Below are 93,942 nucleotides of genomic sequence, written 5' to 3'. Positions count from 1 at the left end.
GCGAAGCAAGAGCCGTACGCTCTCTCACTTACACGGTTAAGTTTACACTCCCGCTATATTTATTTAACCCTCAACTTTTGGCCAACATTAATCTTATTGATATCTTTAAGCTGATTCCAGCTTTTAATCTGCGCCTGGGTAACCTTAAATTTAACGGCTAGCCCACTCACTGTATCGCCATGTTTTACCGTGTGGTAAACGGCTTTTTGAGTAGGTGCCTTTGCTGGGGCAGATCCTGGCAGTTTAATTGTTTGCCCCACACGAATAACGTCAGGATTCTTTAGGCCGTTGATACGGACCAACTCGGCTACAGTCGTCTTGTATTTTTTAGCAATAGCGGACAACGTGTCTCCTGCTTTGACGATATGAGCATTAGCAACTGGCTTTTGATTGGCAGCTGGCGGAGCTGTTGCCATCCCTCCAACAAAGTATGACAATGACTTGCTGCCTGTGAGCCTGTTTAAATCCACATTGCCAGCTACCCCTGCCAAACGTCCGGTCTCCGTGTACTGCCATAGATCGCATGGGTAAGATGGTTCAGGTCCTCCATAGCGCGGAATCCAAACAAAATCAGCTTTAATCTTATCAGCCTGGAATTGCTTGTAAACATGATGCCCAACATACAAACCTACTTTCTTGGCTCCCAAACGCCGTAGCTCGTCAATGAAGGCTTGAGCACCTGCCCGCATATCGTCCATCGTTTTGACCTCCACGTCAGCGATCCAAAACTCGGCTGATTTATCGCCACGATTCCAGAAGTCTCGTGCTTCCACTCTTGCATCGGCAATGCTGACAAAGCGTGTAAAGGCATAGTTACCAAACGGAACGCCGTATTGCTTTGCACCAGCGACATAATTTTTATATTGGCGATCAATTACCCTGGAACCGTCTTGCACCCGTAGGATAGCAAAGTCTAACTCCTTACTTGCATTTGCCCAATTAATATTACCTTGATGATGTGATAAGTCTGCAATTTTACTCATTTTATACCCTCTCCCTTTTAATTATTAAAAAAGAGCAACGCTTATGCGTCGCCCTTTAAATACTTTTCCTTCTCCTGGCGTCTTTTAGTGGCCCGGGCTATCTTATGTTCAATCTCGTCTGCAACAACATTCATAGCCCATTCAGGAACCCATTTTTCCCAGCCAGCACGTACCACATTGGCCGTCATACTTTTCCATATATGAAGACCAAATGCCGCAATAATAAATCCAAATGCAATGCCTGGCATGCCCGTGATTTGATCAATTAAATGACCAATGGCAGGCATGATCAATAAAAATACAGTCCTGTATGCTCCTTCGATTCCATACTCAGAAGCATAAGACCCATCCTTCTTGGCAGCGCGATGACCGCCAATCCAGTCTAAGGCAATGACCAAACCGAATAACAGTAACGCCATATAACGCACCGGGTCCTCACCATATAAAAAGTTGAAAACTGAAACAAAAAAAGCACCTACGGTGCCGAAAATAGAATAGATGATATGATCCTTCAAATGAAACACTCCTTTTTGACAAAATAAAAAGCACACCCTAGCGGATGTACTTCATAATAATTAATTAAACGTTACTTTCGCGAATTCTTTATTAAGGAAAGTTATAGCACTTTTAAAAGTCTCAACTACCTCCCTGCCTTCAACATATTTAATGTAGTTCTTTTTTTGACTTTCGTGTTTGCCATTCAGAATATTCCCGGCCGGCATCCATAATATTGTAATTTCTTTAGTTTCTAATGGGGAAGTAATGGGGTACTCTAAACCACCTTTTTTGTGATGGATTTGAAAAAAAGACATGTTATGTTTTAAACAATTGAATGCATGTCTCATTCCATACAGAATTTTCCCGTCTTCATCTTTTCCCTTTCTTTCTTTATAATCTGCTAAACCATTCTCAATATGCCATTCATCTGTCGTAACTACCCATAATAATAATTCGCCAATCGCTGTGTATACTTCTTGGTTATCTGTGCTTTGTATTGCTTCTTTAAGCTTTTGGAATGATAACCGAATAGAATCATTGTTAAACGCCAATCTCATATCCTGTTCATATGGTAATACTTTCATAGGAAACTCCTCACTCTCCCTTTATCCATTCGACAAAAGAAGAGGAAATCCTGCAAAATAAAAAAGCCCTACTCGGCTATTTGAGAAATTTGTTCAGCTAATGTTTCCTTTACAATCTCCTTTAATTCCGGAATACTTGCATCTATCCGGTCTGTCTCAATGAAGCCATTGTGCATACTTCTATAATCATCGCTGGATAATTTGTAATGCACCTGTACGCTTTCAACTTCTCCATTAACGATGTTTTCATTTCTTCTAGTAATCTCTAATTGCATTGATGCCCACACCTTTCGATTATATTATTCGGCCTCATTTTTCAACCTTTCCAGTTCTTCTTCCAGCTCCCGGATACGTTTTTCTTTTTCGTCGGGAACTTCGATTTCCTCGCCTTCTTTAACTCGTAACCTTGGCGTGAATCCATCCATATACATTTCGCATTTGTCGATCTGTAGGGCGATATGGGGTTCTACAAAAAACTGGAAACCCTGCTCTACGGGTATGGCTTGATTACCAATAGTAACTCCTGTGACATTACCGTTTTCTACGGAAAAGAATACTTTGACGTATTTGCCATCGGGATTGTCTCTATAAGTTTCAATTTCCATTAGCACACCTCCTAGATGAAGTCTGTTTGGATAACACGTTGGACCCGGAATTCAATTTTCTCACTTGCAGGACCCATACCATGTGTCCAACCGAATTTCATGTGCATTTCTTTTCTGGAATAAGTAGGCTTGCCTATATCGACAATGCAAAGCTGTTCACCTGAAAAAGTACTTTCAATCCTTTTATAGTAGACCCTTGACGTTAGGTTGTCTGAGCCATCATTAAAAAGCATGACCGCGAATGCGCCAGCGCCTGACGCCACCTGTAAACTCACAACAAAATATCTTGCGGAGTGGATATATTCGTAGCGCTGAAATACAATACCGTTAGTATTAGTATCCCGTACATCACTATATGTTTGGAAATCGTTAGGGTCGCCCCGTCCGTCCAGCATGCCTTTGTAGCCGATAAAAGTTGAGCCTGAGTATTCCTGGAAAGCTTTAAAATAGAAAGGACTGGTAGCCCCGCCTGTGGCTTTTCCCCGTTTCATATAGTGTGGGTCATTTCCGCTAACACTGTACGCATTATGCATCAGCCCGTTATCAACCGCCACAGCACCGTCAGGACGGCGTATTTGTATTCCTTTGTCGTCAATGGTTACACGCTGGTTGCCGATAGTGACTTTACCATTAGCGTCGACGATAAATTGATCGTTGATATTTAAGCCTTTTAGCGATTTAATATGCTTGGCTTCGAGTTCACCCGTCATTTTGACGCGCTTGAAGTCAATGAGTGCTGTTTCTGGCGTTAGGTTTAATGCGCCGATAATTCCATCTTTGCTGACCTTAGCGTTGATTTCACCGGGCAGGACTTTCAATTCTCCCTCGGCGCTGGTGACGCGTTTTTCTAAACTGTCAACGACTGTTTTGCTTGCTTTGGCGATTACTTCTCCGGCAAGTGTACGTATTTCACCTTCGGCTGTTTCGACACGGCCTTTGACGTCGCTTATTGCTGCGTCTGTATCTTCGGGAGCGGGGGTCCAATCGGTAGCTTTGTTGCCTTTTTCTACTTTTGGACGTCCCACCGTCATGCTATCTCCGATACACTGAATGTATATACCGAAACTACGTATATGGGATATTTTCTTTGTCACCTTAGGAAATGTAGCTGACAGACGTAATTTATTTGTTATAGGAGTATCCGGTATCTTTAACCAAGCTCCGAACCAAGCGTTCTCTCCGTCAGTATATGCTACCGATAGCTCCGCACCAACTCTTCCCGTGTAAGTTCCTTTCGTAGCATTCTTAACATCAATGTCAACGGAGATTGTGAAAGGTCCACTCTCCATATCTTCAGGAGATATAAGTACCTCATTTTCCGGCGAGAATGTGTGTGACACATACTTAACGTCCGTCAGGTACACATCGGAATTACGAATAAAATTCCGCCCACCAATCTCAAGCCCATCAACCTCTGCCTTAACCTCACTTACTCGAGTAAAAACTTCATCAGCCTTAACTTCAACATTCCCGATTTTTTGAGTTAAGGAATTATTAATCTGATTAACTTTCGTATCATCGGCTTTTAGCCCAATAGCTGTTTCGTTCTGTGCTATGCGTGTACCAAAATCAAGGAAACCTTGGACGATCTCGGCCTGATCTGTGGTGTACTGTGTAATGCCGACATAGTTATTAAATTTGTTGTCTACCTGCTCGATAGTGTAGACAGTTGAGCCGTCCGCTTTCTTTTCAATTTCGGAAAACATGTCTTCAGGGGCAGGTGTCCAGTCGGTGGCTTTGTTGCCTTTTTCTAATTTCTCGCTTGAAATTTTAACATTATAGTTTTTACTCCAAAGGTAAGGCATTACCCTTCCACGTATTTCAGTATAAGCGGTATCAGAGGTCACTTTTGCAGTAATTTGTATTCGACCGTTATTGGAAGTTTTTCCAATAGCATACGCCACTGAATCATAAGTTCCATCAGGTTTAAACCAGTCAAGCCGAGCGTATACTGATTCGCCATCTGGAATATCTTCCACGTAAATACTAAACGTAACTTGATCTCCATGCGAAACTAGAACCCCGTCAATAGGTACTTTCAGTAATCCACTATATCCGTATTGACCGATAGTCACCGTCCTTGGAATTTCACTTGTCTCTCTGGCCAGGTTCCTTCCACCAATCACTAACCCATCAATCGCATGTCTCAGTTGCCCATCCACATACTCAATTGGTGCCTTTTTGCCAATATCCTCGGCAATTTCCTTCATCTTATTTTCGTAAACAGTTTTAGCAACTGAATACATCTTGGCTTGATCTAGTGCTGATTGAGCCTTTGAATCGGCATAGCCTTCGGCGGCCGCTTTGATAAGGGCATCTTGGATAATAGCGAAATCTTTGGCATTTGCTTCGGCATTGCTTGCCACAAAATCAGCATGCCCTTTGGCCTCAATCCCAACAGCTTCAGCAAAAGACTTCCCTTCTTCGAAATACGTTTCGTCTTTATCGTCAATGGTGAGCTTGTCGTATGTGTACTCGACCATTTCATAGTAAGATACGCGATTCTTTATTTGCTCTTTCAATTGTTTCCAAACGGCGTTAACATCTTCCTCGGTATATTCGACAAAATCTCCAAGTTTAATATCCTTTTTAGCAGTTGTTTTAATGGAGCGCTCCTGCTCAAATACTCGTGCTTCAAGATATAAGGGTGGGACAAATGACGTGTCTTTGATTCGGATAGTGTCACCAAAACGGATTTTTTCGTTCTCCAAGCCTGGGACATTTTCAAGGTCAACGATTGTACACTCATATGTCACCTGCGTATTGATTCGCTTGTTCAACGCTGTTTTAGTATATCGCCGGGCTTCTGTTTCGGTCATTTCGGTACGTTCGGATTCGATTTCATACGGCTCAATCAAGTGCTTTAAATTGCCATGTTCGTCAACCCTGCCCCAGCGCTCCAAGGCGTCAAAGTCCTCTACTAATACCTCGATACGCGTGCCGTTTTCTTGCTCGGGACCCAAGCCGAGCAAAGCCGTGACAATGTCCTGTTTCTCTACCCTTCTGATGCCGTCCAGGTCACGGCCAAACTCAACCTCACGACCTCGCCATTCGCCCACACGTTGTAATAGATCGACATAGCGTCCTGTTATTTGCTTACCGTTATGTTCCACCCTAAAACGCAATTCAACACCGTATTCCTTAGCGATATGCTTTAGAAACTCATACGGGCTTGTATGTTCACTGATGGATAAGGTTTTTTCTCCGCTTGCTTCAACTGTGCCTACTTGCCATCCAGTATCGTTTAAAGCAAATCCCGCATGCTGTGAAGCTGTACGTTTCTTGCCTTTCAAGTCCGGGTAAATGATTCCGGCTTTACGCAATTCAAGGTAACTTGCATGTGCAAAGACCTGGACCTTACGTCCTTCCGAGTCGTTGTATTTTGGAGCTTCAAAGATGACAAACTCAACTAAAGAACCGTCTTCATCGGGTATGATGAGACGGTTCCTTTTTCCGAGATGCTCCGTATAGCTGCGTTCACCCTTTGCAATAAATTCGTATGTTTCCAATGTATCCTCTAATGATTTTCGGTGGTCATCATCTACGATGTCATCGGCTTGGACATAATCCAAAATCAAGTCATTCTGCCCGTCTAAAATGTGGATTTGGGACATGGTACCACCTCCTACAAAAACCTCTCCTGGAATATAGCCCTTGTATCAAACGTATCCTCCGGGGAAACCAGCAGCATGTTTTCACCTTTTTTAAGCTTAAAAAAAGAACCTCCAAAATTTTTGAGATCCTTTCGTGATTCTCCGTTAAGAAGAATATCTTTAGTTTTATGGTCAAGCGTCAGTACGTCTCCGGCATCCATAATATACGGCGTCTGGTCTACAGTAGCTGTCGTATGCTTATATGCCTTAATAGCATTAATCCGTGGTAAATTGGCGTTGCTGGTGCCTCTGTACTTGCCGATATGGATTTGAACATATTTAAGCTTGCCCTGGTACTCGTTTGCCACATCGTTGTAAACCTTAGTTAAAGTGTCATAATGCTTGCCGCTTGATCCAGCACCAGAAGTCAGCCTTGCTACATAAAACTCGAACCTCTTTCCAATGCGCCGCATTCGGACCATACCGTGGAAATGCTTTTCCAGTTTTAGATAGTTAGCTGAGTATATAGGATAGTGGATACGAGAACCTAAGAATGGCCCGTAACGACCTTCTGCGGCGTATTGAATACGTTTGTCCGAACTGTCCCATATCGCCATTTTTCCGAGAACGTTCATGTGTTCATCGTACAAGTAAAATTCAATCCGATACGTCTGTTTTGGGTTTGTCGTTTCTGCACGGCAGCGCATTTCAATTTCAAAGTCTTGGACAGGAGTGATTTCTTTCATGAGTGCTGGTCCATGCCACTGATCCTTATCGGGTGTGCCGTAGCTTTCAACGACAATGCCAGTACCGTCAGGTACAAGTTTACCTGTCACTTTACCCATATGGTCTATGGCTGTGCCAGCAGAAGTCCAGGAACTGAGTGTGTCACCACGTTCATCAAAGATCAACGTTTTTTCATTGACCAATTGCTCGTCTACATCAGCAGGCTTGCCAACTAAGTTATATACCTCATCGCCGTTACTGATCATGGCAAAGGTTGTTTTCTTTTTCGCTGTCAATTCAAATATAGGGTCAGCTTCGGCTGTGCCTTTGTTGTCGATTTTGACAGCATCAGTCGGGAAAGTTAGGATTTTTTCGGGGCCGTAACCATATGGATCAAGGCAAAGAAACTGAATCGTTCCTTGCCTTAATATTGCTATCCTCTCAAAGTCTTCAATTGTGTTCTGGACTAATGCATAATAAGTGCGCCCTGGCTCATCATCGAATTCTAACGGAGCTGGGGTGTCGGTTATTAACCATGCTGCAAGCTCATCCTTCAATTGCAAAGCATGTACATCATTCTTTGCAATGAAAGCAATAGGTTGTTCAAACTCCATTGGTTGTATTTCACTTGACTGCAAATAAGCCCCGGCCATTCCAGGTACTTTTAATATGTTTCTTTGGATGGGGACAAATAAAGGCTTATTTCTCCCTCTGGTCATGTGCAGCCAAGGTTTTCTTATGCCGTTAAATGAAAAAGATTTTTTAGACAAATTTTTCCCTCATCTCCTTATTCCTGTTTTGTATTTCGGTTATATGCTTTTCCAGTGGTACACTTGCCATCCGCCCATCGATGTATATGTTAGGATCTTTCATTAGCAATTGAGCAAGAAGCGACACAATTTCTTTCGTGTCTTTAACCTGTTCACTTAACTTCTCGACTATCTTCTCAAGATGTTGGTTGTCATTGCCTTTTTGGACATTGGCAGTATTAGTCGCAAATTGAACTTTGGCTTCTGAGTTTCTACCAGTGAGGGCAAGCAGTTTCATGAATTCGTTATTTCTCACATTTTCAAATTCAAACATGCTCTTCCAATTTTTTGTACCAGCAGCATAATGTTTAACGGATTTCAAAAGCCTAGCCGTTTCTCGATGCGGAATTACATGAGTTCCACGCGGCAAGTTTAACAAGGTATCTGTGGACGGTGACAAAAAGGACCTACCATCAGGGAGCTTAATTAATTCACGGCCGCCGCCATCACCTACAACTGCTGCACCACCTGGATGTCCTTGAGGCGGTGTCCCTTTTGCCCAGAATTTCAATTTCCCTAAACCTTTGCCAACAAAATTAACCACTTTCGTAACTGGACTAGAAGCCTGCCTATTTAAAGTGGTTATTGATGAACCAGCTGTCACGTTTACTTTTTTGGTCTTAGCAGCCTTCGCTCTTTGATCAATTTTTGCAACGGATCCATGGTCTTTAGCTGTTACTCTTTTATCTTTCGGAGCTTTGGCTTTTTGATCAATCTTTGCTACAGTCCCATGATCTTTAGCAGTGACCTTTTTATCTACGGACTTACCAGCTTCTTTGGTGCGCTGTTGTTCCTTTTGAATACCTTTATCGGTTTTCTTATTATTATTATCAATCTGCTGCCCCTGGCTTTTTTGCTTGCCTGTACCTTGATCAATGGCCTTATTTTTTTCCTGCTGTTTCTTTTTGCCTTGATCATGTTTTTGATTTTCTTTGTCCAGTTCCTTGTTTGTTTCTTTTTGCTTCTGGTTCTTTTTACCAACTTCACCAGATGCTTTTTGGATGGAACCTTTAACCTGATCCCATATCCCGAGTTCTTTTAATATTTTTTCGAGCACTTCATCATTTTTTAATCTTTTCTTATCAATAGCAGCTATCTGCTTGTCAATTTCCTTAGTGTTTGCCCCTTGCTTTTTACGGCTTTCCTCGAGACTATTTCTCTCTTTAAGAAGTTCATCGTTTTTCTTTTGTATTTGTTTAACGATGTTGCCTTCCTCAACCTTAATCTCAGTTGTTTTTGCTAGACTCTCAATTTTTTGCTGTTTTTCCTTGGAAAGCTTGTCTTTCTTAGCTTGGGCAAGTGAGTTAAGATCTTTATAAAGATTAAGTTCATCGTGGATATAATCGCGAGCTTCAATTTGCTTTTGGGTTGTCTCAGACAATTTTGTGTAACGCCTATGTTCTTCTGCCGTTAAATCACCATTTTTTTGATGTTTAGCTTCTAACTGGGCCATTTCCTCTTGGTTTTTGGCAATTACCTTATCCAGCTGAGCTAGACCTTTTTCTCCTTCCTCATTAATGCCGACTTGTTTAAGTCTGATATTGGCAATCGCTGGATCAAGGGCCTTAATCTTCTCTAATTCTTCCTCAGATTTTTTTACACTCTTGTCTTTTTGAGCTAGAATATCCTGTCTTTTTTGGATCTCTTCTTTCAGATTTCCTTTTTGAGCATCTTGGAGTGTTGTAAGCTGCTGTTCCAGCTCTTTCTTTTCGCCCATTGTTAGAATGTTGTTTTGCAATTCTTTATTTATTTCTGTTTGCTTAGCCTTTAATTCTTTCTTACTCATATTCTGAGCGTCTAGCAACAAGTTGAGATCATTTTCTGCGGATTTATATTCAGATTGCTGGGATGCAATTTCTTTCCTTAACTCTTTTTCCCTTTCGAGTTGTTTTACCCTCTCAGCTTCAATCTGTGTACGTGACATCTCGTACAACTTTTCAATGTACTGTTTAACAGCAGCTGTACTTTCCACAAAAGCATTCCCTTGATCGGAAACAGACTTTTTAACATCCGGGGATTGTTTGATAATGTTTTGATTTGCAGCAAATAACTGTTCAAGTTCAGACTTTGACAATCCTGATTTTTTAGCAAGTTCATCATATTGCCTTTGAAGTTGTTCAATCTCGCCCGGGTTGCTGGATTGGGATATCCTGATATTTAAATCATTTAACCGCGCTAACTCTTCATTACTGATCTTTGCTTTATCAGACAACTTATCAAAAGTATCTACGCTCTTCTGCAAACCAACTGCCTGATCACTTAAAGATTTAGTCAGATCAAGATTGACTTCTTTAGCATCATTTGATTTTTGTACAAGTTTATAAACCCCAACAGACAACGCAGCCACACCAGCAATGGCCAATCCAACAACACCAGCTTTTGACAAGCCAGCAATCGCTCCTACTGCTCCGGATTTTCCCGCCATCCCTATAGTCTTCGTAAGCTTTCCTGACACTTCCAATAATGCCCCTGCACCAAATGTGAGCTTACCAAAACCACTTATAGCTGGACCCGCAGCAGCTGCTAATAATCCGAACTTAATAATGTTCTCTTGAGTTTTTGGGCTTAATTGTGCAAACCAGTCTGTTGCATCTTTGGCACTGTCAACCAATCTATTTAATGCAGGGTTAAGGTTTTTGTATGTCGTAATAAATAAATCTTCTAGCTTAGACCTTAACTCCTTAAGACTTCCGGCCAGGTTATCCTGCATTGTCGCTGCCATATCCGCTGCTGTGCCATCTGCATTTTCTAGGTTCTCTGTCATAATTCCAAGCTCTTTGCTTCCAGTACTCAGAAGAATCGACCAATGTTTAGTTGCTTCTGCACCAAAAAGAGTGGTAATCATCGCTTGTTTTTGCTTGGCTGTCATACCTTCTGTTTTCTTTTCAATTTCAGCGATGATATCAGGTAAAGGTTTCATATTTTCATTCGCATCAAAGAAGGATAGACCGAAACCCTTTATTTTTTTCTGCATTCCAGGGGATGCCAGCCTACTAAGCGAAGAAGCAAAGGCTTGTCCAGCAATAGAACCTTTTAACCCTTGGTTTGCAAGTGCCATCATCGCCGCTGATGTGCCTTCCAGTGTCCAACCTAGGTTATTTGCGACAGGAGCAATATATTTCATACCCTCGCCTAGTTGCTCCACATTCGTGTTAGCGTTCGCTTGTGCATACGCGAAGACATCAGCTGCATGTCCGGCTTTTTTAGCATCCATGCCGAAAGCTGCCATTGTATCACTTGTAATATCGGCTGCTCGCCCTAAATCAAGAGCACCAGCTGCAGCTAAGTTAAGCATACCTGGCATACCAGCCATAATGTCTTTTGTTTTCCAGCCAGCTAAAGCTAAATATTGCATCCCTTCACTAGCTTCTTTAGCCGAAAATATTGTTGTTGCGCCTAAGTGCCTCGCTTGTTTTTCAAGGGCTTTGAAGTCTTTACCAGTAGCTCCCGATATTGCTGCAACCTTTGACATTCCAGATTCAAAATCCATACCGGTCTTAACCGCAAGACCACCAACGATTCCTAACGGTAGAGTAACTTTACGCGTTAGTTGCTGACCTGTATGATCCATTGCGGCCCCGGCACCTTTTAATTTGCCGCCCCATTGCTCCATACTGTCAGCAGCTCTATACCAGCCTTTATTTTGGATGTCCTGGACTCTTTGAAACTCTTTAAATTCAGCAGATACATTGTCCAATTCCCTACCAGTCTCCTGGTATCTAGCAATCTGCTCATTAAGCACCTGGGATGCCTTTTGAGCCTTAACGCTATTTTCACCATATTGATTGGACATAGCCCTATATTTTTCTCTGGCTTCCTCAACCATTCGTGCCTGTATACGGTGTCTGTTGGTCAAACCTTCAATCAGAACTCCATATTTTGCAGCTGACTTTTCACCACGACCAAAGGCTGAAAGCTGTGCACCCATTGCTTTATTAGAGCTTTTAAGTTGACGCTGCAGGCCAGTCATGGATTTTTCTACACCAGCGCTATCAAGATCCACTTTGATGATCATATTCCCTACTGGTGTGCCGCCAATTGCCATTCGTCATTTTCCTCCTTTCTTTAAAAGAGGTCGAAGAAAGACTCTACTTTTCTCGACTTCTTCTTTTTTGCTTTTAAGTTTTTCAAACGTAAAAGTTCTAATATGTCCATTTCGTAAATGTCATGTATGGAATGACCTTCTTTTAAAAGTGCGGCAAAGAGTTGATCTAGGTTTTCCTGTTGCCTGGAAAAACTAAAATCTTCATCTGTCAGTTCCTCTTCGCCGTCTATTCGTTTTTTGAATCGCCTTGTAAAGTCCCCATCAAAATATCAATATAGGTTTCAATAATTTTTCCAGAATGGATCCCGTCTACCAACTGATCAGTTGTAAATTGCTTTCCGTACATATCCACAATAAAAGCAGTCAATCTATCAAATAGATCCTCTGGAACAACGTAGTTATTTCCTTCAAGTTCTTTCCCGAGCTGGATCGCTTTTTTTGTGTAAACTCCCTTAACAAAAATAGGGAATAAAAATTCCTTGGTTTCTAACTTAGGCTTGCCGCCATTGTCATACTTAACATCAGTAACCAGCGTGATAGTTTTTGTTGATTCGTCATAATGCTTAACCATTATTTTTTCCCTCCAAAATAAAAAGAGTAGGCGCTAAACCTACTCCTTAATTTCTTTAATAACAGCCCTGCCTTGCTTGTTTTTATTGCTTAGCAGCTCGTTAATTCGTTCTTTTTTTATTCGTTTGTTAACCGGATCCGGAAACGAATCACCTTTAAAATAAACCTGGTTATCATCCTGCAAATCCGTAAAATCGTGAATCACTTCATATTTCGCCATTTTTTAAACTCCTTCCGGAACTGTGCCAGCAGGATTGAAGACCATTTTCTCGAATTTTTGACGCTTTGCATCGTCGCTTTTACCCACTCGTATGCGGACGATTGCCGCATCGTCATAGGTGCGCCCTGCAAACTCTCCGCTCAAAGTGTCGCTACCAAATTCAAGAGAATCTTCTTTTGTCTGTGCTTCGGTTGCTGGCAGCATAAACATACCTTTTGTAAGTCCTAATAGTTCAGCGCCATCTGTAGTTGTTTTTTCTAAGCAAACAGCCACATATGGAGGGTTAGTTTGTGATCGCTGGATAACCAAACCATCCTCGTCCTGTTCCAACCCTAGTAAAGCAACACGATCCTCAATTGGGATAGCGTGAAACTGCATTTCTAAGGAAGTAGAACCTGTGGAGACAGCCATTTCAGCAACCTTGTTGTCTCCGTAGGCTTTCGCAATTTCCTGCTCTGTTTCTATATTGACGCTCTGGGCATAAGGGACCCGGACTTTTTCTCCATAAGATACTGTCTCCTCTGTATCTACTGTTTGTATTGCATAATAAAATTTGTCAATACCAATAGTACCGCCTGTTTTTTTCTTTTCTGCTGCCATTTTCATTCTCCTTTTTCAGAAATTAAAACACCCCTGTACCTTCGGCAGTCCCGGTATAAATAAGTGTCCGGGTCATACTCAAAAGTAGGGGTGCTTTGTTTAAAATTGATTGACTTCATGAGTTTGTGAATCTTTAAAGCGATTGTCCTGGCATCGGAATCATCCCAAACATCAATCTGTAAGATACAATCCCAGGCATGTTGCTTGTTATCTGCATATCCAGTTGGCAATTCAGATATTGGGTAAATCCGAATGATTGGAGTCTCTTGCCTGTTTTCTTCCGGTACATGATATTTAAAAACCTTATCTGGACCACCAATAAGATTCATTAAATCTTCATCGTGTAGAAAGGTCTCATAGGCCAGCTGCAATGAATCAATTTCGTATATACCGCTCAACTTATCGCCCCCCTGATCGCTTTTTCCATTTCTTGAGCGACTTTTCTTTCAGTAGCATGTACGGTTTTCGTCATGTATCCCTGCGGCGATTGAGAAATAGACCCGAACTCGGGGATATGCGCCCGGAAATTTGCTGCTTTGTTAAATCCCACCGCGACATAGCTTTCCCCAGAACCACCATCTGTTCGATTACCGCTCATGACCACATTATCCGCCAATCTCGCTTGTGGGTTCGCTCCGCTGTAGCCACTGCGGGGAACATTGCTCTTTAATTCTTCCTTGATGACTTTTCCGCCTGCCAAATTCCCCGCCTTCGCAGCCCGTATGATGTCCCTCTCTTTTTTTGAGAGATTGGATATCACCTCTCTCAAACCTTTAATTTGAACGCTCATCGGGTCACCTCGCTCGCAATAAGAACGGTGAACCCCGATTGTCGATAATCAAACAGAACTTGATTGATGTTATAATCCTGGCCATTGCAATTAATCTGCATCTTGTTTGTAATGCCGGGATAGTTCCGAATAAACACCTTGATATTATGCTGCGTCCCTGTCTGTATGCTTGTCTCATAGTCTTTTAAACTAACAGTCTCAACATGGGCAAAACACTCATAAAACGTGACCGGATGTGGTTTTGTAGGGTTACCATTGTTACTAACGTTTTTTAATTCATTGATAGTAATCGGCTGATTCAGCTTGGAAAAATCAAATTTCATACGGCTCATTTCAAGTACCTATCCCTATGTGCTCTAAGAATTTGTATCGCGTGAGTGACAGACATAGGTGATTCTTGTACGCCGCCACTTTTAGAAACTTCCTGCATAGCCAACCGATTTTCATAATAATAAGACGTGAGCATGATCGCCGCTTTACGAAAAGAAGGATCCTTTTCCAATTCGGTTTTGTTCAAGCTCACGTCTCTACTATCAAACACCGCTTCAATCACATCATGTTTTGCAAATTCAAGGTACTCTTTGATGTCCCCGTCGTCCAGGTTATGGGATACCCTCATATGACTCTTGACTCGTTTTACATCAAGTGGAAGCAACTAAATTACCTCCTTCTTAAACCCCTTCTGGTTCCTCTGTCAGAGCTTCTGCTTCAAAATTGATAATAATTGCCGATTTCTCATCAAGAATACGAACATCTTGGCGGACAGCTACCATTAAGGCTTCACCATAATGCATGTAATCAGTCCAGGACGCTTGATATTGGCTACGGTCAAACAGGACAATTGCGTCTTTCAAGTTACCGATAATGATTGTATTAGTCGACTTTGCCCCAAGCATTTCATCTGGTAGGACAACGACTTGAGCGCCGAGCAAACGTTTTTGGCTAGCTTCCTTGATGTCCGGCTGTAGCAAGTAGTTACCTTGCTTGTCTTTCATTTTGTCAAGTGTGGCAAAGGCTGTTTGAGAGACGATTGCTACATTATGCTCATAGTTTGGCTTCAAGTTAAGGTTAATCGCATCTTTAATGCCATCAATACCGACCGCATTTTTGGTTGCCAATTTTAGCGTTTTGCCTTTTTCACCAGGTGTTCCTTCTTTAATAGCTTTTATAATTGCAGCATTACGCGTAGCCGCAATAGTACGAGCCATCCAGGTCATCAATTCAGCCAAGATGTTAACTGCCGCATCTTCGATAGCTTCACGGGAAACACGGAAGTAACCGCGATATGTTTTGATGTCATATCCTAATTCGTAGAAAGGTCTGACAGCAAGCTTAGGGTTTTCCTCAAGTTCTGCAACTTCCGGGAGAGCAGCAACCTCAGACTGCCGAACAACTGGATATTTGCCGCTTCCGTAACCTACCTGCTTTACAGTGACGTATTGGTCAAGGTTGAACTCCACTTCTTTTAACTTCATAATTTCCAGTACAATTTGTTCCGGAATTACAACAAAACCGGAATCCGTTTTGAGTGACCCGCCATCAATTTCACGTGTCTCAAGGTAAGCCTTAAACGCTTCTCTCTGTTCATCGGTGGGTTCAATCAAAGTTCTTTCTTCGCCGCCTTGATGAGCCTGTTCATGTAGGCTGCGCTCTTCAACTTCCCCATTATTAAGCTGTTCGGTTTCTTTCATGAGGCGTTCACGCGTCTGCAGCTCTTCCAACTCCTCATTCAACTCACGAATTTCCTTTTCAAGAGCCTTGTAATCCAAATCATTGCTGCGCTTTTCATCCTTTAACATTTCGTTAATTTCTGCTTTTCTTTTCAAGATTTCTGCAATACGATTCATGTTTTCATCTCCTAAACATTATTTAATACATAAAGTTTTGCTCTTAACTCTTCCTGTTCCTCGACAAAATGCTTCATCGGGTCATATCCACGTGCGCTCACTTCGCTATCCGGATAAGCTGGGAAAGCAACTGCAGATACTTCCAGCAATTTAGCTTTCGTAACTGTCCGCAACATTAGATCGTCGTCAGGTTCCTCGATTTCATCTGAAATCTTTTGGAATCCAAAACTTACACCATCCACGTCACCGCGCTTGATAGATTCATAGGTGTCATTTCCGAGCGTTGTTTTGGGTAAATCAAGTTCAAAACGCAAACCTGTTGAATCTTCTTCCAGTCGCAAGGTGCCATTTTTAGTCCTTCCTAGTACCTTGCCTGTATCGTGAGACCATAAAAAACGCTGATCTTCTTTTCCAAGAGAATCAGCGAAAGCACCTTTTTTAAATTGTTCTCGGAATTTCCGATAGTAGCCCATAACGTGTGATTTTTTCTCCCACTTAACGGCATAACCGGACAAAGTGCGATTGCCGTCATCATCTTCCCGGATTTCAATCTTGCTGGTCACCAGCTCCCTTGTTTCCGTCTTGTCCATGTTTATCACCTCCCTTAGCTTTTGCCATTTGATATTCTTCGAGTTTGTCCAAAGTGGTATAGTTCAAGCTGACAATGTGCTTTTTGCCAAAGTCATCATTCCTGGGTTGTTCACCCAATCGCTTTCTGGTTTCATCCAAACTGATGATTCCTTTGTCCCACTTATCAAGCGTGAGCTTCGTGTGAGTCTCTACATCGGTTGTTTTAAACGGTGAAGTATCAAATTGGTATTTACTGTTGCGATCAGTTGCCAACTTATAGTTCAATTCATTCGTTATCACTTTCAAATAACTGTTGAGCGTGGAAGTCAGATAATCCAGATTGGCTTGTTCAAGTGACATATTTGATGTTTCCAACCCCAATTTATGGCGTGGAATTCGGTACACTTTACCAATGGTTTCGGTAGAAAAGGTGCTGGCGTTAATCAATTTCAAAACCTCTGTATCCACTTCTATAGGCTCATATTCAAAGGTTTCATCGATAACCAACACCTTGTGAGCATTATCCACGCCAGCATTTGATTCTTGCCATTCCTTTTTGATTTTGTCCCTAGCCTCTTTCGACAACATCCCGCGCTTCATCTTTAAGATGCCGCCTGTTTGGGTATCATTTTTAAAGAAGTTGGCCAAGAACCTTTTACTGTCCCGCTGCATGGATAGATCATCTTTAAGTGACCTTAACGGACTTACGCCGCGTATGCCATCAAGGGTAAAAAACTTAAAGTGGAGGATGTCTCTTGGTTGCTTCCGTCTGATCTTCCCTTTATCATCTGAAACGTCATAAACTAGCCTGTAATTAGTTTCAGCATCTCGTTTGATAGCAACTTGAGAATTTCTTAGATGGTAAAATGCAATAATTTTCTCCTTTTTGTTTCGAATGACTTCACAAAAAGACTCGCCGTTTAACAAGGCGTTTGCCGTAATAATGAATTTTAGCGTTCCACCTGAATACAGCCCGTTAGGATTGACGTTGAACAAATTCGCAGTTTCGTTTGACTGAACTATGTCATTTTGAGTCATGTCAATATCAAGTGACGCCACATCACTAGCTAACAAGTTAATAACAGTAAATACATCACTATTTTCAATTGCTTTGGCAGAAGTGAAATTTGATGCAGTACCAGTAAAGCCTGGTAGCATACTAATTAATAACCCTGCTTCTTCCTGCGTATATTCGCGTGTCTCGGATTGATAGAAGATCCGCAATCACCCTCACCCCCTTTCTCGGGCTAGAATGAGAGATATGAGTACAGCTGCTATCCCCAACGCAAAAATCCCGGTTTTGGTTCCAAATTGAAAGAATCCATATACAATGACAGCAACTCCCGCTAAAAATAGAATTCCTGTTAAATTCGCCAATAAAAAAAGACCCACTCCTTTTAGCGCGTCTGTTACTTTGTTAATATTCATTTTTTCACCACCTCAGTAAGTACAATCCCGTTGCATTCAGGACATTTAATGCCATCTAACCACCTGTGGGTTCCTTTTAGCTCCCATTCGCATTCAAGGCATCGCGCATTTTGCTTAGGTGCTTTACTCACAACTAATCACTCCTTAAAATCCAAAATCATTGCTAAGGATGTATTCTTCGATTTGTTTGATGTCCATACCACGATATTCATAATTCCGGGCTTCAGAAAATCCAGTAATTGTAGCGACAATTGGGTCAATCTTTTCCCTGTTTTTTTGCTTGTCCAATATGACATTCGCATTATTGTCGTATTTAACGACTGCGTTATTAATCGCGATATTCAATAACGGATTATTGCTGTGGAGTATTTTCCTTTCATAAACACCAAACCGGAATTGTTTAATCGGCTCCGATAGAAATTTAAAGTTTTGTGGTACTTCGATGAACGGAATATCTAAATCTGGATACTCCTTTTCCCATTCACTTAAAAAGTTTGAAATGCTCCAAGGGTCATAGCAAAACGCTATTACATTGAGATTGTTGTCCATTATTAATCTTGCTGCATGATGGACAACCTGGGTTATATTGATAAAACCGCTCTTTAAATTGGTTGCCGTAGCATAACCGTGATCTATTAGCATTTGATAGTCGATTTTATCTCTCTTGGACTTTGCCTCTAATCCACCAACAGTACCAATGAAGGAATGCCCATCTACATAAAACCTTTCCTTTTCCAACGGTACTATGTGGTATAGAGCCGTAATATCATCTGTTCGCGATAAATCTAGCCCTAAAAAGACGTCACGACCATAAATATTAATTGGGTCTGTTTCGCACGCTTGCCATTCTTTTGCTGGCAGGAAGGAGTTTTCTGCTCCCTGCTTCCACATGTTGAAGTTCTTTACGATCAGACCAAGTAAGTCATTTTTAGCAATTGATTCACTTACCCGTTTCCTTAAATTACGAATAAGCGTGTCCTTGATCGCTTCAACTTCCATCAACGGGTTACTTTTAATCCACATTTCCTCGTTGTAGATTTCTTTTTCATCATCCTGTTCATATACCAGAACAAAATAGTTCTCGTTATCAGTATCCCCGTTGAGGATTTTCCGGCCGTATTGGTATTCCTGCGTGTACATTGGGCTGTTTAAATCAAAATATGCTGTAGAAATAATCAGAGTCAGCATGTTGGGCTGTAGCATGGATCCAGACTCAAGCACTTCCATCATGCTGTTATCTTTACTTGCTCCATATTCATCCAAAATTGAGAGTGTTGGAGCCAATCCGTTGATATTTCCAGTTTCTTTGGATAACGGCTTTAAAACACTATAAGACGGAACATGTTTAATTTCATTGCGTACCTTGTGTACTGATTCTCGGATAGCCTCTGACTTTGAAAGTAACCCGTCTAAACGCTGTACAACCATATCGAAAACAATTGACGCTTGTTCCCTAGATTGCGCTGTACAATAAATCTGCCTGTTTTGAATCGGGAATTTACCTCCCAAGAATTCAAATATTGCAATGCTACTGATCAGAGCAGACTTCCCATTCTTTCGGGCCATACTTATTAATGCTTTGTTGAACCTGCGTAAATCAGTATTGTCTTTCCGGTACCAACCAAATAATGAATAGACAATAAAAAGCTGAAACTGAGCAAGTTTAACTGGCTTTCCGGTTGAAATATCCGGAAGAATCTCCATAAACTTGACCGCAATTTCAGCACGTTTAGGAATGTATATATAGTCAAAGTTATCTTTTTCTAAGTCGTTTAAATGACGCTGGCACGCTTGTATAACCTTTTTTCCTGCTAAGATTTCTCCGTTGACAACCTTTCGAGCATATTGCGTTCCCGGATCGTTGAAATTCATTTCAAGAGATTCCTTTGATGTCCACAGTTTACGCAATTTAAAATGTGTTCGAGTGCATTGCCTTTTTGATTGGACATTTTCACTTCTTCATATTCAATACTGCCACATTCTAGGCACATATCATCTGCAAAAGTAATTTCAATTGCATCATCATGGACAATTAATCCTTCTGAAATTTGCTGTTTAATGTTTTCTCTAACCCTATCGTGTACCTCGCTATTAAAAACACCTTTTAATCTTACAATCAACATCGGATTTCGTCTCCTTTTAGCATCCTACACATCTTTTGTTGTTCGTTGGGTGTAAAACCTAGGTCAATTGCTTTGTGAGCTTGCTCAACCAGCCCTCTGCCTAATTTATGCAGCTGCTCTCCGCTCTCTGCAGTTTGTTTACCCATCACTCTAGCAGTTGCATTTAAAACATCAAACTCTCGTGTTGCTCTCGCTAATATTTCCATAACCTTATTCGATTCTTCTACAGACAAGTTATCCCACCCCTATTCGTGTAATAAAAAGACACTCTAAGTGAGTGTCTTCAGGTTGTTCTATATTTCGCATTTATATCTTTTGTTTCTTGTAATAAATCTTTGAATTCACTTTCAGTCATATTATTTGGTACAAATCGTTCAATCACTTCTGAAAATGGTTGTAGATGTTGATTTAAAATGATCTCACCTTCATCCCTATTTCTAACGGTTCCAGTGACATTGTTTAAATAATCCTCTTTCGTCATGTTTATGTGAGTTGGACAATCAACAATTGTACTAAATCGAAGATACAATCCATTTGGTTGTTTCGCTATAAACCTAGCCACAAAATCACCCCTTCAACAACTTTAAAATCTCATCCTCTTCTTTTTCCCCGTCCGGTATCGCCAATTCAAGCCTGCTGTTAATTGTCATACCCAACTGGTTTGCTATCATCCGTATTTCTTTCACTGTTGAAAGGTAAGCATTGTATGAGGGATTAATCCTTCTATTGGTAAGATTACCGTCCTCATCATAAAAATTAGTTACTTCCCCAAATTCCTGTATATCCTTTTGCAATCGCCTTTTGAATCCATGCAGCTGACAATACGATTCAATCATTTGCCTATCCAGTTCTGCTATTGGAAGTTGCTGCAGCAAGGGAATAATCCTTTTCCATTCTTGTTTGCCGTAATAGCATAAGTGGCTCGGAATGGGCTTAACTTGCAATTGATCGTAATCGTTCAAAGTATCTTGCCTGGCAATTTCCTTGGCAACGTGATCCTTGCCCTTTTTATGTTTTTTTAAGTCGTCTTTAGAGTGTAATCTTCGAGAAGGCTTCCCTCTCATACCTGCTCACCTCCTATTTTTACCAATTATTAGGTTCCGACCAATTTTGACCTTTCATAATCGCATTTTTCGGAGAGAAAGGTGCGCACCGTCTTTCCGGCAGCAGTTCCCCCAAGGGTTATTTTAGGTGGGGGGGCATATGCCATACTTCTGCTCATCCTCTGCTGTCTTTTTGTTATGGCATTCAAAGCACATCGATTGCACATTGTCTATATCCAGCCTTAAATCCCATCTCACTTTAGTCGGTATGATGTGATCTCCGACCTCTGCTTCTCGGCCACATTGGACACAACAAAAGCCGTCACGCAAGAAAGCTTGATAGCGTAACGACTTCCATTCCTTTGTACTATAAAATCTTTTGTAGGCTCGACCTTCTTCTGTTAATGTCCTTATCCTCTCGTACTGCTTATGATTATGGTTGGTATGTTTTCTGCAATATGTTTCTGTTATATCAATCAGTGCATTGCAACCAACCTTACCGCAACGCTTCTTGATATTCATTCGCTAACCTCTGACTATGTTCATCGAGTTCCTTTGTGCGTTTATCTATACGGGCTTGAATCTTTTCAACCTGGGATAGGTTCTTCATAGCTTGTTCCTCGGTCAATTGATTCTCTCCCTTAAGCATCTGTGCTCTCTTGTTAATGTTTCCGATCTTCTGTCTGTCTTTCTTGTTCTCCTGCATCATACGCCTAGATGTCTTGTCCATCACCATAATGAAATGCTCATGCTTACAATGGTTACAATCCCATACTCTTGCTTGAATGCCAGGTTTAATTTGTTTGTCATGGATGTTAACAGCTGCACTAGAGATCAAACCTTTACAAGATTCACATTGAATTAGATTAATCTTCATCAGCTCCTGTTCTTTATGTCTAACTTTAATTAGAAATTGTTCCTCTTGAAATTACTAAGTATTGACCTTCTTGTACATTCACAGAGTATCTCCCATTAAAATTTTCGTTATTTATAATCTCATTGTTTCCAACAGGTCCAGTCATAACAGCGACATATCCGTCCCCAAAACTTTCAATGACATATTCACCAGGATCTATATCCACACCTACTTTATACCAACCTGAGTCCATATACTCTTCCGTGTTATTTAGTGTTTCATAAAGCTCTTTCGCTCCAGATACCTCTAGTTCATCCAATGCATCTACTTTCACTAATACCCCACTAGTTTCAATGTTTCCTGCTTCATGTACTTCTACGTATCCGAAACTATCAAAGTTTTCATTATCAATAATATTCCCACCTGCATCTTTTTCAGAATAATATTGTCCGCTACCTTCGAAAGTAACAAATGCGTACTCTCCTTTTGGTATATCTCCTTTAACATATGATCCAGTATCAAAAGCTAAATCATCTGCAAATAAATCTGTTATATCTTCAAGCATTTGCTCTTGAGCAGTTAACTCTATCACTTCTTCGACTTCATAGCCTTCCTCAAGGCCATCTGTTTGCTCAATTGTCTCTTGCTCTTTCGCTTTCAGTTTTTCTCTTTCTTCGGGTGATTCCCTTTCAATTGAACACCCGACTAGAATTATAGACACTAATATGAACATAATAATACGTTTCAAGACATTAACCCCCTACACATATGTATAGGGATATCTTACCAATTAAGTTAAGTTGGCGCTACATCTGTACTGTTTTAAAGTATTAGAAAAAGTACGTTGTTAAGTGCACAATGAATAAAAATAGGAATACTAGATTAAACCAATCATTTTTTTCATGGTTTTTACGTCAACATGGTATACTACAGTTGGAGAAGGGAGTTTTTAGCTCCCTTACTCCCCTTTCATTTGCGACGTTTCTTCTTGCCCGGAGAACGTCGCTTTCCTTTTTTTGCTTTCTTTTCCTTTAGCTTCGTCATATTTATGTTGTTTTGGGACTAAGAAAAAGCACCGCAGTGGGTGCTCATAATCATTCGAAGTCTTTTGTTTTTGGGTTGAACCATCGATCTCGTTCAGGTGTTCTTTTGTTGTTTTTGTCATACCATCTTTCATAAACTGCTTTGCAATTGTCATCAACACAAACAAATAATGTAGAGTGTCCTCCCGGTAGAGGATCTGTATCTTGTTGCATCATACGAGTATTACAGTATCTACATATTTCCACGCTTTCATCCCCTTTGCTCACTAATTCGACAAAAGGAGATATTTTCCTGCAACTATTTACCCGAAAACTAACTATAAGCTAACTTGTTTAACTTTCTTACAGCAATTTTCTTTGCAACTTCTAAACTTCTTGATTTTCCGGATGTCAGTATATTTCTGTAGGGCGGCTCGTTTTCGTCGTAAAGATTCAGGTAAACTTCGAAGCGGTCATTAAACTCAAGAATCAAATAATCAACGGCATCGTTATGATCATTAATCATAATTCCTGTGTCGACGCTTTTGTTCCCTACTCCAAATTGTTGATCATCTACCAGCATTTCTAATTTTGACTTAGACAAGTAGATTCCCTCCCTTTTGACTACTCATTTCGCCAAAAAGGACTATTTACCTACTGCATTCGTTCGACAAAAACTTGCAAATAAAAAAAGCGCCATCCTTTTCCAGGGGACAGCACCGACAGATACATAATAGAGGAACAGCCACGGAATAACGCCGCGCTGATCTTCCTCCCAGTCTAACATGCACATTTTTCATTTTTCAAATCCGTATCCTTTGTACCATTTGTAACATTTGTATCAGACATATGATCGATTATGTTATTTCTTAACCTTTGAATGTGAGAGGCTGACAGCCCCATATGATACCCAATCCACCGATAGCTTTTCCCTTCTAGGAGCCAGTAAAGAACTTCACATTCCCTTTCATCATGAACTTTATGGAACAATCCTTGGAATTCCAATATCTTTTCTTCGAACTCCCGTATTTTTTTCACCCTTTTTCCTCGTCTTATGACTTCTCTATGCACTGGATCGCTAGTCATTCCCTTTGGCTTGGGCAAAGATGATTCAACGCCATATTGAGCCGTCAGTCCTTCCCCGGGATCCTTCAATGACTCTCGCATAACCTTGATGCTGTTGATCATCCAGTGATAGTCCTTTAATATTTGCTCAATTTCGTTTCTCTTCACTCCGACCCCTCCTTATATTTGCCTGTATGCTATGCCCTTCCCCTTTGCATACACAGGGCGATTGATTGAACTATTTATATCTGAATCTGTTAAAACCTCTACACGGCGTTTCTATGACTTGCTACGTGCTCTCAATAGTTACGTTTCCAATCCTTCAATTGCTCTTTCAAGATTCGTCAGTTCTTTTTAGCCAATAAAAAAGGACACCAAACAACGCTTTTGCGTCATTCAGTGTCCTCCAGTGGGCTGGGTGGACATTTTCTCTCTCTTAATTGTATAACTGTAAGTTACACCAACATTACTTATGACTATTTAGTATGTCGTAAATTTTTTCCGTAACAGCAAGGGCACTATCATCATAGTTAAAATTTAAAAATTTTGCCTTCCTGCATTCATAACTATATCCTTCTTGAAATACATTCCCTTGAAGTTCATAGACTTCATATTGATATAGTTTTTTAAAGGTACCAATTGCCAAAAATATTATTTCCTTAACACCTTGTTCTTCTAATAAATTTCTAGCTGATTCAAAAGATGAGCCATTAGTTACAAAGTCATCTAAAACAACAATTCTTTTCCCCGATAGTTTCCCTTTATAATTAGGGTTTAAATTTAACGTGTTAAAGTGTCGACCTGCTCCCTGCTCTATTCTCTTTGCTGAATCAATTGAAGTAGATTTTTGTGCAGGAGTATGACGTATTAATATTTCATCTTTATATCGATTTTTAAATAAATACCTTGTGTTTTTGGCTATTGAGTATATTGCATTCTCATTTTTTCCACTAGATGAAGGAAATGTCATCCAATAGTCAATGTTGTCAAAATCATCATTATTAATGATTAATGTCAAATAATGAAAATACAGTGCGTATAAATGAAGGTCTTTATTGTATTTCAATATGCCTGTATATTTATAAATCATTTCGTTGTTTTTTGGAGTTAGTTTATAATACTTATTAGCGTTAGAAATCGCTATCAACTTACTTTTAGGAGAAATTTTTTCATTCACAAATGCTACTGGCTCGAGAGTGAGAATTTCTATACATTCAATCAATTGACTTGGACTTTCTAACGCAAATCCGTATTCTTCAATTTCATCCTCGACATTGTCTAACCACAATGGGTTAATTAATAAAGCTTTATTATTTGCAGCTATCCACATATCTTGTTTAACCGCACCAACAAATAGAATCTGTTTACGATTAACGCCTTGATCTTTATACCAATTATTTCGATCAGTAAACATTACTTGGTGACCATCCCCAAGTAGTTGATCTACTAAACCCTTATAAGTCCCTAGTTTTCTAGACATTATCGCAATAAATATATCTGTACCTTTTACACGTTCTATTAATTCTAGGGTTTCTGGACGTATTTCATCATCTTCGGTAAAGAAAACATTTCTGGACAGCACTATGTAAAATGGCATACTATTCACCTCTGGCTTGATATTCGACAGCATTATACTCTGCTATATATTTGATTACTTCTTCAGAAAGTAATTCTTTGTTATAATAAATCGGTTTTCCAAGATAAAAACCATTACGAACAGTGTTTAATGTACCGCTTTTAATAGATGCTTCAATAATCAAAATTTCATCGCTCATTTTTGCTACTATTATATTTCTATCCAAAAAGCTAGATTTATATGTATTTTCAAAAGGCCCTATGGTTGTAAGCGCCAATCCACCTTTTTCTATAATCTTTTGAAATAAACCTTTATTTTGCGCAGGATAAATTTTTTCAAAAGAAGTAGGTAGTATCGCTATAGTTAATCCACCATAATTTAGGGTTTCTTTATGTACAACGGTGTCGATGCCTTTAGCCAACCCACTAATAGTTACCCAACCCTTTTTTACGTATTCCTTAACATATTCTTTAGTCTTGGTTTCACCCATAATTGTTGATTTCCTTGTCCCAATAATGGCTGCTTTTTTATATCTTTGTTCAAGTAATTCTGTATTTCCATAACTGTACAGAAATAAAGGTTCTTTTCCCACCGGGAAAATATGTTTTGGAAAGTCATCACTATATTTGAAAAAAATTTTAATTCCCATTTTTTTGTAGTCATTCATTTTATCGATAAATTTTTTTTCGAACTCTAAAAGCAAGTTCAAGTTATTAGCCAATTCTTTTTCTTTTTCAGTGTAAATATCAAAATATTTATTGTGAAAGATATGATTTTCATCATAAATAACTTCTAATATTGATTCCTCTTGGTTATATATAGCGTCTAAGGTATTATCTGAAAACCCAAATTGTTTCAATAATAGTAACATATTCCTATTCACATTACTACTCAAAATTCCTCACCTTCTTCCCTTCTCATCCGCTTCACTTTCCCTTGATAAGTTACAATTTTATATTCTCCATATGATGGTAGTTCTCTTATCTTAGCTTTTCCATCAGATATTACAATTACACAACTTAACGGTATTTTCATTATATCTAATTCCAGTCTATTTGTACCAGTCAATTCAATATCTTGTAATCTCATCAAAGATACCTCCCAGATATGGTATAATCAATTTGCATATGTATTTAGCCGGGAGGAAATCCTGGCTTTTTGTTTATTTTTGTTCTTCTTCTAATATTGGAAGGGGTGAAAAAATTGAGCGAAGCCTCAATAAATAAGAAAACTAAGTTCTTTTATTGGATATCTATTGTAATCTTGATTGTTGGAATCGCTTCTTGGCTTCCTTATTTAGTGTTTAACATCCAGGTGGGGACAGGAATATTAACATTAATTCTTAGTCCAATCGGTTTTTACTTTGGTTACTTGGCAGAAAATAGATCAGTGGCACTAGCCAATTTGTTGATGATCTTCAGTTTCATCCCCGTTGTAATATACATTTACTTTTCTAAGGGCTACATTCCAATGTAATTCATAAGCCTTTTTATGAATCATTCTTGATTAATAGCATCATCCACCCCGTAGGTCTTGATTGATTTGTTACATGGGATCACTTCTTTCACTCATACATATCTTGTAAAACATAATCCGGAACCATTGCTCCACAATCTTCGCATTCATAAATTCCTTGGTTCCAATGCTTCATTTCGCTTTCACCACAGATAGGACAAATATTTTCCAAGCTTCTCACTCCTTCGCTTAATCTTCGAGCTTATGCCCTATGCCCACTGCTATTTATAACAGTGGGCTTTCCGAATTTTCACGTTCCTGAAAGGGGATTTATTCCTCTACTCTGTAGCTCCTTGAAAATAATCTCCTGCATTTTTTTAAACAAACAATTATCATCTTCTTCGAAACACGTAAGTACTTTGGAAAGCTTTTCGGTTGCCATCCTCTCACAAGCAGCCCGGAACATCTCGGAACTGGTCATTTCGGAATGAATAGTAACTCCTAAAGAACTACAAAGCTCCTTTGCCATTCGATAAAATTCTTTGAATAACAATTCACTTGGTTTATTTAGCATAGTACACGCTCCTCCTCTCCTGTACCTTCACGACTGGAGTCATGGATCTGACACATCTTCAATTCCATCTTTCTGGCCTGCAAATCATCTTTCATCATTTTCACTTGCCAACATGGAGCATCAACAAAGTTCTCATATAGATAATCAATAGTTGCTTTATCCAAATATCCTAAAGCGTGGATCCACCATTCTCTTACATCGTTTGTTTGTAGCGGGGGAATACCTAGATATTCGCAAAAAACAAGCGCGATACTTTTTAATTCTTTACCTGAATTAGTCATAGTTCTTCCCTCGCTTCTAATTGCTTTTTATTTTCGATTCTTTCCACAGCCATTTGAAGCTCTATTTTTATCTTTTCGCCTAACGTTTTGGCCTTTGACCACTTTTCACGTAGTTCCCTTATTTTCTTTGAAGAATCACAATAGCAAATTTCACCTTCTAACACACCACTTTCAGCTAACTCAACTACCATCCCTGTACCTTTACACTTTTCACACATCTTGATCACCATCCGTTCACTATTTTAAAAGGGAATATTATTCATCCGCTTATCCTTGGTTTCCTTGAATACAACAAACTTAGGATTTCTAAACAGCCGTGATACTAATTTTTTATCGTACATCCTGAATAGAGTTTCGCTGGATAGGTTTGTAGTTATTAGAGTTGATTTATCCTGTCTGGTGGTTGTAATAGCATATAGAACCCTTTGAACAAAATCTGTAGCAATTTTGTCTGTTCCGATCGCGCCGGTTTCCGCTCCAATATCATCCAGTGCAAGATAATCAGCCTCAGACATCAATTCCACAAAATAATTCTCTGTATATCTGCTCTCTTTATTATTAAATGAGTCTTTGATTAACCGCATCATGCTTTCCACATTTACGAATAGACATGATACATCTAATCCACTTTCATTTAATTCACGTAAAGCCGCGTAAGCTAAGTGACTTTTTCCAGCACCTTGATTACCTTGAAGGATCAAATTAAATACTTGGCCATTTCTAAGACGGGATATTGACTCTACAACTGTTTGTTTATTCTTTCGTTCCTCTTGGTGCTCAGTATGATAATTTTCCAAGGTAGCTGCTAAAATTGTATTGTCCGCCAATATGCTACGATTATAAAAAGTGTTGTATTTCTTTTGCTTTAAGAATTCATCGTATTCCTTTTGTGTTGCTTCCTGTAGTTCGCGGTCACCTTGCTCCAATTCACAACGAGGGCAAACCAGTACACCATCGATCACCATCTTTTGAATAGGCTTAACAACCTCTTGGCCTGCCTTGATGTAAGTGTGACGATCACACACATCAGAATGGTATGTTATATTCTTCTGCAATGTTCCCGGAATCGTTAGCTTTTCCACTTGTTGCACCGCCTTTTTGGTTTAGGTAGGATTCGAACTTCGTTCCGAACAATGTTTCAGGTCGAAGGAATTTATTCATTTTTTCATCCGACAGCCATTCTTTACATTTGATATCTATTACAGCTTTAAAATCATCCAGCCTAAAGCCCTCATTCCAGCGAGCCTTGATAATCGATTTTGTTTTCGGTGTTGTATGACGGTATTTTTTTGAAGCCGCTTGGTTGAGATAGGTTACTATCTCGACATAGGGTATATTATTATCATTATTACTATCTTCTTTATTACTTAAATCATTATTACTACTATCATTATTACTAGTGTTGGATTCTCCGACGTCGGTTTTACCGAAATCGGATTTCCCGACATCGGCTTTTCCGTTTTCGGTTTTTCCGACATCGGGGGTCTCATAAACTTCGTACTCCCATCCCTTAAACTGTCCCTTATCCCTAATCCTTTTCCGGATTATGTAACCCGCATCTGCAAGTTCCTTTATTCCTGATCTAACGGAATCCCTGCCGTCTGCAGATCGTTTTTCAATGTCCGTTATATAAGTAATCCATCCGTCAGGTTTGCTTAACAGATAAGAAAGTATTCCTTTGGCTTTCCAGGATATTTTTTCGTCTGATAGCATCGTCTTATCGATTTGAACAAATGGATTCATCCTTTTTTTATTTCTCATTACTGTCAATTCATTTCACCTCAATGAAAAACCTTTTGACATTGTGATATAATACAAATGACTTTATTTTTAGGGTGTTACCCTGCTGCTCATTATCTAAGTTGCCGCTTAGCTAGTGAGTTTTTTATTTGACAACTTTCATGTATCTTGGAATGGGCTTTTTTATTTTCTCTACTTCTCCGGTGTCATTATTTGTCAAATACAATTTCCCGTTTTCCTTTGACACTGTATAAGTAGTAACATCTTGTTTTTCGAAGAACTCTTCCGCAAGCCCTTTTTGGCCTTCTGCACGACGAATCGCGCTCATAATACACGTTGTTTCAACCACAAAAAAACAAATTGACCAGTTTTGATATTCCCAAAGAAATTCTGTAATCTCATCACCAATAACCTTGTCCTCGCCAAATTTATTGATAAAATCTTTCGTGTAAAAATAATCCTTCATCTCGTATTTTTCCCCGTCATATTCTTTATCGATTGGAAAAATGGTCTGAAATTCTTTTGGTGTCAAAGTACCCATTAGCGATTTAACACTTGACATAAACTGAAAATCTGAAACTAAAGATTCGTAACTCTTATCCTTCGACTTATCTGAGATAATCAACTTTACACTTAGCCAGATCAACTTTTTCCGGGTATCCAAATCAATGTCTTGGAATTGTTCCTTCCCCTTTAAAGATCTTTCACACAAACCATTTAATGCTTTTAAATACATTGAATGATAATCCGGCTTTTCTTTCTTAATCCCATCAATCGCTATTAATTTAGGCATTACGCTCACCATCCATTTCTTAAAGTTGGAATTGCTGCTGTTCATTCAAATTTTTTATTTCAAGGCGGGTGCTTGTATCCGGCGACCATTCATCAATGAATTGAAGCGCTTCTTGATACCGGACCTTTGGCAACTCTCCGTATCTAGGAATCTCAAAGTGACGTTGGAACTCTTTCCAAAATTGAGAGAAGACTTTTTTGCTAATATTCTGGTATGCTTTTGATTTTTTTCCTCCAAGACATTCAACAACCTTACCTCTGCCTTTGCTGTTAATTTTTTGTTCCTGAGCACCGTTGATTCGCATGTTGTCTTCCAATGAATCGACACGCCCTTCAACCACTTCAATTCGCTGCTCATGTTTTACCATTTGTCCAATTGTTGACTGCAGCACTTCAAGATGGGTTTTTGGTTTCTCTTCCCTCATTCCAAAATAACCGTCTAACAATTCATCGTACTTGTCCCAAGAGAGATCATCATCAAATATCTTTATTAACTTTGCATAACCGCGTTCAGAAAGAACGTAAATATTATTTGATCTGTTGATGGCATTTTGATTTAAAATTCCGTGGTTGACCAAATCAACCTCGAAAGCGGATCCTTTCAAATCGATTACATCCACCCCATCTTTAAATCTATTGCGGTTATTGTTTATAGCCTGATTAACAAACTTCATTTCCTTTTCATGAATTTCTGCAATGTGTTGAACCAACATTGATTTCTTACCTTCACCAAAACCACCCGCAATATTGGGAACTGTAATTCCACACACGCCTGTAGTGCCATTGATTGTTAAATCGTTCACTCTTCATCCTCCTTCAATATTGCTGAAAAATAGCTACCTAAGCACAGACAAAATAAGACTAAAAAAATCAAAGCTACTGGACCGATGTACATTTAGTTCAACTCCTTGAGAATGTCAGCTAGATGATTAAAAACTATCGATATAATGGCTAACCAAAAAGCAAATTTAGGTATCCCGTCTTCATTAAACGACCAGATTATGCCGACGGCCAACCACAGAACAATGACTATAATCGACAAAAACACTTTCCTCACGCTCCTTCAATAAATTGAATGGTTTTACCTACAACAGACCGGACCACATTATCTTGAGTGTTTGCCTCCAACTCTTTTAGCAACTCAATGAGGTTTTTCTCTTCCTCAGCAGTATGGTATTTTTTCAAAACAATAGACTCACCATCAACAAAGAATTCAACCGGTGTACCGGTGCCCCATTTCATTGTCTTTCTGATTTCTTTTGGAATAACGACCCTGCCTAGATCGTCGATGCGGCGAACAATTCCAATTGCTTTCATTTAACTCTTCCTCTCTAGTAAATTTTTCCTCCCGATTTGATAGAATGATTGTGGAAGGGAGGTGTATAAATATGGGTGTTAAGATAGATATCTCTAAAAACTTTGGTAAGAATCTCAACAAAGCCATTTCCAAAAGTATTAAAGATCATGCTAGAAAAAACGGAATTGATATCACATGCCCCACATGTGATAAAAAGATTAAAGTTAAAAGCACTGACCCCAAATGTAAATACTGTGGAACTACTTTTGATCTAAAGTTTTAACGACTATCTCAAATTTTGTATTATTGGAAGCGTCATTTAATATGGCGCTTGCCTCTTTTAATAGTTCAAGAGCGTGTTCAACTTTACTGGTAAACTCGTCAACGCCATCCACGCTAAGTTGCAATCCGGTTTTGTTTTCAGTCATTTTTGGATGACCTCCTTTCTTTCCCACAAAAATTCCACTCCAAGCAAATCGGACATGAATTGGTAAAAGGCGAGATAACTTCCAAACAAATCGGATATAATTTGACAAAGAGCTCGATGCTCCACAATCTCAACCAATCGCTCAAGTGCAACTATTAGTTCCAGAACAAGCTGATAATCTCTCGCTGAAACTAGCATTTTTGGATGGCCTCCTTTTCACTATCACTAGATAACCACTGATCTATAGCGTCCAAGTCAAAGATAAGTATGCCTGGACTCGGACGTCTGAAAGGTATGCTTTTGGTTCGCATTAACCTGTAGATCGTTGCCTCTGACATATCACAATTAATAGATTTGAGATAATTTGATAGAGCTTTTGCACCTCTTACGCGTCTCAAACAAATGCACCTCCCCCTTGTGATGGTTGTCCGTCAAGAAACTTTCGTTTTACGTAAGTTAGAACTAAAAAAAATTTCTGTTGCTTCATCAGGTGTCAGTTCAAGCACCTCATATAACTTATTCATAAGCTCGTAAGACGGATTGTGCCTTCCTTTCGTTAGATTAGTAACGGATGTTGGTGAAATGCCCAATTCATAAGCCAGTTCATTTCTGTTAAAACCTTTTAATGCGATTTTAGATTTTAAGAGGTTTACGTTAATTTGATACTCCATTTCGACACCACCTTTCGTAATTCGTAAGTTTATACTATCAAACAAAAATACAAAAGACAACCATTTTACGTAAGTTCAATAGGCTTTTTTGTTAAGTAAACTTGCCTTTCGCGTAAGTTAGGAGTATTATAAGTATAGGAGGTGATAACGGTGAATATAGGAAAAAGAATAAAAAAAGCACGGGAAGAGAGAAACAAAACACTATTGGAAGTAGCAAATGCACTAGGGGTTACGGAAGCGACCGCACAAAGGTATGAAAGCGGAAATATTAAAAACTTAAAACTTGACACAATTTCTAAACTAGCGGAGTTTCTGAAGGTGGATCCAGCCTATCTGATGGGGTGGAAGGAAGCAAAAGAGGATTTTAAGATTTCATCCAAATATCGCTACTACCCGGTCGGTATATCAGCTGGTCTCCCACTTTGTGTGGACGGCATACAAGAAGGTGAACTAGAAACAATCAGCATACAGGACAATATCATGGGCAAATGGGCCGGACGATCAGATATATTTATGATGAGAGTAAACGGCGACAGCATGAATAAAGTAATTCCTCACGGTTCGTTGATCGGTGTTAATCCTATACCATTAGAGGAAATAAAAAACGGCGACATAGTTGTCTATAGTGACGGCGGAGATTATGCTGTTAAAAGGTTTCATCAACGTGAAAACAAAATTATCTTTAGACCAGATTCAACCGATGATATGTTTTCTGATTATGAAACAACAACGGACAATGCCGAATTAAAAATTCACGGAAAAGTAGTTATGTATTTAGTGGAATTAGATTGAAGTTTAGCGCTACATTTTAATCACGGCGGGCTGATCACCCGCCTACTTTTTAGAAAGGGGATTAAAAATGGCTTCTTTTAAAGAAGTATCAAAAGGAAGATACCGTCTTTATGTGGAACTTGGATATGATGCTGAAGGGAAAAGAAAAAGGAAAACAAAAACCGTGCAAGCCACAGGACCCAGGCAAGTTAAGAAATTACTCCAAGAATTTGAAATGGAAGTCCTAGACAGCCAACACTTGGAAGATGAGAATCCGACCTTTTCAGATTTTCTTGAAAGATGGAAAAGCAATTATGCAGAAACTGAACTGTCTGCATCTACTCTTGAAAAATACAACAATGTCCTGAAATACATGAAGCCCTACTTCAAGGGGAAAAGAATGAAAGACATCTCCACTTTTCATATTGTACAGTATTTTACAAAGGAAAGAAAAGCTGGCAGAGGGTCTTTAGAAAAGAAATACAACCTTTTGCAATCCCTTTTCAAGTACGCGGTTAAATGGAGGATTATAGACGACAAAGCAAACCCTATAGAGGGAGTTGATCGCCCAAAAGCAAAGAAGAAGAAAGTAGATTTTTACGACAAAGAGGAAATCGAACTACTTTTTAAATTGGCAAAAGAACTACTGCCATATCAACAGTTAATTATTAAGCTAGCTGTGACCGCTGGATTAAGGCGCGGGGAGATATTAGCACTTGCCGATGACGTACTGGACTTTCCGAACAGAAAAATCCATATCAAAAGGTCATTGCAATACACCAAAGAGAAGGGGCATGTTTTAAAAGAAACGAAAACAGAAGAAGAAAGAACTGTGACCATCCCTGAAGTGTTGATGAAAGAAATCCATAAATCCTATGTCAGGAAATTAAATTTGAAAATGGAAATGGGAACTCAATGGAAAGGATTTAAAGGTAGAGACAGCAAGAAAGTTATGCTGCTGTTTTCGGATGAATGCGGCATCCCATTTAGGCCGGATTCTGTAACGCAATTTTGGAATAGGTTTATGATCCGACATAATGATAAAATAAAAAGGATTCGATTCCATGATTTGCGGCACTCTTCAGCTTCATTAATTTTGAGCGAGGGAGTAAATATGAAGGTTGTGCAAAAAAGACTCGGACACAAAAATATAAAAACAACCTTGAACATTTACTCTCATGTGACAGAGAAAGATGACGAGGAGGCAAGTAATGTATTCGATCAATTATTTTAGAATTGGTCACACTTTGGTCACAGGCAAGCATTTTTGCAGAAAAAGACGCCGTTCCTTTTGCAGAGGAAACAGCGTCATATCAAGGTTTTGAAACGATGATTCCGACTGGGTTCGAACCAGCGACCTCCACCCTGTCAAGGTGGCGCTCTCCCAGCTGAGCTACGGAATCAATATGTAATAATCAATTCGACAATTAATAATATATAACGTTTAACACTAAAAGTCAACTAGTATTCTTAAAAAAGTTTTTTATTATTAGAAAGGCCGCCAACTGGTCAAGGAGGCGACCTCTTTTTTAGCTTTCAGCCAAATCAAATGCGCCTTGGCGTGNCTAAAAGTCAACTAGTATTCTTAAAAAAGTTTTTTATTATTAGAAAGGCCGCCAACTGGTCAAGGAGGCGACCTCTTTTTTAGCTTTCAGCCAAATCAAATGCGCCTTGGCGTGTTTGCGCCCAGATTTTATCGAGCTTCGCTCGATAAATTTCCTCTGAAAATCTATGGTATCCGCCGGAGACTTTGACTTTATTCAGCCGGGGTTTGCCCCCCACTGAATGGAATACCAATAGGCATTCATCTCACCACTTACTGAAGTGGGAGACTTCTACTGAATGAAGTTTACATCTTCCTTTGTTTTTAGTATGAACGTGAACTCTAAATATTGCTACAGTCACAAAAGACCGATCGGTCTCATTCACTGCGTTCGTTTACGTTACTTCGTCTCTGCTGAAATACCTTTTTCATCAAAGTATTTTTTGGCGCCTGGGTGAAGTTCGATGGTCATTCTATCCAATGCATGTTTAGCACTGATTTGCTTCCCTTTTTCATGACCGATTTTATCTGTATTCTCGTAAATAGCTTTTGTCATTTCGTAGACAAGATCATCTGATAAATCCGAATTAACAACAAGCATGGCCTGGACCGCTACCGTATGAATGTCATTTTTTGCATCATATGTTCCTTTTTTGATTGTTTCCTTAGAATAATAAGGATATTTTTTAATCAAAGCAGCGATCTTATCATGATCAATTGGGACAATGGTGACTTTGTCTGTTGCGGCCAAACCTTCTACTGCACCTGTAGGTGTTGTTGCAGTTATAAAAGCAGCATCAATTGTACCGTCCTGCATTCCAGCCATAGAATCGTCAAAAGATAAGTCACTGGCTTTTACATCGTCAAGAGACATGCCATACATTTCAAGAATTTGCTCCGCATTGGCAAGTGTTCCTGATTCGGATTCCCCTACGGAAACGTTTTTTCCTTTTAAGTCGGCCACAGAGTGAATTCCGGATTTTTCTGTTGTGACAAGCTGGATTGCTTCTGGATACAGCACACCCATTCCTTCGATGTTGTCCACTTTTTCTTTAAACATTTTAGTTCCTTCAATTGCATATGTAGCAATGTCCATTTGTGTAAAGGCAATTTCTGCTTTTCCCTTTTTGATCAGTTCCATATTTTCTGTAGATGCACTGGAAGTGATAGCATTGGTCTCAATCCCTGTAGCCTTCTTAATGAAATTGGCAAAGTCTCCTCCAAGTGGATAATATGTACCGCCCGTACCCCCTGTAGCTATTCTAATGACCTTCACACCATAATCCTCTCCCTTTTCACCTTCTCCTGCTTTGTCCTTGCCTTTATCGTTTCCTCCACCGCAAGCTGCCAGCACTAATGTGAGCACTAACACTAATGCGATTTCAGCAAGAGATTTTCTAGTCATTTAAAAAGCCTCCTTCTTTTTGATACGCTCCAAATATGATTAGGTTCTGCCAAACATTTTTATAAGCTTTAAACACTTGCCATATCACTCTCTCTATCCTTTCCCTATTAAAAGAATACAAACCTGGTTTTTAACCTCTGGAATAGTTGGTATGATACAATAAAACCACACAACCTATTCAGAGGAGGACGGCATCGGGATGCGCCAAGGAACTATTACAGAAATGGAATTCACAAGTCAAGAACTGGATGAGACGATAAGCTTATTAATTTATTTGCCTGCAGGCTATTCACCCCTGTACAAATACCCTCTATTGATTGTTCAAGACGGAAAAGATTATTTTCAGATGGGCAGACTAACGAGGTTTGCAGATGAACTTATCGCCGAGGAAAAAATTGAAAATCTGGTCATTGTCGGCATCCCCTACAAAAATGTGAAAGACCGGCGGAAAAAGTATCATCCAGATGGGGAAAAGAATGAATCATACATAAGATTTTTGGCACATGAGCTTGTTCCATGGCTGGAAAAGCAATATCCTACCAGCGGTGTTGGAAAATGCAGATCTCTGATGGGGGACAGCCTTGCTGCAACTGTTTCCTTAATGACAGCTCTTGAATACCCGCATACCTTTGGGAAAGTGGTTTTACATTCGCCTTATGTGAATGACAAAGTACTAGCTGCTGTCCGTTCTCATAAAATGCCTGATCTATTGGATGTTTATCATGTAATCGGTAAGGATGAAAATGAAATCAATTTTTCGCCGGAGCGTGTGGAAGACTTCTTGACGCCAAACCGTGAGCTTCAGCAAGCATTTGAGGAAAAAGGATTTGATTCCTTTTATGAAGAATTTGATGGCGGACATTCGTGGAAATCCTGGCAGCCAGACGTTAAACGTGCATTGTCAATGATGTTCCCCCGCTAGGTCATTCCGATATTTTATTTAATATAACACCTTAAAGACCTTTATCTCATTTTCGAGATATTGCATCAAAAAAGCACGTAATTGCGACTTACAAATAAAATGTGGGTCGTATAAATAATAAAGCCCGGCGCTCTGGCCGGGCTTGTTTTAATCTGCATATTTACCTTCGGCCATTGCTTCAAACTCAATCAATAGACATTTCCTCTGATATCCCCGTACATGAACCTGTTCATTCATCTGACCATGTAATAGACCGCTCCATTGAGCGAGCGATAGAAACATCATAGAAATCCATTTCTCGGATCATCCCATCCTTATTGTTTTCAGAGTTAGTTATTTAAGATAAGGGGTTAAATTGGCTGAATGTAATGCACGTATGGCATCAACAGCATGACCACCCCAGTGTGTTTTGAAATGAAACTTCCAATTCCAGAACGCTTCTTTTTGCTTTTTTCGTTCAAACAAAAAGATTCCTTTTTTAACATCTTTATACATATCTAAGACGTCATCCGTTAAGCTGGTGCACACAGGTGCTTCCAAGTTGTATGGGTTAAAGATCTCCCAGTAATACTCGTATTGTTCGAAGTAAATTTGAGGAAGAGTATCATTAAATTCATATAACCTGCATTTTCTGGTTCAACATCGGGAAGAAACAGGGCCTTGGAATATAAGTCCATTAGAAAAATAACTAGTTTTTTTAAATTTATTGCAATAGTGAATAGCCGAATTCAAGATGTTTACTGTTTTATTTTTCGTTTTTTTCTCTCAGAATTAAGTGTTACCAATTCAACTTTCCATTTTCCAATCAAATGCCTTTTTAAAAACGGGCTCAGATTCCACAACAACATTAGTGAGTACTTTTCAATTGATTAAATTTACTTTTTAAGTAGCCAATCAATGCTGGTAATAGTGACACGAAGATAATTCCTAAAAGAAAAGCTGAAAAATTCTTTTGAACTATTGGCAAGTTACCAAATAAATAGCCTGCAATCGTGCACACTAGCACCCATATAGCTGCTCCCCCAATATTATAAGCAATAAAATATCGGTAATTCATACGGCTTGCCCCTGCAACAAATGGTGCGAAAGTCCGAATGAACGGAATAAAGCGAGCAATCACAATAGTTTTCCCACCATGTTTATTAAAGAACAGCTCTGCTTTTTCCAATTTATCTTTATTAATGACCCTTCCTATCAAGCTTTCTGGAGAGATAGACCTGCCACACATCTTACCAATATGATAATTAACAGTATCTCCCAAAACAGCCGCTGTAAAAAACACAAAAATGAGAAGGACTATATTAAAAGCGCCTGCGGCCGCAAAAGCACCGCTGGCAAAAAGTAAAGAATCTCCTGGTAAGAATGGAAAAATAACCATCCCTGTCTCAACAAAAATAATTAAAAATAATATTGCATAAGACCATAAATCAAATATCTGAATAATATCGATTAGGTGCTTATCAATATTTATAATAAAATCAACTAAATACATGATTATTCCCATAGATGTACTCCTAGTTTAATATTATTTAATGAACAACTTAAATATTGAACATATAGCATCACTCGGCTCCGATCATTCATGCGATATCTCGAAGTATTTTAGAATATCGAGTCCCCCTCCAATGAATTTTGCACAAATAATCATAATGCTAAAAAATAATAATAGTAAAATAAAGATAAAGAAATAACATTCAAGTGATTGTCTCCAATAAGATTTCTCCAGCTTTTTCATTTAACTATTCTCCTTTTTATTCTATAAAAAAATCCATTACAAAAATACCCCTAACTTTAAATCATTAAAGGGACAGTTGTTTACATATTGGATAAGAATGATACTAGGAGAGATAATTAGATTCGTACTTTCTCGCACTGAAAAAACCAGCCATTTTAGTTTTATGTGAAAACTCATTCGGTTGGTATTGGCTAAAGGAAATTATTGGAACAAACATGAAGAGAAGAGGAAGATATGAGTCATCTTGTCCTTGGTTCTTGTTCTTATTTTTAATAGATAGATGTGAATGTGTAGTGAAATGGGTGGCGTCTAAATCAAGTATACGATCGACAGAGGAAACAGTAACTTCATTGAAGTCAGTCTTATTATTAAAAGTTAATTTCTCAAACTGGCCAACAATCAAAATAGAAAGGAGGATCAATAACAATAGATTACGTAATTTATTTTTCATTACCTTCTCCTCCTTTTTAAGACTAAAACATACCTCAGCAGAAAAACTTACCAAGTTTTAAGAGAGATCCTTCTTTTCAGTGTCATCTTCATTCGCTAAACCTTGGGTTGCTTTTTTAAATTCTTTCAAACTGCTGCCTAATGCCTTTCCTAGCTCGGGTAATTTGTTAGGGCCAAAAACAATTAGAGCAACAATAGCAATAATAATGATACTACCAATACCTGGTCTCATAAACAAACAGCTCCTTTGTTATTTATATTATAGGGAAGCCATTATTTGTTATGCAAGCAGGAAGATTTTTTGAATAATTGAGAAAATAGTTATAACGGTCAACTTTGCTAATAAATAAACGTTGCCCCAAATATTTTAAGCTGCATGTCCTCGTTTCCTGACAAAAAAAGCCACCATACAATGATGACTTTAACACTTCACGAATATATTAAAAACTTGTTACTGTATATCTCAAGACTAATTGCCGCGGTAGTATTCCTTTATTTAAAACCTAAACGATGTATGCCCTACCTCTCATACATCCTTACGACTCCGAAGTCGATCCAGTGTGATTAAGTTCTTCATTAATTTAATAAAGAACGCCAAAAATTTATTTCATCTATGATATTTCAAGTTCATTCGTTAAGCATTCTAATCTATCATATCATAAAGGCAAAATAAAAGAAAGCCCTACTCCAGAGCTGAACACACCATCGACCATAAAAATCAAATGCGCCTTGGCGTATTTGCGCCCAGATTTTATCGAGCTTCGCTCGATAAATTTCCTCTAAAAATCTGTGGCATCCGCCGGAGGCTTTAACTTTATTCAGCTGGGGTTTGAACCCCCACTGAATGAAATACCAATATGCATTCATCTCACCACTTATAGAAGTGGGAGACTTCTACTGAATCAAGTTAACTTTCCAGCTATAGTCATATAAGTATTATCACGAACGCTGAACCTAGGAGGGATCCGCTATACACCCGATTTTCACTTTTCCCCTGCATTTTATTGACTTCTGCTCTATTTGATGCGCAGCTTGCCCATTTTTTAGAGACTTGCACATTGCGTCACTCCCACTCATCCGCCGAAATATTCAGAGTTCAACATTAAAATCTTGAAACTTTTCATCAGCTGTAACGTATTAGTTTGTAAATCAATATTGGGAGTTGATTTCATGAACACCTCACTTTGGATAGCTGTTTTTGTTGCTATGGCTACTGCCCTTATCATTACTTTTAGCAGTAATAAGAAAAAGAAATAGCTTGAAAAGGAAGTCATGGATATTGATCTCTTTACATAAAATCATTGATTCGATTAATACACATTTATGTGTCCGCTCCCTCTTATCTTGATTAAGGCGATGTTAAGTGATTTATCTTAGCTGGAGCTAAAATTGAAGCTGAATAATATTCATCAGCCCCAAACCCTTGATACAGAGGTGTTTTTTAAATGCTAAGCTTCTTATGTCCTATAGGAAAAGCTGGCAGAGTTATGTTATAGTAATAAGATATAGAAGATTTCAATCAATTTCTTATTAGGGAGGTTAGAAAAATGAAATATGGGATTGTTATATTCCCCTCTAAAACGTTGCAGGACTTGGCAAATTCCTATCGGAAAAGGTATGACCCCCATTATGCGCTGATTCCTCCTCATCTGACATTGAAGGCAGCTTTTGAAACAGAAGTAGATGCCCATTCCATAACAGAAAAATTGGAAGCGATAGCAAAAAAATATGAACCATTTGTTTTAAACATCAGGAAAGTGAGTTCTTTCCAGCCCATCAACAACACAATTCATTTGAAGGCTGAGAAAACTCCACAGTTAGAGGGACTTTACGTGGATCTGTATGCTTCCTTGCCAGGTGATAAGCCGGAGCATCCTTTTGTTCCCCATATTACCATCGCACAAAAGCTATCAAATGATGAGCACTCCGATGTTTATGGCCAACTAAGGATGCTCGGGATTGAACATGAGGAAACCATTGACCGATTCCATCTCGTATATCAGCTTGAAAATGGTTCATGGACTGTTTATGAAACTTATCGACTTGGAAAGGATCCCCAGTAAATGAAAGTCATTCATGCCGGAACAGATGATCAGATTCAAGATGCTTTCAACATTAGAGAAAAAGTGTTTGTCGAGGAACAGAAGGTTCCAGTGGAAATCGAAATCGACGAACACGAAAACAACTCTGCCCACTTCGTGCTTTATGATGGTGAAAAGCCGGCAGGCGCGGGCAGATTCCGGATACTTGATGGCAAGGGGAAAGTAGAAAGAATTTGTATTCTCCCGGAATATCGAGGTAAAGGGGCAGGCATCCAAATAATGGTGGAGATTGAGGATTATGCAAAGAGACTTCCTGTTGAGGAACTCGTTTTGAATGCTCAATCTTATGCCGTTCCATTTTATGAGAAACTTGGATACGCCGTCGTATCGGACGAATTTCTCGATGCGGACATCCCCCACCGGAAAATGATAAAGAAACTCGAACAAGAAATGACAAAGCGCTCTGTTTAGCTAGGAAAGAACAAGGCGATTCCTAGAAGGGCCCACCTTCAACATTAAAGGGAATCGGCTTGTGACCTTGCAGCAGAGCGCTATTTGCTTTTGATCCTCTTGGATACACCTAAAAAAGAATCCGTTTAAGGTTTCATTCGAAACCTTAAACGGATTCCCCTTTCAACCATAGCGTATATTCATTTATGGATATTGAAACTGTTCCGGCTTCTATAAGCGAAGATATGTATGCAGTAAAAGATGTTCTATAAAGCAGCCATTGACCGATTTCGCGTGCCCTTAATCCAAAGTGATCAAACATTCTTTTCATTAAAGCTTCCATAGATATGCCATCTGTGGAGGCTTTAATACTGTTTAAAAGAAAAAGTTTGATGTTGTTATGGCATTCAATGTTGGCTTGGATCGTCTCTTCAAATGCGGTTTCATAATCACCATGCCCCGGAATTGCTCCCTGCAAGGTTAAGCTTTTTAACTTTTCAAGCGAGTTGATTGTTGCATCAGCATCCACGATAAAAGGAACCTTGTGTTTCGCGAGAACCTTGGTGCCGAAATAACTGTCTGCTGCATACAGGATTCCATCTATTAAAACTCCTATCTGCGAATAACTGTGCCCTGGCAAATGAAGCGCCTCAAAATGAAATGGTCCCAATTCCTGTTGCCCTTCAAAGAGGAACCCATCAATGATCACCGGTTCTCCCTCCAAAAATTTGTTTCTTAATTGTTTAATCGGCACCGCACCATTCCACAAATAAATCGGCTCAAGAATAGGATGTTCCATGATAGCTGCTTCTAACCGCTGTGCATGTAATTCTACCTGGAGCTCTTTCTGTAAATAGGAAGCTCCCCCATAATGATCAGTATGTGCATGGGTAAGGATGACATAATCGACGGGAAGCTGATGCTCATTCAATATTTTCAATACTTTTTTTGCGGTGCCTTTATCAATACCGGAATCAATGAGCAGCCCTTGGCCTTCTTTGTGTATATACCCTATATTGACTGCACCACTGAAGTAATAACAGCAACCCGACACTTCTATCAATTCCAATTCAAAACATTCCTTCCAAATTTGCTATTATACATATTCGTTTAAATATAGACCTTTTCCTGTTTCATGAGGAAAATTTTCTTTTTTGAAGGCCTCCCTTTCAATCCCCCTTACGTTCTTATCATTAAACGGAATTTGCGTTGCGGAAGTTCGCAACTGAAATTTCGCTCGAAGTCTAATTTTAGGCACAAAATGGACAGGCATAGGATCTCGATCTTTCGTTTTTTCCTGATCTCTTTTTTGGTACTCCGTATATTGAAGCATCCTGACTGGCGCAATATATCCCATCGGTCATAGCACCTTCTTTTTCATGGGGTTTACCCGAAAATCCTTATTTGTAAACCTTTTCTTTAAAAAAAGGAGGACTTGCAAATGATGCAAGCCCTTTGTTTATTTTTTATTAATCATTTTTGAAATGGTCCCCATATCCAATTTGCTGCCATCCTTTGTGATGGTATGCACCATCTTGTCTTCCAATTCTTTTGAAACGGGTCGATTTGCAATCCTCGCTACTTCTCTGATTACTCGGCGGACTGTTTTTTCATCTTTAAAATTTGCACTCTGTAGCGAATTCGCAAGCTTGAGTACTTCATTCATATCGACTCCGGTCTTACTTTCAATATTTTTGAAAAATTGATTATCCATAGTTAAAAATAGCCTCCTTTTCATCTTTTATATAGTATGAAGAAGACTATTTTTGGTGAGGTATAGAAACCCCAAAATGCTGGAATGAGTTAAAGTCCCTATCCTTTCGGCTTAAATAGTAAAGCGCCAAGGAAACCGAAAACGATGGCCGCTGATATACCGGATGACGTCACCTCGAACATTCCGGTCATTACACCGACAAGACCATGTTTGTCAGATTCCAGCATCGCCCCATGGACGAGCGAGTTCCCAAAGCTGGTGATCGGTATGGTTGCTCCGGCCCCAGCAAAATCTATAAGGGGATCATACAGTCCAAACCCGGCCAGAATTGCACCAATGACAACCATTCCACTTAATGTATGGGCAGGAGTCAGTTTGGCAGCATCAAACATGAGCTGCCCAATTACACATATAATCCCTCCGATGACAAATGCCCAAAAAAACATCGCAAGCATAAAATCCCTCCTTTTAAATATATTCGATGGCGACAGCATGAGCAATGCAGGGAATAGACTCTTTCTGTTGAAAAGAAAGCGGCGATAAAAGAGAGCCTGTAGCTACAAATAAGATTCGCTTATACTTACCTTCCTTCATCTCATTGAGTAAATGTCCATACATGACGACTGCAGAGCAAGCCGGTCCACTTGCTCCGGAAAATACTCCCTGTTCATTTTTATATATGAGAAGGCCGCAATCCTTAAATTGTTCATCATCAACTGATACTCCTTTTTGTTTAAAAAGGTCCATAGCAGCCCGTCTGCCTATTTCAGCCAGGTCTCCGGTCACAATCAGGTCATAATGGGACGGATCAATTTTCAAATCAAAACAATGTCTTTGAATTGTGTCAACAGCAGCCGGCGCCATTGCGCCCCCCATATTAAACGGGTCCGTCAATCCCATATCAATCACTTTTCCGATGGTTGCCGATGTAATTCTCGGATGAGGAGAACTGATTAATCTCCCAGATCCAACAAGGGCGACACCCGCCCCCGTAACTGTCCATTGAGCAGTTGGCGGCTTTTGGCCGCCATATTCTGTAGGATATCGAAATTGGCGTTCAGCTGATGCATTATGGCTGGACGCTCCAGCCAGTATGTAATCGGCTCCGCTATTGTTAATGATCATAGCTGCTAGCGCCAGCCCCTCTGTCGAAGTGGCACATGCACTGAATAACCCGAGATGCGGTATCTGATTTGTTCTAGCAGCAAAACTCGTCGGTGTTATTTGATTGATTAAATCACCCGCCAAGAAAAATTGAACATCTTCACCTTTTAGTGCTTTTTTTCTTAACGCAATGTCGACAGCATCTTCAAGTAAAACAGTCTGTGCCTTTTCATATGAATCCTTTCCCATCCATAAATCCTCATGAAATTTATCAAAATCATTCGTAAGACGCCCGTCCTTTTCAAATGGACCGCCGACAACTCCAGTAGATAAAATGGCAGGCCTTTGATTAAAAACCCACGTCTGATTCCCAACAAGCATTATAGCCCTCCCCACTTGAACAATATCGTCTTAATAAAAGCGACAACAAAAGCGGAAAATACTCCGAACATGATGACGGATCCCGCGAGTTTAAACATATTTCCTCCTACCCCTGTAACAAACCCCTCACTTCTGTGTTCAATTGCTGAGGATATCACGGCATTTCCAAAACCTGTAACCGGCACTGCACTTCCTGCACCGGCATATTGGCCGAGACGATCATACATACCAAAGCCCGTCAAAAGCATTGCAAAAAAAACCATCGTAGCTACAGTCGGGTTTCCCGCTGTCTGCTCGGTAAAATCGAAAAAGTAAATATAGAAATAAGTGATGGCCTGTCCGATTACACAAATCGTGCCGCCCACCCAAAAAGCCCTGATACAGTTCTTTAAAATAGGCCTTTTTGTTTCATGTTTTTTTTGCAGTTGTTCGTACTGAATCTGTTCAGGTGTTTTTGTTTTATTTTTGCTAGACATCTGCTTCTCTCCTATGTCATCTCTTCTTTTAATCGGATGATTTTTTTGAATCGTTTTTTAGCTTCCTCATCTGATAAATTGCCATCATCCAGATCCTCTTCCAACCTGATTGCTTCCAGGAAAATTTTATAATCGCTGGAAACAATGAACTTCTCGTCAGGATATTCGCTGTTCAGTCTTTCAGTGAGTTCCTTTTCGATTTTTTTCATTCTGAACCTTTGCATATGCTTTACTTTATATGCCACGATGATTTTCTTTTCTCCTTCTATCACGGCAACATCGTAAATTTCCTTTATTTTCGACACTTCTTCTCTCACCTGATAAGCAACCGAATCCTCCTCATCCCTTTGCTTCAGTTCAATAGGCGGCGGACTTGTCGTTTTCAGCAAGGCTGAATCGCTCTCTTTGTGTTCTTTGCCGTCATCATAAGAACAGGCGGAAAGAACCAATAAAATGGCGGTCAAAATAATAATATTTGATGATTTACTCATGTGAACCTCCGCTTTAAAGAATCGTAACTACCTTTATTTTTCACCATTCCATGTAAATTATGAACGCAAATGTCCAACTTGCTTTTTTGAAAATGGCATAAATAAAACAGAGAAACCCTTACAAAGAGTTTCCCTGTTTATGAATGCATGGTAAAAAGTCGAAAAAAACTTTCTCTAGTACACTTTTGACTTCTTGATAGGTCCTCCGCATCCGCAGCCTTTCCTTTTTTTATGAACAGGAGCGACCGACCTTTTTTTCCTTCTATTTTTTTCCAAAGATCTCACTTCCCACATGTATATTGGATGCACCTAAGCACCTTGTATATTTTATGAGCGAACTGTGCTTATCGTTTTCCCAAAACCCCAGATTACCCGATGTTTTTTGACTGAATCCACGTTTCAACAATTGCTGCCAAGCCAGCCGCAGCCAATACGATGACAACAGGTTTATAAACGACAGGAACATATAAACGTATGACGAATAACCCAATGGCCATCCATATTCCTGTACACCAGAAGCAGCTCAACAGATTACCAAACCAGCCCCGCACACCTCCTTCTTTCGGAAGCAGATAGGTTTCTGTCTCTCCCTCATCATTTTTTTCCTCGTATTCATCCATGAACGGGCTTCTTATCCATTCTGTTATTTGATCATAGACTAAAAGCCTTGTCAGGCGAAAAACTGCCATGCTGAATATGATAAATTCCAACCATGAAATATCCATTGTTTCCACCCCTTCAATTGCCTATTTTATGTAAAACAGGCGTTTGTCCGTTACTCATTCACCCATGGATTAATATGTTATTAATGTAAATGACCATTAATGACCATATAAAAAGGAGGAACATAAAAGATGAGCTTCGAAGAAATGGAATCATCCTTCGGCCATACGGCACCGACAACTCATCATCACGATAACAGCGGTGGCCATGGCGGCGGTGGGGGATGCAGCGGCGAGTGTGCATTAAATTGTGTTTGTCAAGTAGTCAAAGCTATTAAAGATATTCAAGAGCAAGCAGAAGAAGAATGCGAAGCATGCACATCCAACTGCTTTGTTGAACCTCTTGGTGATTTGGGTGTACGTGGACGAAGACATGCGGATACCCGTGTATTCACTTTGACTCATAAGAACGGTGAGCTGTTTAAAGCTTTTTTCAGAGGTCATCACGGCAAATGTATGTCTGTCTTTTTCCGGGTAGAAGAAATCTTTGATAATTGCTGCGCCACCCTAAGAGTGCTTGTGCCATTGAAAAAGGATGGAAAGACAGTAGCTGATATTTTTGAGCCCCACGGAAAGTGTAATTTCTCTGAACTTTGCGAAGTAAGAGACTGGGGACGCAGCAATAGCTGTGTTACCGTTGACCTTCACTGCTTCTGTGCCGTTCAATGTATCGCAGATGTTGACTTGGAGCTTTGTGAATAATCAGAAGACGGAAATGGAACAACCATTTCCGTCTTTATTTTTGCAGATCACATCAAATGCGCCTTGGCGTATTTGCGCCCAGATTTTATCAACCTTCGCTCGATAAATTTCCTCTGAAATTCTGTGGCATCCGCCGAAGGCTTTAACTTTATTCAGCCGGGGTTTGACCCCCACTGAGCGGAATACCAATATGCTTTCATCTCACCACTTACAGAGATGTGGGAGACTTCTGCTGAATGAAGTTAAGCATTAATCCGGATTCCAGTGAGCTCTTTTTTGTTAATCGTAATAAATTCTCCGGAATCTGTCTTAACGACTATTTGATTTTGATCACCTGCATGCAGCTTACCAGTGACCCCTTTATCTAATGTTGAAAAGGTACAGGAATAAAATTGAGGTTTCGATGATAAATGCTGAAGCTTTTCTTCAATGGTCATAGAGGTGAAAGATTTAACTGGGTTAAGCCTGCCTTTTACAGGACTGTTGTTTTGAGCATGAAATCTGAAGTAATCCGCTGCTGAAACAGGAATTTGTTTTTGAGGTTGCTTTTCTTCGACTTGCTTTTCTTCGACTTGTTTTTCCTGCGCATTCTTCTTCTCTTCAAAAATAAACTCTTCTTCCTCAAAATAACTGATACTTCTTTTGGTTGTTTTTGTCTTGCCAGCAGCAACTATAGCATCACTTGAGTTCAAATTGGATAGTTGATCAGCATTTGAAGTGTATTGGCTCTGCATCCGGTGATTCGGCTCTTTTAAATTAGGTTGTGAAATATATAATATAGGCTTTAGTGACTTCGATTCATCTTTTTTTTTCATATGGAAAACCCTCCATCACTGAAACTTTCTTAATATATGTATGCATAACGCCAGCCGACGTTTATAAGAAAATAAAAAAACCACCGGGAATTACATTCCGCGGCAGTTCTTTGATATTTAGCTTCACCCAGGATAACAGATGAGATGAAGTTTTATGACAGTTGCTAAAGACAATTTTATGGCTCTTTGCTTTTCACTCAAGATCTATGAAGCAATCTAAAACTACAGTACTAGAAATAACCACCTAGCGTTTGGTGAAAGCCACTATTAATTGCCCATTATATGATAGCCGGAATCGACATGGATGTTTTCACCTGTAATACCACGTGAAAGATCGCTGAACAAGAATACGGCAGTATCTCCGACTTCTTCCGGTGTTGTTGTTCTGCGAAGAGGAGCTTTTTCTTCAATTTCTTTCAAAATGCTATTAAAATCGCTGATTCCTTTTGCTGAAAGGGTGCGGATTGGACCAGCAGAAATTGAATTCACTCGGATGCCCTGTTTACCAAGATCGCTTGCCAGATACATGACGCTCGCGTCAAGTGAAGCTTTGGCCACTCCCATAACATTATAGTTTGTTACAACTCGCTCTCCACCAAGATAAGTCATTGTCACAATGCTTCCGCCTTCAGGCATAGCATCCAGTTTTTGAACCGCTTTGGCGACAGCAGTCAACGAGTATGCACTAATGTTGTGAGCAAGAAGGAAACCATCCCTTGTAACATTCAAGTAATCTCCATCCAGCTCTTCTTTGTTGGCAAACGCGATACAGTGGGCAATCCCATGGATCGGGCCTGCTTGCTCCTTAATTTGGCTGAAGCATGCCTCGATATCATCGTCTTTTGTCACATCGCAAGGAAGGACCAATGATTCTTCTCCTTCCAGCGTATCCGCCAATTCACGAACATTTTTCTCAAGACGCTCTCCGGCATATGTAAATATCAGTTTAGCTCCAGCTTTATGTAAAGATCTTGCGATTCCCCATGCGATACTCCGTTTGTTTGCAACACCCATAACCACAAAGGTTTTACCATTTAAAGAAAGCATGTGAATTCCTCCCCAATGTTTTTAATACATGTTATTAGCACCTAGTACTAATCATACACGACTGCTTTTTGTTTTGTAAACAGGATTCTCTTAAAATATTACTGCTTATATTGCAGTTCCCTCGTCAATTCCTCCACATATTCAACTGATCCAGTCACAATCAAACGGTCATTGACCTGCAGTTCCGTATCTCCGTGGGGAACGATGGAGTCCTTCCCCGTAAATGGAAATTCCCGCAAAGTCATCTGGTCATATTCCGGATTCATCATTCGGATTTCGTGCAATGCCGTTTCCTCACTCGTCATAATATGCGCAATGTTCGGTGACTCTATCAAAGCTTTCATCAGTGCTGTTGTGGCAAGCAATGTTGAGAACACTTCAATATCCTGTTCCGCCAATGCCTTTGCAAGGTCGGGGCTTTCGATACGGGCAATGACCCTTTCCACTTGGCGCTCCTTGGCAGCGACAGCCAGCGTTGAATTAAGCTCTTCATCTCCAGTGGCAATAAAGAGAATATCCGAGTCAAATACCCCTGCTTTTTCTAACATATCTTCCTCATATCCCGCGACCTCTATGATGTCAAATGTAGAATCCGCAGTCCGGGAATCTGCTTTCTCAAATCTCTTGTGAAAAACAAATGTGTCGTACTGATTCTGGCTCAATTCCCTGGAGACAGCAAGTGACATTTGATTGGCTCCAACAAATGCCACCTTTACCTTCCTCTTATCGGCATTTTCCTTCGGGAACCATTTTCTGAACATGATAGGAGTTAAAATGCACGAAATGACAGCCACTAATATGAACGTACCACTCATCTCCGATGAAATCACATTGATCCGTTCAGCAATTTTAGCAGCAGCTATGACAAGTGACAAAGTGGATGTCAATAAAAATGCAGATGCGAGTACTGTATTTTTGTCATACCATCGCCTTAATATTAGCACTGGAAAAAACTTAGATATAAACAAAGCCACAATCAAAAACGGAATCAGCAGCAACATATTTTTATTACTTAAAAGCGACCATAAGTCAAGGTCTACTCCGACCATGACGAAAAATATAGGGATTAAAAACCCATACCCGAAGGAATCGAGTTGACGGATCATATTTTGGTCAGGATTCAGAAGCGATACCAGCGTTCCTGCGATAAATGCGCCTAATATGTTCTCGGCTCCAACTGATTCTGATAAAGCGACAAGTACAATGATCAGCGTAAAAATTGCACGAGTCCCGATCTGCACCGTCCCTGTTGACAAGCTTGCGACAAAATTCCTGCTTTTAAAGCGGACGCCTATAAAGTAAAAAATAACTCCTGTTGCAAACAAAACAAGCAGCAGCCACATTTGTCCACCGCCATCACTTGAAAGAGAAACGAACACAGATAGCAGGATCATCGTGACAAGATCGGCAATGACCGCTACAAGCAAAATAATCTGGCCTATCCCCGTTTTCATGATACCCGCTTCTTTTAAGGTCGGCACCACCACTCCGAGTGAAATTGTCGAAATGATCAATGTCATCAGCATCATATTTTCGATAAACCCTGCGAGAACGAAAATATACGAAAGCAATAATGATAAAACAAAAATGCCTGCAAAAATAAAAGTAGACACAGCTAACCTGTTAGGCTCTAATTTACCGTTTGGAAGCACAGCTTTCTTTTGTTTGCTGCTAAATGCCGAGAAATCAATTTCCACTCCACTTAGGAACATTAGAAAAATAAATCCGAGCGTTGACAGCGTATCAAGCCACATATCGTGTCTGATCACGTCGAACCCGCTTTTACCGATAATCAGACCCATGATAATTTCCGCGACAACGACCGGAATGAAAAATAACCGAAAACGGTGGAGAAGAAGCGGAGTAAAAAACGCGACCAGCAATACAATAACCAATGATAGTAATGACGATTCAGAGTCCATATGCTTCTTCCTCCGTTTTATGACTGTTTATAAGAAAAGCGCAAGGCGCCCGTTTAGCGACGTACAAACTGCCCCAACAGGATGTTGGTGCGTCGACGTTGCCACAGGAAGTGGCGATCTTGGTCGACGATCCTTCAATCGAGATAAAGGAAAACGAAGTGCGAGAGTGCCTGCTAATCGGCGACCAAGCATAAGCGAGCGCTGAAGAAGGCGTAGTTTTCCTTCAGCTGCGATTGGCTTATGACCTCGAGCCGATGGCACTCACAGCCAGACAACACGGAGAAGAATGCAGGCTTAAATCGCGACATCCTGTCGCTTCGCTTGCACTAGGGCGTCCTGTCCGTCGACAGGGTTAAATCGCGACATCCTGTGCTTCGCTTGCACTAGGACGTCCTGTCCGTCGGCAGGTTCAAACCGCGACGTCCTGTCGCTTCACTTGCATTAGTACTTCCTGTACGTCAGCAGGCTCAAACCGCGACGTCCTGTCGCTTCGCTTGCATTAGTACTTCCTGTACGTCAGCAGGCTCAAACCGCGACGTCCTGTCGCTTCGCTTGCATTAGTACTTCCTGTACGTCAGCAGGCTCAAACCGCGACGTCCTGTCGCTTCGCTTGCATCAGTACTTCCTGTAGGTCAGAGCCGATGTTGACTTCTCATAGGAAGAAGAGTAAAGTTTGCTAGTCGCTGGGCCCCCTGGCAGGCTCAGAACGCGACATCCTGTCGCTTCGCTTGCACTTGTACGTCCTGTACATCGGAGCTAAACACGGAAATCTGATTTTTGAAATGAAAACGATAAAAATTGTATACTTTCTTTACTTGTTTAATGAACCAGATAACTCATGAATAATGTAGCAAGGCCAAAATAGATCAAAATAGATGTTAGGTCGTTCATTGTCGTTATAAAAGGCCCAGATGCAACAGCCGGGTCAATTTTCAGCTTGTGCATGATAATAGGCACAAGTGTCCCAGCCAAAGTGGCGACAAACAAAGATGCCAGGATAGAAATCCCGACGAGGAAACCAAGGAACAACTCGCCTTTCCACAAATAAACAACAATGACTACAAGCAATCCACAGATTGAACCGGTGATAAGACCGGTTCCTCCTTCTCTGAGAACCAATTTCCATCTGCTTTCTTCTTCCAGTTCACCCGTAGCAATTCCCCTTACCGCCACCGCAAGAGCCTGTGTACCGGTATTTCCGGCCATTCCGGCAATCAGCGGAATGAAGACTGCCAAAATAGACACCTGATTTAATGTATCTTCAAACCTTCCTATCAAACTGGCTGTAAACATTCCCAAAAAAAGTAATATGATCAGCCAAGGAAGACGTTTTTTTGCTGCGGAAAACGGATTTTTATCAGGTGTATCTACATCCATTACAGCCGCAAGTTTCGAATAATCATCGGATGCCTCTTCGTCGATAACATCAATAATATCGTCAACTGTTATGATACCCAATAAATGATTTTGAAAATCAACGACCGGAAGTGCCAACAAGTCGTAGTCACGCATCTGGTTTGCCGCTTCTTCCTGGTCCGCATCCACCGTAATTGAAACAACACGTGAAGACATTATTTCGGAAATCATCGTATCATCATTGCTGATAATAAGGTCACGAAGTGAAATGACCCCGACAAGGCGCCTGTCATCATCGATGACAAATACATAGTAAATCGTCTCAGCAGTAGGGGCTTCATTTTTCAAAATATGCATTGCGGAGCGGACTGTCTGATTGGCGGAAATGGCAATATATTCCGTTGTCATAATACTTCCGGCAGTCGACTCTTCATAGTGAAGGAGGTCTTTGATCTCCTGCGCACTTTCTTTGTCCATGATGGTCAAATAACTTGCCGCCTGAAGTTTATCTAGCTTATTTAAAACATCAACCGCATTGTCAGTGTACATATGTGACAGCATATCTGTAGCGTATTGCGGCACCATTTCCGCCAATATATCTTTATATTCACTATCCTCAATATCTAAAACCTCAAAAAAGTCCGATACTTCCTTAGGTGATAAATATCGATAAATTTTCAGTCTCTCGTCCTGCTCAATTTTTATATAAAATCTCGCTTGGTCATATGGGTGTAAATGTAAAAATTCTTCACGAAATTCCATGATATTGTCATCATGAAGGGCTTCAAGAAGCAATTCTTCGTTCAATTGATCTTGCTCTTCTTGATTCATTTCAGCCATCATTTTCGTGCCTCCTCTCCGCCTGTCCTTCCTATCCTAACAAATCTTAATAAGCTTGTCGTTATATTTTAGAGGATATTCAAAAATCACCCAATAATAAGCGACAAATCTCTTCGTTGGCTTGTTTCTGTGCTGCTTCATGTATCTAAAAGCATACATTCTGTTGCTCGTAGCTTCGCCGGCTCGATCTTTTTACTTCTACTTTGGCAACTTTTTGAATATGCACTTTTGTGTCATAGTTTGCATGAAACGGAACACATTAATACAATAATATGAAAGAGTCGACCACCAACGAAAATATAGGGATATCGGAAAAAGACAGGTGATTATATTGAAAATTGATATAGTTGGTGATATTCATGGCTGCTTTACGGAGTTGGAAAATCTGACACACGAGCTCGGATACACATGGCAGAATGGAGTTCCCATTCATCCAAAAGGCAGGGTGCTTGGATTTGTAGGTGATCTCACAGATAGGGGACCTCAATCATTAAACGTTATTAAAACCGTCTGGGAGCTCTGGAAACACCATGGTGCTTTCTATGTTCCCGGAAATCACTGCAATAAACTTTATCGCTTTTTTCTCGGAAGAAATGTCCAGATCACCCACGGTTTAGAAACAACGGTTGCCGAATTAAACAGGCTTTCACCAAAAGAAGAGAACCTTTACAAAAGGATGTTCATGGAATTGTATGAAGGTTCCCCACTCTATCAAACGCTTGATGAGGGAAAATTGATCATAGCTCATGCGGGCATCAAAGAAAATTACATTGGCAAAGTGAATAAAAGTGTAAAGACCTTTGTGCTTTACGGAGACATTACCGGAGAATTCCTCCCTGATGGAAGACCCGTAAGGCGGGACTGGGCGAAGAAGTACCACGGCATTCCTCATATCGTTTATGGTCATACCCCAGTAAAAGAACCGCGCATTGTCGGAAGAACCATCAATATCGACACAGGCTGCGTATTCGGTGGAAAGCTGACAGCATTCAGATACCCGGAGAAGGAGACAGTATCCGTACGGTCCTCTTTGCCATACATCCCGGAAAAATTTACGCCGTTTTCATAGGCAGCGTTTTGTACACTTTACGAGTATTTCTCCAATCCACGGGTATCTCCTCTTATCCGTGGGTATATTTCTTTATTGGAATCTGAAAAGTGCTCTTTTTCATCCTCGGGTTATTTCCCTTTATCCACAATGTCAAGTTCCTTCAAAAGCATCTGCATATCCTGTGGCAAGGGGGCTTTAAAAAACATTTCCTTTCTTGTCAAAGGATGCAAAAAGGCCAATTCGCTACAATGCAAAGCTTGCCTTTTAATGCTTTCCATCGGCCCACCGTACAATTCATCTCCCAGCAGAGGATGTCCAATATGAGAAAGATGAACCCTTATTTGATGGGTTCTGCCTGTTTCCAATTTAAGTTTTACAAGAACAGCCCCTTTTAACTGTTTCTTCACTTCGTAGAATGTGACAGCTCTTTTTCCGTCCTCCCTTACTTCCCTTTCAATGATGCTTGTCTGCTTTCTGCCGATTGGCGCATCAATTTCGGCGTTTTTGTTCTCAAATCTGCCTGTAGCAATCCCCTCATAGGCTCTGTGAATTTTCGACTCCCCCTGCTGAAGGCCGAATAAATGATGAGCGTGTCGGTGTTTTGCCACCAGCAAAAGCCCTGAAGTATTTCTATCAAGCCTCGTTGCTATATGAACGGCGGCTTTCATCGATCCATGATGCTCATTATAATAGGCCAGAGCATTCGCCACACTTCCAGATGGATGTTCCCTCGAAGGAATAGTGCTCATATAGGGTGGCTTATTGATGACTATAATATCCCGGTCCTCATAAAAGATGTCAAGTTGAATGTGTTCTTGCTTCAGATGAGGATTGACCGGTTCCGGAGGAAAGGCAATTTCCAGCTTTTCACCTTCATTCAGAAAATAACGCACATTCTGTTCCTTACCATTAACACTTATATACCCACCTGCAAACTTTATATCCGTCAAAGCCCGTCTAGAAATATGCTCTTTTGATAAAAAAGTCTTAATATCTTTTCCTGCATCTTCATTTGATATGACCCACTCAAGAGTAAAATTTGACATTTTTCTATCCTTCATCCGATATGAACGAATCATGAACCCTTTTCCAAAAAGGAAACGGCCTGAAGCGTGCGAATCGTACTTTTTCATCAGCAACTCGAAATTGGATGGATTTTACGTCACGGTGCATCACAGAAAGATGGTCGATCGTAACATTGAAGTCATGAACATATACTGGTTTGAGCATCAATGTGTGATGGGCTGGCAAAATAAGCGGAGAACCAACTGTCCTGAACACCCGATTGTTAATGGATGCCATTTCGGCTAATTGAATCGCATGAATCGCAGGGTGGATAATGGCCCCGCCTAACGCTTTATTATAGGCTGTACTTCCGGAGGGGGTAGATACACAGAGACCATCTCCACGAAAACGCTCAAAATGTTCCCCTCTGATCTCAACATCCATGACAAGGGTTCCGACTGTACTTTTGACAGTCGACTCGTTCATTCCAAGGTACTTCGTTTCTTTTCCGCCATGCCGATATCGGATGATTACTTCCAAAAGCGGGTACTCCACGACCTGATAAGGTGTTTTTGCTATGGCGATCACAAGCTTTTCGATCTCATCCGGAAGCCAGTCTGCATAAAACCCAAGATGCCCGGTGTGAACCCCAACAAAAGCCACTTTGTCCAACCTCGAGCTGTATCGGTGAAATGCGTAGAGGAGTGTTCCATCTCCACCGACAGAGATTACAATATCGGGTTCTTCCTCATCATAGATCAGTTCAAAATCCTGTAAATAAGTGATGATCCTCTGCATTAACGCATTAGATGTCGAGTCGCCTTTTGAAAGTACTGAAAACCTCATCACGTCCACACTTCCCCCTCAACGGTCATTATTTCCATCAGGAAGCTCATATGCTTCCCTATTCTTCGTAAAATAAACTTGTGCTTCTTGTATTTCATCCTTGATTTGGGACATTTGTTCATCGAGCCTGAAAGCTGCTTCAGCAGCCGCCTGGAGCCTGTCTTTAATTTCATCTGGTATTTGCCCCTGGTATTTATAGTTAAGTGAATGCTCGATTGTAGCCCAGAAATTCATTGCCAATGTCCGAATTTGGATTTCAACGAGAATTTTCTTTTCCCCGTGAATTGTCTGAACCGGATACTCGATCACCACATGGTATGAACGATAGCCGCTAGGCTTTTTATGAGAGATATAGTTCCTCTCCTCAACAATTCGAAAATCATTTCTTTTTCTAAGAAGCTCGACGACCGTCTTGATATCATCGACAAACTGACACATCATTCTAAGTCCTGCAATGTCCTGGATTTCGGTCTCCAGTTTATCCAGCGGAATGTTTTTTAAGTTCGCTTTAACCAAAATGCTTGCAACCGGTTTTACCCGTCCAGTCACAAATTCAATTGGTGAGTGGACATGCTCTTCCGCAAACTGCCCCCTCATTCCTTTCAATTTTACTTTCAATTCGTCTACTGCTTGCTTATATGGCGCTAAAAATTGATCCCAATGATTCAAGATACTACTCACCCCTGTGACATCTGGCGCAAAAGTTTAACCATTACTTTTTCCATAATTTATATACGACCTCATTTTAGCATAAAGTGATCATTCATACATTGAACTATCTGTTTAAAAAAGCGATAATGAAGATATCGTTTCAGAAAGGACGAACAGTTTTGGGCAGAAATATCGAAATTGAATTTAAAAACATGCTAAGCAAAGAGAACTTTATCAAGCTGTATCAACATTTTCAACTTAACGATCATGATTTTCTTACACAAAATAATCATTACTTTGACACAGTGGATGGTTCTCTCGGGGGGAAAAAAGCAGCCCTCAGAATCAGAGAGAAAAACGGACAGTTTGAGCTTACGTTAAAATTAATAGTAGAGGCCGGCGTCCTCGAAATCAATCAACCTATTTCCGCTGACCAAGCAAAGGCCTTGATCAGTGAAAACGAGTTGCCTGCTGGCGAAGTCAAAGATGAACTCATGCTTTTAAATATCGTGCCTGAATCTCTCGAATATAAAGGTGCGCTTCAAACCCGCCGTGCACAGATTCCTTTTAAACAAGGACAGTTAATGATTGATCACAGCATTTATTTTGGCCGAGAAGATTTTGAAATAGAATATGAGGTTGATGAACATTCGTTGGGCGATGAAAATGATTTACTTCAATTGTTGAATGAACTCAACATTCCCAAGGTTCATGCCGATAATAAAATAAAGAGATTTTTTGAAGCCAAAAAGGAGGGGAAACATTGAATTCACTTGGTCAAATCAGGGCATTGCTTGAATTGCAATCGCTCCAAAACTTTTCGGAGCAGCCGTCAAATGCAGGTACGCCTGCATCTTCATCATTTGCCAGTCTTCTTCAGGAGTTTGTTCAATCACAGAACACTATTTCTCCTTACGGACAAGCCGAAAACGGATTGAATACGCTTGGTCAGGTTTTTCAAAACAACCAAGCTTACATACAGCATTATCTGACAGACAAAGGAAGTACTCCCAACATTCATGAGACTGCGTCTCCCACTGTAATGAAAACGGGATCTTCTATTGAAAAGATTATAGAACGTGCAGCTGAGACCTATCAACTGCCTTCTAAATTAATCAAAGCTATCATTCGACATGAGTCTAATTTTAATACCCGAGCAGTAAGCGGGGCTGGGGCTTCCGGATTAATGCAGCTGATGCCTGCTACTGCCCGGGGTCTCGGAGTCACCGATATTATGGACCCGGAGCAAAATGTCATGGCTGGCGCAAAGTATTTACGGAACATGCTGGATAAATATAAAGGCAACGTAAAGCTAGCACTTGCAGCTTACAATGCAGGCCCCGGTAATGTGGACAAATACGGAGGCATCCCTCCGTTCAAAGAAACTCAAAACTATGTTCGTAAAGTAACAGATACTTATCTTAGCTAAATGTGCAAATGCCAATCTTTCTTGAATCCCTGTTTACATAACAGGGATTTTTTAGTGTGTCAATACCTCTTTTTCCCCAAAATGCTATTTATTTGTGTTATTTTTAAGCCGTTGATACAATGTACATACTATTTAAGAATAGCGCAACAAGGTGCCTTGTCGACTTAGCACCACGTCAGATGGCGTCGGCAGGCTCAGACGTGACATTCTGTTGCTTTGCTTGCATTCATACTTTTTGTATTCATGAGTTCTTACTATTTTCTAAAAAAGGAGCGATTCATATGGTTGAAAAGCGTATGATGCCGTATGACGCAATTGGAGAAGAAAAGCTCTCCTCTCTTGTAGATGCCTTTTATCGCAGGGTAGGAAAACATCCCGACCTGATCCCCATATTTCCTGAAGACCTGACAGAAGTTGCACGGAAACAAAAACAGTTTTTGACGCAATTTCTTGGGGGACCGCCACTGTATTCACAAGAGCATGGGCATCCCATGATGCGGGCACGGCACTTGCCCCATGTAATCACTCCTCTCAGAGCGAAAGCATGGCTGATGTGCATGAGTGAAGCAATGGATGAAGTGGAGCTTGATCCCTCTTTTCGTGAGTTTTTTTATTCAAGGCTTGCCATAACAGCCAACCACATGGTGAACACACCTGATGAAGCATTGGGTGAAGCGCCGTGATGGATTGGAAAACCCAAAGCTTTCTTAAGCTAAAAGACGTACGAAATAAACCGATCGAAATATATGTATTTATAGATCCCTTTTGCGAAGAGTGCTGGCTCCTGAACCCGATCATTAAAAAGCTGCAACTTCAATATGGTGATTATTTCACACTTAAACATGTGCTATGTGGAAATTTAACCGTGCTGAACAATGGGAATAAAAACAGAAGGCAGAGAACAATTGGCCATGATCGAAATATGATGGAACAGGGCACGGTTGTCCCCCATTTGGCGGCCATTAGTATTAAAGCAGCAGAACTACAAGGGAAAAGAAATGGCATCCGCTTTTTGAGAAGACTCCAAGAATTGCTTTTTGCTGAACAGGCCAATATAACAGATATCAATACACTAGAAAAATGTGCAAAAAGTGTTGGCTTAGATTGCAAGGAGTTTATCCGTGATATCTATTCATCAAGCGCTTCAAGGGCATTTCAATGCGATATAAGGATCTCATCTGAAATGAATGTAACAGAGATGCCGGCAATGGTGTTTTTTAATGAACATATTGAAGATGAAGGATTAAAAATTACCGGCCGTTATTCATATTCCATTTATGTCCAAATTTTAAAAGAAATGATGGGCGGATATGTACATCCAACAAAGATTCCTCCGTTGGAAAAATATTTATCCGGACAATCCATTATTTCGACACACGATCTTTCCATCATTTACGATATGCCATACCAACAAATGGAAAGGAAGTTAAAAAAGCTTCAGCTCCAGCGCAAAGTTGAAAAAATCAATTCTGCATATGGCTCGTATTGGAAGTGTCTGCAGTCCTGTTGAAAGGCGAAAAGCGCCTTTCTTTTTTTGTGAGTAAAGAAAGTATAACTTGTTATCGAAAAATTTTATTCAAAGGAAGCTTTATCTTTGTCCAGCGACGCACAGGATGTGCTAGTGCAAGCAAAGCGACAGGACGTCGCGTTCTGAGCCTGCCGACCCACAGGATGTGCTAGTGCCACCGAAGCCACAGGATGTGGCGGCTTGAGGCGGCCAGCGCCTAGCCCCGCAAGGATCAAGCCGCTTCCCTGTGGTGGCTAAGAAACTGCCTCCTCGGGAATCGACTTGTTTGCCCGCGCTGTCCAAGGCTTACGCTTTTCTTATTCATATTATCGTTTCTTTTTCATAAAAATTTAAGCAAGGGATTCGAAACGGAGGGATCGCAAGGTTGAGAAAAATTCTGATTGGGTTAATGATTCTGTTTTTCATCATCAGTTTTTGTCTCAATATGCTTGGACTCATGCAGCTAATTCCGATTTATATTACTGCTCCGCTGCTGTTCCTATCCATCTTTATTTTTTTCTCCTTTGTAAACAACTGGAACAAATTTAAAGGTTTTCATTAAATCAATCATCTTCTCACAGTAAAAAAGAGCCGAAAACAAATTCCGGCTCTCTTTTTATTATTCATTTAAAAGCTGTTCCATTTCATTCAGCTTTTCTTCAAAGACTTTGCAAGCTGCTTCAATTGGTTCTGATGAAGTCATGTCAACGCCAGCTTTTTTCAATACCTCGATCGGATAGTCAGAGCTCCCTGCCTGGAGAAACTCAATGTAACGTTTGACTGCTTCCTCTCCTTCATCTAGGATTTGCTGGCTTAAAGCAGTTGCAGCACTGAAGCCCGTCGCGTATTGATATACGTAATAGTTATAGTAAAAATGTGGGATCCTTGACCATTCAAGGCCAATTTCTTTGTCAATATGAAGGTTTTCTACACCGAAATACTTCTTGTTCAATTCATAATACTCATTTGTCAGCAGATCCGGCGTCAGCGCCTCTCCATTTTGCGCTTTCTGGTGGATTAAATGCTCAAATTCCGCAAACATTGTTTGACGGAATACCGTACCTCGGAAACCTTCCAAATAGTGATTGATTAAATAAAGGCGTTTTTGTTTATCATTGGTCGTTTTTTGTAAATAATCTCCCAACAATGCCTCATTGCAGGTCGAAGCCACTTCCGCCACAAAAATGGAGTAATTCCCATAAGGATATGGCTGGTATTTTCGAGTGTAATAACTATGAACGCTATGCCCGAATTCATGGGCTAGGGTGAATAAATTGTTCACATTATCCTGCCAATTCATTAAAATATATGGGTTTGTTCCATACACCCCTGAAGAATAAGCACCGCTTCTTTTTCCTTTATTCTCTACAACATCCACCCAACGGTTTTCAAATCCTTCTTTTAAAATATTGATATAATCTTCACCGAGCGGCTTTAGCCCTCCCAGCAGAATGTCTTTCGCTTCTTCATATTTAATTTTCATATCCACTTCTTTTACAAGAGGAACGTAAAGATCATACATATGCAATTTATCAACCTGCAGAAACTTCTTTCTCAAGCCGATATAACGATGAAGCAAGTGCAGGTTTTTATTAATGGTGGAGACGAGATTGTCGTAGACACTTTCAGGAATATTATTCGCTGCCAATGCTGCCTGCCTAGCAGAATCGTAATTTCGTGCCTTTGCATAAAAATTATCTTTTTTAATTGTGCCACTTAAAGTGCTGGCGAAAGTATTGGTGAACTTTCCGTACGTGTCATAAACGTTTTTAAACGCTTGTTCACGAACATTCCGGTTCTGGCTTTCCAAAAACTGAATATAGTTTCCATGTGACAATTGAACATCATTGCCTTCTTCATCTTTCATGACTGGAAAAACAAGGTCTGCGTTGTTCAGCATACCAAAGGTCGTGTTGGATGCCCCCAAAACTTCTGATGCTTCTGCAAGCAACGCCTCCTGCTCAGAGCTCAATACATGTCCACGTTTCAGATTGATCTCGTCCAGCGCCTGTTTATAAAGCTGTAAATCCTTGTTTTCCTCTAAAAACTGTTTCAGTCTGTTCTCATCCATTGCAAGTATTTCAGGAACAATATAGGAAAAAACACTCGCAAATTTGGAATAAAGTGATTCAGCCCGCGCATTAAAAGCTTGATAATGCGAATCGGCTGTATCCTGATCATAGCGCATATGTGCATATGTATATAGCTTTCCCATTCGTTGGGACAGTCCGGATTGAAACTCCAATGCACTATAAAGCGTTTCTGCACTTTCATCCAACTTACCCTTAAATTGTTCGCCCTCCGGAACTTCTTCTTGAATAGCGGAATATTCCTTCTCCCATTCTTCATCTGTTTGGAAAATATCCTCCAAACGCCATGTCAATTCCTCTTTCACTTCTGACCGACTTGGAAGAGTTTTTACGTTCGTATCCTGTGCCATAGCATATCCTCCGTTCGCTTTATCTTATTCCAGATTTTGCATATTAACATATTCTCTATTTTATTGGAAAAGTCCTGCCGAGTACACGGAAAGACCTTTTGTTTAGCGATAATTTTTTATCAATGCTTTTAATATGTCTTTTTCGCCATTTTTCGCATCCTCAACATGTGACGGCCAAGGAAATACTCGAATCATTCTATATAAGTCTTTCCCGACCTTTTGAAAATAAAACAATTCTTCAAGCACTCGAAAATAATTCCGAACAGCCTTCTCCCACAAAGCTTTCTCATGGAGCGGAAGCACCCTGCAAACAATATCGCCTTTGGATATTCTTTTCCGCAACTTATAGTAAACATAATGAAGCGAGATTCTTTTATTGAAGCTTAATTTTTTTAGACAGTCCGTCCAAATGAAAAACTGCCACTCGGTTGGGTGGGAAACAAAGCCCTCCATGTATTTCACGGGTAGTCCGATAAGTGGAGATATTAGAAATGGATTAGACTTTTCCAGATAAACCGTGCTTAAAAAACGGTCTTGCACAAGGTCCCCATATCGAACCTTTTGTTGAATCCAACTCATTTTTTCATTTAACCAGCTTTTAAATGGAAAATAGGGATGTTCTGCGAATAGCGGAAGGGGAAGTTTTAAGTGAGAGATGGGCAGTTGAAAATGCTTGGCAAAAATTTTTCTTGAAGTATAAGGCACAATGTTCGTCAAAAGGGATGCCTTTCCGCTTTCCGGCTCATATCCGGCAAGCATGGCATATCCATTATTTCTCTTTGTTAACGACCAGAGGTACTCCGTCAGTTCAAACATATCATTTGTCCTTCTTTTATGAAAAGGCTGTCCTCCAACAATCCAAATTGGGGTGATATCTGATAAAAGGTATTGGAGCGATCTTCTTTCCACGCTTTGAACAGAAATCGGAGTACATTGAAACTCTACAGCAAAACGTCGGCCAGCTTTTTCAATAAGCAAATCGGGTCGCTGCTTAATGTCAGGGAGATAATGTTCGAGGTGTGCAGACAATCGATTGGACCTGCACCATTCGAACAAATCCAGTTTGCCTTTTAGATGTCTCGGACTTTCTGGTTCCGAAGCGGTGTTGATACATTCAGAATGATGACGGTGAGAAAAATGCGGGATTCTTACGTGGCCAGCTTTTAAAATGAGGGGTTCTGTACAGATCGGACAATAGAATTGCTGCTTCCGCATTTGAAGAATTTGCTTCCGCACTTCTCCATACAGAGTGAAGAGTTTTCCTTCTTTAGTTAATGCAGTTAACAAATAACACACTCCCTTCTTTCCTTTTGTATTCTTCATATGGACCTGTTTCTCCTCTAAAGGTGGTCAAAATTAAAAAACCGATTTTCATGGAAATCGGTTCTTTAAGCAAAATATTTGTTTAATGTGTTGAAAACATCCTCGTCAATAACTTTTTTGCCATATTCCTCAAGACGGTGAACTGTGAACGCTGATTCATATCCGTATTCAAGCAGGATACTCAAAACATCCTCAATCTGGTCCTCGTCAGAGTCTTCATCATGAAATTTTGCATATAAGTAGTATTTGTTCTCATACGCAAACAGTTTCGTTTCAACCTCTTCCAGCCCCTCTCTCTTTGAGAGAGCCAAGACATCTTCAAAGTCGTTAAACATAAGGATGAATTCAAGTAAATCATCGTCAGAACGCACATAATGGTTTAATTGAAGATGGTGGTCAAGAAACTCTTCAATCCTTTCATCAATCGGCAAGTCCTTCAATTTTTCATCCGGGATTGGCAGCTCGAACCTTTGTCCATCTTTGGATAATTGTGCTTTTGTTACCAGTACTTCCAACCCTTTGTCCAATGCCTGGACTTGGATCCATAACGGTCCTTCCGGAACAAATTCTTCTTCATGATGGATTTCATCCATCATTTCCCAGAATAACTCTTCGCTCTTTTCACGGCTATACCATATTTCTTCACGATCAAAGCCTCTTTCTTCTATATCGACATATGAAATGTAAAATTTCACTGTATTTTCATTTATACGTTCAATCTCCACAAAACTACTCTCCCTTCTTTTGTAGGGTGGCGGTGTTGAAGGGACATGTATCCCGACTAAGGAATAAATTAATAATTAGTCTTCCCCTTGTACTCTTTATTTTATGATAAACGGTTGTAAAAGGGAAACAATTTTGTTCCCAATTTATAAACCATCAAACGCCTATTAAAAATAATCGATGTTGCGCCTATCTTAACCAATAAACTATAAGAAATCAAGCGATTTTTCCGAAAATTCGACTGCTATCTAAAAATGTGCTTTTCTGAAAGCGAACAAGCTCTTACTTGAAATCTTGCTCAGTTTTATAAAAAAAACCTTCATACTGCTGATTCAGAGCATGAAGGTTATAATTATGCATTACATTTAGTTGACCATTTTCTGTGCCTCGCGCAATTGATAAGTTCTCACTTTGCGCGGTAAGAAACGTCTGATTTCATCTTCGTTGTATCCAACCTGAAGACGTTTTTCATCCAGTATAATCGGCCTGCGCAGCAATCCAGGGTTCTTTTGGATGATGTCAAACAACTGTTGAAGCGGTAAAGAATCCAAATCGATATTGAGCTTTTGGAATACTTTGGAACGGGTTGAAATAATTTCGTCCGTTCCGTCCTCAGTCATCCGTAATATCTCTTTGATTTCTTCAAGGCTCAAAGGTTCAGAGAAGATATTGCGTTCAGTATATGGAATGTTCTGCTCTTCTAACCACGTTCTAGCTTTTCTACACGATGTACAGCTTGGTGAAGTGTATAATGTGACCATATTTTAAGCACACTCCCATTTTATTTTGAAATATATTAAGGGTTGATTTTGATCAGTTTTAAGAAAATCATCCAAATTAAACTTAGTATTATGAAACACTTTATACTATGTATTATACACTATTTTCTCTTTAATGAATAGATTTTTTTGGAATTCTTATATACTGTATTCCTTATGGATTTCAATCTGTTATACTAACCCTTAACATATTTTTACCCCTCAAAAGACGATTTGAAACATCCTCTTTTGAATGATTCCCTCATATAATATAACCTGTTCTTATTTTTTCATTCATGCTTTCATTGCTTTTATTCGGTTTCTGGAGTGTAGTCCACCCCAGGGGAATAGGTGTTGCCTGCATTCCATAATAAATACTCCTCGATTCCTGAATCATAAAGAGCTTTGATCTGCTCCTCCACTTCTGCTTTGCCATATACACGATAATTTCCGCTTCCTAAGTATGATGCTGTGAAATCTTGCAGCCACGGCCTTGAAATCGGCGGATTTTTTAATTCGGATAGCTTTTTATTTTCCACCTTTGCATATTCACGGACAAGTTTATAAGGTTCCAAATCCGGTTTGGCTATACCGAAATAGGATGTCCAATGACTTGGATAGATCATGGATGAGATTACATCGACATTCTCAGAAATCTTGCTGAAGTTCTGTCCAATCCCTGGGGCTTCCGGCATGGTAGCGGTGTAACCGAATATATCCACAGAAATCTTTACACCATATGGCTTCAATTTTTCACGCGCGTAAGCAACAAAGTCAGTAACAGCATGCACACGTTTTTGCACGTTGTCCTCTTTCATGTCTTTATACTCGCCCATTTCATATTTAAGCTGATTATCCCGGTTCTCAAAGCCTTCCGGGAATCTTACATAGTCAAACTGGATCTCCTTAAATCCGAGTTTTGCAGCTTCGATGGCAATACCAACGTTATAATCCCATACTTCTTTTAAGAACGGATTGACAAAAGCTTCTCCCCGTCCGTTTACCCATATTTTCCCTCCATCCTGAAAAGAAAGTTCAGGCTTTTCCTTCGGTAAAAGGGAATCTTTGAAAACAACAATTCTGGCGATTGGATAAACTTGTTTCTTTTCCATTTTTTCGAGCATAGCTCTTGGATCCTTTATGTAGCTTTTTCCAATCTTGGCATATGGTGAATCTTTGTCGCCTTCAAATGTTACATTTCCCCAATCATCTTTAATATCTATAACCATTGCATTTAAGTCCGTTGACTCCGTCAGATTCAATAGTTCATCAAAACGGCTTCCCCCTGCTGAATTTCCCGTTACATAAATTCCACGAACTGCATCCGGATATTCAAATGTCAGACCGGAATCGTACACAAAACGAGGTGAATCAAGAGGCAGAGCCTTCATCGCGATTGCATTTTCCCTTATTGAATTGGAATGTATCTGCTTGTCATCCTGTGCTATTGCCGGATGAGCTGTAAGCGCCAACACACCGAACACTCCTGCTGTTGCCATCAGCCTTCTAACTCTCAAGATGTTCTACTCTCCTTTTATCTGGTTCGAATCTATTAGTCGTTCGTTCATTACAATACTATTTTAGCAATAATTACATGATATTGAAATGATTGTTTTTTCCTGCCGGCTTAGCTCTAAAGTCGGATGAAGCAGCACAACGGCTTGATTGCCAAGTTCCCAGCCGTTATAATTATAAGGATAGATTAAATTTTGTTTAGGTTTGTGTAGATTTTTTGTGCTTGCTTTCCATGAGTCTCGTTAAAGTTGACTGCATTTTTCCTTTTTGAAAACTGGTCGGACCTTGTTATCATTTTCAAGGACATACACATTCCTTTTCTGTTTTAAAGCTCTGGGTACTAAGGTGCTACAGTAAAACTACCACTTGTCACGCTTACCAAAACAAGAGCTCTTAATAAAAAATTTACATATTTATAGGTATATCGCTTTTGCGCCCTTCAGTATTTCCCTGGAAATCGGGATGATCAATGGGCGTTTGTGCTTTTATATGATGAGGAGGACTATATATGGAAACGATATTTTCTGGAATTCAGCCAAGCGGCGTTATCACACTAGGCAACTACGTTGGAGCAATCAGACAATTTATCGAGCTTCAGCATAATTATGACTGCTATTTTTGCGTAGTAGACCAGCATGCGATTACAGTTCCTCAGGATCCTGTCCAGCTTAGAAAAAACATTAGGGGGTTGGCCGCCCTTTATGTTGCGGCCGGTCTTGATCGTAAGAAGGCTACTTTATTTATTCAATCCGAGGTGCCTGCCCATGCACAAGCCAGCTGGATGCTACAATGCATCTCTTATATTGGAGAACTAGAAAGAATGACCCAGTTCAAAGACAAATCAATCGGCAAAGATTCTGTTTCAGCTGGATTGTTAACCTATCCGCCTTTGATGGCAGGCGACATCCTGCTGTACGAAGCTGATCTTGTTCCCGTTGGCGAGGACCAAAAACAACATTTGGAGCTCACACGCGATCTTGCTGAAAGGTTCAACCGCAGATACAAAGAGATTTTTACAATTCCAGATGTACGAATCCCTAAGGTAGGAGCAAGAATCATGTCCTTGCAGGAACCGACAAAGAAAATGAGCAAATCTGACTCCAATCAGAAAGCTTTCATCACGCTGCTTGACACACCAAAACAGATTGAGAAAAAAATAAAAAGCTCCGTTACGGACTCTGAAGGCATTATAAAATTTGACCTGGAAAATAAACCGGGAGTATCCAATCTTCTTTCAATCTATTCCATTTTGGGCGGGAAAACAATTGAGGAGCTTGAAGCACAATATGAAGGCAAAGGATACGGAGATTTCAAAGGTGATTTAGCGAAGGTTGTAGTCGATACCTTATCCCCTATTCAGGAAAGGTACTATGAGTTGGTAGAATCAAAGGAACTTGACGATATCCTTGATGAAGGAGCCGAAAAGGCAAATGCGCAGGCAAATAAGATGCTGAGAAAAATGGAGAATGCCATGGGGCTCGGTCGAAAGAAATAAACCCGAAGCAAAAGAAGGCTGTCATGGAAAAGCCAGTGAAAACTGTTTTTCAATGACAGCTGTTGTGAATTACAATGAGAACGAACGCTCCAGCTCTCCGTTCATTCAATGTATGACAAAAAAGATCAGGAGAAGAAAACCAAATTGATTTCTTCCCTCTGATCTTTTGTAAGGGTACCGTCAGTTGACCTTTGAATCATATTCCATTTCCCACAGCTTTTCAAAGAAAGGCTGCCCCTTCACCATATTTTCACAAAGCGCTTGGTGTTTTTCCGTCCAGCCTTCCTTCATCTCCTCATAGAGATTTGTCCATACAATTTCAAAGTCCATTGTTTGAATCTCTGAATAAAGATGCGGGCACCATTCAGTATACCAGTATCTGACTTCCGCAGTGTTCTTGGAATTATACAGCTGGTCAAGTGCCATAAAAAGAAGCTGCTTCAAATGGCGCTCTCTGCGTGTTAACCCCCGCATCAAGATGGGATCAGGTGAAAGAATATGATATTCCTTCTTTTTACTTACCTCTTTAAACTTATATTTCGTCGGTTCATTCTCATCGATCATTTCAAATACAAGTTGTTCCTGACGGGGAATCAACCTGCTTTTTCTGAGCGGAGTCGAATATCCCATCGTATCTACCGCCAATATACCTTGTCCATCCGTAACAACAAAGCATGAGTCGAGAGCAATACGCTCATGATTTTTTCTTAAATAAGCTTTTTGATAAATGTCATTTAATAATTCTTGAGGTATGTCAGTCATATCATTTTCAATCATATCGAATAAGAGGTGCTCAATGTACAATAACGGAACTTGATCGAGAAGCTCTATGACATCTTCCCCTCTTCTCCATTCATGAAAATGGCAAACATTATATCCATTTTCTTCCCCTTCAAACCAGTTGACCCATACATCATGAAGATAAAGCATCCTTAACCCCTCACTTCATAACTATTTGTATTTCAGTATGGGCAGGCTGCAGTTAATTTATTCCTGTGAATCCATCATCGGGTAATTAGTCATTCCTCAGGATTAAACCCGTATACGGAAAACCAGATCAAGATAAGACCGGCTATAGCTAAATAACATTCAGGACGCCGGCCAATATACAAAAAGTAATATGAATAGCTATATCCCATCGACAAAAGGTTCAAATAGGCGATAATATTGATTCCTCCGACAGCGGATAGACCAAATCCTATCAAATAAACGGCTGTTCTATAGAGCATGGCGGTCCCCCGGAAAATCATTCTTGCTTACAAAAGCTTGTCTTACACCATATATATTCAAATAGTTTCCAATGATGACTATAAGTGCATGTATCAAATGCGCCTTGGCGTATTTACGCCCAGATTTTATCGAGCTTCGCTCGATAAATTTCCTCTGAAAATCTGTGGCATCTGCCGGAGGCTTTAACTTTATTCAGGCGGGGTTTGAACCCCACTGAATGGAATACCAATAGGCATTCATTCACCACTTACAGAAGTGGGAGACTTCTGCTGAATGAAGTTAAAAATTGCCAAATTAGAAGCAAAAAGGTCGAGGCGGCGAAGCTACGAGCAGCGGAATGAATGCTTTTAGGTACATGAGCAGCATAGAAACAGGCCAACGAAGAGTTTTGCCGCTTAAGATTTGGTGACTTTTTGAACTTCTTCTATAAAAGAAAGCGGCCTCCGTTCATCCAGAAGCCCCCTCTAAATCACCGCTATATAGGCTATTCTCGAGAATACGCTCTGATGGAATATTGAACGATTCATGTACAGTCAACGGCTGTTTTCCAGCATACCCTTTTACAATATCTGCCCCTAAAGCATATCCCATCATATTGGGAATGCCTCTTCTTCCAAAAAGAAGATCATCGTGCATTGGATGTTGCTTCTTCAGCTGTAATTGATCCTTATATACCCTGTTCCAGAATTGTTGGAGATGATCCTGCTTGTAAAAGCCCAACCATTCAGCTGTGTATTCTTTTCCGCAATATTTTTGCACAGCATGTTCTGCAAGTCCTTCAAACATAAGTGAATCAAGCAAAGAGTATTCTTCCGGATCCTTTTTATAGCGATTCATCCTCACGGCATGATGATACTCATGTACAAGCAAAGATTCCCATATTTTTACATCATCGACAGGTGAAAGGAACAAAAAGATTTTCCGCGGAAACGTCAATCCTGAACGACCTTTTAGCTCCATCATGAATTGCCGCGTCGGCTCAATCGGAAAAATATAAACATCTACATCCGGCGCCTTCCACATTTTTTTATATTTTGTATAGAACTTCTTCATGTGCTCCCATGCATTCGATTCCTTGAGCTTGCTAAACATATCATGTGTTGCTCTTGATGGCTGGTACATCCCAAACCTTCTTAAATATTGATAGTATTGCGCATGGTTATCAACATCCGGCGAAGCCAGCTTACATAACTCCATCGGATTGAAGAAGTGTTCCTCCAACCAGTTGTCAGTCTGGATTATCCCCATTTTGCATCCCTCCCTCCATATCCTACGGATGAAACAGGAAAAAGTGCGTAAAAAATACAGCTCCTAGCTTCGGAGCTGTATCTTCTTTACACATTATATTTTTTAAACGCAATAGTGGCATTGTGGCCGCCAAATCCAAGTGAGTTGCTGATTACTGCGTTGATCTCTTTTTTCCTTGCTTCATTTGGTACATAATCAAGATCACAGTCAGGATCAGGCGTTTTGTAATTGATTGTAGGCGGAAGAATTCCGTCTCTTATGGCGAGTACAGAGAAAATCGCCTCTACCCCTCCTGCAGCGCCAAGAAGGTGGCCCGTCATTGATTTTGTTGAACTAATCGCAAGCTGAGATGCATAATCACCGAACACTTCTTTAACAGCGGCAGTTTCATATTTGTCATTGTATGGAGTGCTTGTACCATGAGCGTTAATATAATCGATGTCTTCAGGGGCTAGCCCTCCATCTTCTAACGCAATTTTCATAGCCCGTACCCCGCCTTCGCCGCCTGGAGCCGGAGCAGTGATATGATAGGCATCACCGGTAGAACCGTAGCCAACAATCTCTGCGTATATGTTTGCCCCACGGTTTAGTGCATGTTCAAGCTCCTCGAGTACAATGACACCTGCACCCTCCCCAATTACAAATCCGTCTCTGTTTAAATCAAACGGCCTGCTTGCAGTACCAGGATCAGGATTTGTAGAAAGAGCTGTATTCGCGCAGAATCCTGCAACGGCCATTTGTGTTATAGGCGCTTCTGCTCCTCCGGCAACCATAGCATCTGCATCTCCGCGTTGAATGACTTTAAAGGCATCCCCAATGGAGTTTGTACCTGTTGCACACGCTGTTACTGTACAAGCGTTGACTCCTTTGGCTCCGAGATAAATAGAGACCTGTCCGGTAGCCATATCAGGAATCATCATCGGAACGAAGAACGGGCTAACCCGACGGTAACCTCTCTTTTTAAAAATATCAAACTGATTTTCGAGGGTTTCCATCCCTCCAATTCCAGATCCGATCCAAACACCGATTCGATCCGCATTGCTCTCATTGATGTCTAATTGCGCATCTTTTACAGCCATCAAGGCAGAAGCAAGAGCATAATGGGTAAAGCGGTCCATTTTCCGTGCTTCTTTTCTTTCAATAATGTTTTCAATTTCAAAATCCTTTACTTCTGCTGCCACTTTAGCTGAAAACTCTTCAGGATTTAGCCTTGTAAGAGGACCAATTCCCGATTTTCCAGCCAAAATATTTTTCCATGAAGTTTCTACATCATTTCCTACAGGAGAGACAGTTCCCAAACCTGTAACGACAACTCTTCTATTCAAATTATTCATCTCCTTTTCTGCCCCTCTTAAGAAGATATTACTTGTTTAAATTCTTTGCTTTGTCCAACTTTGATGGACAGGAAGTACGATTGCAAGTTTCAATGACAGGATGTAGCGTCATGAACCTGCCGGAAAACATAGGACCTGGCGCTTTGAGATTGCCAAGCCAAGTCTCCTTTTCTTAATACAGAGGGTTTCGGTTTATGCATCGCTCACGGACGCTTCCGCTTTCCTTAGCGGCCCCATCTTATGGCAATGGCTCCCCATGTGAGCCCTCCGCCAAATCCAACCAACACGATTAAATCGTCATCTTTTATTTTTCCCGCTTCCACTTCATCCGCAATAACCATTGGAATAGATGCGGAAGATGTGTTCCCATATTTGTGGATCATTTTGGACATTTTCTCTTCTGGCAATTCCAGTCTTTGTCTAGCCGCTTCCATAATTCTGATATTTGCCTGATGAGGAATTAACAGGTCTACATCATTTTTTGTAAGACCTGCTTTCTCCAATACTTTAACAGATGACTCTCCCATTTGCCTTACCGCAAATTTGAAAACTTCCCTACCATTCATCATAATATATTTTTCCTGATAAAGATACTGTCCACCTGTCCCGTCAGCCCCGAGGTCAAATGCCAAGACTCCGCGTCCTTCAGAAACAGGTCCCATGACAACCGCTCCAGCTCCGTCACCAAAAAGGACAGCTGTATTTCTATCATTCCAGTCGGTGATTTTGGAAAGCTTCTCAACACCGACAACTAAGATATTTTTGCTTGCTCCAGTCTCAATGAATTGCTTTGCTGTTGCCACCGCATACATGAATCCAGCACATGCAGCACTGACATCCATTGCTGAAGCATTAACACAGCCAAGTCTTGCCTGAAGCATACACGCAACAGAAGGGAATGGATGGTCAGGTGTCACTGTCGCAACTAAGATCATATCGATATCTTCCGGACCAACTTCCGCATTTTTGAGGGCTTTTTTTGCAGCTTCATAAGCCATATCAGAAGTGTTCACATCATCCGATGCAATCCTTCTTTCTTCAATGCCGGTTCGTGTCCTAATCCATTCATCGGAAGTATCCACCATGGTTTCCAGCTCTTGATTGGTCAACACCCGTTCGGGTATGTACTTTCCGACTCCAATTATTCCTGCATTCATAGAAAATGTCCCTTCTTTCCGTTCCTTATGAAAATCTGAATTTATTATCTTCTATTAAGACTTGGTACTAATTATACCATTTGTTAATAAACCTGTCATCACTATTTCAGTTGTTGTTCTCTAGCAATTTTTGTTGTTCAATATGACTAACCGCCTCCTTTGCAGCGACGGAAATATTGCTTTTATGGAGGCCAACCGTGTTTTCTGCTGCGTTGTCCCATTTTTCATTTTCCGATGCCAATGGTTCTTCTTCTCGGAGAATGTCTGAAAGGCAGAACTCCTTTACATGATGAATTTTCTTTAACGATTCAATAAGCGCAGCCAGCTTTCCAGCGAACGAAGATTGCGTCCTCTCAGTAGCGGACGGATGGATCAGCAATAGGCATTCTTTGATACTTTTACGTTCTAAAAACCCCTGCAACTGTGCAAGCAGCTGCTCCATAGCATTTATGTTGCAGCGGTTAAAATAATCTATAGTTGGTATAATATAAAGACATTCTTCTTCCATTAAAGCTTGATGTATGGATTCCTCTTCACTGCTCAATTCCTTATATCTTACATTTGCATTTCTTCCAATAAGCAGCCAATTTTCTTCCTGCTTATCCGTTATCCAATCACGGTGGTCGATCGCGAATACTTCATAGCCTTTTTCAAGGAGCAAGGAACATAATTCAAAACCGAAGTCCTGGCGGGCTCCAAATAATACAGCGGTCTTCATTGCAGCATCCCCTTTTTGCGCATTCTTAAAATTATCGTATGCACATTTATAAGGGACTGACCTCTTTTCTCTTTATTTAACAATGGATGATTGTAACGCCTGACTCATTTATGATATACTTACGTGGTGGAAAATAATATTGATTAAATGAAATACATAGAGAAGCTCTGAAATGGAGGGAACATAGTTGAGATTTATAATGATGATTTTCTGGACACTTCTACTTGTAAACATGCTGATGTATGTAGCAGGCTCCATGATCGGATCAAGCTATGATTTTGAAACTGCAACAACTTTGGGTGTCTTCGCAGTTATTTTAATTTTCATCGTCTCTGCATTGATACCAGCACAACCAACAGAAGAACAGTAAATAACTCGCCGGCAAACGGCGAGTTATTTTTATTTTTCAGAGTAAGAAAGCATAAAATTAGATAAAATATTTTGTTAGAGTTCAGATTTTGTCTAGCTGCGACGTACAGGAAGTACTAGTGCAAGCGAAGCGACAGGATGTTGTGTCTTGAGCCTGCCGACGTACAGGAAGTACTAGTGCAGGCGAAGCGACAGGACGTCGCCGATCTGAGCCAGCCGACGTACAGGAAATACTAGTGCCACCGAAGCCACAGGATGTGGCGGCTTGAGGCGGCCAGGCGCCATCGGCGCAAGGATCAAGTCAAATTGCTGTGGTGGCTAAGGAACTCCCTCATCAAAATTCGCCTTGTGCTTGTCGCCGATAAGGCGGGCGCCTTTCACTTTTCTTATTCAACCTTTATTTCCAATTCATTACCCTGAAGATCGACGATGACCGTATCGAAGGGATGAACTTTCCCTGAAATAATCTCCTTAGCCAGGCCTGTTTCAATTTTGCTTTGCAAATACCGTTTTAAAGGCCGTGCCCCATATATCGGATCATAGGCTTCGCGGGCGGTAAATGCTTTTGCCCCTTCCGTCATCTCCAATTGTATATGCTGATCGCGTAATCGCACTTGGAGCTCTTTCACAAGCTTGGAAACAATTCCTTTGATGTTCTCCATACTAAGTGGTTTGAACAGAATAATATCATCCACCCTGTTAAGGAATTCCGGTCGGAAGGAGGCTCTTAGCTGTCCGAGAACAAGATCCTTCGTTTCCTCATCTATTTGGTCTTCATTGTGCTCCCGTTCCAACAGGAATGCCGACCCGATATTGGAAGTCATGATAATGACCGTATTTCTAAAATCAATCCTTCTTCCTTGAGAGTCGGTGATTCGGCCATCGTCAAGCACTTGCAGTAAAATATTGAACACTTCCGGATGTGCTTTTTCAATTTCATCCAGCAGAACAACTGAATATGGCTTTCTTCTGACAGCCTCTGTCAGTTGTCCACCTTCTTCATACCCTACATAGCCTGGTGGCGCGCCAATTAGGCGCGATACTGCGTGTTTCTCCATATATTCGGACATGTCGATACGAATCATCTGCTCTTCACTATCAAACAGCGTTTCCGCCAAAGCCTTTGCCAATTCAGTTTTACCAACCCCGGTAGGGCCAAGGAATATGAAAGATCCGATTGGACGGTTTGGGTCTTTGATTCCGGCCCTTGCCCGCAACACAGCATTGCTCACGAGCTCCACCGCCTCGTCCTGTCCTATGACGCGTTCATGCAATATGCTTTCAAGCCTCAGCAGTTTCTCCCGCTCACCTTCAACAAGTTTTGTGATTGGAATGCCTGTCCATCTGGAAATAATAGCTGCCACTTCATCTTCTGTCACTTCCTCTTTTACAAGGCGCGACTCATTTCGCTCTTGCCCTTCTATTTGCTTCAGCTCTTTTTCTAAAGCCGGAATGCGCCCATGACGAAGCTCAGCAGCACGGTTCAAGTCATACTCATTCTCTGCTTTTTCCAACTCTCTTCGAAGTTTCTCCAACTGTTCCCGCTTTTCTTGGATGCTGGAAATTTCACTTTTTTCCTTTTCCCACTTCGCCTTCATTTCATTTGCCTTTTCCTTTAGGTCAGCGAGGTCTTTTTGCAGCAGTTCAAGCCGTTCTTTGCTTGCCTCATCTTCCTCTTTCCTCAAGGCCGCCTCTTCGATTTCAAGCTGCATGACTCTTCTTGTAATTTCATCCAGATCACTCGGCATGGAATCGATCTCCACGCGTATATTGGCGCAGGCTTCATCAATGACGTCAATCGCTTTATCCGGTAAAAAACGGTCCGTTATGTAACGGTCTGATAAAGTTGCTGCAGCTACAAGCGCTCTGTCATGAATATTGACCCCATGGTGAATTTCAAATCTTTCCTTCAATCCACGTAAAATGGAGATCGTATCTTCTAGTGTGGGTTCCGGAACAAGCACCTTTTGAAAACGCCTTTCCAATGCAGCGTCTTTTTCAATATATAATCGATATTCATCCAAAGTCGTCGCTCCAATGCAGTGGAGCTCCCCTCTTGCGAGCATTGGCTTCAGCATGTTTCCTGCATCCATCGAGCCCTCAGCTTTTCCAGCGCCTACAATTGTATGGATTTCATCAATGAACAGTAAAATCTGGCCTTCACTTTTTTTTACTTCCTGTAACACTGCTTTGAGACGTTCTTCGAACTCGCCCCTGAATTTGGCTCCAGCGATCAGAGATCCCATATCCAGCGCGTATATTGTTTTGTTCCTTAGCCCCTCCGGCACATCTTTTCTTACAATTCGTTGAGCTAGCCCCTCAACAATGGCCGTTTTCCCGACGCCCGGCTCCCCGATCAGGACCGGATTGTTTTTGGTTTTGCGAGACAGAATCCTGATGACATTCCTTATCTCCTGATCCCGTCCGATGACTGGATCAAGTTTTCCGGACTTCACTTCCTCCACTAGATCCCTTCCGTATTTTTTTAAAACTTCATAGGTTGCTTCCGGATTTTGTGATTCCACTCGTTGTCCCCCTCTGATTTCTTTTACTTCTCCCAAAATACTCTCTTTCGTGATGCCATACTGGGAAAGAAACTGCACGATTTCATTATGGGGCATATCCATCAAAGCAAGGACGAAATGCTCAACAGATAAGTATTGGTCTTCAAACCCCTTCATTTCTTCCTCAGCCTTGCTAATGAGTGTTGATAAAAGACTGCTCAAATATTGGCCGCCTTGCACTCCCTGTCCCGTCACCTGTGGCTTCCGTTCCAATATTTTATCAAGTTCAAGCTGTATTTGCCCTCTCGTTAATCCGAGGCGCTCATAAATTGTCGAAAGTAGACTATCGTTCCTATCTATAAGAGCTTTCCAAAGATGTGGAATATCCAACTCCGGATGGTTTAGTCTTTTGGCAATTTGCTGAGCATCTGCAAAAGCCTCCTGCACAGTCATCGTCATCCCACTAAGATCCATATTCTTCCTCCTTTTCAAAAATAAAAGAGCTGTTTATCATCTATTATAAGAAAAGCGCAAGGCACGCAGCCTTAGGAGACATGAACAAGGCGAATTGCAAAAAGGCAGTTCTTCTGCCACCACGTCCAATTTGACTTGATCCAATGGCGCTTGGCTGTCATTAAATGCGCCTTGACGTATTTGCGCCCAGAATTTATCGAGCTCCGCTCGATAAATTCCTCTGAAAATCTGTGGCATCCGCCGGAGGCTTTAACTTTATTCAGCCGGGGTTTGAACCCCCACTGAATAGAATGCCAATATGCATTCATCTCACCACTTACAGAAGTAGGAGACTTCTGCTGAATGAAGTTAAAGCGCCACGTCCTGTGGCGTCGGCAGGCTCAAAACACGACATCCTGTCGCTTCGCTTGCACTAGTACGTCCTGTACGTCGGCAGGCTCAAAACACGACATCCCGTCGCTTCGCTTGCACTAGTACGTCCTGTACGTCGGCAGGCTCAAAACGCGACTTCCTGTCGCTTCGCTTGCACTAGCACGTCCTGTACGTCGGCAGGCTCAGAACACGACGTACTGTCACTTCGCTTAACTGGGACTCCTGTCCTTCAGAGCTAGACATACCGCATGTTTTTCCCAATAAAATAAGGCCGATTTATTCTTTACTATAAAGTAAAAGCGAAGCTGCCAAAAGGAGCTTCGCCTATACAATTCCCATTCAGCAGAATCGTAAAACTGAGTGTTATTTTTGTTTAATGGTATGGTCAGCGCGAAAGAAGACTGCAAGGTTCTGGTACCGCCGACATCAAGCGGCGCTGCCAGAGTTACGCCCCTCTTCCTCTACATTAAGTAACGCCAAGCGCAATTTTTGCATAGCGCGACATTTTATCTTTTGTCCAAGGTGGGCTCCAGACAATATCCACTTCTGTCTGTTTGACTTCCGGTATATCAGCCAATGCCGCTGTTACCTGGTCTACAATAACTGGTGCAAGCGGGCACCCCATTGAAGTAAGGGTCATCGTTACTTTCGCTGTTCCATTCTCATCCAGTTCAACACCATAAACGAGCCCAAGATTCACAATATCTATGCCCAATTCAGGATCAATCACCTGTTCCAAGGCACCATATATATTCTCTTTCAGTGCTTCATCCATATTTCCCGCTCCTTTCAATTTGGTTTCTATTCTTATCATACCAAATCCATTATAAATTCAAACAGAAATGATTTCTTTACTGTAAAAATTTTCCGAACCAGTCTACTGTTTTTAAAAAAGCCTTTCGGGTTACCTTATGCTCGGCATTGTCTTCAGCAAGGAAGTATAGACGTTCTGGAGTTTTTTCATAATCAGCTTTGATTTTTTCATAAAAATCAAAGGTTGGCTGGAACGGTACCACCTTATCCTTTTTGCCATGCCAAATGAGTAAGGGCCTTCCTGCAAGTCTGTCGAGCTGAAAGGTCAGATCATATTTCCGCAAGCCAGTATATATTTCTTTAAGTTCATTCTCGGAAAAAGGTATGGTCATTTCAGCTTTTTCCAATGACTCAATCTGATCTCGGGCGAATTTTTCATAATACGGGCTTCCCATCAAAGAAACACCCACTTTGATCCAATCATATTGGGTCAGTGCACCGAACATGGTAATGCCACCCATAGAGGTTCCCACAACTCCAATTTGGCTACTAACCAACCCTTTTTGGGATAATTCTTCTTTTATATCATTCAACTCACGAATCGACTGGAGAACAATGTTCCAAAATTCGAAGGCCAGTTTTTCCGAATGTCGACCGTCACTTCGTTCTCCATGTAAATTTGCATCTGGAAGGATGACCCTAAATCCTTTTTCCGCAAGCAAGTAGCCGAAATGAAGGTTATGTTCCTTCGCTGAGGTAAAGCCATGCAGAAAAAAAACGAGCGGCAGTTTTTCATTTTTTCGACCTTCTTTTACGACATGTAAAACCGGTATATGCCTTATGTATTCATGATGGATTTCTATCAATCGACTCTCTCCTTCGGCTAAACGTAATGGAATGCCAATTAATGTTATATTTTAACACTCCTTATTTCTACTTACCAAAGATGAGCATTGATTGTCATTAATTCCCCGATGTTTTTTGACTGCCTTTCGGCCACAATAACATTTGAACGCATTAAGCGTTCCTTCCTATCCTTTCAAAAAAGGCGGTGTGTGTCATGGCTAAAAACAGTAAATCCAAACGCTTTACGTATCAAGGAAAAAACTCTGTTGAACAACATGCACAACGTTTTCCATATCGCTCCACATTGGATGAAGCCGAAAAGGAAAAAATCGACTTTATGAAAGAATCTTCAGTCGGAGGCTTTTAGGGGGTCAGACCCTCTTTAGTACTTTAACGTACTGGGGGTCAGACCCCCAGGTTTTAATCTTTCCGGAAGAAACCGAAAACTGCCGCTGTCTCAACGACATTTGTAAATGCTTCGGGATCGACCTCTTTGATGACATGTTCAAGTTCATACAATTCATACCGAGTTATGACGATAATCATCATGTCTTTTTCTTGGTTGGAAAACGCTCCTTTGGCCGGTACCATCGTGATTCCCCTGACCAGTCTCTTATAAATCGCTTCTTTTAACTCAGAGGCTTTCTTCGTGACAATCATAACCGTCAGCTTCTGATGGCGCGTATGGATGGCATCAATCACCCTTGTAGATGCGTACACCGATAACAATGTGTACAATGCTTTATCCCACCCATATAAGGCTCCCGCCGTCATGATGATAATGGCATTTAAAATAAAGAAATACGTCCCGACTGATTTATCACTCATTCGGGAAAGAATCATCGATATAATGTCCAGGCCTCCCGTAGATGCCCCCACTTTCAGTGTGATCCCGATTCCAATGGCTGTGATCACTCCGCCAAACACTGCATAAAGCATGATATCTGCCGTTTGGGTCTTCACCGGTATGATTTCCAGAAATAATGAAGTGACAGCAACCGATATAAAACTATAGACCGTAAACGTCTTTCCAACTTTGAACCAGCCGAGCACAGCTACAGGGATATTAAACAGGAATAATAAAAATCCAGTTGATACATTAAGAGGCGTAAATTGGCTAATAACTTTTGATAAAAGCTGTGAGGCACCAGCAAATCCGCTGGCATAGACATTGGCCGGAATGAGGAAATAATTCATTGCAACAGCGACTAGGATTGCCCCCGCTATGATAACAAGCAGTTTTTTTATAACTTCCCATATTGATTGATGTCTCATTTTTTCACCCTTATTCAGCGTTTTTAACATTGAGGTTTATAATAAAAGTAGATAAACTTATAAAAAGGACAAAGACTGCCAAATTATTTTTTCACGGAAGGTGTAATTTTATGACATTGAAACTTTTTGCCGACAGTGCATGTGACCTGCCGCTGTCTTTCTATGAGGAAAACAATGTTGAGCTAATCACTCTTCAGGTACATATTGACGATCAGGAATATCAAGATTTACAGAACATCCAGCCTGAACAGGTGTATGAAGAAATCAGAGCTGGTAAAATGCCTAAAACCTCCCAAGCCTCCCCTCAACGGCTTCAAGAGCTGTTTACAGAGCTGGCGAAATCCGGAGAAAGTGGATTATACATAGCTATGTCATCCGGCCTTTCAGGTACATATCAAACGGCTATCATGGTGAAAAACCAGGTAAAAGAACAATTTCCAGATTTGGATTTGACAATTATCGACTCAAAAGCTGTTTCTTTGGGTTATGGCATGACCGTAATGGCTCTTGCGGAAAGAATCAAAAATAACGAATCAAAAGAGGACATCATCAAATTCGCACAATCCAATTGCGACCGCATGGAACATCTATTTACAATCGAGGACTTGGAATTTCTTGCTGCTGGCGGACGCCTATCCAGATCATCAGCATTTTTCGGCGGACTTTTAAACATTAAACCTCTTCTGCATATTGAAGAAGGAAAATTAGTACCTCTTGAAAAAATTCGCGGGAAAAAGAAACTTTTAAAAAGAATGCTTGACCTCATGGAAGAGCGCGGTATCGATCTGGAAAATCAACTTATCGGAATCTGCCATGGTGATGATGAAGAAACAGCCTTGGTTATGAAAAAAATGATAGAAGAGCGTTTCGGTACCAAAAACTTTTACATACGCCTGATAGGTGCTATCGTCGCGTCACATGCAGGCCCTGGAACACTCGCCGTCTTCTTTCTTAAAAAACCGAGCGTTTGACATTGAGTAGGAAAATCCCTGTCAGGACATACTAATTGCAAACTTAGGAAAGGGAGACTCTCTTATGCGTTACAATACATCAGATAATGACAAAAAAGCAAGAGATCACCAAGCTCGCAGGGAAGTCAAAAACATTCGGCGCGAAGAGGAAAGGAAAGCTGGGAAACATCTACACTCCAAAAAAACAGACCACCTTTAAGAAATCACGCAGCTTATTGCCTGTAAAAACTGGCATAAAGCTGCGTTTTTGAATTGGGACATGAAAAACACTACATTCTAATTCATTCAATTCCCAAAAATACTTGCTCCTGATAAGGGGAAGATTTTCTTTATTTGCTGCTCCATTGAAGCTTCATCGATAGGAACATAGCCTTCAAGTTTTTCTTAAAGGAGTACAGTCTTACTATAGTATCTCCTCTCTTCTTATTGGCTAGCTCCAGGCTCCAGCAACTAGCAGACTTCACAACTCCAGTCTTTACATCGCTAAACCTCGCCCTACGCTTTTCTTATTGTTCTTCCCTCCCCTTTCACCTATAATGAAGGAAAAGCTGTCCGGAGGTAGATTATGGCAAAGGAAAATTCATTTGACATCGTATCCAAAGTTGACCTTTCCGAAGTGTCAAACGCAATTAATATCGCTATGAAAGAGATCAAGAACCGCTTTGACTTTAAAGGGAGCAAAAGCAATATCGCTTTAGAAAATGATGAGCTTGTCCTTATTTCGGACGATGAATTTAAACTATCACAGGTAAAAGATGTTTTGTTTGGTAAATTGATTAAGCGTGAAGTCCCTGTAAAGAATATCCAATATGGAAAAATCGAAAGCGCCTTGGGAGGCACGGTCCGCCAACGCGGAAAACTTGTTCAAGGAATCGATAAGGACAATGCCAAGAAGATTAATACAATCATTAAAGACAGCCGGTTAAAAGTAAAAAGCCAAATTCAGGATGACCAAATTAGGGTCACCGGAAAAAATCGTGACGATCTGCAACAAATTATCAGCGCTATCCGGTCTGCGGATCTTCCCATTGATGTACAGTTCATAAACTACAGATAAATCAAAATGAATATTTCATAGACGAATGGGTAAATGATACATGTATCCATTCGCTTTTTTTATGCAATAGATGAAGGAGGGCTGCGTATGAGTGAAAATAAAAAGCAAACGATGCCAAAGCAGGTACAGAATTATCAACCGGGCGTAGAGTCAGAAATGGATCCTGTTCCCAAATCTGTTGATCCTGGGTACAAAGGGAGTGGAAAGCTCGAAGGAAAAACAGCGATTATTACCGGAGGTGACAGCGGCATAGGAAAAGCTGTTGCCATCTATTTTGCCAAAGAGGGTGCAGATGTAGCCATCTGTTATTTAGAAGAAGAGGAAGATGCGAAAAACGTAGAAAAGTACGTTAAGGCTGAAGGAAGAAAATGCCTTCTCATTCGCGGTGATGTAGGTGATGAACTACATTGCCAACAGATTGTAAAACAGGTGATCGACGAATATGGAAAAATAGATATACTGGTTAACAATGCAGGCGAACAACATCCGAAAAAGAGCCTTCTCGAAATAACGGATAAGCAATTGCAAAAAACCTTTAGAACGAATGTGTTTTCGATATTCTACTTGACAAAAGCCGTCCTGCCCCACCTGAAACAGGGAAGTAGCATCATCAATACAGCTTCAATCACAGCCTATAAGGGCAGCCCGGAATTGATCGATTATTCAGCGACAAAAGGCGCCATCGTATCATTCACCCGCTCTCTTTCGGCGTCATTGGCAACAAAAGGAATCCGCGTGAACGGGGTAGCGCCAGGACCGGTTTGGACACCCCTAATTCCATCGACTTTTTCAGCAGAGCATGTCAGCACGTTCGGTTCAACTCAGCCAATGAAAAGGCCTGGACAACCTTATGAGCTAGCACCTGCTTATGTTTATCTCGCTTCAAATGACTCCAGCTACGTTTCGGGCCAAATGATCCATATAAACGGCGGTGAAGTGCTAAACGGTTAAGAACAGGCGCTGAGGCTGGACAAAGCACACTGTATCAATAAGTTATCCATAACCTAAGAAAAAGCTGCCAAAAGTTTGGCAGCTCTATCTGTTTCATTCATTTTGTTCATATGGATTTCGCTTTTTTCCTCTTTTCCATGCAAAATACATAAAAAGGCCAAAGACGATAAACACGGAAAAAATCGAAATGATGAACGGAACGTTAAAACCTACCTTATCAGCAAGCTTGTACACTTCCATCATTTCCCTGTCTACAACAATTCTATATTCGCCTTTCTCGCTTTTTACCAGATCAGAGGCAAATAATCCTCGCAGTTCTTTATTATTCCCAATTTTCTCGGCTGGGATTAACGCGGTCTGATCCTGCGTCGTATTATTAATCGCGGCTACAATCGTTTCACCCTCATATTCCCTTTTAAAGACGATCATACCGTCTTTTTCATATAAGAGCTCCATATTCCCGCGGCTAAGAGCTTTATGTTCTTGTCTAATCGTCCCAATTCTTCCTATAAATTCCATCAACTCTTCTTCAGCTCGAAAGTTCATCAACGGAACATTGTCCGGCGGGACATCTCCATTAACAGCAATTTCAGAACCGTAGAACACAATCGGCACTTCCGGCTGTGTATACAGATAGAATAGAGCAAGCTTCCAACGGGCACCTGGATATTGTTTATTTTCCACCATATCTTGTGTATACCTGGTTGAGTTTCGATCATCGAAAAGAGCTCCTAAAGAATGGGGTTCGGGATAAGCCCCATTGTTCTTTTCCCACACATCCATCAATGATTTTGATGATATATCAATAGTGGAATATGAATCTCTTAAAGGTTTGGTCAAACCCGAATCAATGACGCCCTCAATACCGGCTTCCTGGTACTTTTTCAAATCTTCACTCACTTCTCCGCTAGCCGTCCCGGCCAAATAAAAGCGGTTATTTTGCTCTTTTACAGCAGCGGAAAAATCTTCCCAAAACCCAAGGGGTGCCTGATCAATTCCCGATAGACTATAGCCGTCAATACCCGTTTCTTCGATCCACCATTTGGCTGCGTCGATGAGATATTCTTGGACTTCCTGGGCATTTAGGTTAAGCTGCGGCAATCCATTAAGCCAACTATTATCCGATACCATAGCCTCTTTTTTGAACCAGTCCTTCTTTGCTGGATCTTTTGTCCACGGATGGTTCTGTCCCACATGAGTTGTCACAAACTCAAACATAACCTTCATATCTTTCTTGTGAGCTTCATCGACAAGCTCTTTTAGTTCATCAATCGTTCCAAAATGAGGGTCTGTCTCATAAAAGTCCTCCACCCATTCTCCATGAAATCCATTTTTCTCATTTTTAAAAACAGGTGATAGCATGATCGTCGTAAATCCCATGTCTTTCAAATAATCCAACTTCTGGATGATTCCTTGGAAATCACCGCCTTGGAATTTATTGACCGGGTCGGAATAATCGACGCCTTCATCATTACTATTGTCTCCATTGTTAAATCGGTCCACCATAAGTGAATACACAATTTCATCTTCCCACAATCGTTCTTCTTTTTTGTCGGCACTTGCTGAAAAGGCAGCGGAAAAAAGAAGAAACGGAATAAGCAGGAAAACCAGACTCTTTTTGCTCAAATCCGTTACCTCCCTATTACTTCTACGCCTTTAAGATTAGCCTTTCACCTGCTCCCCGTCAATTTTATGTATTCGAAGTGCTGGGCTTTTTTTAAGCGCGTTTGAAAAAAGCCTGTTCTAAAGCGTTTTTTCAATCAGATCCATTGAAATAAAGTCATACCTCAGAATAGTTCAAACATCGCCAGTAAATCCTTCAAATAATTAGAATGATATGGATATATGTGATTCAGTTCTGGATAAAAAAACTGCCATATGTCAAGGAAAATATGGAAAGTTGCTTCAGATTACTCAATGATGCTGAAAAAGAAAAAAACCGTCGAAAATCAACGGTTCTTTCAAATTTCTTATGCAAACATATTCCACCCGATCGGCAACTTCATTCCCAGGTAAATAGTGATAGCCAATGCCACGACAAATACGATCCAAAGAATGGCTGTATTCTTTGCTTTCGCCGTTCTGACGAGGATCATTTCCAGCATGGCGATAACGATAATACCACCCAAGAATTTTATTCCGTAGAGTGCAGGATTATAAGCTTGGTGTTTAAAGAAAAGAAGTGCTCCAGTTGCGATAATCAGCAAATAAAAGACTCTCAATATCATATGAGTAATTTTCGCACCCTTTTGATTGCCGCCCTTTTGCAGCACCAAAACAATGACAAATAAAATGAGAGCAACTACCCATGTTGTAATGTGAGCATGAGTTGATTCAAACATATTCATTTCCTCCTAAAAACGTGTTTGCTGTTTCGATAGATTCCCTTCCAATCTTATCATATAAGGGGAATCCGACAAATCAGAAACATACTAGTTCACAGTATTGTGCAATTTGCCAATGCCTTCAATCGTAATCTCGATTTGATCTCCGCTTTTTAGCAAACGTGGAGGCTTGAAGCCTTTCCCAACTCCCGCAGGGGTCCCAGTAGCAATTATATCTCCTGGTTCAAGTGTCATTCCTTGTGACAAAGTTGAAATAATTACTTCTGTTGGGAAGATGAAATGCTTTGTATTGGAATCCTGCCGGACTTCTCCATTTACTTTTGTCTGGATCGCGAGTGCATTCGGGTTATCAATTTCTGAATGGTGAACAATCCAAGGCCCCATTGGACAGGAAGTATCAAGGCTCTTACCGATAAAAAATTGCTTATGATTTTTTTGAAGATCACGTGCTGTTACATCGTTAATAATGGTATACCCGAAAACGTAGTCGAGCGCTTCTTGTTCAGGTATATCTCTTCCTTTCTTTCCGATGATTAAAGCCAGTTCACCTTCGTAGTCAAGTTCGTTTGTTATGTCCGCATGAGCTTCCACAGGTGCTTCATGCCCAGTGACGGTTGTAGGTGCTTTGGTAAAGACGATAATATGTTCTGGAATATCCGCCTCGCTCCCCATTTCAATCGCATGATCACGATAGTTTTTTCCAACGCACATGATATTTTTGCTTGGTCTTGGAATAGGAGCCATCCATGTGATATTCTCTAACGAATGTAAATATTCGTCTTTTCCGTTTTGCTCCCCCCACTCAACAAGCTCTCTTACATTCTTGTAAAATTGATTGTCGCTTTCAATCCCTGCAAGAATGGTAGCGGGAATTTCTTTGTCTGCTGCTTTGGCTAATGCAAGAACATCCCAAACTTTTTGTCCGGTGTTGTCAACAACTCCGTATTTTTCTGCATCTTCTAATTTAAAGCTCATTAACTTCATTACCTGCACCTCTTTTTTGTTTTTTTCCATATGTTAAAAACCGCCAAAATTTCTCAATGGGCCCCTGTTTAAATTTGGACAGCCAGATTTCGGCGAATACTACTTGAATAATATAGATAGCAAAAGCGAGCCACGTCCCAGTCGCCAACGAAATTTTTCCGTAAAGCCCCAATCCGTAATGATAAAAAATCAATGTTCCAATGACGGACTGCATAATATAGATTGTAATAGACATCCGCCCTATCGAACTGAGTGGATGCAGCAGCTTTGCCACTTTGGCACTTCTCATAATTAAAACGATAGCGGCTATATAGGCCATGCCAAGAATAGGTCCGCCAATTGCATCTTGTATGTATTGAAAGCTGATGGTTAGTCCCATTAAAAAAGGTAACGTTTTTACAGCAATGCCAATAGGAAGAGCAATAAGTAAAATGACCAGCCATTTCTTCCACTGACTGGCTGCTTTTTCGAGCCATTGCATTTTCCCGGCCCCTGCACCAATCATCATCATTGGCAATATTATAAAAAAATAAATGATAAGACCGCCTGATAAATTGTTTGCTTTCCAATCCAAAATCCTCTGGTTTGTGATCTCCATGAAGCTTCCAGTTGAATAGATAATTTCCGACTGCTGTAGGCCCGCAATATCAATATAATCCGCAAGGGAAGCAGAATCAAACAATGAGGCTAAGACAAGCATGCCCGAAAAGAATAACTGCGGCAGCAAGTATAACCCCCAGCCTAATCCCATGAGCCATGGACCAGGCAGCCTCAAAAACAAGAGTAGTACCATTCCCATTAATGCGTATGTAATCAAAATATCTCCAGACCAAATAAAAAAAGCATGTATGATTCCAAAAATGAGCAATATGGAAAGTCTTCTCATACTAATCTTCAAAAAAGAGGTTCCCCTGATTGCGGAACGCCTTTGCATGATTACCAATCCATAGCCAAACATCATCGCAAAGATTGGATAAAAACTTCCTTGTACAAGGATATCTAACCACGTATACACAGTCAGATCCCCGTACTTCCACCATTCATATGGATTGTAGTAACCATACGGCGAATGAAAACTAATCATATTCACCAACAGAATCCCCAGCAGTGAGAATCCCCTGAGAACATCGAGAGTCTGAATCCTCTCCATTGTACTTACAGATTCCAAATGTTTATTCATTGTTGCTCCTTTCAGGCCATTGCAAGCTCCCTTACAAGACCCGCTTCATAACTCTTCCTTATTTCTTTATACCACCATCGTATAAGTTTGTCTAAAAAACTACAATTAATATTACTTGCTGCAATGAATTTTTTGAAAAAGGGCAAAACGGAAGCAATATCACCAATTCGATTCTTTTTCATAAAATACAATACATAGATAAATACGGCAATATGGAAGGATGTGAACGGTATTGCCTGGATTTGTTGGTGCCGTTCAGATTATCAATATAAATACAGGGGCAGCTTTCAATATTGGGGATGTATTTCAAATCCATCCGATTTCCTATGCCAAAACGTTCTCGGGTGCAGGGTCATTCAATACAGGCGAAGAGATTAGGGTTCGCAACCAGAATTCTGCCACTAATAGTTATGATGCCGATGGCCTGGATCAGGGTATTTTACTCAATCTATAAATGAAGGACACAGGAGGAAGCCATGATTGTAAATGTACAGCAGACCATTCACATACAAATGATTAAAATCGGCGGAATCACCAACTCCTCGGTACTTCAAATCGGTACTTCTGGAGTCATCACACCCTCTTCTCATCTATATAATACGGGTGGTTATACAGCTCCTGCTCCAGCCGTAACAGGCGAAGCTGAACTGGCACAGCAGGAAGTCAGTCTAATTCCATTATAGACGACTGATTAGGGGTGATAAATGAACTAACATCGCCACATCCTGTGGCACCGCCAGGCTTAGAACGTGACTTTCTATACATCGAAGCCGATGATTACTTATCGAAAGGAGGCTGGAGCCAGACATAGCGCATCGACTGTTATAGAATAATTTAGTTATTTTATCAAATGCGCCTTTGCGTATTTGCGCCCAGATTTTATCGAGCTCCGCTCGATAAATTTCCTCTGAAAATCTGTGGCATCCGCCGGAGGCTTTGACTTTATTCAGCCGGGGTTTGAACCCCCACTGAATGGAATAACAATATGCATTCATCTCACCACTTACAGAAGTAGGAGATTTATGCTGAATGAAGTTATATACCTTTTTAAACATTGAAAGGGTGTGGATGTACAAAATGCAGGCGAATTACACAATGCAGCAATTGTATTTTTTCATAGAAAGGCAGCAGAAGGAAATTACCTCTTTAAGGAATTCAATCCAATCCCTGTCAAATGAACTGAAACAATTGAAAGAAAAGCCGACTGTAACTGTTGAAAGGCTGGAATATAAGTTTGACCAGCTAAAAGTGGAAACACTTGAAGGGACCTTAAATATTGGAATGAACCCTGCTGACCTGAATTCCGTTGAGGATTTTTCAGCACCGCCAGGCTCGACGCAAACCCAGGCTTTTGTACGCCACCCCAACCTCTATGATGAGATACTTGAAAAGCTGAATCATTATATTGATAATGAATTGGATACCTTGATAAAAGATACAGAAACTCAGGTTGGCAGGAATCTTGAAGAGCCGTATATCAACATGATCAAAGAGGATATCCGCAAGCAAATCCCTGGTAGAGCCGATCATTATTTGGGTTTCTTCAGCACGCAGCATACCCATGATGTGAATGAAGAAGAGTTGTACAGTAAAGTATATAAGACATTGCTGGCGGATATTAATAAAGCTGTACATGGTTTCATTTCTCAAATTCCAAATCAACAGGGAGGGATGAACCCCCATGGAACTTAATATAGTGAACCGTGAATTATGTGTCGGGCAGATCCGGGTGATCGGGGTAAGTGCTTCATCCATTCTGCTGGTAGGAGATGCGGATACAATTCAGTTAGCATCTTTATTTGACACACCGCCGGAATCTTTGATCATTGGGCCTTTCGTTCCTCTTTCCCGATAAATAAGGAGATGCCATTATGCCGTTAAGAGGTTCTGTCGTAAAGACGATGGATATTAAAAATATGATATTCGGCTCTGTCGTTGAAATCGGCGACACTGTACATTTGAGAGCCTACACAGATGCTCTGGCCGTACAAAGATATAAAGAATTGTTTTTTGGCAACGAAGGTAATTTCAAGAATTACAATGCCTTCAACAAGCCCATCCCAATTCCTTCATTACCCAGGCAGCTGCCGTCCATTACGAAGTATAACGAGTATCCAGATATCAAGGTTGGTAATATTCACCTAATAACTATTTCTTCTTCTGCCATCGTTCAAATAGGTACTACTAATCACATTAATTCAGAAGCAAGAGTGCTTCATATCCGTCAAATTTCTCCGGGTAATGAGAGCGCAAGGCGCACAGCCTTAGGCGCACAAGGCGAATTGCAAGGAGGCAGCTTTTCAGCCACCACAGCAATTTGACTTGATCCTTGCGCCGATGGCGCCTGGAGCTAGACAAATGCTAAAGAAGGCGAAATTGCTTTGAGCTCTTAAAACGCCATATCATATCCTATGGCTTCGCCAGCACCAATACTTCCTGGAAGTTGCTGGACAAATCAAAATTATCATATAGGGTGATGACAAATGCCTGCTATTGTTGGACCTGTCCAAATTTTCAATGTCGGGGGAGGCGTTGTCCAGTTTGGGGATACAGCTGTCATTTCTCCCAAAAGTGCTGTAAAAACATTTGAAGGTTCTGGCTCTGCCAATACCGGCGGTTTTATCGTGACGAATAACGGAATCAGTGGAACCAACACACTTGATACGAATCTTGTTGACCAGCCGACAGTCGGGAATAACTAAGAAAAGTGGTAGCGTCCGATTACCGACGTACAAACTGGAACACTCAAAATGAGGGAGACACAATAACTCGATCTCCTCAAAGAGCCACCTCCCGATTCAGGATCGCACATCCTGTCGCTTCGAACTGCACTAGGACGTCCTGTCGCTTCGCTTGCACTTGTACTTCCTGTACGGCGGAGCTGGACACAGGGTTTAGTGAAAAATAAGCTATTCACCTTTATTAGAACAAAAGCGCAAGCGCCTGTTCATCGACGTACAGACTGGAGTGACTCCAACGAGATAAAGGAAACACGAAGTGCGAGAGTGCCTGCTTATCGGCGACAAGCATAAGACGAGCGCTGAAGAAGGTGTAGTTTGCCTTCAGCAGCGATTGGCTTATGACCTCGAGTCGATGGCACTCGCAGCCAGACAACACGGCGACGAAGGCAGGCTCAAAACGCGACATCCTGTCGCTTCGCTTGCACTAGGACGTCCTGTCCGTCGGAGCCGATGTTGACTTATCGTAGGAGGAGGCGCGAAGTCTGCTAGTCGATAGGCGCTGGAGCTGGACGTAGCACAATCTGATAAACAAGTTATACACAAGCATAGAATTTTATAATTTCCTATACAACAAAGAAAAGAGTGCCAAGGGACTGATTTTCCCTATTTGGCACTCTTTCGTTATAATTTTAAAATGTGGCTGCCATCAAAGAAGTATAGATATTTTTCTTTCACTTTCTTCTTCCAAATTTGTTCAATGGCCTGTCCATATAAATGGACTTGCATCTGATATCTCTTTTCAAGCACCTTTTTGGCTTGGTCGAAACCTCCCGGAAATCGGTTAGTGATAGCATCTGTTTTATAATCGACCAATATGGCACCATCCTCTTCCAACACGATGCAGTCGATCATTCCCTGGACGATAACAGATTCGTCTTCACCATCCCAATCGGGGTAGACTTCTTTTGCCTTAATGCCCATTGTGAAAGGAACTTCCCGTTCAGTTTTGGGTGATTCTAGGATTCTCCTGCCCAGATTACTTTGAAAAAAATGTACGATTTGCTCACCTGAAACTGCATCTGCCTGTTCAAGCGTAAGGATTTCTTTTTGAATTAAATCATCTAACAGATGCTCAACAGACATTAGTGACGGAGCTTCGTCAAGTGGAATATGCTGCATGACCGCATGCATGACTGTCCCACGTTCAGCTGGCGATATGGATTGCTTTTCAAGAAATTTCGGCTTGTTAAAAATCGGGGAGGTCCTACGCCCGCTTCCACCCATTAAGGTTACAGCGCTGGCCTCATCTTTTATTTCAGCCATTCTTTTAAGTTCCGAAACCGTTTGTTTCGACATTCTCTTTGAAGCAATCAAATGAGGATAACTCCAATTAAGCCTTGAAAACACCTTCTCTTTCAAAGGTGATTCGATACTTATAGACAGCCCTTCCTTCACGGTCTCAAGCCAGTCATCAGACTCCCTTTCTACTTCCTCTGCTGCTGACTGTAGCACGGATGTCGGTACAATATCTACTTTCCACCGAGATGGATGATTGCTGACTTCTCCAAAAACATCTGCTATATCAGCAATATTGCAGTCTTTGTGCCTGATAATCGCAGGTCCGATCCAATCCATAAATGTTGAAGCAGATGCCCGATCAAAATCCTTCAGGAGCCAATCTCCTTTAAGGCTTCCTTTGGACCACTTTTTGATCTCTTTTTCCAAATTTTTAACAATCCCAATGAGATACAGCTTTTCCTTTGCACGCGTAAGAGCCACATATAGAACCCTCATTTCCTCTGCAGCGAGTTCCATTCTCTTTTTTCTTTTCAGCGCTAGTTGCGGCAGGGATGGATAAGAGATTCTCTTATCAGAATCAATATATTTGCTGGCAAAGCCGAAGTCCTTATCAAACAAATACGAGCTGTTGATGTCCTGCATGTTGAACTTGCGCCCTAATCCTGCAGCAAATACAATAGGAAATTCCAAACCTTTGCTGGAATGGATAGTCATCAGCCGAACAACATCCTCCTGCTCTCCCAGTGCACGGGCAGCCCCTAAATCTTTGCCACGGTCCTGCATCCTCTCAATGAAGCGCAGGAAACGAAACAAACCTCTGAAGGATGTTTCCTCGTACTGGGAGGCCCTGTCATACAGCGCCCTTAAATTGGCTTGCCTTTGCTTTCCCCCTGGGAGTCCGCCTACAAATTCATAAAAACCTGTATCCCGATACAGCTGCCAGATCAAGCTGGACAGCAACCCGCTTCTCGCCATGCTTCTCCATTCATTCAATTGTCCAATAAATGGAGTCAGCTTCTCCCTGACTCTTTCAAGGGATGCATCACCAGGCATTTTAACAAATTTTTTTACAGCCTCGTAAAAACTGCCCTTCCTAAAGTTCATCCTGATTTGGGCCAAGGCTTCTTCGTCAAGGCCGACGATTGGAGAGCGGAGAACAGCTGCTAGCGGGATATCCTGATCCGGATTGTCGACGACTTTCAGAAGTGACATCATCACCGTTACTTCTGTCGCTTCAAAATAACCGGATGAAAGGTTGGCATACACTGGAATCCCTTCATGTTTCAACTCATCCATAATATCTTGTGCCCAGGTAAGAGATCTTAACAAGATGACAATATCCTTATACTGAACTGGACGGTGCAGTCCAATTTTCGGATCATAAACAGACTTCTCCCCATCAACGATCTCCCTGATTTTCTTTGCCAAGAATCTGGCTTCCAATCGGGATTGCTCGATTTCTTCTTCATTGAACCCGTCTTCTTGCAGATTACTCTCTGAATCCGATTCCTCTGATTGATCAATAAGTACAACCTCTATTGGGTAAACGTCATCCGAAGGATAACCTGCACCAAGAACAAGCTCGGCATCTTTGTTGTAATCAATTTCTCCGACACTTTTTCCCATAAACTGCTTAAATAGAAAGTTCGTGCCATCCAATACTTCTGCCCTGCTCCGGAAATTTCTGGACAGATCAATCCGAAGACCGTTGTTAATTCCGTCAGAATCGAACCTCGTATATTTTGCCAAAAACAAATTCGGTTCTGCAAGGCG

The 93,942-nt window shown here is 40.7% G+C and carries 114 protein-coding genes and 1 tRNA gene (1 of these 115 cut by a window edge); 24 read left to right on the top strand and 91 right to left on the bottom strand.

Annotated features, from left to right (window positions below; genetic code table 11):
- Window positions 1-59: 59 nt before the first annotated feature.
- The 45 genes from D5F11_RS11520 to D5F11_RS11295 form a co-directional block, all read right to left on the bottom strand.
- Window positions 60-983 (bottom strand): glycoside hydrolase family 25 protein, encoded by a 924-nt coding sequence (locus tag D5F11_RS11520; protein WP_120119077.1) that lies wholly within the window; start codon window positions 981-983, stop codon window positions 60-62.
- 41 nt (window positions 984-1,024) lie between these two features.
- A complete protein-coding gene (locus D5F11_RS11515; protein WP_120119078.1) occupies window positions 1,025-1,498 on the bottom strand; it encodes a phage holin family protein in 474 nt (157 codons plus the stop codon).
- Between the two features lie 60 nt (window positions 1,499-1,558).
- Window positions 1,559-2,065, bottom strand: coding sequence for a hypothetical protein (locus D5F11_RS11510; RefSeq protein ID WP_120119079.1), 507 nt, complete (start codon window positions 2,063-2,065; stop codon window positions 1,559-1,561).
- A gap of 68 nt (window positions 2,066-2,133) precedes the next feature.
- A complete protein-coding gene (locus D5F11_RS11505; protein ID WP_120119080.1) occupies window positions 2,134-2,340 on the bottom strand; it encodes a hypothetical protein in 207 nt (68 codons plus the stop codon).
- Between the two features lie 24 nt (window positions 2,341-2,364).
- Complete coding sequence (locus D5F11_RS11500) at window positions 2,365-2,670, bottom strand: hypothetical protein (RefSeq protein ID WP_120119081.1); 306 nt, start codon at window positions 2,668-2,670, stop codon at window positions 2,365-2,367.
- Between the two features lie 11 nt (window positions 2,671-2,681).
- Entirely contained in the window at window positions 2,682-6,284 is a 3,603-nt protein-coding gene (locus D5F11_RS11495; protein ID WP_120119082.1) for a phage tail spike protein, read from the bottom strand.
- Window positions 6,285-6,295: 11 nt separating this feature from the next.
- Complete coding sequence (locus tag D5F11_RS11490) at window positions 6,296-7,759, bottom strand: distal tail protein Dit (protein WP_120119083.1); 1,464 nt, start codon at window positions 7,757-7,759, stop codon at window positions 6,296-6,298.
- The gene (locus D5F11_RS11485; RefSeq protein ID WP_120119084.1) at window positions 7,752-11,843 is read right to left on the bottom strand and encodes a phage tail tape measure protein; all 4,092 of its coding nucleotides are present in this window, start codon (window positions 11,841-11,843) and stop codon (window positions 7,752-7,754) included. The genes D5F11_RS11490 and D5F11_RS11485 overlap by 8 nt, the downstream gene beginning before the upstream one ends.
- A 226-nt stretch (window positions 11,844-12,069) precedes the next feature.
- Complete coding sequence (gene gpG / locus D5F11_RS11480; protein ID WP_120119085.1) at window positions 12,070-12,414, bottom strand: phage tail assembly chaperone G; 345 nt, start codon at window positions 12,412-12,414, stop codon at window positions 12,070-12,072.
- 39 nt (window positions 12,415-12,453) lie between these two features.
- On the bottom strand, window positions 12,454-12,633 hold the full coding sequence (locus tag D5F11_RS11475) for a hypothetical protein (protein ID WP_120119086.1): 180 nt from the start codon (window positions 12,631-12,633) through the stop codon (window positions 12,454-12,456).
- A 3-nt stretch (window positions 12,634-12,636) separates the two neighbouring features.
- On the bottom strand, window positions 12,637-13,233 hold the full coding sequence (locus D5F11_RS11470; protein ID WP_185830638.1) for a major tail protein: 597 nt from the start codon (window positions 13,231-13,233) through the stop codon (window positions 12,637-12,639).
- Window positions 13,234-13,235: 2 nt separating this feature from the next.
- The gene (gene gp17, locus D5F11_RS11465) at window positions 13,236-13,631 is read right to left on the bottom strand and encodes a tail completion protein gp17 (protein ID WP_120119088.1); all 396 of its coding nucleotides are present in this window, start codon (window positions 13,629-13,631) and stop codon (window positions 13,236-13,238) included.
- The gene (locus tag D5F11_RS11460) at window positions 13,628-14,023 is read right to left on the bottom strand and encodes an HK97-gp10 family putative phage morphogenesis protein (protein WP_120119089.1); all 396 of its coding nucleotides are present in this window, start codon (window positions 14,021-14,023) and stop codon (window positions 13,628-13,630) included. Before D5F11_RS11460 ends, gp17 begins: the two co-directional genes overlap by 4 nt.
- A complete protein-coding gene (locus tag D5F11_RS11455; protein WP_120119090.1) occupies window positions 14,020-14,355 on the bottom strand; it encodes a phage head closure protein in 336 nt (111 codons plus the stop codon). Before D5F11_RS11455 ends, D5F11_RS11460 begins: the two co-directional genes overlap by 4 nt.
- Window positions 14,352-14,678, bottom strand: a complete 327-nt coding sequence (locus D5F11_RS11450) for a head-tail connector protein (RefSeq protein WP_120119091.1) — start codon at window positions 14,676-14,678, stop codon at window positions 14,352-14,354. Before D5F11_RS11450 ends, D5F11_RS11455 begins: the two co-directional genes overlap by 4 nt.
- 16 nt (window positions 14,679-14,694) lie before the next feature.
- A complete protein-coding gene (locus D5F11_RS11445) occupies window positions 14,695-15,870 on the bottom strand; it encodes a phage major capsid protein (protein ID WP_120119092.1) in 1,176 nt (391 codons plus the stop codon).
- 11 nt (window positions 15,871-15,881) lie between these two features.
- Window positions 15,882-16,460, bottom strand: a complete 579-nt coding sequence (locus tag D5F11_RS11440) for an HK97 family phage prohead protease (RefSeq protein WP_120119093.1) — start codon at window positions 16,458-16,460, stop codon at window positions 15,882-15,884.
- On the bottom strand, window positions 16,417-17,664 hold the full coding sequence (locus D5F11_RS11435; protein ID WP_120119094.1) for a phage portal protein: 1,248 nt from the start codon (window positions 17,662-17,664) through the stop codon (window positions 16,417-16,419). The genes D5F11_RS11440 and D5F11_RS11435 overlap by 44 nt, the downstream gene beginning before the upstream one ends.
- A gap of 6 nt (window positions 17,665-17,670) precedes the next feature.
- Entirely contained in the window at window positions 17,671-17,868 is a 198-nt protein-coding gene (locus tag D5F11_RS11430; RefSeq protein ID WP_120119095.1) for a hypothetical protein, read from the bottom strand.
- 144 nt (window positions 17,869-18,012) lie between these two features.
- Window positions 18,013-19,740 carry a terminase large subunit gene (locus tag D5F11_RS11425; RefSeq protein ID WP_120119096.1) on the bottom strand — a complete coding sequence of 576 codons (1,728 nt, stop codon included), beginning with the start codon at window positions 19,738-19,740 and terminating at the stop codon, window positions 18,013-18,015.
- Window positions 19,737-19,991 (bottom strand): hypothetical protein, encoded by a 255-nt coding sequence (locus tag D5F11_RS11420; RefSeq protein WP_120119097.1) that lies wholly within the window; start codon window positions 19,989-19,991, stop codon window positions 19,737-19,739. The genes D5F11_RS11425 and D5F11_RS11420 overlap by 4 nt, the downstream gene beginning before the upstream one ends.
- Complete coding sequence (locus D5F11_RS11415; RefSeq protein ID WP_120119098.1) at window positions 19,985-20,224, bottom strand: hypothetical protein; 240 nt, start codon at window positions 20,222-20,224, stop codon at window positions 19,985-19,987. The genes D5F11_RS11420 and D5F11_RS11415 overlap by 7 nt, the downstream gene beginning before the upstream one ends.
- Window positions 20,225-20,274: 50 nt before the next feature.
- Window positions 20,275-20,553, bottom strand: coding sequence for a hypothetical protein (locus D5F11_RS11410; RefSeq protein ID WP_120119099.1), 279 nt, complete (start codon window positions 20,551-20,553; stop codon window positions 20,275-20,277).
- 4 nt (window positions 20,554-20,557) lie between these two features.
- Window positions 20,558-21,055: a phage terminase small subunit P27 family gene (locus D5F11_RS11405; protein WP_120119100.1), complete on the bottom strand. Its 498-nt coding sequence runs from the start codon at window positions 21,053-21,055 to the stop codon at window positions 20,558-20,560.
- A gap of 123 nt (window positions 21,056-21,178) precedes the next feature.
- On the bottom strand, window positions 21,179-21,556 hold the full coding sequence (locus D5F11_RS28115) for an HNH endonuclease (protein WP_120119101.1): 378 nt from the start codon (window positions 21,554-21,556) through the stop codon (window positions 21,179-21,181).
- Window positions 21,531-21,911: a hypothetical protein gene (locus D5F11_RS11395; protein ID WP_120119102.1), complete on the bottom strand. Its 381-nt coding sequence runs from the start codon at window positions 21,909-21,911 to the stop codon at window positions 21,531-21,533. Before D5F11_RS11395 ends, D5F11_RS28115 begins: the two co-directional genes overlap by 26 nt.
- Window positions 21,912-21,936: 25 nt before the next feature.
- Window positions 21,937-22,638: an Rv1352/Rv1906c domain-containing protein gene (locus D5F11_RS11390; RefSeq protein WP_120119103.1), complete on the bottom strand. Its 702-nt coding sequence runs from the start codon at window positions 22,636-22,638 to the stop codon at window positions 21,937-21,939.
- 210 nt (window positions 22,639-22,848) lie between these two features.
- Window positions 22,849-23,100 carry a hypothetical protein gene (locus tag D5F11_RS11385; RefSeq protein ID WP_120119104.1) on the bottom strand — a complete coding sequence of 84 codons (252 nt, stop codon included), beginning with the start codon at window positions 23,098-23,100 and terminating at the stop codon, window positions 22,849-22,851.
- A gap of 146 nt (window positions 23,101-23,246) precedes the next feature.
- On the bottom strand, window positions 23,247-23,516 hold the full coding sequence (locus D5F11_RS11380) for a hypothetical protein (RefSeq protein ID WP_120119105.1): 270 nt from the start codon (window positions 23,514-23,516) through the stop codon (window positions 23,247-23,249).
- A gap of 176 nt (window positions 23,517-23,692) precedes the next feature.
- A complete protein-coding gene (locus tag D5F11_RS11375) occupies window positions 23,693-24,145 on the bottom strand; it encodes a helix-turn-helix domain-containing protein (RefSeq protein WP_245998179.1) in 453 nt (150 codons plus the stop codon).
- A gap of 298 nt (window positions 24,146-24,443) precedes the next feature.
- Window positions 24,444-25,574, bottom strand: a complete 1,131-nt coding sequence (locus D5F11_RS11370; RefSeq protein WP_185830637.1) for a phosphoribosyltransferase — start codon at window positions 25,572-25,574, stop codon at window positions 24,444-24,446.
- A 1-nt stretch (window position 25,575) separates the two neighbouring features.
- The gene (locus tag D5F11_RS11365; protein ID WP_120119107.1) at window positions 25,576-26,448 is read right to left on the bottom strand and encodes a DNA-processing protein DprA; all 873 of its coding nucleotides are present in this window, start codon (window positions 26,446-26,448) and stop codon (window positions 25,576-25,578) included.
- On the bottom strand, window positions 26,445-26,642 hold the full coding sequence (locus D5F11_RS11360; protein ID WP_120119108.1) for an XtrA/YqaO family protein: 198 nt from the start codon (window positions 26,640-26,642) through the stop codon (window positions 26,445-26,447). Before D5F11_RS11360 ends, D5F11_RS11365 begins: the two co-directional genes overlap by 4 nt.
- 475 nt (window positions 26,643-27,117) lie before the next feature.
- A complete protein-coding gene (locus D5F11_RS11350) occupies window positions 27,118-27,240 on the bottom strand; it encodes a hypothetical protein (protein WP_120119110.1) in 123 nt (40 codons plus the stop codon).
- Between the two features lie 78 nt (window positions 27,241-27,318).
- A complete protein-coding gene (locus D5F11_RS11345; RefSeq protein WP_120119111.1) occupies window positions 27,319-27,582 on the bottom strand; it encodes a hypothetical protein in 264 nt (87 codons plus the stop codon).
- A complete protein-coding gene (locus tag D5F11_RS11340; protein ID WP_120119112.1) occupies window positions 27,576-27,863 on the bottom strand; it encodes a hypothetical protein in 288 nt (95 codons plus the stop codon). The genes D5F11_RS11345 and D5F11_RS11340 overlap by 7 nt, the downstream gene beginning before the upstream one ends.
- Complete coding sequence (locus D5F11_RS11335; RefSeq protein ID WP_126646563.1) at window positions 27,860-28,054, bottom strand: hypothetical protein; 195 nt, start codon at window positions 28,052-28,054, stop codon at window positions 27,860-27,862. The genes D5F11_RS11340 and D5F11_RS11335 overlap by 4 nt, the downstream gene beginning before the upstream one ends.
- A 51-nt stretch (window positions 28,055-28,105) precedes the next feature.
- Window positions 28,106-28,945 (bottom strand): ATP-binding protein, encoded by an 840-nt coding sequence (locus tag D5F11_RS11330; protein WP_126646562.1) that lies wholly within the window; start codon window positions 28,943-28,945, stop codon window positions 28,106-28,108.
- Entirely contained in the window at window positions 28,890-29,624 is a 735-nt protein-coding gene (locus tag D5F11_RS11325; protein ID WP_120116558.1) for a conserved phage C-terminal domain-containing protein, read from the bottom strand. Before D5F11_RS11325 ends, D5F11_RS11330 begins: the two co-directional genes overlap by 56 nt.
- Window positions 29,625-29,748: 124 nt before the next feature.
- Window positions 29,749-30,396, bottom strand: a complete 648-nt coding sequence (locus D5F11_RS11320; protein ID WP_120116539.1) for a hypothetical protein — start codon at window positions 30,394-30,396, stop codon at window positions 29,749-29,751.
- Between the two features lie 19 nt (window positions 30,397-30,415).
- The gene (locus tag D5F11_RS11315) at window positions 30,416-31,198 is read right to left on the bottom strand and encodes an ORF6C domain-containing protein (RefSeq protein WP_120116537.1); all 783 of its coding nucleotides are present in this window, start codon (window positions 31,196-31,198) and stop codon (window positions 30,416-30,418) included.
- A gap of 250 nt (window positions 31,199-31,448) precedes the next feature.
- Complete coding sequence (locus D5F11_RS28110) at window positions 31,449-31,712, bottom strand: AbrB/MazE/SpoVT family DNA-binding domain-containing protein (RefSeq protein WP_120116535.1); 264 nt, start codon at window positions 31,710-31,712, stop codon at window positions 31,449-31,451.
- Window positions 31,713-31,952: 240 nt separating this feature from the next.
- A complete protein-coding gene (locus D5F11_RS26350) occupies window positions 31,953-32,120 on the bottom strand; it encodes a hypothetical protein (protein WP_185830636.1) in 168 nt (55 codons plus the stop codon).
- Entirely contained in the window at window positions 32,117-32,317 is a 201-nt protein-coding gene (locus D5F11_RS11305) for a hypothetical protein (RefSeq protein WP_120116530.1), read from the bottom strand. Before D5F11_RS11305 ends, D5F11_RS26350 begins: the two co-directional genes overlap by 4 nt.
- 233 nt (window positions 32,318-32,550) lie before the next feature.
- Window positions 32,551-32,790, bottom strand: coding sequence for a helix-turn-helix transcriptional regulator (locus tag D5F11_RS11295; protein ID WP_120116525.1), 240 nt, complete (start codon window positions 32,788-32,790; stop codon window positions 32,551-32,553).
- Between the two features lie 150 nt (window positions 32,791-32,940).
- On the opposite strand from D5F11_RS11295, the gene D5F11_RS11290 reads away from it, so the two are divergent.
- Together D5F11_RS11290 and D5F11_RS11285 are read left to right on the top strand one after the other, a co-directional pair.
- On the top strand, window positions 32,941-33,582 hold the full coding sequence (locus D5F11_RS11290) for a LexA family protein (RefSeq protein ID WP_120116522.1): 642 nt from the start codon (window positions 32,941-32,943) through the stop codon (window positions 33,580-33,582).
- Between the two features lie 67 nt (window positions 33,583-33,649).
- Window positions 33,650-34,795 (top strand): tyrosine-type recombinase/integrase, encoded by a 1,146-nt coding sequence (locus D5F11_RS11285; protein ID WP_120116519.1) that lies wholly within the window; start codon window positions 33,650-33,652, stop codon window positions 34,793-34,795.
- A gap of 96 nt (window positions 34,796-34,891) precedes the next feature.
- Here the strand turns inward: D5F11_RS11285 and D5F11_RS11280 are convergent.
- From D5F11_RS11280 to D5F11_RS11275, 3 genes are all read right to left on the bottom strand, one after another.
- Window positions 34,892-34,964, bottom strand: a tRNA-Val gene (locus D5F11_RS11280).
- A gap of 241 nt (window positions 34,965-35,205) precedes the next feature.
- Complete coding sequence (locus D5F11_RS26345) at window positions 35,206-35,358, bottom strand: hypothetical protein (protein ID WP_185830635.1); 153 nt, start codon at window positions 35,356-35,358, stop codon at window positions 35,206-35,208.
- 146 nt (window positions 35,359-35,504) lie between these two features.
- Window positions 35,505-36,509: a TAXI family TRAP transporter solute-binding subunit gene (locus tag D5F11_RS11275; protein ID WP_120116517.1), complete on the bottom strand. Its 1,005-nt coding sequence runs from the start codon at window positions 36,507-36,509 to the stop codon at window positions 35,505-35,507.
- 199 nt (window positions 36,510-36,708) lie between these two features.
- Between D5F11_RS11275 and D5F11_RS11270 the strand changes: the two genes are divergently transcribed.
- On the top strand, window positions 36,709-37,431 hold the full coding sequence (locus tag D5F11_RS11270; RefSeq protein ID WP_120116515.1) for an alpha/beta hydrolase: 723 nt from the start codon (window positions 36,709-36,711) through the stop codon (window positions 37,429-37,431).
- Between the two features lie 333 nt (window positions 37,432-37,764).
- On the opposite strand, the gene D5F11_RS28105 is transcribed toward D5F11_RS11270, so the two are convergent.
- The 5 genes from D5F11_RS28105 to D5F11_RS11245 form a co-directional block, all read right to left on the bottom strand.
- A complete protein-coding gene (locus D5F11_RS28105; protein ID WP_120116513.1) occupies window positions 37,765-38,022 on the bottom strand; it encodes a DUF5063 domain-containing protein in 258 nt (85 codons plus the stop codon).
- A 256-nt stretch (window positions 38,023-38,278) separates the two neighbouring features.
- Window positions 38,279-38,935 (bottom strand): DedA family protein, encoded by a 657-nt coding sequence (locus D5F11_RS11260; RefSeq protein WP_120116511.1) that lies wholly within the window; start codon window positions 38,933-38,935, stop codon window positions 38,279-38,281.
- 334 nt (window positions 38,936-39,269) lie between these two features.
- Window positions 39,270-39,617: a hypothetical protein gene (locus D5F11_RS11255; RefSeq protein ID WP_120116509.1), complete on the bottom strand. Its 348-nt coding sequence runs from the start codon at window positions 39,615-39,617 to the stop codon at window positions 39,270-39,272.
- A 57-nt stretch (window positions 39,618-39,674) separates the two neighbouring features.
- Window positions 39,675-39,848 carry a twin-arginine translocase TatA/TatE family subunit gene (locus tag D5F11_RS11250; RefSeq protein ID WP_120116506.1) on the bottom strand — a complete coding sequence of 58 codons (174 nt, stop codon included), beginning with the start codon at window positions 39,846-39,848 and terminating at the stop codon, window positions 39,675-39,677.
- Between the two features lie 419 nt (window positions 39,849-40,267).
- Window positions 40,268-40,483: a hypothetical protein gene (locus D5F11_RS11245; RefSeq protein WP_120116504.1), complete on the bottom strand. Its 216-nt coding sequence runs from the start codon at window positions 40,481-40,483 to the stop codon at window positions 40,268-40,270.
- A gap of 680 nt (window positions 40,484-41,163) precedes the next feature.
- Between D5F11_RS11245 and D5F11_RS11240 the strand changes: the two genes are divergently transcribed.
- A complete protein-coding gene (locus tag D5F11_RS11240) occupies window positions 41,164-41,679 on the top strand; it encodes a YjcG family protein (protein WP_120116499.1) in 516 nt (171 codons plus the stop codon).
- Entirely contained in the window at window positions 41,680-42,129 is a 450-nt protein-coding gene (locus tag D5F11_RS11235) for a GNAT family N-acetyltransferase (RefSeq protein WP_120116496.1), read from the top strand. It abuts the gene before it with no gap.
- 145 nt (window positions 42,130-42,274) lie between these two features.
- Here D5F11_RS11235 and D5F11_RS11230 read toward each other — a convergent pair whose 3' ends face one another.
- The 8 genes from D5F11_RS11230 to D5F11_RS11195 form a co-directional block, all read right to left on the bottom strand.
- A complete protein-coding gene (locus D5F11_RS11230; protein ID WP_120116494.1) occupies window positions 42,275-43,177 on the bottom strand; it encodes an MBL fold metallo-hydrolase in 903 nt (300 codons plus the stop codon).
- 27 nt (window positions 43,178-43,204) lie between these two features.
- A complete protein-coding gene (locus tag D5F11_RS11225) occupies window positions 43,205-43,465 on the bottom strand; it encodes a hypothetical protein (RefSeq protein WP_120116492.1) in 261 nt (86 codons plus the stop codon).
- Window positions 43,466-43,567: 102 nt separating this feature from the next.
- Window positions 43,568-43,822 carry a sporulation-specific transcription regulator SpoVIF gene (gene spoVIF, locus D5F11_RS11220; RefSeq protein ID WP_120116490.1) on the bottom strand — a complete coding sequence of 85 codons (255 nt, stop codon included), beginning with the start codon at window positions 43,820-43,822 and terminating at the stop codon, window positions 43,568-43,570.
- 98 nt (window positions 43,823-43,920) lie between these two features.
- A complete protein-coding gene (gene spoVAE, locus D5F11_RS11215; protein ID WP_120116487.1) occupies window positions 43,921-44,277 on the bottom strand; it encodes a stage V sporulation protein AE in 357 nt (118 codons plus the stop codon).
- A 13-nt stretch (window positions 44,278-44,290) separates the two neighbouring features.
- Window positions 44,291-45,307, bottom strand: a complete 1,017-nt coding sequence (spoVAD, locus tag D5F11_RS11210) for a stage V sporulation protein AD (protein ID WP_120116485.1) — start codon at window positions 45,305-45,307, stop codon at window positions 44,291-44,293.
- Complete coding sequence (gene spoVAC / locus D5F11_RS11205) at window positions 45,307-45,783, bottom strand: stage V sporulation protein AC (RefSeq protein ID WP_120116483.1); 477 nt, start codon at window positions 45,781-45,783, stop codon at window positions 45,307-45,309. The genes spoVAD and spoVAC overlap by 1 nt, the downstream gene beginning before the upstream one ends.
- Window positions 45,784-45,794: 11 nt before the next feature.
- Window positions 45,795-46,274: a YhcN/YlaJ family sporulation lipoprotein gene (locus tag D5F11_RS11200; protein ID WP_120116480.1), complete on the bottom strand. Its 480-nt coding sequence runs from the start codon at window positions 46,272-46,274 to the stop codon at window positions 45,795-45,797.
- A 368-nt stretch (window positions 46,275-46,642) separates the two neighbouring features.
- Window positions 46,643-46,999 carry a DUF1360 domain-containing protein gene (locus D5F11_RS11195; protein WP_120116478.1) on the bottom strand — a complete coding sequence of 119 codons (357 nt, stop codon included), beginning with the start codon at window positions 46,997-46,999 and terminating at the stop codon, window positions 46,643-46,645.
- A gap of 129 nt (window positions 47,000-47,128) precedes the next feature.
- Between D5F11_RS11195 and D5F11_RS11190 the strand changes: the two genes are divergently transcribed.
- Complete coding sequence (locus tag D5F11_RS11190; protein WP_120116476.1) at window positions 47,129-47,698, top strand: CotY/CotZ family spore coat protein; 570 nt, start codon at window positions 47,129-47,131, stop codon at window positions 47,696-47,698.
- Here D5F11_RS11190 and D5F11_RS11185 read toward each other — a convergent pair whose 3' ends face one another.
- The 5 genes from D5F11_RS11185 to mgtE form a co-directional block, all read right to left on the bottom strand.
- Entirely contained in the window at window positions 47,699-47,887 is a 189-nt protein-coding gene (locus tag D5F11_RS11185) for a hypothetical protein (protein ID WP_120116474.1), read from the bottom strand. It lies immediately after the preceding gene.
- A gap of 53 nt (window positions 47,888-47,940) precedes the next feature.
- A complete protein-coding gene (locus D5F11_RS11180; protein WP_120116472.1) occupies window positions 47,941-48,513 on the bottom strand; it encodes a CotO family spore coat protein in 573 nt (190 codons plus the stop codon).
- Window positions 48,514-48,780: 267 nt separating this feature from the next.
- Window positions 48,781-49,560 (bottom strand): enoyl-ACP reductase FabI, encoded by a 780-nt coding sequence (gene fabI / locus D5F11_RS11175; protein WP_120116469.1) that lies wholly within the window; start codon window positions 49,558-49,560, stop codon window positions 48,781-48,783.
- Window positions 49,561-49,658: 98 nt separating this feature from the next.
- Complete coding sequence (locus D5F11_RS11170; RefSeq protein WP_120116467.1) at window positions 49,659-51,482, bottom strand: monovalent cation:proton antiporter family protein; 1,824 nt, start codon at window positions 51,480-51,482, stop codon at window positions 49,659-49,661.
- A gap of 819 nt (window positions 51,483-52,301) precedes the next feature.
- The gene (gene mgtE, locus D5F11_RS11165) at window positions 52,302-53,678 is read right to left on the bottom strand and encodes a magnesium transporter (RefSeq protein WP_373316030.1); all 1,377 of its coding nucleotides are present in this window, start codon (window positions 53,676-53,678) and stop codon (window positions 52,302-52,304) included.
- Window positions 53,679-54,009: 331 nt separating this feature from the next.
- On the opposite strand from mgtE, the gene prpE reads away from it, so the two are divergent.
- On the top strand, window positions 54,010-54,747 hold the full coding sequence (prpE, locus tag D5F11_RS11160; protein WP_120116462.1) for a bis(5'-nucleosyl)-tetraphosphatase PrpE: 738 nt from the start codon (window positions 54,010-54,012) through the stop codon (window positions 54,745-54,747).
- A 110-nt stretch (window positions 54,748-54,857) separates the two neighbouring features.
- On the opposite strand, the gene D5F11_RS11155 is transcribed toward prpE, so the two are convergent.
- The 3 genes from D5F11_RS11155 to yjbM are packed head-to-tail and all read right to left on the bottom strand — an operon-like array spanning window position 54,858 to window position 57,249.
- Window positions 54,858-55,775 (bottom strand): RluA family pseudouridine synthase, encoded by a 918-nt coding sequence (locus tag D5F11_RS11155; RefSeq protein ID WP_120116460.1) that lies wholly within the window; start codon window positions 55,773-55,775, stop codon window positions 54,858-54,860.
- A gap of 4 nt (window positions 55,776-55,779) precedes the next feature.
- Complete coding sequence (locus tag D5F11_RS11150) at window positions 55,780-56,580, bottom strand: NAD kinase (protein WP_120116556.1); 801 nt, start codon at window positions 56,578-56,580, stop codon at window positions 55,780-55,782.
- Between the two features lie 18 nt (window positions 56,581-56,598).
- Window positions 56,599-57,249, bottom strand: coding sequence for a GTP diphosphokinase (yjbM, locus tag D5F11_RS11145; protein WP_120116458.1), 651 nt, complete (start codon window positions 57,247-57,249; stop codon window positions 56,599-56,601).
- A 128-nt stretch (window positions 57,250-57,377) separates the two neighbouring features.
- On the opposite strand from yjbM, the gene D5F11_RS11140 reads away from it, so the two are divergent.
- The 4 genes from D5F11_RS11140 (at window position 57,378) to D5F11_RS11125 (ending at window position 60,170) form a co-directional block, all read left to right on the top strand.
- Window positions 57,378-57,998 carry a CYTH domain-containing protein gene (locus D5F11_RS11140; protein ID WP_126646561.1) on the top strand — a complete coding sequence of 207 codons (621 nt, stop codon included), beginning with the start codon at window positions 57,378-57,380 and terminating at the stop codon, window positions 57,996-57,998.
- The gene (locus tag D5F11_RS27405) at window positions 57,995-58,660 is read left to right on the top strand and encodes a lytic transglycosylase domain-containing protein (RefSeq protein WP_120116453.1); all 666 of its coding nucleotides are present in this window, start codon (window positions 57,995-57,997) and stop codon (window positions 58,658-58,660) included. Before D5F11_RS11140 ends, D5F11_RS27405 begins: the two co-directional genes overlap by 4 nt.
- A gap of 281 nt (window positions 58,661-58,941) precedes the next feature.
- Complete coding sequence (locus D5F11_RS11130; RefSeq protein ID WP_120116451.1) at window positions 58,942-59,343, top strand: globin domain-containing protein; 402 nt, start codon at window positions 58,942-58,944, stop codon at window positions 59,341-59,343.
- On the top strand, window positions 59,343-60,170 hold the full coding sequence (locus D5F11_RS11125) for a ClpXP adapter SpxH family protein (protein WP_120116449.1): 828 nt from the start codon (window positions 59,343-59,345) through the stop codon (window positions 60,168-60,170). The genes D5F11_RS11130 and D5F11_RS11125 overlap by 1 nt, the downstream gene beginning before the upstream one ends.
- 616 nt (window positions 60,171-60,786) lie before the next feature.
- Here the strand turns inward: D5F11_RS11125 and pepF are convergent.
- The 5 genes from pepF to D5F11_RS11100 form a co-directional block, all read right to left on the bottom strand.
- Window positions 60,787-62,607 (bottom strand): oligoendopeptidase F, encoded by a 1,821-nt coding sequence (gene pepF / locus D5F11_RS11120; protein WP_120116447.1) that lies wholly within the window; start codon window positions 62,605-62,607, stop codon window positions 60,787-60,789.
- A 102-nt stretch (window positions 62,608-62,709) separates the two neighbouring features.
- On the bottom strand, window positions 62,710-63,930 hold the full coding sequence (locus D5F11_RS11115) for a competence protein CoiA (protein ID WP_120116445.1): 1,221 nt from the start codon (window positions 63,928-63,930) through the stop codon (window positions 62,710-62,712).
- Window positions 63,931-63,995: 65 nt separating this feature from the next.
- A complete protein-coding gene (gene mecA, locus D5F11_RS11110) occupies window positions 63,996-64,655 on the bottom strand; it encodes an adaptor protein MecA (protein WP_120116442.1) in 660 nt (219 codons plus the stop codon).
- 363 nt (window positions 64,656-65,018) lie between these two features.
- A complete protein-coding gene (spxA, locus tag D5F11_RS11105; protein ID WP_018705420.1) occupies window positions 65,019-65,414 on the bottom strand; it encodes a transcriptional regulator SpxA in 396 nt (131 codons plus the stop codon).
- 308 nt (window positions 65,415-65,722) lie between these two features.
- Window positions 65,723-66,910, bottom strand: coding sequence for a putative glycoside hydrolase (locus D5F11_RS11100; protein ID WP_120116554.1), 1,188 nt, complete (start codon window positions 66,908-66,910; stop codon window positions 65,723-65,725).
- A 524-nt stretch (window positions 66,911-67,434) separates the two neighbouring features.
- On the opposite strand from D5F11_RS11100, the gene trpS reads away from it, so the two are divergent.
- Window positions 67,435-68,421 carry a tryptophan--tRNA ligase gene (gene trpS, locus D5F11_RS11095; protein ID WP_120116439.1) on the top strand — a complete coding sequence of 329 codons (987 nt, stop codon included), beginning with the start codon at window positions 67,435-67,437 and terminating at the stop codon, window positions 68,419-68,421.
- 180 nt (window positions 68,422-68,601) lie between these two features.
- Here trpS and D5F11_RS11090 read toward each other — a convergent pair whose 3' ends face one another.
- The 6 genes from D5F11_RS11090 to D5F11_RS11065 all read right to left on the bottom strand — a co-directional run bounded on the left by D5F11_RS11090 (window position 68,602) and on the right by D5F11_RS11065 (window position 74,108).
- Entirely contained in the window at window positions 68,602-69,351 is a 750-nt protein-coding gene (locus D5F11_RS11090; RefSeq protein ID WP_120116438.1) for a YjbA family protein, read from the bottom strand.
- Between the two features lie 89 nt (window positions 69,352-69,440).
- Window positions 69,441-69,650, bottom strand: coding sequence for a YuzI family membrane protein (locus D5F11_RS11085; protein ID WP_120116436.1), 210 nt, complete (start codon window positions 69,648-69,650; stop codon window positions 69,441-69,443).
- 448 nt (window positions 69,651-70,098) lie between these two features.
- Window positions 70,099-70,899 (bottom strand): DUF2268 domain-containing putative Zn-dependent protease, encoded by an 801-nt coding sequence (locus D5F11_RS11080; protein WP_120116435.1) that lies wholly within the window; start codon window positions 70,897-70,899, stop codon window positions 70,099-70,101.
- Window positions 70,900-70,985: 86 nt separating this feature from the next.
- On the bottom strand, window positions 70,986-72,224 hold the full coding sequence (gene fabF, locus D5F11_RS11075; RefSeq protein ID WP_373316430.1) for a beta-ketoacyl-ACP synthase II: 1,239 nt from the start codon (window positions 72,222-72,224) through the stop codon (window positions 70,986-70,988).
- A gap of 233 nt (window positions 72,225-72,457) precedes the next feature.
- A complete protein-coding gene (locus D5F11_RS11070; protein WP_120116432.1) occupies window positions 72,458-73,390 on the bottom strand; it encodes a beta-ketoacyl-ACP synthase III in 933 nt (310 codons plus the stop codon).
- A gap of 106 nt (window positions 73,391-73,496) precedes the next feature.
- Complete coding sequence (locus tag D5F11_RS11065) at window positions 73,497-74,108, bottom strand: hypothetical protein (protein WP_120116431.1); 612 nt, start codon at window positions 74,106-74,108, stop codon at window positions 73,497-73,499.
- 187 nt (window positions 74,109-74,295) lie between these two features.
- Between D5F11_RS11065 and D5F11_RS11060 the strand changes: the two genes are divergently transcribed.
- Entirely contained in the window at window positions 74,296-74,478 is a 183-nt protein-coding gene (locus D5F11_RS11060; protein WP_373316429.1) for a YjzD family protein, read from the top strand.
- Between the two features lie 385 nt (window positions 74,479-74,863).
- Here the strand turns inward: D5F11_RS11060 and clpB are convergent, their stop codons facing one another.
- The 4 genes from clpB to yjfP form a co-directional block, all read right to left on the bottom strand.
- The gene (clpB, locus tag D5F11_RS11055; protein ID WP_120116429.1) at window positions 74,864-77,455 is read right to left on the bottom strand and encodes an ATP-dependent chaperone ClpB; all 2,592 of its coding nucleotides are present in this window, start codon (window positions 77,453-77,455) and stop codon (window positions 74,864-74,866) included.
- Between the two features lie 71 nt (window positions 77,456-77,526).
- Window positions 77,527-77,763 (bottom strand): hypothetical protein, encoded by a 237-nt coding sequence (locus D5F11_RS11050; protein ID WP_126646560.1) that lies wholly within the window; start codon window positions 77,761-77,763, stop codon window positions 77,527-77,529.
- A 530-nt stretch (window positions 77,764-78,293) separates the two neighbouring features.
- On the bottom strand, window positions 78,294-78,602 hold the full coding sequence (locus tag D5F11_RS11045; RefSeq protein ID WP_120116428.1) for a metal-sulfur cluster assembly factor: 309 nt from the start codon (window positions 78,600-78,602) through the stop codon (window positions 78,294-78,296).
- 76 nt (window positions 78,603-78,678) lie between these two features.
- The gene (yjfP, locus tag D5F11_RS11040) at window positions 78,679-79,446 is read right to left on the bottom strand and encodes an esterase (RefSeq protein WP_120116427.1); all 768 of its coding nucleotides are present in this window, start codon (window positions 79,444-79,446) and stop codon (window positions 78,679-78,681) included.
- Window positions 79,447-79,640: 194 nt separating this feature from the next.
- On the opposite strand from yjfP, the gene D5F11_RS11035 reads away from it, so the two are divergent.
- Window positions 79,641-79,793, top strand: coding sequence for a competence protein (locus D5F11_RS11035; RefSeq protein WP_120116426.1), 153 nt, complete (start codon window positions 79,641-79,643; stop codon window positions 79,791-79,793).
- A 53-nt stretch (window positions 79,794-79,846) separates the two neighbouring features.
- Here D5F11_RS11035 and D5F11_RS11030 read toward each other — a convergent pair whose 3' ends face one another.
- The gene (locus D5F11_RS11030; RefSeq protein ID WP_120116425.1) at window positions 79,847-80,701 is read right to left on the bottom strand and encodes a YitT family protein; all 855 of its coding nucleotides are present in this window, start codon (window positions 80,699-80,701) and stop codon (window positions 79,847-79,849) included.
- Window positions 80,702-80,811: 110 nt separating this feature from the next.
- On the opposite strand from D5F11_RS11030, the gene D5F11_RS11025 reads away from it, so the two are divergent.
- The 4 genes from D5F11_RS11025 to D5F11_RS11010 all read left to right on the top strand — a co-directional run bounded on the left by D5F11_RS11025 (window position 80,812) and on the right by D5F11_RS11010 (window position 83,680).
- A complete protein-coding gene (locus D5F11_RS11025) occupies window positions 80,812-81,672 on the top strand; it encodes a DegV family protein (protein ID WP_120116424.1) in 861 nt (286 codons plus the stop codon).
- A gap of 64 nt (window positions 81,673-81,736) precedes the next feature.
- The gene (locus tag D5F11_RS11020) at window positions 81,737-81,871 is read left to right on the top strand and encodes a DUF3941 domain-containing protein (RefSeq protein ID WP_120116423.1); all 135 of its coding nucleotides are present in this window, start codon (window positions 81,737-81,739) and stop codon (window positions 81,869-81,871) included.
- A gap of 366 nt (window positions 81,872-82,237) precedes the next feature.
- Entirely contained in the window at window positions 82,238-82,729 is a 492-nt protein-coding gene (locus tag D5F11_RS11015) for a YajQ family cyclic di-GMP-binding protein (protein WP_120116421.1), read from the top strand.
- A gap of 87 nt (window positions 82,730-82,816) precedes the next feature.
- Window positions 82,817-83,680 (top strand): SDR family oxidoreductase, encoded by an 864-nt coding sequence (locus D5F11_RS11010; protein ID WP_120116419.1) that lies wholly within the window; start codon window positions 82,817-82,819, stop codon window positions 83,678-83,680.
- Window positions 83,681-83,773: 93 nt separating this feature from the next.
- Here the strand turns inward: D5F11_RS11010 and D5F11_RS11005 are convergent, their stop codons facing one another.
- The 4 genes from D5F11_RS11005 to D5F11_RS10990 form a co-directional block, all read right to left on the bottom strand.
- The gene (locus D5F11_RS11005) at window positions 83,774-85,306 is read right to left on the bottom strand and encodes an alpha-amylase family glycosyl hydrolase (RefSeq protein WP_120116417.1); all 1,533 of its coding nucleotides are present in this window, start codon (window positions 85,304-85,306) and stop codon (window positions 83,774-83,776) included.
- A gap of 344 nt (window positions 85,307-85,650) precedes the next feature.
- Entirely contained in the window at window positions 85,651-86,022 is a 372-nt protein-coding gene (locus D5F11_RS11000) for a YisL family protein (RefSeq protein ID WP_120116415.1), read from the bottom strand.
- Between the two features lie 90 nt (window positions 86,023-86,112).
- Complete coding sequence (locus tag D5F11_RS10995; RefSeq protein WP_120116413.1) at window positions 86,113-87,009, bottom strand: fumarylacetoacetate hydrolase family protein; 897 nt, start codon at window positions 87,007-87,009, stop codon at window positions 86,113-86,115.
- The gene (locus D5F11_RS10990) at window positions 86,990-88,189 is read right to left on the bottom strand and encodes a DUF418 domain-containing protein (RefSeq protein ID WP_120116411.1); all 1,200 of its coding nucleotides are present in this window, start codon (window positions 88,187-88,189) and stop codon (window positions 86,990-86,992) included. The genes D5F11_RS10995 and D5F11_RS10990 overlap by 20 nt, the downstream gene beginning before the upstream one ends.
- Before the next feature lie 232 nt (window positions 88,190-88,421).
- On the opposite strand from D5F11_RS10990, the gene D5F11_RS10985 reads away from it, so the two are divergent.
- Both D5F11_RS10985 and D5F11_RS10980 read left to right on the top strand, forming a co-directional pair.
- Window positions 88,422-88,643 carry a spore germination protein gene (locus tag D5F11_RS10985; protein WP_120116409.1) on the top strand — a complete coding sequence of 74 codons (222 nt, stop codon included), beginning with the start codon at window positions 88,422-88,424 and terminating at the stop codon, window positions 88,641-88,643.
- A gap of 22 nt (window positions 88,644-88,665) precedes the next feature.
- Window positions 88,666-88,872, top strand: a complete 207-nt coding sequence (locus D5F11_RS10980; RefSeq protein WP_120116407.1) for a spore germination protein GerPB — start codon at window positions 88,666-88,668, stop codon at window positions 88,870-88,872.
- Here D5F11_RS10980 and D5F11_RS10975 read toward each other — a convergent pair.
- On the bottom strand, window positions 88,867-89,184 hold the full coding sequence (locus D5F11_RS10975) for a hypothetical protein (RefSeq protein ID WP_126646559.1): 318 nt from the start codon (window positions 89,182-89,184) through the stop codon (window positions 88,867-88,869). The two genes, D5F11_RS10980 and D5F11_RS10975, sit on opposite strands and share 6 nt — an antisense overlap.
- Before the next feature lie 34 nt (window positions 89,185-89,218).
- Here D5F11_RS10975 and gerPC point away from each other — a divergent pair, with 34 nt between their 5' ends.
- The 4 genes from gerPC (at window position 89,219) to D5F11_RS10955 (ending at window position 90,891) form a co-directional block, all read left to right on the top strand.
- Entirely contained in the window at window positions 89,219-89,881 is a 663-nt protein-coding gene (gerPC, locus tag D5F11_RS10970) for a spore germination protein GerPC (protein ID WP_120116405.1), read from the top strand.
- Complete coding sequence (locus D5F11_RS10965) at window positions 89,871-90,044, top strand: spore gernimation protein GerPD (RefSeq protein WP_120116403.1); 174 nt, start codon at window positions 89,871-89,873, stop codon at window positions 90,042-90,044. The genes gerPC and D5F11_RS10965 overlap by 11 nt, the downstream gene beginning before the upstream one ends.
- A gap of 16 nt (window positions 90,045-90,060) precedes the next feature.
- The gene (locus tag D5F11_RS10960; protein ID WP_120116401.1) at window positions 90,061-90,510 is read left to right on the top strand and encodes a spore germination protein GerPE; all 450 of its coding nucleotides are present in this window, start codon (window positions 90,061-90,063) and stop codon (window positions 90,508-90,510) included.
- A 162-nt stretch (window positions 90,511-90,672) separates the two neighbouring features.
- A complete protein-coding gene (locus tag D5F11_RS10955) occupies window positions 90,673-90,891 on the top strand; it encodes a spore germination protein (protein WP_120116399.1) in 219 nt (72 codons plus the stop codon).
- Between the two features lie 660 nt (window positions 90,892-91,551).
- Here the strand turns inward: D5F11_RS10955 and addA are convergent.
- Window positions 91,552-93,942, bottom strand: the 3' portion of a protein-coding gene (gene addA, locus D5F11_RS10950) for a helicase-exonuclease AddAB subunit AddA (protein ID WP_120116397.1). 1,356 nt of this gene lie beyond the right edge of the window; the window shows 2,391 of its 3,747 coding nt (coding positions 1,357-3,747); its start codon lies off the right edge, out of view; the stop codon is at window positions 91,552-91,554.

Origin of the sequence: Siminovitchia terrae (assembly GCF_003605405.2) — a bacterium.
Lineage (GTDB): Bacteria > Bacillota > Bacilli > Bacillales > Bacillaceae_C > Siminovitchia > Siminovitchia terrae.
Note: the sequence above shows the minus strand (reverse complement) of the source record. Positions and strands in the feature narration are given on the sequence as shown.

What these genes read in the sequence shown, in the direction of transcription:
- D5F11_RS11520 (WP_120119077.1), bottom strand. Translation starts at nt 983, where the DNA reads ATGAGTAAAATTGCAGACTTATCACATCATCAAGGTAATATTAATTGG.
- D5F11_RS11510 (WP_120119079.1), bottom strand. Translation starts at nt 2,065, where the DNA reads ATGAAAGTATTACCATATGAACAGGATATGAGATTGGCGTTTAACAAT.
- D5F11_RS11505 (WP_120119080.1), bottom strand. Translation starts at nt 2,340, where the DNA reads ATGCAATTAGAGATTACTAGAAGAAATGAAAACATCGTTAATGGAGAA.
- D5F11_RS11500 (WP_120119081.1), bottom strand. Translation starts at nt 2,670, where the DNA reads ATGGAAATTGAAACTTATAGAGACAATCCCGATGGCAAATACGTCAAA.
- D5F11_RS11495 (WP_120119082.1), bottom strand. Translation starts at nt 6,284, where the DNA reads ATGTCCCAAATCCACATTTTAGACGGGCAGAATGACTTGATTTTGGAT.
- D5F11_RS11485 (WP_120119084.1), bottom strand. Translation starts at nt 11,843, where the DNA reads ATGGCAATTGGCGGCACACCAGTAGGGAATATGATCATCAAAGTGGAT.
- gpG (WP_120119085.1), bottom strand. Translation starts at nt 12,414, where the DNA reads ATGGTTAAGCATTATGACGAATCAACAAAAACTATCACGCTGGTTACT.
- D5F11_RS11475 (WP_120119086.1), bottom strand. Translation starts at nt 12,633, where the DNA reads ATGGCGAAATATGAAGTGATTCACGATTTTACGGATTTGCAGGATGAT.
- D5F11_RS11470 (WP_185830638.1), bottom strand. Translation starts at nt 13,233, where the DNA reads ATGGCAGCAGAAAAGAAAAAAACAGGCGGTACTATTGGTATTGACAAA.
- D5F11_RS11460 (WP_120119089.1), bottom strand. Translation starts at nt 14,023, where the DNA reads ATGAGCGTTCAAATTAAAGGTTTGAGAGAGGTGATATCCAATCTCTCA.
- D5F11_RS11455 (WP_120119090.1), bottom strand. Translation starts at nt 14,355, where the DNA reads ATGAGCCGTATGAAATTTGATTTTTCCAAGCTGAATCAGCCGATTACT.
- D5F11_RS11445 (WP_120119092.1), bottom strand. Translation starts at nt 15,870, where the DNA reads ATGAATCGTATTGCAGAAATCTTGAAAAGAAAAGCAGAAATTAACGAA.
- D5F11_RS11440 (WP_120119093.1), bottom strand. Translation starts at nt 16,460, where the DNA reads ATGGACAAGACGGAAACAAGGGAGCTGGTGACCAGCAAGATTGAAATC.
- D5F11_RS11430 (WP_120119095.1), bottom strand. Translation starts at nt 17,868, where the DNA reads ATGAATATTAACAAAGTAACAGACGCGCTAAAAGGAGTGGGTCTTTTT.
- D5F11_RS11425 (WP_120119096.1), bottom strand. Translation starts at nt 19,740, where the DNA reads ATGAATTTCAACGATCCGGGAACGCAATATGCTCGAAAGGTTGTCAAC.
- D5F11_RS11420 (WP_120119097.1), bottom strand. Translation starts at nt 19,991, where the DNA reads ATGTTGATTGTAAGATTAAAAGGTGTTTTTAATAGCGAGGTACACGAT.
- D5F11_RS11405 (WP_120119100.1), bottom strand. Translation starts at nt 21,055, where the DNA reads ATGAGAGGGAAGCCTTCTCGAAGATTACACTCTAAAGACGACTTAAAA.
- D5F11_RS28115 (WP_120119101.1), bottom strand. Translation starts at nt 21,556, where the DNA reads ATGAATATCAAGAAGCGTTGCGGTAAGGTTGGTTGCAATGCACTGATT.
- D5F11_RS11395 (WP_120119102.1), bottom strand. Translation starts at nt 21,911, where the DNA reads ATGAAGATTAATCTAATTCAATGTGAATCTTGTAAAGGTTTGATCTCT.
- D5F11_RS11370 (WP_185830637.1), bottom strand. Translation starts at nt 25,574, where the DNA reads ATGCCATTTTACATAGTGCTGTCCAGAAATGTTTTCTTTACCGAAGAT.
- D5F11_RS11360 (WP_120119108.1), bottom strand. Translation starts at nt 26,642, where the DNA reads ATGAGATTACAAGATATTGAATTGACTGGTACAAATAGACTGGAATTA.
- D5F11_RS11345 (WP_120119111.1), bottom strand. Translation starts at nt 27,582, where the DNA reads ATGCTAAATAAACCAAGTGAATTGTTATTCAAAGAATTTTATCGAATG.
- D5F11_RS11340 (WP_120119112.1), bottom strand. Translation starts at nt 27,863, where the DNA reads ATGACTAATTCAGGTAAAGAATTAAAAAGTATCGCGCTTGTTTTTTGC.
- D5F11_RS11335 (WP_126646563.1), bottom strand. Translation starts at nt 28,054, where the DNA reads ATGGTAGTTGAGTTAGCTGAAAGTGGTGTGTTAGAAGGTGAAATTTGC.
- D5F11_RS11325 (WP_120116558.1), bottom strand. Translation starts at nt 29,624, where the DNA reads ATGAGAAATAAAAAAAGGATGAATCCATTTGTTCAAATCGATAAGACG.
- D5F11_RS11320 (WP_120116539.1), bottom strand. Translation starts at nt 30,396, where the DNA reads ATGCCTAAATTAATAGCGATTGATGGGATTAAGAAAGAAAAGCCGGAT.
- D5F11_RS28110 (WP_120116535.1), bottom strand. Translation starts at nt 31,712, where the DNA reads ATGAAAGCAATTGGAATTGTTCGCCGCATCGACGATCTAGGCAGGGTC.
- D5F11_RS26350 (WP_185830636.1), bottom strand. Translation starts at nt 32,120, where the DNA reads ATGACTGAAAACAAAACCGGATTGCAACTTAGCGTGGATGGCGTTGAC.
- D5F11_RS11305 (WP_120116530.1), bottom strand. Translation starts at nt 32,317, where the DNA reads ATGCTAGTTTCAGCGAGAGATTATCAGCTTGTTCTGGAACTAATAGTT.
- D5F11_RS11295 (WP_120116525.1), bottom strand. Translation starts at nt 32,790, where the DNA reads ATGGAGTATCAAATTAACGTAAACCTCTTAAAATCTAAAATCGCATTA.
- D5F11_RS11285 (WP_120116519.1), top strand. Translation starts at nt 33,650, where the DNA reads ATGGCTTCTTTTAAAGAAGTATCAAAAGGAAGATACCGTCTTTATGTG.
- D5F11_RS11275 (WP_120116517.1), bottom strand. Translation starts at nt 36,509, where the DNA reads ATGACTAGAAAATCTCTTGCTGAAATCGCATTAGTGTTAGTGCTCACA.
- D5F11_RS11270 (WP_120116515.1), top strand. Translation starts at nt 36,709, where the DNA reads ATGCGCCAAGGAACTATTACAGAAATGGAATTCACAAGTCAAGAACTG.
- D5F11_RS11260 (WP_120116511.1), bottom strand. Translation starts at nt 38,935, where the DNA reads ATGGGAATAATCATGTATTTAGTTGATTTTATTATAAATATTGATAAG.
- D5F11_RS11255 (WP_120116509.1), bottom strand. Translation starts at nt 39,617, where the DNA reads ATGAAAAATAAATTACGTAATCTATTGTTATTGATCCTCCTTTCTATT.
- D5F11_RS11250 (WP_120116506.1), bottom strand. Translation starts at nt 39,848, where the DNA reads ATGAGACCAGGTATTGGTAGTATCATTATTATTGCTATTGTTGCTCTA.
- D5F11_RS11245 (WP_120116504.1), bottom strand. Translation starts at nt 40,483, where the DNA reads ATGAATGCATATTGGTATTTCATTCAGTGGGGGTTCAAACCCCAGCTG.
- D5F11_RS11240 (WP_120116499.1), top strand. Translation starts at nt 41,164, where the DNA reads ATGAAATATGGGATTGTTATATTCCCCTCTAAAACGTTGCAGGACTTG.
- D5F11_RS11235 (WP_120116496.1), top strand. Translation starts at nt 41,680, where the DNA reads ATGAAAGTCATTCATGCCGGAACAGATGATCAGATTCAAGATGCTTTC.
- D5F11_RS11225 (WP_120116492.1), bottom strand. Translation starts at nt 43,465, where the DNA reads ATGGGATATATTGCGCCAGTCAGGATGCTTCAATATACGGAGTACCAA.
- spoVIF (WP_120116490.1), bottom strand. Translation starts at nt 43,822, where the DNA reads ATGGATAATCAATTTTTCAAAAATATTGAAAGTAAGACCGGAGTCGAT.
- spoVAE (WP_120116487.1), bottom strand. Translation starts at nt 44,277, where the DNA reads ATGCTTGCGATGTTTTTTTGGGCATTTGTCATCGGAGGGATTATATGT.
- spoVAD (WP_120116485.1), bottom strand. Translation starts at nt 45,307, where the DNA reads ATGCTTGTTGGGAATCAGACGTGGGTTTTTAATCAAAGGCCTGCCATT.
- spoVAC (WP_120116483.1), bottom strand. Translation starts at nt 45,783, where the DNA reads ATGTCTAGCAAAAATAAAACAAAAACACCTGAACAGATTCAGTACGAA.
- D5F11_RS11200 (WP_120116480.1), bottom strand. Translation starts at nt 46,274, where the DNA reads ATGAGTAAATCATCAAATATTATTATTTTGACCGCCATTTTATTGGTT.
- D5F11_RS11195 (WP_120116478.1), bottom strand. Translation starts at nt 46,999, where the DNA reads ATGGATATTTCATGGTTGGAATTTATCATATTCAGCATGGCAGTTTTT.
- D5F11_RS11190 (WP_120116476.1), top strand. Translation starts at nt 47,129, where the DNA reads ATGAGCTTCGAAGAAATGGAATCATCCTTCGGCCATACGGCACCGACA.
- D5F11_RS11180 (WP_120116472.1), bottom strand. Translation starts at nt 48,513, where the DNA reads ATGAAAAAAAAAGATGAATCGAAGTCACTAAAGCCTATATTATATATT.
- fabI (WP_120116469.1), bottom strand. Translation starts at nt 49,560, where the DNA reads ATGCTTTCTTTAAATGGTAAAACCTTTGTGGTTATGGGTGTTGCAAAC.
- D5F11_RS11170 (WP_120116467.1), bottom strand. Translation starts at nt 51,482, where the DNA reads ATGGACTCTGAATCGTCATTACTATCATTGGTTATTGTATTGCTGGTC.
- mgtE (WP_373316030.1), bottom strand. Translation starts at nt 53,678, where the DNA reads ATGGCTGAAATGAATCAAGAAGAGCAAGATCAATTGAACGAAGAATTG.
- D5F11_RS11155 (WP_120116460.1), bottom strand. Translation starts at nt 55,775, where the DNA reads ATGTCAAATTTTACTCTTGAGTGGGTCATATCAAATGAAGATGCAGGA.
- D5F11_RS11150 (WP_120116556.1), bottom strand. Translation starts at nt 56,580, where the DNA reads ATGAGGTTTTCAGTACTTTCAAAAGGCGACTCGACATCTAATGCGTTA.
- D5F11_RS11140 (WP_126646561.1), top strand. Translation starts at nt 57,378, where the DNA reads ATGAAGATATCGTTTCAGAAAGGACGAACAGTTTTGGGCAGAAATATC.
- D5F11_RS11130 (WP_120116451.1), top strand. Translation starts at nt 58,942, where the DNA reads ATGGTTGAAAAGCGTATGATGCCGTATGACGCAATTGGAGAAGAAAAG.
- D5F11_RS11125 (WP_120116449.1), top strand. Translation starts at nt 59,343, where the DNA reads ATGGATTGGAAAACCCAAAGCTTTCTTAAGCTAAAAGACGTACGAAAT.
- pepF (WP_120116447.1), bottom strand. Translation starts at nt 62,607, where the DNA reads ATGGCACAGGATACGAACGTAAAAACTCTTCCAAGTCGGTCAGAAGTG.
- D5F11_RS11115 (WP_120116445.1), bottom strand. Translation starts at nt 63,930, where the DNA reads ATGAAGAATACAAAAGGAAAGAAGGGAGTGTGTTATTTGTTAACTGCA.
- spxA (WP_018705420.1), bottom strand. Translation starts at nt 65,414, where the DNA reads ATGGTCACATTATACACTTCACCAAGCTGTACATCGTGTAGAAAAGCT.
- D5F11_RS11100 (WP_120116554.1), bottom strand. Translation starts at nt 66,910, where the DNA reads ATGGCAACAGCAGGAGTGTTCGGTGTGTTGGCGCTTACAGCTCATCCG.
- trpS (WP_120116439.1), top strand. Translation starts at nt 67,435, where the DNA reads ATGGAAACGATATTTTCTGGAATTCAGCCAAGCGGCGTTATCACACTA.
- D5F11_RS11090 (WP_120116438.1), bottom strand. Translation starts at nt 69,351, where the DNA reads ATGCTTTATCTTCATGATGTATGGGTCAACTGGTTTGAAGGGGAAGAA.
- D5F11_RS11085 (WP_120116436.1), bottom strand. Translation starts at nt 69,650, where the DNA reads ATGCTCTATAGAACAGCCGTTTATTTGATAGGATTTGGTCTATCCGCT.
- D5F11_RS11080 (WP_120116435.1), bottom strand. Translation starts at nt 70,899, where the DNA reads ATGGGGATAATCCAGACTGACAACTGGTTGGAGGAACACTTCTTCAAT.
- D5F11_RS11070 (WP_120116432.1), bottom strand. Translation starts at nt 73,390, where the DNA reads ATGAATGCAGGAATAATTGGAGTCGGAAAGTACATACCCGAACGGGTG.
- D5F11_RS11065 (WP_120116431.1), bottom strand. Translation starts at nt 74,108, where the DNA reads ATGAAGACCGCTGTATTATTTGGAGCCCGCCAGGACTTCGGTTTTGAA.
- clpB (WP_120116429.1), bottom strand. Translation starts at nt 77,455, where the DNA reads ATGGATCTTAGTGGGATGACGATGACTGTGCAGGAGGCTTTTGCAGAT.
- D5F11_RS11050 (WP_126646560.1), bottom strand. Translation starts at nt 77,763, where the DNA reads ATGAATGCATATTGGCATTCTATTCAGTGGGGGTTCAAACCCCGGCTG.
- D5F11_RS11045 (WP_120116428.1), bottom strand. Translation starts at nt 78,602, where the DNA reads ATGGATGAAGCACTGAAAGAGAATATATATGGTGCCTTGGAACAGGTG.
- D5F11_RS11035 (WP_120116426.1), top strand. Translation starts at nt 79,641, where the DNA reads ATGGCTAAAAACAGTAAATCCAAACGCTTTACGTATCAAGGAAAAAAC.
- D5F11_RS11030 (WP_120116425.1), bottom strand. Translation starts at nt 80,701, where the DNA reads ATGAGACATCAATCAATATGGGAAGTTATAAAAAAACTGCTTGTTATC.
- D5F11_RS11025 (WP_120116424.1), top strand. Translation starts at nt 80,812, where the DNA reads ATGACATTGAAACTTTTTGCCGACAGTGCATGTGACCTGCCGCTGTCT.
- D5F11_RS11020 (WP_120116423.1), top strand. Translation starts at nt 81,737, where the DNA reads ATGCGTTACAATACATCAGATAATGACAAAAAAGCAAGAGATCACCAA.
- D5F11_RS11015 (WP_120116421.1), top strand. Translation starts at nt 82,238, where the DNA reads ATGGCAAAGGAAAATTCATTTGACATCGTATCCAAAGTTGACCTTTCC.
- D5F11_RS11010 (WP_120116419.1), top strand. Translation starts at nt 82,817, where the DNA reads ATGAGTGAAAATAAAAAGCAAACGATGCCAAAGCAGGTACAGAATTAT.
- D5F11_RS11000 (WP_120116415.1), bottom strand. Translation starts at nt 86,022, where the DNA reads ATGTTTGAATCAACTCATGCTCACATTACAACATGGGTAGTTGCTCTC.
- D5F11_RS10995 (WP_120116413.1), bottom strand. Translation starts at nt 87,009, where the DNA reads ATGAAGTTAATGAGCTTTAAATTAGAAGATGCAGAAAAATACGGAGTT.
- D5F11_RS10990 (WP_120116411.1), bottom strand. Translation starts at nt 88,189, where the DNA reads ATGAATAAACATTTGGAATCTGTAAGTACAATGGAGAGGATTCAGACT.
- D5F11_RS10980 (WP_120116407.1), top strand. Translation starts at nt 88,666, where the DNA reads ATGATTGTAAATGTACAGCAGACCATTCACATACAAATGATTAAAATC.
- D5F11_RS10975 (WP_126646559.1), bottom strand. Translation starts at nt 89,184, where the DNA reads ATGAATGCATATTGTTATTCCATTCAGTGGGGGTTCAAACCCCGGCTG.
- gerPC (WP_120116405.1), top strand. Translation starts at nt 89,219, where the DNA reads ATGAAGTTATATACCTTTTTAAACATTGAAAGGGTGTGGATGTACAAA.
- D5F11_RS10965 (WP_120116403.1), top strand. Translation starts at nt 89,871, where the DNA reads ATGGAACTTAATATAGTGAACCGTGAATTATGTGTCGGGCAGATCCGG.
- D5F11_RS10960 (WP_120116401.1), top strand. Translation starts at nt 90,061, where the DNA reads ATGCCGTTAAGAGGTTCTGTCGTAAAGACGATGGATATTAAAAATATG.
- D5F11_RS10955 (WP_120116399.1), top strand. Translation starts at nt 90,673, where the DNA reads ATGCCTGCTATTGTTGGACCTGTCCAAATTTTCAATGTCGGGGGAGGC.